This is a genomic window from Variovorax sp. Soil_C_17, assembly GCF_057657265.1.
In genome coordinates, this window is record NZ_JBDGIT010000003.1 from 1 (window position 1) to 112,267 (window position 112,267).

The following is a 112,267-nucleotide window of genomic DNA, read 5'->3' on the forward strand; positions in this document are numbered from 1 at the left end:
GGCGCAGACTCCCGCTGGATCAGCAAGACCGTCTCGGGCAGTGCCAGTTGTTCCAGCACCTTCTTCGGCCTGGACCCGGCGCCGATGACCGTGAAGGCCTGCTTCGCGGACACGCCTTCTGCGCCTGCGCCTGCGCCGGCACCGGCACCGGCACCAGCACCAGCACCGGCACCGGCTCCAGCTCCAGCTCCAGCTCCAGCACCGGCACCCGCACCGGCACCGGCACCGGCACCGGCACCAGCACCAGCACCGGCACCAGCACCAGCACCAGCACCAGCACCAGCACCAGCACCAGCACCGGCCCCGGCTCCGGCTCCGGCTCCGGCTCCGGCTCCGGCTCCGGCACCAGCGCCAGCACCAGCTCCCGGCACCGTGCTCGCTCCGGAAGGCGGTACCTTCACCGTGTCCGCGGCGACACTGGTCAAGTACGGCGCCGACACGCGGTGGCTTAGCAAGACCGTGACCGGCCCGGTGAACTGCACCAATGCCTACTTCGGCAGTGATCCGGCACCGTTCACGGTCAAGTCTTGCGTCGCCGGCTGAGGATTGTCTCGACCGAAGGTCGTCGCAGAACGAAGCTTGTTGGCTGCAATCGCATCCTCAGCGGCGGCCCTGCCGAGATGCGAGCAGACGGCGATAGGCCGCCAGGTAGTTGGTCATCATTTGCGCAGCCGAGAACCGCTGCGCGTTCTCCAAGCCCAGCGTGCGCATCTCTTCAAGCCGCCCCGAAGCGTTCTCGATGGCTTCAGCCATGGCCTCCGGGTTGTGCGGATCCAGATAGCAAGCGCCTGGCCCCCCGATCTCGTTCATCGGCTCCAGGTCGGAGGTGAATACCGGGCAGCCGCAGGCCTGGGCCTCGATCAAGGGCCAGCCGAAGCCCTCCTGCAGCGACGGAAACAGCAAGGCCGTGGCCCTGGCGTACAGCGCGCAGAGCTCCTCGTGGGAAACGTCCTGCAAAGTCCTGATCCGCTCGGCAACACCATGCCGGGATGCCAGGGCTGCCAGATCCGGGTCCAGGCGCGGCCCGACCAGAACCAAATGTTGTACGGGAGCGGGGACACCCTTCTCGCCGGCGCGCCGTTGAAGCGCGATGAAAGTTTCGACGACCGCCTTCCGATTCTTGCGAGGCAGATCCAAGCCGACGTGAATGAGGTACTTGTCTTTTTCGCTGATCCCGAATCGCTTGATCAAGCGCCGGGCTTCATCGGGATGTACGAGCGAGAAGCTGTCGTTCAGGCCGTTGAGCACGGTCGTCACCCTGCGCTCATCCACAAACTGCAGATCGACCAGCGCGCGTCGGGTCGTGTGCGAAACGCAGGCGACCAGGTCGGCTTTCGCAAGTCCCGATGAAATGAGACGCTGGAACACGCGACCGCTCCATCCGACGTTCCACCCTTCGACCATGCCTCTCGCAGCCTGCACCGCGATGACATCGTGGCAGGTCACGATCGTCGGCCTGCCACGGACCCAGGGCACGTACATGCTGTTGGAGTGGTCGCAGATGTGGACCACGTCGGCCCAGCGTGCTTGCGCCGCAAGACTCGGGATGAAGAGAATGAATTTGTCTATGTAGCCAAGCCACTTCCACAAGCGAGAGCTGCGCGGCAGGCGCTGAACCCGCCGGGGCGGCGTGATGACGCGCAGTTCGCAGCCAAGCTTGGGCAGCTCGCGCTCCATCACGCGCAGGAAGGCCCGCATGCTGGTCTGATCGTCCGGCCCATAGTTGCCGACCAGCAGGATCTTCATCGATGGCCGGCTTTGATCGGCGCCTTCAGCGCCCATGATTCCTGGAAGCTCATGACCCAGGAGGTCACGGACGGCTTCATTCGTCGTTGTCACGTTCAGATCCCTCTTTCTGGGAACAGCAAATACCGGTTTGCTCCATGCAGAGCGCAGATTTTTTCAAGAGATCTGAGCAGCCTCAACGAATCGTGCATGCGAGCGCCGAACACGGGCATCGCCGCATCGAGTCTTCCGAGCGGACGCATCCTGAATCGATGAAGCGGTGACTGCCCTCAGCACACCAGGCGTTCGTTCCTGGGTCGGTCATCCATTCGGGAACACGAACACGGTACCGCAGTTGGAGCACTTCGCCTGGCCAAAGGCACCGTAGCTCGGCATCGGTTCGAGCTTGGCCATCCTCCGCGCGAGAAAGCACTCCGGACAAGGAATCGATTGCCCCGCGTTGGCTTGGGCGTCGCGCCAGGCGTTCTCCCAATCGCCGATCAGCGGTTGCTCGGCGCGCTTCGCTCGAAGATGGCTCAGCAATTCGCGGTGCATGCCTTCGAGTGACATTTTCGTCCGTCTCCGCGCATTACCGACCCGGACCGCCGCCGCCACCTGGACCGCCACCGGGACCACCGCCGCCACCGGGACCACCGCCGCCACCGGGACCACCGCCACCACCGGGACCACCGCCGCCGCCGGGACCACCGCCACCTCCGGGACCACCGCCGCCACCGCCGGGACCACCGCCACCGCCTCCGCCGCCAGGGCCACCACCGCCGGCACCGCCACCGGGGCCTCCGCCGCCGGGGCCACCGCCACCTCCACCTCCACCAGGGCCGCCGCCGCCCGGGCCACCGCCGGCGCCACCGCCGGCGCCACCGCCCCCGGGACCACCGCCGCCGCCTGCGCCGCCAGCACCAGCACCAGGTCCGCCGCCACCCCCTGCGCCGCCAGCACCAGCACCAGGTCCACCGCCACCCCCTGCGCCACCCCCTGCGCCACCAGCACCAGCACCAGCACCAGCACCAGCACCAGCACCACCGCCGCCTGCGCCGCCAGCCCCAGGGCCTCCACCGGCGCCCGCGCCGCCTGCGGCGCTTCCCGCAGCACCACCACCTCCGCCTGCTCCAGGACTACCGGCCGAGCCGGCGCCAGAGGCATCGCCGCCGCCGGCAAAGAGCCAGCTGAGGCTGCCACTGCCCGACCCTTTGCGGGCCGCCGCGCTTCCGGCGTTGCGCGCGCCGGCGAGGGGCGGCGATGGCTGCGCCACTCGCGCCGACGGCACAGCAGAGTTCACACAGACCGCCTCGCCAAATGGGTTGTAGCGGTCGCAATGACCAGGCACGGCTTGCCGGGGCGCAGCGGTCTGGTATGGCGTGCCGGGTACCGGACGGGAGCGAGGCTCCGCGACGCGAGGCGGTGCGCTGGGAACGAACGAAGGTTGAACGAGCGCGGGCACTGCATTGACCGTCTCCGGCGCGGCAACTTTCGCAGGCTCGGCGGCCCTTGGCGCTTCGCGAACCACGGGCTGCTCTGGGGCTTTCGCCGAGCTTTCGCCGCCCGTCGCACCGATGGACGCAGACCTGGTTCGCGGGCGCGCCGGTGGAGCAATCATCGTTGGAGGCGGCTCAGGGTTGGGCGTCGCTGCACTCCTGGCCGGCGCAGGGTCGTCCTGGATGAGAGGAGCCTCGGGCGATGGGGCGGCCTCGACCCCCTGCGAAGGCGGCTCGGTGGGCGCGCTCTTCGCCTCGAGCGTCATTGCCGGCGGCTCGCTTTGCACATCCTTTGGCGCAACAGCAGGCGCGCTCTCGACCCGATTCGCCGATGAGGGGGAAGCCTCGCGCTCGGCCTGCGTGGCCACAGCCGGATCGGATTGGGCGGGGGGCGCGACCGTTTGAGCCGGCATTTCCGGTGCGGTCGCGGCTTTCCATGCGCCCGTCGCCGGATCGGAGAGCGGTACGACCGGTGTCGTGGAGCGGCCGAGATACCAGAGCACGAAGGAGAGATGCAAGAAAGCCAGGCCGATCAGCAGCCAGACGATCGACACATCGACCCCTGCCGGCACCGGAATGCCGAGCACGCGTCGCGGGGCTTTGCGCCGAGGCTGCACGCGCACCGGAGGCCATGCATCGACCGACGTTGACGCCACCTGCTGCGCGGCCGCGGCGTTCGTCGGCGTCCTCGTTGCCTCTTCGCCCTCCTGCGGCAGGAGCTTGTGCGCGCAATGCCGGCAGTAGTGAGCGGTGTTCCGGTTGAGGGTCTGGCAGACGCTGCATACCCGGGTCAACTGCTGCGGGGGGATCGCGGGTGCCGGTGGCTGCCAATCCGTCCAGTCGGGCCGCCCCCGCGTCGTCTTGGATGCAGTGGAATCGGGCGATTGGAGCGGCTCATTCGCGGCGACGTCGGCTGCAGGGTCCAGCACCGGCTCGCTGCCCACCGTCTCGCCGGTGTCCGGCTTGACCTGGAGGACTGCGTCGCTCATGGGAGCAATCCGGCAACGATGCTAGAGGCCACGACGATTCTCCTTGCCAATGGACCGTGTGAACCCGAGCTTGCGCCGAAGCCGCTGCTCGGCAATGGCCAGCCTCGCGAAGGTCAGCAGATCTTCGTCGGCCGGCCCGTTTCCGCTGCCGTGAACATAGTGTCGGAACGCCCTGACGATCCGTGCCTGCACGGCTCTTCTCGCGCGTGTCGCGACAGCCCGGTCGCTGCGTTCGCGCTCCCTCTTTTCGCACGCTCTGTCTGCCGCGTGTTGCGATGCGACGGTCGACCAGCACTTCCTCCATGCTGCCGCCCTCTTCTTGCGCGTGACATGTGACATTCTTCTCTCCGAAGTGGCCGCAGCGTGGGAAATGTTCACAGGATTAATGCTCTTGTCTTATATTCACATGCGTCTGGTTGTAAGACGCTGGCTGATGTCGCTGTCCAGTTGGTAACTCCTCGTTACCGCGCTGTTCGGCCAATGGGAAGCAGAAAGTTTGGGCACGAAACGCACTGGCGCTAGAAAGACCGAGCGTGAAGCGGCTATGTCCGCATCCGCCGGCGAGAGGGGCAGCGAAGCCGAACGCAAAGCGGGCTGGGTGCTCGAAGCCTGCGCGCGGGTGATGCGGCCCATCGTTCGCCTCGCGCTGGCGCTGGGCCTCAAGCACGCGAACCTCGAACTGATCCTGCGCGAACTCCTCATCGACGAGGCGCGCCGGGCATGGCTCGCCAAGGGCGTGGAGCCCAACCTCAGCCAGATCTCGGTGACCACCGGCTTGAACCGCAAGGCCGTGACGGCCAAGGTGCGCGAGGCAGAAGAACCGCTGCCCCACACCGAGATGTCGGCAGCCGCCAAGGCTTTGACCCTCTGGCTCCAGCGGGTGGCCGACGATCCGACGGCCCGCGTCCTGCCCATCACGGCAGAGGGCGAAACAAGCTCCTTCGAAGCCTTGGCCCGGCAAGCGACGCATGGCAACTTGCATCACCGCAGCATCCTCGACGAGTTGCTGCGATTGGACATGGCGATCGAGCATGCGGGCAGCGTGGAGCTCAACACCGCCGCCTTCGTCCCGTCGAAGGACCTGAAGAGCATGCTCGCCTTCCTCGGCGACAACGCCCGCGACCATCTGCTGGCCGGCGTGGCCAACACCCTGGGAGCAGAGCTGCCTTTGCTGGAACGCTCGGTGTTCGCCACCGGAATCCCGCTCGAGGATTGCGAGCGAATCCATCGGCTGGTGCGCGAGCGCTGGGCCGTGCTTCACAACGAGCTGGCGCACGAGATGACGCGCGCCTTCGAAGCGTCCGGGAAAGACGCCAAGGGCCGCATCAGAGTCGGCATCTATACCTACTTCGATGATTCACCAGACGAGTAAGCTGCGCGTCCTTCCTTCGTCCGTTCCTTTGCACCGATAGAGCAGAAGATGAAAAACTCCTGGCTGCGCAACGGCTTTCTGGCACTCCTGATCGGGGCGCTGGTCTCGTGCGGTGGTGGCGGCGGCGGTGGCGGCGGTGTGGCCGTCGGCGGCACCGGCGTGGCCGGCCCGGGCACGGGGCTGACTTCGGGCGACGGGAGCAGCCCGGCTGGCGGCGGCGGGGGAGATGGCCAGGGTGGCGGCACGTCCGGCGCGTCCGGCGCCGGAGGCACAGGCTCGGACGGAACGGCCTCCGCCCCCGGCGGCACCGGCTCGGGTGGCACCGGGACCTCCACTGCAGCGGGCGGCGGCGGCGACGGCGGCGTCGGCTCCGGCGGCACGGGCGTGAGCACTGCCGATGCTTCCGGCGTCGGCGCGGTCGACGGCTCGGGCAGCATCATCGTCAACGGCCTGCGCTACAACACCGACACCGCCGTGCTGAACGTCGAAGACGCGCCCGCCTTGCAGCTGGGCATGAGCGCCAAGGTCACCGGGCCGGTCAACGCCGACTTCACCAGCGGCATCGCCCGCCGGGTCGATTCCGCCGCCGATCTGCGCGGCACGCCCTCCTCGGTCGATCTCGCGCAGGGCAGCTTCGTCATCCTCGGCACCACCGTGACCACCGACGAGGCCACCGTGTGGGCCGATGCCGCCGGTCTCGCGGCCATCCCGCCGGGCGCCACGCTGCAGGTGTGGGGCCTGCCGGGCGCACCGGGCATCCTGCGGGCCACGCGCATCGAGCAGCGCGGCCCCTCCGCGGCCATCCTGACGGGCACGGTGCAGAACCTCGATCCCCTGCGGCACACCTTCACCCTCGGCGGCTTCACGGTCGACTACAGCGCGGCGGTGCTCTCCGGCAGCCCGGACGGCAGCGCGCTGGCCGATGGCACGCTGGTGCGCGTGCGCGCGAACACCGTGCTGCCGGGCCGCTTGCAGGCCACCCTCGTGCAGTGGTGGTATCCGGTGCCGAGGGCGAACGCCACGCCGGTGCAGCTCGCCGGCCTCGTGACCGACTACGCCGGGCTGGGGTCCTTGCGCGTGCTCGGCGTTCCGGTGAACGCCGCTTCGGCGCAGATCACCGGCGGGCTGGCCAGCGCGGTCGGCAACGGCGTCAAGGTGCAAGTCGGCGGCATCATGTCCAACGGCATCCTCCAGGCTTCCAAGCTCAGGATCCGCCACGTGCCGGGCACCGGCGGACCCGCGTCCTTCACCCTCATCGGCACCGTCGGCAACTTCAGCTCGGCGGCAAGCTTCCGGGTGAAAGGCCAGCCCGTCGACGCCAGCGGCCCGGACGTGGTGTTCGTCAACGGGACGGTGGCCAACCTCGGCAACGGCGTCAACGTCAACATCGAAGGGTCGCGGGTGGTGAACGGCGTGCTCATCGCCACGCGCGTCAGCTTCGAGTGACGGAGCCGGTCCCGCCAAGTCGCACGGGCTTTCCGGCCGCACGCAACGCCCGCCGCAGCGGCGCGCCCCGGCTCACAGGTAGTTGAACAACGCCATCCCGTGCAGGCGCGCAAAGGTCTGCTGCGTCGCTTGCAGCGAGGTCTGCCGCTGCAAGAATTCCGAGATCGCCGCCGCCGGGTCCAGGTCCTGCAGGTCCGAAAGATAGGCCTTGTCGATCAGGTCGCGCGCGCCGCCCGCGGCATCGAGTGCATCGATCTCGTTCATGCGCGAGCCGACGGAGGAGCGGATGGTCAGCACGTTGTCGTGCGCATGGGTGATCTTCACGTTGGCCGTGGAGAGCGCGTTCTGCAGCGCTGCCTGCGCGCTTGCGCCGCCGCCGGCGACCGGCTGGCGCAGCGCGCTCACCACATGGCCGAGGGACGCGAAGATGTCGGTGCCGGCGTTCCGGGCGGTCGAGACCTGGAAGGAGTCGCCGTCGGCCGGCGTCCCGCTCATGCTGATCTGCACGCCGCCGAAGCTGATCGGCGTGCCGGCGGTGTAGGCGCCGGTGGCCGCCACCACGGGCGGCGTGTCGTTGGTGGTCACCGTGTAGTTGCCGCCGGCGAAGCCGATGCTGAAGTCCTTGCCGTAGAGCGGCGCCGTGCCATCGGTCACGCCGACCGCGCCGAACACGCCCGAGCCGGTGTTGCCGGCGCCCGCGCTGGTGACGTAGCCCGCGCTGCCCTGCACCGACTGGAACACGCTGCGGCCGTCGTCCGTGATGGCCATCTGCCGCGAGACGTCGATCTGGATCAGGCGCTGTCCCTGGTCGCCCATGTACTGGACGCCGCCGCCGGTCTTCCCCACGAAGGGCGGGCTGGCGCTCTTGAAGCCGGCGAACAGGAACTGGCCGTTGCCGTCGTCGGCGTTGGCCACGTTCACCAACTGGTCGATGTTGCTCTGGATGGCGATGGCCAGCGAGGCGCGGTCGGCATCGGACAGCGTGCCGTTGCCGGCCTGCACCACCAGGGTCTTGACGTTCTGCAGGATCTCGGTGGCGGACTTGAGCGCGTCCTCTTCCCGCGACAGGGAGAGCGTCGCGCGGTCGCGGCTGGTCGCGTACTGCGAGGACTGCGCGAGCGTGTCCGAAACGCCGAGCGCGCGCGCCGCGGCCACCGGGTCGTCGGCCGGGGTCAGGAACTTGGTGCCGGCGGAGAGCTTCTGCTGGATGCGGAACAGCTGCTGCTGCTGCGAACCGATGCCGTTCATGCTCTGGTTGTAGAAGGATTGGGTGCCGATGCGCATCGCGACTCCTGAAAGGGTTGGGCTTGCGGCGTTCTCAGCCGCTGATGCCGAGAATGGCGGCGAACATGTCCGAAGCGGTCTGGATGACCTTGGCGTTGGCCTGGTACATCTGCTGGTACATCAGCAGGTTGGCGGTTTCCTCGTCCTGGTTCACGCCCGAGATCGCGTCGCGGCTGGCGCGGATCTGTTCCGTCACGCTGGTCTGCGTGGCCTCGGCGGTGCGGATCTCCATGGTGCGGTTGCCCACCGCGCTCACCAGCTGCGCAAAGGCGCTGCCGAAGGTGGAGGTGCCGCCGCCCATGACGGCCTTCTTCTGCAGCGCGCCCAGCAGCAGCGCGTTGCTGCCGTCGGAGACGCCGCCGGCGTTCTTGCGGACGGTGAAGGTGTCGCCGTCGGCCGGGGCCCCGGTCATCTTGACGGTGATGCCGTCGAAGCTCATCGAGGCGCCTGCGGTGTAGGGCACGGCCGTGCCGGCCGCGTAGGTGGTGGACGTTCCGTCCGCCTGGGTCACGGTCACGGCGGAGGTCGCCGGAAAGCCGCCGAGCGTGCCGGCCGCGGCGTCGTAGCTCAAGGTCACCGGCGCTGCGAGCGGCGCGGCCGGGTAGGCCGCGTCGACGGTTGGCGCGCCCAGTGCGCCGCTGCCCCGGTTGCCCGCGGTGTTGCCCGCGATCAGCGGCGAAGCCGCGGCCACCTTGGCCGGGTCGAGCACCAGCACGTCGACGTCGCGCGCGCCGGTGCGCGTGGGCTGCACCAGGAAGCGGTCGCCGGCCTGGGCCGTGCCGCTGGCCACGCTCAGGCTCACGCCGTCGAAACTGATGGGGAAGGCGGTGTAGCTGCCGATCAGCTGCTTGTCGGTGAGCCGCGTCACCGACCAGGTCGGCGTGCCCGCCACGTCCTTCACCTCCACCGAGTAGTCGCTGATGCTCAGCTGCGAGGGGTCGGCGATGCTGGCGCCGATCACCATGTCGCCGGTGTTGTGGGCGTTGGTGAAGACGCCCGGCGCGGCCTTCGAGAAGAAGTCGGTGCCCAGCACGCCGTTGAGGTCGACACCCAGCTTGTGCTGCTCGTCGAAGGTGCTGGTGAGCGCGATGGCGAGGCGGCCGATCGCGTTCTGCGACGTGCTGAGCGTCTCGTTGCGGAAGGCCATCAGGCCGCCGATCGAGCCGCCGGCGAACACGCTGTCGGCCAGCTCGGTGGCCGTGCCGTTGATGCCCACCAGCGACAGCGCCGTGCGCGTCGGGTCGGCCGCCGAGGGGCCCGCCTTGAGCGTCATCGCCTGGTCGCCCAGCACCAGCGACTGGCCGTTGCCGATGAAGACGTTGTACTTGCCGCCGTCCTGCTCCAGCACCTTCACGTCCACCAGCTTGCCCAGTTGGTTGACCAGCTGGTCGCGCTGGTCGAGCAGGTCGTTGGGCGGCTGGCCGCCGGCCACCGCGCTCATCTGGCCGATCTGGTGGTTGAGGGTGGCGATCTGCCTGGCGTAGGTGTTGATCTCGCCCACGCTGCCCTGGATCTGCTCGTTGACGGAGGTGTTGAGGTCGCTCAGGTACTGGTCGGTGGCGCGGAACTTGTTGGCCAGCGATTGCGCGGCGCTGACGAGCTGCTGCCGCGCCGCCGGGTCGGCCGGCGTGTTGGCCACGCCCTGCACGCCGGCGAAGAAGCTCTGCATCAACGGCGTGAGGCCGGAGGTCTTGTCGGCCAGCAGCGAGTCGATGCGGCTGATCTGGGCGTTGTAGCTAGCCAGCGCCGCGCCCGACGCCTCGGCGCCGTTGAGCTGGGAGGTGAGGTACGCGTCGTAGCTGCGCGCCACCGTGGTGACGCGGGCACCCGTGCCGACGAAGCCCGAGGCCAGGCCGATGGCGCTGTTGGTCGCGATCACGGAGCTCTGGCGGCTGTAGCCGGTCGTGTACACGTTGGCCGTGTTGTGCGCCGTGGTCATGAGCGCGCTGCGTGCCACGCTCAGGCCGGTCAGGCCGGTATGGAACATCGACATGGGTCTTTACCTGTAGAGATGCTTGTTCTGGACGGAGGCGGCGGCGCGGTGGCCGAGGCCCTTTCCTGTTTATCGGCTGCGGCGGCCGAAGCTGAAGGGAGGACCCGGGCCCCGAGCCTCAGGCAGCGAGGCGGAACACGCTCACGGCCCGTACCAGGCTGCCGGCCTGCTCCTGCATCGACTGCGCCGCGGCCGCGGCTTCTTCGACGAGTGCGGCGTTCTGCTGCGTCACCTGGTCCATCTGGGTGATCGCCTGGTTGATCTGCTCGATGCCCTGGGTCTGCTCGTGGCTCGCTGCGCTGATCTCGCCGACGATGTCGGTCACCCGGCGGATGCTGCCCACGATCTCTTCCATGGTCTTGCCGGCTTCGCCCACCAGCGCGCTGCCGGCGTCCACCTTGCCCACCGAGTCGTCGATCAGGCCCTTGATCTCCTTGGCGGCGGCGGCGGAGCGTTGCGCCAGGTTGCGCACTTCGGAGGCCACCACCGCGAAGCCGCGCCCTTGCTCGCCGGCGCGCGCCGCTTCCACCGCGGCATTCAGTGCCAGGATGTTGGTCTGGAAGGCGATGCCGTCGATCACGCCGATGATGTCGACGATCTTCTTCGACGACGCATTGATCGAGGCCATGGTGCTCACCACCTGGCCCACCACATGGCCGCCCTTCACCGCCACGTCGGAAGCCGACAGCGCCAGCTGGTTCGCCTGCCGCGCGTTGTCGGCGTTCTGCTTGACGGTGGAGGTCAGCTCTTCCATCGAGGCGGCGGTCTGCTGCAGCGAGCTCGCCTGCTCCTCGGTGCGCGAGGACAAGTCCTGGTTGCCGGATGCGATCTCGCCCGAGGCGGTGGCGATGGCATCGCTCGAATGCTTGATCTTGACCACCACCTCGGTCAGCTGGTCCTGCATCTGCTTGATCGAGTGCAGCACGCTGCCCTGGCCAGCCTGCTGCGCCTCCACGCCGACCGTGAGATCGCCGTCGGCGATGCGGCCCACCACGTTCGCCGCATAGGCCGGCTCGCCCCCGAGCTGGCGCGACAGCAGGCGGGCCACGACCATGCCCAGCCCCACGCTGGCGACCAGGCCCACCAGGGCCACGACCAGCATCAGCAGGCGCGAGGTCTTGAAGGTGCTCTCGGCGCTTTCCAGGCTGGCCTTGGCCATGCCGTCACTGTAGGCCGCCATCTGGGACAGCACCTCTTCGACCGCGCGCGAATCCTTCAACAGCTGCGCGCTGTCTTCGGACACACGGCCGTCGAACTGCGAGCTGTCCAGCGACTGCTTCGAGATCAGCTCGACGAAGTCGCCCATGCGCTTGCGCAGCGGCTGCACCAGCGCCTCGTACCGTTGGTAGAGCTTGCTGCCCTCCTCGCTTTCCACCAGCACCGGCTTGATCTCGGCCATGCGCTCGGCCAGATCGGCGCCGGCCTTCTTGAGCTCGGCGATGCCGGCGTTGCGCTCGCCCTTGGTGGAGGCCGACAGCAGGCCCATCTGCGCCCGGCTGGCGTACAGCAGGTGGATGTTGGCCGCCTGTGCCGCCTCGAGCGTGCGCATCTCGTGGTGGTAGAGCCGCCCGGTCGAGGCGTTGATCCGGCTCATGTGAAAGATGCCGAGCGCGCTGACCACGGCACCGAGCGCCGCGACAACCAGGAAGGCGAGGATCAGCTTCACGCCGACACGGAGCTCTTGGAACCACTGCATTTTTCTTCTTCCTTCATGGGCCCGCGAAGGGGGCCGGACCTGGGATTTATCGGCAAGCCGGGGTTCAACTTGAAGCCTAGAACTCGGTCCAGTCGCCTGACGGCGCCGTGCTTGCGGTCTGCGCCGGCGGCGCGTGGCGGGCCGGCAGTGCCTTGGGCGGCGTCGCGGCCGTCCTGGGGGCTGCGCCTTTCAGCGCCGGCACGGCACGCTTCGGCGGCAGGGCTGCGCGATTCACTGGACGAGCTTCGCCTGCGCCTGCGGTATTCGCCTTGGGAGCGGTCCCACGGCTGCCGGCCTGCACCTGCGCCAACACCGCCGCCGCGGCCTCGTCATGGCCCAGCTTGAACACGCCCACCGCCTCGACCAGGCTGGCCGCCTGCTCCTGCATGGACTGGGCGGCGGCCGAGGCCTCTTCCACCAGTGCCGCGTTCTGCTGCGTCACCTGGTCCATCTGGCTGATGGCCTGGTTGACCTGCTCGATGCCCTGCGTCTGCTCGTGGCTGGCCGCCGTGATCTCGCCCATGATGTCGGTCACGCGCTTGACGCTGTCGACGATCTCTTCCATGGTGCGGCCGGCCTCGGCCACCTGCTTGCTGCCCTCCTCGACCTTGTCCACCGAATCGTCGATCAGCGCCTTGATCTCCTTGGCGGCGGCGGCGGAGCGCTGCGCCAGGTTGCGCACCTCCGAGGCCACCACCGCGAAGCCGCGCCCTTGCTCGCCGGCGCGCGCGGCTTCCACCGCGGCATTGAGCGCCAGGATGTTGGTCTGGAAGGCGATGCCGTCGATCACGCCGATGATGTCGACGATCTTCCTGGACGAGGCATTGATGGACCCCATGGTGTCCACCACCTGCGAGACCACGCTGCCGCCCTTGACCGCCACCTCCGAGGCCGACAGCGCGAGCTGGTTCGCCTGGCGCGCGTTGTCGGCGTTCTGCTTGACGGTGGAGGTCAGCTCCTCCATCGAGGCCGCGGTTTCTTCCAGCGAGCTGGCCTGCTCTTCGGTGCGCGAGGACAGGTCGTGGTTGCCCGCGGCGATCTGGCCCGAGGCGGTGGCGATGGTGTCGGTGCCGGCGCGCACCTGCCCCACCACGCGCGCCAGGCTCTCGTTCATGTTCTTGAGTGCATGCATGAGCTGGCCGGTCTCGTCGCGCGACTGCACCTCGATCCGGCCGCCGAGATCGCCGCTCGCCACCGTCTCGGCGACCTTGACGGCCTGGCCCAGCGGCCGGGTGATGCTGCGCCCGATCAGGAAGGAGCAGGCGCCGCCGACCAGCAGCGTGAGCGCCGCCATCAGGAAGCGCAGGTTGAAGCCGCTCGCGTTCGCCGCGTCGATGGCACGGCTCATCTCGTCGATGGCCTGGCGCTCCAGCGCCAGCAGCGACAGCACGCGGCTCTCGTAGGCCTTGGCGGCGGGCAGGAAGACGTCCTTGAACACCGTCTCGGTCTCTTGGGCGTTGCCGCCGGCCTTGGCCTTCTGCACCGCGTCCTTGGCCGCCTGGTACTTGGCGCGCAGTTCGACGATGGACTTGAAGGTGGCCTTCTCCTCTTCGGTCACCAGGAGGGCCTCGACCTTGGCCATGGTCTCGCTGCCCTTCTTCACGCTGTCGGAGATGACGTCGGCAAAGGTGACGGGCAAGCTGGCATCGGTGGTCCTGGCGATCATCGCGGTGCGCGCGATGGCCGAGTAGGTCAGCACGTACCAGTCGGAGATCAGCCGCTCCTTGGCCAGAGGGCTCTCCATCATCTGGCGGGTGGCCTCCGCATTCTTCTTGGCGCTGACCAGCGCGACCGTGGAAGCGATCACCGTCAGTGCGAGCACCAGGCCGAAGCCCAGCGCCAGCCGCGTGCCGATGCGGAGATTGGAAAAGAACTTCATCATGAGTTTCCGGTAGGGGGAAAGAATCCGCCGAGGCTCGGCTCTGCGGCCTTCAGCTCGAACACGCTCTCAGGCCGCGATCTTCTCGACCAGGCCCATCTCCTCGCTCGACATCAGCTTGTCGATGTCCACCAGGATCAGCATCCGCTCCTCCAGCGTGCCCAGCCCGATCAGGTAGTCCGTGTCCAGCGACGAACCCATCTCCGGCGCCGGCTTGATCTGCTGCGCCGTCAGCGTGATCACGTCCGACACGCTGTCCACCACCATCCCCACCACGCGGCCGCCGATGTTCAGCACGATCACCACCGTGAACTGGTCATACGTCGGCGTGCCCAGTGCGAACTTGATGCGCATGTCGATGATCGGAACGATGATCCCCCGCAGGTTCACCACCCCCTTGATGAACTCCGGCGCGTTGGCGATGCGCGTCACCGCGTCATAGCCGCGCAGCTCCTGCACCTTCTGGATGTCGATGCCGTATTCCTCCTCGCCCAGCTTGAAGGCCAGGAACTCCAGCGGACGGCCGCCCGACGCGGCGAAGGAGGAAGATGCGCCGTGGGCGGCGTGTTGGGGGGATTCGGTGCTTGTGCTCGACATGTCTGGGTCTCTCTGAAGGATTCGTGGGTCCGCCCTGCAGCGGTCCGGCTTGTCAATGGGAAATCGGGGCCAGCTGTGAGCCGCTGTCGAGCTTGAAGACGCGCACCGCCTCGACCAGGCTGCCGGCCTGCTCCTGCATGGACTGCGCCGCGGCCGAAGCCTCTTCCACCAGCGCCGCGTTCTGCTGCGTCACCTGGTCCATCTGCGCAATGGCCTGGTTGACCTGCTCGATGCCGGACGCCTGCTCCCGGCTGGCGGCGGTGATCTCGCCGATGATGTCGGTGACGCGCTTGACGCTCTCGACGATCTCTTCCATGGTGCGGCCCGCCTCGCCGACCAGCGCCGTGCCGGCGTCCACCTTGGACACCGAGTCGTCGATCAGGCCCTTGATCTCCTTGGCCGCCGCGGCCGAGCGCTGCGCCAGGCTGCGCACTTCGGCCGCCACCACGGCGAAGCCGCGGCCCTGCTCGCCGGCGCGCGCCGCTTCCACCGCGGCATTGAGCGCCAGGATGTTGGTCTGGAAGGCGATGCCGTCGATCACGCCGATGATGTCGACGATCTTCCTGGACGAGGCATTGATGGAGCCCATCGTGCCCACCACCTGGCCGACCACGCCGCCGCCCTTCTTCGCGACTTCCGAGGCGGCGAGCGCAAGCTGGTTGGCCTGGTTGGCGTTGTCCGCGTTCTGCTTGACGGTGGAGGTCAACTCTTCCATGGAGGCCGCGGTCTGCTGCAGCGAGCTGGCCTGCTCTTCGGTGCGCGCCGACAGGTCGTGATTGCCCGCGGCGATCTGGCCCGAAGCGGTGGCGATGGTGTCGGTGCCGTGGCGCACCTGGCCGACGATGGCCGCGATGCTGTTGCGCATGCCGGCGATCGCATGCAGCAGGCTGGCCTCGTCGCCGCGCTTCAGCTCGATGGCCACGGCCAGATCGCCCTCGGCGATGCGGCGGGTGATGCCTGCCGCCTGCGCCGGCTCGCCGCCCAGTTGCCGGAGCAGCCCGCGCGACAGCGCCCAGCCGAAGGCGAAGAGCAGCGCGGCCAGCCCCAGCGCGTAGACCGAGAACTCCGCCAGGCGGCCGAGGATCGCGGCCTCGACCTGGTCCATGTACACGCCCGAGCCGATGATCCAGCCCCAGGGCTTGAAGCCCTTGACGTAAGAGACCTTGGGCACCGGGTCCTTGCTGCCCGGCTTGGGCCACATGTAGGGGACGAAGCCCGCCTCCTGTGCCTTCACCATGTTCACGAACTCGACGAACAGGCGCTTGCCGGTGGGGTCCTTGTTGTCCGAGAGGTCCTTGTTCTCCAGCGCGGGGTTGATCGGATGCATCACCATCCGCGGCGTCATGTCGTTGAGCCAGAGGTATTCGTTGCCGCTGTAGCGCAGCCCGCGGATCGCCTGCATCGCCTGCTGCTGGGCCTGCGCCTCGCTCAGCTCGCCCTTGGCCGCCAGCGCGTGGTAGTGGACCAGCAGGCCATGCGCGGCCTCGACGACCTGGCGCACGCCGGCCTGGCGGTCCTCCAGGATCAGCTTGCGCTCGGACACCAGGCAGAGCGCGGTCAGCAGCAGGATGCCGGCGACGGCGCTGCAGGTGAAAAGACCGAGCTTCTTCGCGATGCTCATCGAGCTCAGCTTCGGTAAGTAGGACATGTTTTCTGTCTCCGGATCGGGTATTGGTGCAGTGCTCGATCAGTTATCGGCAATTGCGTGCCGGTCTTGAGTCCCGCGTTCGAAAAGAAGGCTGGGCGCGTGGGTTTCCAGCTTGAACACGCTCACCGCCTGCACCAGCCGGTCGGCCTGCTCCTGCATCGACTGCGCCGCGGCCGCGGCTTCTTCCACCAGCGCCGCGTTCTGCTGCGTCACCTGGTCCATCTGAGTGATGGCCTGGTTGATCTGCTCGATGCCTTGCGTCTGCTCGTGGCTCGCCGCGCTGATCTCGCCGACGATGTCGGTCACCCGGCGGATGCTGCCCACGATCTCTTCCATGGTCTTGCCGGCTTCGCCCACCAGCGCGCTGCCGGCATCGACCTTGCCCACCGAGTCGTCGATCAGGCCCTTGATCTCCTTGGCGGCGGCAGCGGAGCGTTGCGCCAGGTTGCGCACTTCGGAGGCCACCACCGCGAAGCCGCGGCCCTGCTCGCCGGCGCGCGCCGCTTCCACCGCGGCATTGAGCGCCAGGATGTTGGTCTGGAAGGCGATGCCGTCGATCACGCCGATGATGTCGACGATCTTCTTCGACGAGGCATTGATCGAGGCCATGGTGCTCACCACCTGGCCCACCACATTGCCGCCCTTCACCGCCACGTCGGAGGCCGACAGCGCCAGCTGGTTCGCCTGCCGCGCGTTGTCGGCGTTCTGCTTGACGGTGGAGGTCAGCTCTTCCATCGAGGCGGCCGTCTGCTGCAGCGAGCTCGCCTGCTCCTCGGTGCGCGAGGACAGGTTCTGGTTGCCGGCCGAGATCTGGCTGGAAGCGGTGGCGATGGCATCGGTGCCTTGCCGCACGCCGCCCACCACGCCGGCCAGGCCCTGGCGCATGGCTTCCACGGCGCGGGTGATCACGCCCATCTCGTCGCGCCGGTCCGAACCCAGCTGCCGCGACAGGTCGCCCCGCCCCAGCGCCTGCACATGCAGGCTCAGCAGCCCCAGGGGCCGCACGGTGCGGCGGATGAAGACGATCAGCGCGGCGCCCAGCATCACGGCAGCCAGCGCGATGCAGCCGCCCAGCCAGGCCATCTGACGGTAGAGCGCCGCCAGCACTTCGGCGGTGGGCACTTCCGCCACCACCAGCCAACCCGTCGCCTCGCTCCTCGCGACGGAGGCATGGCGCTCGCGCCCGTCCGCCGCTGCGAGCACGGCCCGCGCCTCGTCGATCCACAGGGCCTCCTTGGCCGAGATGCGCTCCAGCCATGCAGCCGATTCGTCGCCCGGCAGGAGCTCGGCCAGCTTCTTGCCCGCCGCCGTCGGATGAAAGACCAGCGTGGCCGCAGCGGCGCCACCGGTCGGGTTGACGATGTAGAGCCCGCCGGTGTCGAAGATCTGCGTCTTCTTCACGGCTTCGCCGAAAGCGGCCTGCTGCTGCGCGATGTCCAGGCCGATGTAGAGCACGGCGATCACGCGGCCGGCCGCATCGCGCACCGGCTCGTAGACCGTCATGAAGGGGCGGCCGAACAGCATGACGCGGCCCACGAAGCGCTTGCCCTCGCGCAGGACCGGATAGGCGCCGCTCTTGCGGTCGAGCAGGGTGCCGACGGCCCGGTCGCCGTTCTCCTTCTTGACCGAGGTGGTGATGCGGCGGAAGTCCTCGCCCTGCGCCACGAACACCGTGGCGTTGGCGCCGGGGAAGTCGCGCGCGAAGGCGTCCACCTCGGCGGTGCGCGCGGCGTCGATGGGCGTGCCGTCGATGCTCAGCGCGCCCTGCGCGGCCGCGTCGAGCACGAAGCTGCCCGCGAACTGGCGCCGGAACACGCCGAAGGCGTTCTCCGCCGTGAGGCGCATGGTCTGGTCGAAGATGTCCAGCGACCGGGCGATGGCCTCGGCCTTGGCATTGGCGTACTGCGCGGCGCTGCGCTGCTGCTGCGAGGCGGCCAGCGCGTAGAAGACCGCCAGCACCAGCGCGGCCACGAGGAACATGCCCGCGGCGGCGCCGAGGGTCATGGTGCGGGTCAGGGAAACGAAGGAGGGGTCGCGCTTCGAGGGGTTCGCGGTGTTCATCAGGACATCCTCCGGTTCAGAACTCGGTCCAGTCGCCGGCCGCGGCACGCGGGCTTGGCGCCGCGGGCCTGGGGAGCAGGCGCTCTTTCTTCTCGGGCAGGTTCGAAGTCGACGTCGAAGTCGAAGTCGAAGTCGAAGGCGCGATGCGAATGGCCTGCGCGCCGGCATCGAGCCGGAACACGCTCACCGCGCGCACCAGGCTGCCGGTCTGCTCCTGCATCGACGCAGCCGCCGCGGCCGCCTCTTCCACCAGCGCCGCGTTCTGCTGCGTCACCTGGTCCATCTGCGTGATGGCCTGGTTGACCTGCTCGATGCCCAGGGTCTGCTCGTGGCTGGCCGCGGTGATTTCGCCCACGATGTCGCTCACGCGCTGGATGCTGCCCACGATCTCTTGCATGGTCTTGCCGGTCTCGCCCACCAGGGCGGTGCCCGCGTCCACCTTGCCGACGGAGTCGTCGATCAGGCCCTTGATTTCCTTGGCGGCGGCAGCGGAGCGCTGCGCGAGGCTGCGCACCTCGGAGGCCACCACCGCGAAGCCCTTGCCCTGCTCCCCCGCGCGTGCCGCTTCCACCGCGGCATTGAGCGCCAGGATGTTGGTCTGGAAGGCGATGCCGTCGATCACGCCGATGATGTCGACGATCTTCCTGGAGGAGGCATGGATCGAGGCCATGGTGTCCACCACCTGGTCGACCATGCCGCCGCCCTTGACGGCGACTTCCGAAGCCGAGCGCGCCAGCTGATTGGCCTGCCGCGCGTTGTCGGCGTTCTGCTTGACGGTGGAGGTCAGCTCTTCCATCGAGGCCGCGGTCTGCTGCAGCGAGCTCGCCTGCTCCTCGGTGCGCGAGGAGAGGTCCTGGTTGCCCGTCGCGATCTGGGTGGAAGCCGCCGCGATGCTGTCGGTGCCGCTGCGCACCTCGCCCACCACGCGCGCCAGGTTGGCATTCATGCCCTGGAGCGCCTGCATCAGCAGGCCGGTCTCGTCGCGGGTTTTCACCACCACCTCGCTGCGCAGGTCGCCGGCGGCCACGCTCTGCGCCACCTGCACCGCCTCGTTGAGCGGGCGCGTGATGCTGCGCGTCAACAGCCAGGCCAGCACCGCGCCCAGCGCCAGCGCGAGCACGGCCAGCAAGATCACGTTGACGCGGCCCGAGCGGTACAGCTCGTCGACCGAATCGGCCGCGCGGTCGATGCGCTCGGCCTGGTGCGTCAGCATGCCGCGGATGCTGGCGTCGTAGGCGTCGAGCATCGGGATCAGCTGCTCGTTGGTGATGCGCGCCGCCTCCTCCTGCCGGCCCTCGGCCTTGAGCTTGAGGATGCCGTTGCGCAGGGCGATGTACTCGGTGCGCTTCTTCTTGATGTCGGCGCTGATCGCCTGTTCCTCGGGCGTGTCCAGCATGTCTTCCAGCTTCTTCTGCGTCTCGGAGATGAGCGCGCTGGTCTTCGTCATGTTCTTCTGCAGGAAGTCCTGCACTTCGGCGTCGTTGCTCTTGACCAGCGCGAAAGTGCGCACGCTGTTGTTGCTGGTGTTCAGCAGCCAGCTCGCGGCCAGGCGCTCCTTCACCAGCGAACGCTGGACCATCTCCGCATTGGCCTCGCCCACCTTCTGCAGGCGCAACACGCCGATGCCCGCGACGACGGCCAGCAATGCCAGCACCAGCGCAAAGCCGATGCCCAGGCGGGTGCCGATCTTCCAGTTCCTCATCTCAATATCCTCCTTGTCTTGCAAAAATCCCGGCCGGCGAAGAGAGCCATTTCAGGCTGCGATCTTGTCGATCAGGCCCATCTCGTCGCTCGACATCAGCTTGTCGATGTCCACCAGGATCAGCATCCGCTCCTCCAGCGTGCCCAGCCCGATCAGGTAGTCCGTGTCCAGCGACGAGCCCATCTCCGGCGCCGGCTTGATCTGCTGCGCCGTCAGCGTGATCACGTCCGACACGCTGTCCACCACCATCCCCACCACGCGGCCGCCGATGTTCAGCACGATCACCACCGTGAACTGGTCATACGTCGGCGTGCCCAGTGCGAACTTGATGCGCATGTCGATGATCGGAACGATGATCCCCCGCAGGTTCACCACCCCCTTGATGAACTCCGGCGCGTTGGCGATGCGCGTCACCGCGTCGTAGCCGCGCAGCTCCTGCACCTTCTGGATGTCGATGCCGTATTCCTCCTCGCCGAGCGTGAAGGTGACCACCTCCAGCCGGTTGCCGTCGACGGCCGGGACATTGGCCTGCGGGCGCAGGCTTGCGATTTCAACCATGGAGCTTTCCTCAGGTGGATGGATTCAGGTGAACTTCTGCATGATGCGAACGAGCTTGTGCCCGTACTGCGGATCGGTGGCGTAGCCCGCCTTCTGCAAGCCGTGCGCGGCCGCGGCCGGATCGTCGGTGGCCAGCACGTTGGCGTAGCGCGGGTTGCGCGTGATGAACTTCGCGTAGTCGGTGAAGGCCTCCTCGTAGGAGCCGTAGGCCCGGAACTTCGCGCGCACCTTCTGCGGCTCGCCGTCGACGTACTCGGTGGTGGTGGTCTCGACCGTCGGGCCCTTCCAGCTGCGGTCGGCCTTGATGCCGAACAGGTTGTGGCTCGGGGTGCCGTCGTCGGCGCGGATCTCGCGCTTGCCCCAGCCGGATTCGAGCGCGGCCTGCGCCAGGATCAGCGGCGCGGGGACGCCGCTGGCCTCGCTCGCGGCCTGCGCCGAGGCGCCCATGCGGTCGACGAAGGCGTCGACCTTGCCCTGCAGCGAATCCACCGTGGCCGGTACACGCTCGACATTGCTCTGGTAGAGGCTCAGGTCCGCGGCGCGGCGCGGCGCGGGCGCGGTGGCGGGCAGCATGGCCGGCGTCGGCGCGGAACCGAGCGGGATGCCCACCTGCGGCTTGATCGCGAAGCCGGCCGGCGGCGCGAGCGACATGCCTTCGGCCCCGCCCTCACCCTCCGCCGCGGCGGATGGGAGGCTGCGGCTCAGCTGCGCGAGCATCGCCTCGGCGAGCCCGACGCCGCGCCCCGAGAGGTTCTGCGCGAGCTGCTGGTCGAACATCGAGAGGTAGAGCTTCTCGTTCTGGCTGTCCAGCAAGCCGCTCTGCGGCACCGCCTGGCGCATGCTCTTGAGCACCATGTTCATGAACAGCGCCTCGAACTGGCGCGAGACCTGCCTGAGGCCTTCCTCGGGCGAGGCGCGCACGGTGCGCCGCAGGGCGTCCACACCCTGCACGTCCAGCGCGAAGCGCTGGTCGAGTGCGGCGTTGCGCGTATCGGTGGTCATCGCCATGCGCGGGCCTTCAGATGACTTCCAGTTCGGCGCGCAGGGCGCCGGCACTCTTCATGGCCTGCAGGATGGACACCAGGTCCTGCGGATTCGCGCCCAGGCTGTTGAGGCCCTTGATCACGTCCGCCAGCGAGGCGCCGCCGCGCACCATCTGCAGCGCGCCGCCCCCCTGCGTGACCGAGACCTGCGAGGTCTGGGCGACGACCGTGGACCCGCCCGAGAACGGACCGGGCTGGCTGATCACCGGCTCGGTGTTGATCACGACCGAGAGGTTGCCGTGCGCCACCGCACAGTCGTTGACGCGCACCGCCTGGTTCATCACCACCGAGCCGGTCCGTGCATTGATCACCACGCGCGCCACCGCCTGCATCGGCGTCACCTCGATGTTCTCGAGCCGGGCCAGGAAGCCGACGCGCTCCTGCGCCTGCGGCGCGCGCACGCGGATCATCCGGGCGTCGGCCGCATCGGCGGTGCCGGGGCCGAGCTGGCGGTTGATGGCCTCGACCACGCGCTGCGCGGTGCCGAAGTCGGAGCGGTTGAGCTCCAGCGAGAAAGTGCCCTCGCCGCCCACCGGCGCTTCCACCGTGCGCTCCACCAGCGCCCCGGCCGGAATGCGGCCCGAGCTCAGCTGGTTGATCTGCACCTTGCTGCCGTTGGCCGAGGCGCCGGCGCCGCCGACCACCATGTTGCCCTGGGCGATGGCATAGGTCGCGCCGTCCACGCCCTTGAGCGGCGTCATCAGCAGCGTGCCGCCGCGCAGGCTCTTGGCATTGCCCATGGACGAGACGGTGACGTCGATGGCCTGGCCGGGCCGCGCGAAGGACGGCAGCGTGGCCGTGACCATCACGGCCGCCACGTTCTTCAGCTGCATGTTGACGCCGGCCGGGATGGTGATGCCCAGCTGCTGCAGCATGTTGTTCAGGCTCTGCGTGGTGAAGGGCGTCTGCATGGTCTGGTCGCCCGTGCCGTCCAGCCCCACCATCAGGCCGTAGCCGATCAGCGGGTTGTCGCGCACGCCCTGGATGCTGGCCAGCTCCTTGATGCGCTCGGCGTGGGCGGGAAACGTCAGCACACAAAGCGCTGCAATCGCAGTCATCAAATATCGCGACAAACTCATAAACAAACTCTCTCTTTCAGAGCGGCACCGGAACGGGCCGCGTTCGGGGGACACCGCGGAACCGGCCTTGGCCTGTCCTGAGCCTGGCGAAGGGCCGGGCCGCTGGTGTCGCCCCCGGTGAGGGGGTGGGCGGCTACACGAAGTGAGCCAACCTGGGGGAGAGCCATCAGAAGGGCATGACGTTCAGGAAGAAGCGCTGCATCCAGCCCATGTGCTGCGCCTCGTCGATATAGCCCTTGGCCGTGTATTCGATGCGCGCATCGGCCACCAGCGTGGAAGGCACGGTGTTGCTGCCCGAGACGGTGCGCGGGTTCACCACGCCCGAGAAGCGGATGTACTCGGTGCCCTGGTTGATGCCCATCTGCTTCTCGCCGGACACCAGCAGGTTGCCGTTGGGCATCACGTCCGTCACGGTGACGGTGATCACGCCGTTGAAGGTGTTGTTGGCGTTGGCCCCGCCCTTGGCATTGAGGATGTTGTTGCCGGACAGCTTGGCGTCCTGCTCGTCCAGCAGGCCGCCCAGCAGCTTGGGAATGGTCGGGAAGGCGGCCGTGAGGCTGCCCGAGCGGCTCGCGTTGGCGCCCGAGTTCTTGCTCGCGTTGACTTTCTCGCTGATGACGATGGTCAGGATGTCGCCGACGTTGCGGGGCCGGCGGTCCTCGAAGAGCGCGTTGCCGCCGGGCCCGTCGCGGAAGATCGCGCCGTTGGCGCGCGGCGCCGGCAGCGGCGCGTAGGCATTGGCGCGCGCCGTCATCGGCTGGTGCACCAGCGGCTCGCGCGGGATCTGGGCACAGCCCGTGGCGAGCAGGGCCGCAAGTGCGCCCGCAGCAAGACGATGAAGACGAGCGCGGTCGATCACAGCTGGGCCAGCCTTTGCAGCATCTGGTCGGAGGTCTGCACGGCCTTGCTGTTGATCTCGTACGCCCGCTGCGTCGCGATCATGTTGACCAGCTCCTCCACCACGTTGACGTTGGAGGCCTCCACATAGCCCTGGCTCAGGATGCCCGCGCCTTCCAGGCCCGGGTTCAGCTGGTTGGGCGCGCCGGAGGAATCGGTCTCGGCATAGAGGTTCTCGCCCACGCTCTGCAGCCCCGCGGGATTGAGGAAGGTGGCCAGCTGCAGCTGCCCGACCTGCACGGTCGCGGTGCTGCCGGCCTGCGTGACCGAGACCATGCCGTCGCGGCCGATGGTCATGCCGGTGGCGTTCTGGGGGATGGTGATGGCCGGCTGCACCGGAAAGCCGCTGGCGGTCACCAGCTGGCCGTCGCGATCGGTCTGGAAGGAACCGTCGCGCGTGTACGAGGTGGTGCCGTCGGGCATCAGCACCTGGAAGAAGCCGGCGCCGTTGATCGCCACGTCCTTCGGGTTGTCGGTCTTGGTCATGTTGCCCTGCGCATGGATGCGCTCGGTGGCGACCACGTGCACGCCGGTGCCGACCTGCAGGCCGGAGGGCAGGCGCGTCTGGTCGGAGGTCTGGCCGCCGACCTGGCGCAGGTTCTGGTACATCAGGTCCTCGAACACGGCGCGGCTGCGCTTGAAGCCGGTGGTGCCGACGTTGGCCAGGTTGTTGGAGACCACGTCCAGCTGGGTCTGCTGGGCATCGAGGCCGGTCTTGGCGATATAGAGCGAGCGCATCATGGCGATGGGTCCTTTGTGCTTTGAATGTGAGATCAGCCGTAGGCCAGCAGCTTGTTGGCCGACTGCGCGTTGTCGTTCGCGGTCTGCATGGCCTTCATCTGCATCTCGAAGCTGCGGGCCTGGGCGATCATGGAAACCATGGCTTCGACCGGATTGACGTTGCTGCCTTCGACCGCGCCGCTGGTCACGGTCACGGCCGCATCGGCCTCGGCCGGCGGCAGGCCCTCGCGCATGCGGAACAGGCCGTCGTCGCCGCGCACCAGGTCGGTCGTCGGCGGGTTGACGAGCTTGAGGCGGCCGACCTCGGCCACGCCCACCAGCGGATCGCCGGCGCCGCGCGCCGTGATGGCGCCGTTGGGGGCGATCTGCACCTTGGAGCCGGGCGGCACCACCAGTGCGCCGCCCTCGCCCACCACCGGGCGCGCGCCCATGGTGAGCAGCTGCCCGTCGGCACCGACCTGCAGGTTGCCCACGCGGGTGTAGGCTTCGCCGCCGTCGGGCGTCTGCACCACCAGCCAGCCGTCGCCGTGCACCGCGACGTCGAGGTCGCGGCCGGTCTGCGTCAGCGGGCCGTGGCTGAAGTCGGCGCCCGGCGTGGTGGCGACCACGAAGGAGCGGGTGGACGGCTCGTCGCCTCCCACCACCGGCACCGCGCGGAAGCTGTTGACCTGCGCGCGAAAGCCCGGCGTCGAGACGTTCGCCATGTTGTTGGCGACCGAGGCCTGCTGTTCCATGGCCTGCTTGGCGCCGCTCATGGCGACATAGAGCATGCGGTCCACTGGGTGCTACTCCTGGTGCCGCTCAGCGGATGTTGATGAGCGTCTGGACCACCTGGTCCTGCGTCTTCACCGTCTGCGCGTTGGCCTGGTAGCTGCGCTGGGCGACGATCAGGTTCACCAGCTCGGAGGTGAGGTCCACGTTGGACGACTCCAGCGCGCCCGATTCGAGCGAGCCCTGCTTGGTGCCTTCGCCCGGGGTGCCGGTGAGCGCCGGGCCCGAGGCCTGGGTCTCGGCCCAGACGTTGCCGCCCTTGGGCTCCAGGCCGTTCGGGTTGGCGAAGCTGGACAGCACCACCTGGCCCATCAGCTTGGTCTGCTCGTTCGAGAACTTGCCGGTGATGGTGCCGTCGGGGTTGATCGAGAAGGAGGTCAGCGTGCCGGAGGTGTAGCCGTCCTGCGACAGCTTGTTCATGCCGTTGGCATTGCCGAACTGCGTGGTGCCGGAGAGGTCCACCGCCATGTTCATCGCGGCCGAGCCGTTGCCGAAGTCCAGGTTCGCGATGTTGAAGCTGCCGCCGGCGGGGGCCGTCATGTTGCCGTTGGTGTCGAAAGTCAGGCCGGTGATCGGGCCGGCGCCGATGGCCGCGCCGTCGGCCTGGGCGTAGACGTTCCAGGCGTTGTCGCCGGTCTTCACGAAGTAGGCGGTGAGCTCGTGCGGATTGCCCAGCGAGTCGTACACCGGGCCGATCGAGTTGGAGTAGTTGAAGGTGCCCGAATCGGTGGCATCGAAAGGGGTCTTGCTCGGCACGGCCAGGCGCGAGTCGAGGTTGAACTCGGCCTCCACGCCGGTGGTGGCGTTCGGGTTCATCGAGCTGGTCTGCACCTGCAGTGCGGTGGGCGTGCCGCCGGAGAGGCCGCCGGCCGCCGTCACGCCGTAGCCGGTGAGGCGCAGGCCCTGGCTGTTGACGATGTAGCCGTCCTTGTCGCGGGTGAACTGGCCGTTGCGCGAGTACGCCACTTCGCCGCTGGGGCTGGAGAGGCGGAAGAAGCCGTCGCCGTTCTGGATCGCCACATCCAGCGGGCGGCTGCTGGTCTGCGTGACGCCCTGCGTGAAGTTCTGCACCACGCCCGAGACCGAGGCCCCCAGGCCGATGCGCGAGCCGGCATAGATGTCCTGGAAGGTGGCGGCCGCCGACTTGTAGCCCACGGTGCCCGAGTTGGCGATGTTGTTGCCGATGACGTCGAGGTTGGCAGCGGCCACGTTCAGGCCGCTGATGCCCTGGGAGAAACTCATGATCGATCCTTGTTGCTATGCGTGGAAGAAGCGTCCCCCGCGCCGACGCGAGAGGCCCGAGGGAGAAGGGTTCAGAGGTACATGCGCACGTCGTCGAGGCTGATGCTTCGGCCGTTGGCCAGCTCGAGCGTGACCCCGTGGGTGCCCTGCTTGACGGCCGCCACCTGCGCGAAGGTGAGCGCGGTGGCCTCGACCGCGGTGCCGTCGTTGCTGGCGACCACGCTGAAGCTGTAGTTGCCGGCCGGCACCGTCGATCCGTCGTCGGCCTTGCCGTCCCAGGTGACGGGGTTGACGCCCTCCGCCAGGGAGCCCAGCTCGAGGGTGCGCACGGTGCGGCCCGCGGCATCGACGATCTTGACCTGCACGTCGCCGGCCGTGCCGGGCAGCTGCACGGCGAAGGGCACGGTCGCCGGCTCCTCGCCGTCCTTGGGCGCGGTGGTGGCGATCTGGTTGCCGGGCGACAGCACGTTGTAGCCGATCAGCGAGGCGGCCTGCAGCACCTGGTTGCTGCCGGTCTGGCTGACCAGGCCGGACAGCGTGCTGTTGAGCTTCTCGATGCCGCTGACCGTGCTCATCTGCGCGAGCTGCGAGGTGAGCTCGGCGTTCTGCATCGGGTTGAGCGGGTCCTGGTTGTTGAGCTGCGTCACCAGCAGCTTGAGGAAGCGCTGTTCGCTGTCCGAGCCGCTCACGCTGCTGCTGCTGCTCGATGTCGAGCCGGTGCCGCCGAGGGAGGAGAGGGCGTCGTTGATGGCCATGTTCTGGAGGCTTGTGCTTGTGGTTGAGCGGGGTTACTGGCCGACCGACAGCGTCTTGACCATCAGCGTCTTGGCGGTGTTGAGCACCTCGACGTTGGCCTGGTAGCTGCGCGAGGCGGAGATCATGTTGGTCATTTCCTCGACCACGTTGACGTTGGGCATGCTCACGTAGCCCTGCGCATCGGCATGCGGGCTTTTCGGGTCGTAGACCATCCTGGCGGGCGCGCTGTCCTCGACCACGCCGGCGACCTTCACGCCGCCGATGTCCTGCCGGCCGGAGGCCGCGACCTCGAACATGACCTGCTTGGCGCGGTAGGGCTGGCCGTCGGGGCCGGCCACGCTGTCGGCGTTGGCCAGGTTGCTGGCCGTGACGTTCATGCGCTGCGACTGCGCAGCCATCGCCGAGCCGGCGACGTTGAAGATGTTCATGGAGGCGCCGGGCAATGGCATCGCGCGTGCTCCTTATTGCTGCGCCGCGGCCAGCAGCGACTTGATCTTGGCGCTCATCACCGTGAGGTTGGCCTCGTAGCGCAGCGCGTTGTCGGCGAAGGCGATGCGCTCGGCATCCATCTCGACGGTGTTGCCGTCGATGCTGGATTGCGCCGGCACGCGGAAGAGCAGGCCGGGATCGGGCATCGCCGAGGCGTCGCCCTGCAGGTGGCGCGCCGAGGTGGTGGCCATCGTGACCGCCTGGCCGCCGCGGCCCTGCTCGACGGCCTGCGTGAGCCGGCTCGCGAAGTCGAAGTCGCGTGCCTTGTAGTTGGGCGTGTCGGCGTGGGCGATGTTGGCCGCCAGCACTTCCTGGCGCTGGGCCCGGAGGTTCAGGGCTTCGCGGCTGAATCGAAGCGCTGCATCCAGCTTGTCGATCATGAGGGCTCCATCTGTTGGCGTCGCGGCCAGGGGAAGGCGTGGCGACAGATGGAAAGCGAGTCTATGCACGAGCCGCTTTTGCAATGGGCCGAACAAAGGGGCATTTGACGTGCACTTCGCACCTTGGCGCGAGGGCCGCGCTTCCTAGAATCCGACTCACCGATGATGGACACGACCTGCTTCCCGCTTCGCTTCATGCCCTTCGTGCTGGCCGCGAGCCTGGGCGCCGCCGCGTGCCCGGCCGGGCCGCTCGACGGCAGCGATGCGCGGGCCGTCGTCCAGCAATTCCTGAAGACGCAGACCGCCGGCCTGCCGGGCCAGGCCCGCATCCGGGTGACGCTGCCGGGCTCGGCCCTGCCGGCCTGCGAGGCGCTCGAGGCCTTCCTGCCGAACGGGGCCTCGGCCTGGGGCCGGGTCTCGGTCGGCCTGCGCTGCCCGGGCGAGCGGCCCTGGACGCGCTTCGTGCAGGCGCACGTCGCGCTCGAAGGCCGCTACCTGGTGGCCGCACGCGCCCTCGACGCCGGCCGGCCCCTGGGTGCCGGCGACGTGGCGGCGCGCACGGGCGACCTGACGGCGCTGCCGAAGTCGGTCCTGCTGGACCCGGCCGAGCTCAAGGGCATGGTGACGGTCAACCGCGTCGCCGCCGGCGCGCCGCTGCGGCGCGAGCAACTGCGCGGCACGGTCGTGATCCAGCAAGGCCAGACGGTGCAGGTGGTCGCCGAGGGGCAGGGCTTCACGGTCAGCACCGAGGCGCGAGCCCTGAACCGGGCCGAGATCGGCGCCACCGTCCAGGCCAAGACGCGCGATGGCCGGCTGGTCAGCGGGGTGGCCGGCGAGGAGGGCCAGGTGCGGCTGGCCCAGTAGTGACAGATCATGCGCATGGATCGACCCTAAAGTTCGGGCCCGCACTGCCGATAAAGCGGTCAGCCCTTTGAGGAACCATCTTGAAAATCGACCAACCCGCCCCCTCGGCCATACCACTCCCCCGCGCGGGCAAGGCCGCCAAGGCCCAGCCGGCCGCCGGCGCCGATGCCGCCGAACAGGCCAAGGACGCGGTACAGCTGTCCTCGGCCCAGGTCCATTCGCTGCCCAGCGGCCCGAACACCGACTTCGATGCCGCGCGCGTCGCCGACATCCGCAAGGCCATCCTGGCCGGCGAGTACACGGTGCATCCCGAGCGCATCGCCGACGGCCTGCTGAAAAGCGTTCGCGACCTTCTCGGCGGCAAGAGCGAGGGCTGAGAACGATGCGCGTCACGCTGCTGCCCCACCTGCTGGCCGAGAAGTCCTGCGTGGAAGAGTTCATCGACCTGCTGGGGCAGGAGGAGCGGGCCATGCAGGAGGGCCTGTTCGCCGACCTGAGGCCGCTGACGGCGCGCAAGGCTGCCCTGCTCGACCGCATGACCGCGCTCGACCAAGCCCGCGAATCGGCCCAGGTGGCGATGGGCTTCGAACCCGGCCGCGCCGGTGCCGATGCCGCCGCCACGGCCGCCGGCACCGCCGCGCAGGAGGCCTGGGCCGCGCTGCTGGAACTGGCCGACAAGGCCAAGGCCGGCAATCGCCGCAACGGCGCCTTGGTCCACGGCCACCTCGACTTCACCCGCAATGCACTGCACTACCTGCAGGCGGCCGCCCTGCCCTTCTATGGGCCGGACGGGATTCGCAAGGCGCTGGGCGGGCCGGGGACGCGGCGCGCGCTGGGGTAGGCCCGCAGCGAGCGGCTGCGACATCGACGGCTCGCCACGACGGCGTGCCATCCGACAGACAAGAAGCCCGCGGCGAGAACAGGATCGGTGTTTTTTGCGCGACGGCGGGCTGCCGTGCTCAACGCTTCAGGAGACCTGACATGACCAGCAAGAACACGATCTGTCTGTGGTACGACGGCACTGCCGTCGACGCCGCGAACTTCTATGCCAAGACATTCCCCGACAGCGCCGTCGGCACCATCTTCCGCGCACCGGGCGACTATCCCGATGGCAAGCAGGGCAATGTCCTGACGGTCGAGTTCACCGTCGCCGGCATTCCCTGCCTCGGGCTGAACGGCGGCCCGCACTTCAAGCACAACGAGGCCTTTTCTTTTCAGATCGCGACCGACGACCAGGCCGAAACCGATCGCTTGTGGGACGCGATCGTCGGCAATGGCGGCCAGGAAAGCGCGTGCGGCTGGTGCAAGGACCGGTGGGGATTGTCTTGGCAGATCACGCCCCGCGCCCTCACCGAGGCAATAGCCGACCCCGACCGCGCGGCGGCCAAGCGCGCGTTCGACGCGATGATGACCATGAGGAAGATCGACATCGCCGCCATCGAGGCGGCGCGCCGGGGCCAGGCCCCCGCTGAAAGGTCCTAGGCGAGCGCAGGGTCGGAAGTCGTGACTTCGCGCCCGTCCGCTCGGGCGAGAAGCCGAGCCGCGCTGGAGGCCGCCAGTTCCAGACGCTTGACGTCGCGCTCGTCCAGTTCGGTTTCGCCTTCGATGTTGAAGCCGCAGAGCATGCCGTAGATCCGCCCGTCCGCCATCCGGACCGGCACGCCGATGTGCGTTCCCATGCCGTCGAAGCTGGCGGGCAGTCCCTGCTCTTCACGCACGCTCGTGACGCTCTGGATCAGATGGGGCAGCCGGCCGTCGAGGATGCGCTGGCAGATGGTGTGTTCGAGCGGTGCGGACTGGCCCCGCTGTATGCGCAATGCATTGCTCTGGGATTCGATGTGCCGGAACACGCGCCTGCCGTCGACGAACTCGCTCACGAATACCACCTGCAGGCCCAGCTGCTCCCGAACGATGACCAGCAGGTCCCCGATGGCGCGATCGACCGAGACCTCTCCGGCATGGAATTGGGCTTCCGCCGTGATGATGCCGAGACGGGCCTCGCGGCTTTCGCCGGCGGGAGCTTGCGGTGTGCTTGGAAAAGGTTCCATGTATAACGAGTTTCAGGCGGATCGTATGCGGCGTGCGACTGCCCTGGAAGTGCATTTCGCACGCTCCGTGCTGCCTTCTTCCGCATGGCGACCCGTCAAGGCAGCTTGGTCCGTCCCTGGGCGCGGATGTTGTCGAGCCAGTCGTCGATCTCGATCCTGCTGAAGATGAAGATCAGCGCCACGGACGCGGTGTTGAAAACGGCCAGTCCTATGTTGCCGTCGCCCACCAGGTAGGAGGCGGCCGGCGCGGCGCTGGTGCAGACCATGGTGGCGGCCGTCATGCCGGTGTAGTGCATTGCGCACACGGCCACGCCCATCACCGCAGCCGCGATGAACTGGTGCGCCAGTTCCGTGAGATTGAAGGCCAGCCACAGCGCCGCCGCCGCCGCGCCGATGGCGATGGCGACCGATGCGGCCACGACGACCAGGTCGAAGCTCATGCTGGCGCGCATGTTCATGGCGAACATGCCGATGTAGTGCATCACGCACACGCCAATGCCCGCCAACAGGCTGCCGGCCAGCCAGCCGCCGCGGGTGAAGCGCTTGCCGCCGGCCAGGTACAGGGCGATGCCCGAGATGAGGATCGCGGCGACCAGCGACAGGGCCGTCAGCGGCACGTCGTAGGCGATCGCCACCGGCAGGCGGTAAGCCACCATGCCGATGAAATGCATCGACCAGATGCCGATGCCGCCCAGCGCCACCGCGCCGCCGGCCAGCATGAGCAGGTCGAGCGTGCCGTCCTTGCGCACCATCTTGTGGGCGCACAGCAGGGCAAGCAGCGAGCCGAAGAAGGAGATCACATACGAGAGCGCGACGGTTCCGAGGTCGTAGCGCGGGGACAGCAGTTGGCCGACGATGGGATCCATGGGGTGTCATCGTAGGGTCGAGGGGCCGGACGGCCATGAAAGCCGGGGCGAGCTCCCGCCTGGAAACGTGCATTAGTTGGCCCATTCCAGCGCTCGCCGCGCCTCGCCTCTCGCCCACGGCACCCAAGCGGGCCGCGCCTTCAGTCGCCCGGCATGTGGGGCGGATTCAAGGTCACGCGCCTGGCCGCCTTGGCGCGCATCCGGATGTTGAGCACCTCCACGCCCAGCGAGAAGGCCATGGCGAAGTACACATAGCCCTTGGGCACGTGGTGGTCGAAGCCCTCCGCGACGAGCACGACGCCCACCACCACCAGGAAGGACAGCGCCAGCATCTTGATGGTGGGATGGTCGGAGACGAAGCGGCCGATGGCGGCGGCGAACAGCATCATCAGCAGCACGGAGGCGACCACCGCGGCGATCATCACGCGGACGTCGTCCACCATCCCCACCGCGGTGATGATGGAGTCCAGCGAGAACACCAGGTCGACGATCATGATCTGCAGGATGACCGAGAGCATGGTGGCGCCGGCCGAGGCGGCCTTCTCCTCGTGGCCGCCTTCCAGCGACTGGTGCACCTCCGTCGTGCTCTTCCAGATCAGGAACAGGCCGCCCAGGATCAGGATCAGGTCGCGGCCCGAGATGTCCTCGCCCGCCACCGAGAAGAGCGGGGCCACCAGCCCGACGATCCAGGCCAGCACCAGCAGCAGGCCGACGCGCATGAACATCGCCATGAAGAGTCCCAGCCGTCGCGCGAAGTCGCGCTTGGCGGCGGGCAGCTTGTCCACCAGGATGGAGATGAAGATGATGTTGTCGATACCCAGCACGAGCTCGAGCGCGGTCAGGGTGGCGAAGGCAATCCAGGCTTGAGGGTCCGTCAGGAGTTCCAGCATCGCAGTCCTTTTTTCGAGCAGGGGCGCGAGGGCAGCCCCGGGCGGTTTTTGTCAAGGAGTGCCGATCATGCGTCAATTCCCAGGACGGCCTCCCGCACTGCGTGTCATGCCGAGGCTGCGTGGGCGCGAGGGGTGGGGCGCCGTTCGCCCCTAGACCACCGAGGCCGATGCCGAATCCGAAGCGCTCGCAGCGCCCGCAGCACGCTCGGCATCGGGCGCGGCGGTCACGATGGATCGCAGCGGCGGCTGCGGCTGCGTCTTCAACAGCAGCTGCAGGTCCGGGCGGGGGCGGCGCAGTTCGGCGCTGGACGCGAAGGCCCGCTCCATCGCGTGCGCGGCACCCAGCACCTGGTGATCCGACCTGAAGCCGCCGACGATCTGCAGGCCGAAGGGCATGCCCGCATGATCGACACCGCAGGGCAGCGAGAGCGACGGATGCGTGACCAGCGTGACCACGTAGGTCAGCGCCAGCCAGCGGTAGTAGTTCTCCTGCTTTTCCCCGTTGATCGTGTCCGCGTACAGCTGCGTCCACGGGAAGGGCGAGACGGGCGTGGTCGGCGACAGGATCAGGTCGACGTCGGCGAAGACGTCCTGGAACTTGCGGATCAGGCGGGTCTGCTCGGCCTGGGCCCAGGCGCTGTCCAGCAGGCTCATGCGCGCGCCCATCTCGTAGTTGGCGCGCGAGTTGGGGCCGAGGCTCATCGGGTCCTTCTCGTAGGCGGCCTGCATGCCCGCGACGAAGGCCTCGGCACGCAGCACGTTGAAGCACCTGTGAACGTCGCCGAGGTCGAGCGCGATCTCGTCGCAGCGCTGGAAGAGGTGGCGCATGCCCTCGATCTTGCGGCGGAAGGTGGCGCGGATGTTCTGGTCCACGGCGCAGGCGCCGAAGTCCTCCGTCCAGGCAACGCGCAGCCGGCTCAGGTCGACGTCGACGGGCTTCAGGAAGGACAGCGCATCGAGCGGATAGCTCAGCGGATCGCCGGCGTGCATGCCGGCCGAGGCGGCCATCTGCAGGCAGGCGTCCTCGACATTGCGCCCCATGGGGCCGACGACCGAGATCGGTGTCCAGCCCAGCAGCTTGCGCACGCTGGGCACGACACCGGGCGAGGGCCTGAAGCCCACCACACCGCACTTGGCAGCGGGGATGCGAAGCGATCCGCCGGTGTCGGAGCCGGTGCAGACCGGCAGCATGTCGCAGGCCAGCGCGGCAGCGGAGCCGCCGGACGACCCTCCGGCATTGAGATCGGGATTGAAGGGGTTGCCGGTCGCGCCCCACACCTCGTTGCGCGAGTTGGCGCCCGCGCCCATCTCGGGGACGTTGGTCTTGCCGGCCACGATGGCCCCGGCCCGGCGCAGGCGCGCCACCAGCTCGATGTCCTCGGCCGGCACATGGTTGCGGAACAGGGGCGAGCCCCAGGTGGTGAGCAGGCCCTGCGTCGGTTCGAGATCCTTCACGCCCAGCGGCAAGCCATGCAGCAGCCCGAGCGGGCGCCCGGCCATGACGGCTTCCTCCGCGGCGCGGGCTTCGGCGCGCGCGCGCTCGAAACAGGTGGCGGTGACGGCGTTGACGAAGGGGTTCACGCTTTCGATGCGCGCGATGCAGGCCTCCAGCAGCTCCACCGGCGACAGCGCCTTGGTGCCGATGAGCCGGCGCAGCTCGACCGCGGAGGTCTCGACGAGTTCGGCCATGCTCAATCCGCGGTGATGTTGGAGCGGGCCGCGACCGCGCGCATCAGCGGCAGCTCCTTGTTGATCAGCTCGCTGGCCGCGGCCGCGTTGCTGAAGGCCGGCTCCAGGCCGGCCGCGACCAGCTTCGCCCGGGTGTCCGGATCGGCCACGGTCGCAGCCAGGGCCTTCTCGAGCCGCGCCCTGACGGCCGGTGGCAGGCCCTTGGGGCCCGCGAAGATCAGCCAGGTGTCCATGTCGATGCCGGGAAAGCCGCTCTCGGCCATGGCGGGCACGTTGGGCAGGAGCGCCGAGCGCTTGGCCGTCGTCACCGCAATCGCCTTGACCTTGCCGCCGGCGAGCTGCGGGATGGCTGCGCTCACCGTGTCGACGCTGAAGGGGATCTGCCCGCCGATGAGATCGGTCATGGCCGGCGCACTGCCCTTGTAGGGCACGTGCGTCATCTTCAGCCCGGCGGCGTTCAGCAGCGTCTCGCCGGCGAAGTGGGCGGTGGTGCCGCTGCCGTAGGAGCCGTAGGCGTACTTGCCCGGGGAAGCCTTCACGTAGTCCACGAACTGCTTGAAGGTCTGGACCGGAACGTCCTTGTTCGCGAGCAGGATGAGCGGGGTGCGGCCCGCGAGCCCGATGGGATCGAAGCCCTTGACGGGGTCGTAGGGGAGGTTGCTGCGGATCGCCGGGTTGACCGTGAAGGTGGTGCCCGAGCTCAGCAGCAGCGTGTAGCCGTCCGGCGCTGCCTTGGAGACATGGGTCGCGCCGATGATGGTCCCTGCGCCGGCGCGGTTGTCGATGACCACCGGCTGGCCCAGCTCCTTGCCCAGGCGCGCGCCGATCACGCGCCCCAGCACGTCCGTCGCACCGCCGGGCGGGAAAGGAATGATCAGGGTGACGGGCCGCGACGGAAAGTCGCTCTCGGCGGCGGCGGCCGGCGCGCAGGCCATGCCGAGGGAGGTTGCCAGCGCAAAGCCGGCGAGGACGGAGAGGGACTTCATCAGGGGCTCTTGCAGAAAAGAAATCGAAAGAGGGGTGAAAGAAGGCCGCGCATCGGCAGTCACGGCATCGTAAGAGTCCACATGGATTGCGGCAAGCGCCATGTTTAGAATCTTTCATTGCTGAAATCGCAATTCAAATCCATGGCCGGCTATTTGCTGCAAGAGACTGCCGTGCGCTACTTCCTCGAAGTCGTGCGCACCGGTTCCATCAAGGAAGCCGCGTTGAAGCTCAACGTGGCGCCCTCGGCAGTCAGCCGGCAGGTGGCGCGCCTCGAGCGCGAGATGGACAGCCTGCTGTTCGAGCGCCACGCCCGCGGCATGGTGCCCAATGCCGCCGGGGAACTGCTGGCGGCGCACGCCAAGCGGGCGCAACAGGACAACGAGCGGGTGCTGAACGACATCGCCGCGCTGCGCGGTTTGCGCAGCGGCTTCGTTCGCGTGGTCAGCGCCGAGGGATTCGCCTTCGACTTCATCCCCACGCTCATCGCCCGCTTCCGGGAGAAGTACGAAGGCATCCGCTTCCACCTGGAGGTCTGCTCCCGCACCGACATCCCGCGGCGCATCCGCGACGGCGAAGCGGACGTGGGCGTGACGCTGAGCTCGGTGCCCGAGCCCGGCATCCAGCTGGAGCTGCGCCATCCGAGCCCCATCCTGGCCGTCATGTCCGGCAAGCATCCGCTGGCCCGGCAGCGCCAGCTGTCCCTGAGCCAGGCGGTCGCGTACCCGCTGGCGCTGCCGCTGCCCAACAGCTCGGTGCGGCAGCTGCTCGACATCAGCTGCAGCCGGCAAGGCCTGCAGTACCGGACCGCCATGTCGAGCAACCACGCCGACGCGCTGGTGAGCTTCGCGGCCGCGGCGCCCGAGTGCATCGCCTTCTACGGCGAGCTGTCCATCCGCACCCGCCTTCTTGCAGGCACGCTGGTGGCGGTTCCGCTGCGCGACCGGGAGATGAACGAACGCTACCTGGAGGTCGAGACGCTGGCCGGCCGGGCGCTGTCCGACGCGGCCAAGGGCTTCGTGCATTTCCTGGCCGAAGCGATCCGGGGAGGGTGAGCGGCTTTTGGGCAGCATTGCCGCGGCCGCAACTGACAAATCGAATAATTGCGCGGCTGGCACACGCAAGCACGGCGATGCAGGCGCGACAATGACGGCCGCTCGCCGGCCCTACGACTCGCTCACTTCGATGACCTGCCCCTCCCCTTCCCTTCTGCCTCCCGGACTTGGCCCAATCCTGGCGCACGTGCGTGCCGTGAGCTCGAGCCCGCTCACCATCCTGGCGTGAGCGGCTCGATGGCGCACAAGCACAAGGAGGTCCTGGTTCTCGGCGCGGGCATCGTCGGCGTCAGCACGGCGCTGGCGCTGCAGCTGCGCGGGCATGCGGTCACGCTCGTCGACCGGAAGATGCCGGGGCTGGAAACCTCCTATGGAAACGCCGGCATCATCCAGCGCGAGGCGGTGCAGCCCTATGCGTTTCCGCGCGATATCGGGACGCTGCTGCGCGTGGCGACCGGGCGCAGCAACGACGCCCACTATCACCTGGATGCCCTGTGGCAGGTGTGGCCGCGGCTGTTCGCCTACTGGCGCTCGTCCGCGCCTTCGAGCTATGCCGAAATCGTCCCTGCGTACAGCCGGCTGATCGAGAAATGCATCGACGAGCACGCCTTCTGGATCGAGCAGGCCGGTGCCGGCGAGCTCATCCACAAGGAGGGATGGCGGCAGATCTACCGCTCTCGCCAGGCCTTCGATGCAGCCGCGGGCGAGGCAACGGCCGCGGCGCGCGAGCACGGCCTGGGCTGTTCCGTGCTCGGCAGCGACGAGCTGGCGTCGGCCGAGCCCGGACTGCAGCGGGCGCTCGCCGGGGCCATCCACTGGACCGATCCCTGGAGCGTGCGCGACCCGGGCGACCTGGTCGCGCGTTACGCGAAGCTCTTCATCCGGCGCGGCGGCCGCTTCGCCTTGGGCGATGCGATGACGCTGCGGCAGCAAGGTGAGGGCTGGTCCGTCGATGCGGAAGGTGGCAGCGTTCAGGCGGAAGAGGCGGTCGTCGCGCTGGGGCCCTGGGCCGATGCGCTGCTGCGCCCCCTGGGTTACCGCCTGCCCTTGTTCATCAAGCGGGGCTACCACCGCCACTACGAAGGGCATGCCGGGCTCCGGCTGCCGATGCTGGATGTCGAGCGCGGCGTGATGGTGGCGCCGATGTCGCGCGGCCTGCGGCTCACCACCGGTGCGGAGTTCGCCCGCCAGGACGCGGCCGCCACCCCGGTCCAGCTCGGCCGCGCGGAACAGTCGACACGCGAACTCGTGCCGCTGGGGAAACCGGTCGAGGCTTCGCCGTGGCTGGGCTCGCGCCCCTGCACCGTCGACATGAAGCCGGTGCTGGGCGCGGCGCCGCGCCACAAGGGCCTGTGGTTCAACTTCGGCCATGCGCACCAGGGCTTCACGCTGGGGCCCGTCACCGGCCGCCTCCTCGCCGAGCTGATCAGCGGCGAGCCCGCGTTCATCGACCCGGCGCCGTACCTCGCGAGCCGCTTCGGCTGAAGCGACGCCGGGGCAAGGCGTGGGCGAAAGGATCGCGCCGAAGAATCTCATCGGCTTTGCCTTGCTGGGCACTCCCCCCTCGAGGGAGACGGCGCCGACGCTCCCTGCTATTCAAGCAGCGGTTCGAGGCCGGGCGCCTGGTCGATCTCGGCGGGCTTGTAGAGCTTGTGCTGCGCCGTCGGGCCCGGGGCATCGGTGACCACCGCAAGGCGCCACGGGTCCCCGCGCTTGGCGCACGCACGCTCCTCGCCCGTGAGCTGGAAGCTGGTCATTCCGGGCGCGGTGCCCTTCACCGCGAGCTTGAGCAAGGTCTTGCCCTTCTTGTCCGACACCTCGATGTCGTAGCCGAGCTTCTGGCCGGAGACGTTCTCGGCCTTGTACCCGTAGCCGGCGAAGTGACGCGTCAGGTAGTCCATCGCGGCCGCCTGCAGCTCTTCCCGCGATGCCGGACCGGATGGCGCCTCTTGCGACACGGCCGGAACGCTCCCCCGCGCCCGTGCGGCCTGCATGTCTTCCTCGGTCGGCAGCCAGCCGCGCGCGCCGCGCACCAGGACCGCCAGTTTCCGTTCGGGCTCCCATGACGCGATGTGCCATTCCTGGTCGTCCGGCACCCGTGTCGACACTTTGGCGGACCTGTCGCTCTCCAATTCGAGAATGGCGACCCGGTTCGTCTGCAGCACGGCCCTCAAGCCCAGACCCGCATCCAGCGATCGCTTGAGCAGGTCGAGCCGGTTCTTGGCGCGCTGGACCTGCTGGGCGCTGCGCTCGCCGCCCCCCACCCGGCGCTGCACATCCAGGGACTCGAGATAGAACCATCGCCCGCCGGTGCCGACGGTCACGAACTCCGCCCACAAGGTGGCGATGACGTTGTCGCCCGTTGCCAGCCAGGCGTTCTCCGCCGCTTGCTGCCGGGCATCGAACACGCCCATCCTGGCGATGATCTCGACGGGAGTGCGCTTCTCCCCAGTCAGGCGCTTTTCATTGATGACCGCGAGGACCGCGGGGTCGACTTCTTTGTCCATGAAGCGATTGTCGCCGGCCGGCGGCGCGGATCGCGTTCAAGGCCGGGGCTTGTTTGATAGTCTGTCGACTGGCGGCCTCTCGAAAGGCATCCGCGCAGATTCCGTAGGGGAAAAGATGAGATCGATCGTGCACTTCGTACTAGGCGTTCCGGTGCTTTTTGCCATGGCATTCTCCGCCGGCGCAACGGGGACGAACAAGCTCTGCAACGGACGAGAGACGGACATCGTCTTTGCCGTGATCCATGAGGATTCGGACGATTCGGGTTCGAGATGCGAGCTTCAGGAATCGCGCTGCCAAGTGACGCTCCAAGGCTGGTACACCATGAAGCCGGGAGTCTGCATGGACGTCGACGTGGGGACTCGATGGGAATCCTATCTGTCGATCTTCGTCAAGGAAACGGCGGCCGGCCAGTACAGGCCGGAAGCCTTCCCGGTCAACGAGAGGTTCCACAAGGACAGAAACGAGAAGAACTCCGGCGTCGTCAACGCCAGCGCGTGCATGCCTGCCGGGCCGTTCAAGAAAAAGCTGCCCGGCGCCCTCGCGCCCATGCTGAATTCGGCAGTCGCTTGCGATTCCGGCGAGACGCCGCATCCGGTCAACTACGTCATGCGCGGCGGGCCGCAAACCCATGTCGTGGTCACGTTGAAGTAGCGGGCTGCAAAGCGGCCTTGGTTCGTCGCACGGGCGTCACCGCCCCTTCACGGCGCTGACATCGCCGTTGCCTAGTCTTCCCTCTCACGGACGAGCGGCGCTCTCCCGCAGCGCCGACCGAGCCCACGCTGCCGCGCGCGTCCTCGCCGCACCCGATCCCACCCTGACGACACCTCAAGGAATATCCCGCATGCACCCCATCGTTCTCCCCTGGCGCCCCGCGAGCGCCCTGATCCTGGCCTGCGCACTGGCCGCCTGCGGCGGCGGCGGCGACGGTGGCTTCGCCAGCCCCGCCGCCAGCGGCAGCACCACCGGCGCCCAGAAGACCGGGACGCCGGCGCAAGCCACCCCCAGCGACAGCGCCGACGTGCGCTACGCGCCCTGAGCCCCACCGACGACGAGAACAACCCCGTGAGCTCCCGCCGCCAATTCATCCAGGGCACTGCCACCACCGGCATCGCCGCCGCCACGCTGGCCGCCTTCCCGCCCAGCATCCGCAAGGCACTCGCGATCCCCGCACACCACGAGACCGGCACCATCAAGGACGTCAAGCACGTGGTGATCCTGATGCAGGAAAACCGCTCCTTCGACCAGTACTTCGGCACGCTGCGCGGCGTGCGCGGCTTCGGCGATCGCTTCACCATCCCGCTGCCCGGCGGCCGCAAGGTCTGGCAGCAGAACGACGCCGCCGGCCAGCCGGTGCTGCCCTACCACCTGAACCAGGCCCAGGGCAACGCGCAACGCGTGAGCGGCACGCCCCACGCCTGGAGCGACGGCCAGAACGCCTGGGACGGCGGCCGCATCGAGCAGTGGGTGCGCTACAAGACGCCGGCCTCGATGGGCTACTACAAGGAATCCGAGCTGCCCTTCCAGTTCGCGCTGGCCAATGCCTTCACCCTCTGCGATGCGTACCACTGCTCGATGCACACCGGCACCAATTCCAACCGGATGTTCATGTGGGCCGGCACCAACGGCCCGACCGGCGCCGGCGTGGCCACGGTGAACAACGAGTGGGACTCGATCGATTCCTCGGCGCAGGGCTACGACTGGAAGACCTACCCCGAGCGCCTGCAGGAAGCCAAGGTCAGCTGGATCGTCTACCAGAACATGCCCGACAACTTCGGCGACAACCCGCTGGCGGGCTTTCGCCAGTACCGCAAGGCCAACGAGGCCTCGGGCAAGCCGGTGAGCAACGACGCGCTCTCGCCGGCCTACGACCCGGCCAGCGACGACGCCGGCAACCCGCTGTACAAGGGCATCGCCAACACCATGCCGGGGCCGCTGGGCGACGTGAACGCGTATTTCGAGACCTTCCGCAACGACATCAGGAACGGCAAGCTGCCGCAGGTGTCCTTCGTGATCGCGCCGGCCACCTACTCCGAGCACCCGGGCCCCTCGAGCCCGGTGCAGGGCGCCTGGTACATCCAGGAAACGCTGGACGCGCTCACCGCCGTGCCCGAGGTCTGGAGCAAGACCGTGCTGCTGGTCAACTTCGACGAGAACGACGGCTACTTCGACCACGTTCCCTCGCCCTCGGCACCCTCGCTCAACCCCGACGGCACGCCGGCCGGCAAGACCACGCTGCGCGAGTCGGACATCGCCTTCGAGCGCTTCGTTCATCCCCACCCGCCCGGCACCACCCGCCAGCCGCAGCCCGACGGCCGCGTCTACGGCCCCGGCGTGCGCGTGCCGCTGTACGTGATCTCGCCCTGGAGCCGCGGCGGCTGGGTCAACTCGCAGGCCTTCGACCACACCTCGATCATTCGCTTCCTCGAGAAGCGCTTCGGCGTCAAGGAGCCGAACATCGGCCGTTTCCGCCGCGCGGTGTGCGGCGACCTCACGAGCTGCTTCAACTTCGAGCGGCCCGAGAACGAGCCGCTCCCCACGCTGCCGGGCCGCAAGACCCTGGGCCAGGCCGATGCGTTGCGCGCCGCGCAGCAGCAGCTGCCGCAGATCGTGCCGCCGGCCAACCCGCTGCTGCCGGTGCAGGCCACGGGCACGCGGCCCTCGCGCGCCCTGCCCTACGAGCTGCATGTCAGCGCGCGCAGCAACGCGCGGCAGGGCACGCTCAAGCTGGTGTTCGCCAACAGCGGCGAGCAAGGCGCGGTGTTCCACGTGTACGACAAGCTGCACCTCGAACGGCTGCCGCGCCGCTACATGGTGGAGCCCAACGAGCGCCTGGACGACGAGTGGACCGCGATGACGGACAACGCCGGCCTCTACGACCTGTGGGTGCTCGGGCCGAACGGCTTCCACCGCCACTTCAAGGGCGACCTCAACCGCCTGCGCGCGGGCAACGCGCCCGATCCCGAGATCCGCGTGGGCTACAACGCGCGCCGCGGCGACCTGCACCTGAAGCTGCGCAACGAGGGCGAGCGCGCCTGCGTCTTCACCATCAAGTCGCGCGCCTACCGCGACGACGGGCCCTGGACGGTGCGCGTGCGCGGCGGCGACGACGTGGAAAAGCAATGGGACATCGAAGCCAGCGGCTGGTGGTACGACTTCGAAGTGAGCTGCGATGCCGACCCGGCCTGGTACCGCCGCTTCGCCGGCCGGGTCGAGACCGGACGGCATTCGGTGAGCGACCCGGCGATGGGGCAGCCGGATCTCTGAGGCGGATGCGCAGCCCGGCGGTGGGCTACGCCCGCGTCAGCACCGTGCGCACCGCATAGCCATTGCGGTACACGCCCTCGATCGTCCCCAGGACCGGGTCCTTGGGCGAGGCCGTCACGTACTTCTCGTCCGAGGTCCGGTAGACGATGACGGTGCGGTCGGCCTGCGCGCTGAGCGTGCGGGCGACGCCGGTGGCTTGGTTGAGCGTGCGGTAGCTGTTCATGAGATCCCCTCTTCGGCGGGCGAATGCTAAACCGAAGGTACTCAGTTCAAGTGGTTCCAGGCCCCGGCTTCGAGGTGGGATGCGGGAAAAAGGCCACACTTCGGGCGCTTATCTGTCATGGCACCGTCAAAGAAGCTCCTCGGCGACGAACAGCGACATGACCCCGAGCCGCAGCCGCTGCGCCCAGCCCACCCCGGGCTCGCGCGGGTGGACGATCTCGCGCCCGGCCTCCCGCGCCACCCATTCGACGCTGCCCGCGCCGTGTGCCGCCGGGCGCAGGCGGTAGCTGCCGACGTCGCGGTCGCGCTGGAGGGTCTGTGTCACCTCGACGGCCAGCGCCGGGCTGTCGATCAGCAGGCCCAGCTCGGTGTTGGCGCGCATCGAGCGCCGGTCCATGTTCATCGAGCCGACCAGCAGCCGCCGGCCGTCGATCACCGCCAGCTTGGCGTGCAGGCGGCCCATCGAGGACGCGGATTCGCCGGCCGCCGCCGCGGGGCGCCCCAGCGCCGGGCTGAGCTCATGCAGCTCCACGCCCAGGCGCACCATCTCGGCCCGGTAGCGCGCATAGCCCCAGTGCACCAGCGGCTCGTCTGTGGCGGCCAGCCCGTTGGTCATGACGATCACGCGCAGGCCTTTGTCGCGGGCCCGCCGCATCAGGGCCAGGCCGCGCTCGCCGGGAACCAGGTAAGGCGTGGCGACCAGCACCTGCGAGCGCGCTTCGCGCATGGCCTGCAATGCGCCTTCGAGCGCGAAGGCTTCGGGCGAGGGGCGGCCTTCGGTCGCCGCCTTCTCCGGCCCGTCGGCGAAGAGCCGCGCCGGCGCGAAATGCTGGGTCAGCCGCCCGGCATCGAGCTCATCGGCCACCGGGCGGTAGCCGAAGCGGTCCCGCGGCGCCACCGGCGGGTCGCCGTCCAGGCCCTTCAGCGCCCGGGCGAAGGCCGCGGCGCCGCCGCCCTCCGGCAGCAGCGCCTGCACCGGCCAGGCCTGCTCGCTGTTCCAGAAGCGGTCGAACAGCGCCTCGAAGCCGCCGACGACCGGCCCGGAGCACAGCACGTCCATGTCGATGAAGTTCGAGGGCTCGCCGCGCTTGAAGTAGTCGTCGGCGATGTTGCGTCCGCCGATCACGGCCAGCGAGCCGTCGGCGATGAAGAGCTTGTTGTGCATGCGCCGGTTGATGCGCTCGAACTCGTGCATCGACAGGGCCACGCGGGTGCCCACGCCGCCGTCGCGCTGGGGCAGCGGGTTGAACAGGCGCACCTCCACGTTCGCCTGGGCCGCCAGCCCGGCCAGCAGCCGGCGGCTGTCGTTGGCGTACAGGTCGTCGACCAAGAGCCGCACCCGCACGCCGCGTGCGGCGGCATCGCGCAGCTCGCGCAGGAAGCGCCGGCCCGTCGCGTCGGCCGCGACCAGGTAGTACTGGATGTCGAGCGAGACCTGGGCCCGGCGCGCCAGGGCGATGCGCGCATCCAGCGCCTGGTCGCCGTCGGCCAGCAGCCGGAAGCCCGACAGCGCCGGGTCCGCGTCTGCGGCCGAGGCGCGCGCCACCTGGGCCAGGCGCGTGTGCCCCACCGCCTCCAGCGCCGTCGCGCGCGGGCGCTCGGCGTCGGGCGGCGGCAGGCTGGCGCAGCCGGTGCTCAGCAGGGCCGCCAGCGCATGGCCCAGCAGCGAGGCCATGCCGGGCCGCAGGCGATGCAGCTCGCGTGCCAGCGGCGCGCGAGCCCGCCAGTGCAGCAGCACCAGCAGCGCCAGCAACCGCTCGCGCAGGCGGACCAGGACATCGACGGACGGGGCAAACGGGGGCTCGGACATCACGACTCCTCGGGGACACGGCCTCATCGCGGGCCGATGCCGCAAGAATGGCCGGCGCGGGTATTCGATTGATTTCCCGCGGCCGCGCATCCGTAGCCGTTTCATTGCGCGGCCGGGTCGCCGCAACCGCCATGTATCCGGCGTGTATCGAGCAGGCAATCAGGGCCACGGCGCCGCCGAGCAGGCCTAGACTGGCGCCATGCAAGCCACTGCAGCGACCTCCAGCGACGGCGCGACGATCGCCGGCCTCTCGGCGCAACTGCAATCGCTGCGCCGCGTGGCGCTGGCGGTCGCGCACCCCGGCGGGCCGGGCCTTTTCGATGCGCTGGTGCGCGAGCTGGCCGAGGCGCTGGCGGTGCCCACCGTGTTCATCGCCGTGTTCTCCGACGACGCCTGCAGCCTGATGCAGACCCTGGCCGTGCGGCTGGACGGCAAGACCTTGCGCAACTTCGACTACGTGCTGCAGGGCACGCCCTGCGCGCACGTGGTCGGGCGCGAGTTCCGCTACGTGGCGGGCGGCGTGGCGGTGGAGTTCCCGCGGGGATCGCTGTTCGCGGCCAAAGGCATGGATTCCTACGCCGCCTTTCCCCTGCGCGACAGCCAGGGCGAGGCGCTGGGCCTGCTGGTGGCGATGGACCGCGTGCCGATCGCCGGAGGCGATGCCGCCCATGCCGAGGCGATGCTGAAAATCGTCGCCGGCCGCGCGGCCGCCGAGATCGAGCGCACCCACACCGACGCCGCGCTGCGCTCGGCCGCGCTGGCCGTCTCGGGTGCGCGCAGCGACACGGTCTTCGACGAACTGGTGAGGCTGCTTGCGACCATCCTGCACGTCGAGGTGGCCTTCATCGCGCGCCCGGCCGCCGACGAGCCCAGCCAGCTGAGCATGCTGGCCATGCAGTACGACGGCCAGGTGCTGCACGACATCCGCTACGCCATCGCCGGCACGCCCTGCGAGAACGTGCTGGGGCAGCAGTTTCGCGCCTATCCCAACGACCTGCAGGCCCTGTTCCCCGACGACGAGGAAGCAAAGACGCAAGGTGCCGTCAGCTACGCCGGCTATCCGCTCCTCGCGCTCGACGGCACGCCGCTGGGCGTGATGTCGGTCGCCTCGCGCCGGCCGCTGATGCAGGTGGACCGGGTGGAGTCGATGCTCAAGATCTTCGCCATGCGCGCCGCGGCCGAGATCGAGCGCCTGGCCGCCAGCGAGGCCCTGCAGCAGTCCGAGGCCAGCTACCGCACCATCTTCGAGACCGCGGAAGACGCGATCTTCGTCCACGACTGGGACTCCGACCGCATCCTCGACGTCAACACCAAGGCCTGCGAGACCTACGGCTACACGCACGAGGAGCTGACGCGGCTGACGGTGGCCGACGTCAGCTCCGGCGTGCCGCCCTACACCACCGAAGACGCGCTGCGCTGGCTGGAGCTCGCCAAGCAGGGCCACTGCCCGTCCTTCGAATGGCAGCGCCGCAACAAGGACGGCAGCCTGCACTGGGACGAGGTGCGGCTGAAGCCGGTGAGCTTCAACGGCCGGCGCTACATCCTGGGCTTCGCCCACGACATCACCGAGCGGCGCGAGCGCGAGCGCGCCCTGCAGCGCAGCGAGGCGCGGCTGCGGGCCACGGTCGAAGCGGCTTTCGACTGCGTGATCGGCATGGACGCGGAGGGCCGCATCGTCGAGTTCAACGCCGCCGCAGAACGCGTGTTCGGCTACCGGCGCGAGGCGGTGCTGGGCCAGCCGGTGGCCGAGGTGATCGTGCCCGAGCGCCGGCGCGAGGCGCATCGGCGCTGGATCCGCGAATTCCCCATCACCGGCAGCGGCCCGATGCTGGGCCGCCTGGTCGAATCGACCGCGCTCACCGCCAGCGGCGAGGAGATCCCGGTCGAGCTCGCGGTGAGCGTGGCCGAGGCGCCCGAGGGGAACATCTTCGTGGGCCATGTGCGCGACATCAGCGCGCGCCGCGAGGCCGAGACCGCGCGCCTGGCGCTCGAGGCCCAGTTGCGGCAGGCGCAGAAGATGGAGGCCATCGGCCAGCTCACCGGCGGCATCGCGCACGACTTCAACAACATCCTGACCAGCGTGATCGGCTACCTGGTGCTGGGCGAGGAGCGCGCCGAAGGCATCGGCGACGCGGTGCTGCTGCGCCAGCTGGGCCAGGCCCACCTGGCGGCGCAGCGTGCGCGCGACCTGATCGCGCAGATGCTGGCCTTCGCGCGCCGCCAGCGCGGCGAGGCGCGCGTGCTCGACGTCGCGCCGCTGGTGCGGCAGACCCTGCGCCTGCTGCGCGCCACCCTGCCCTCCTCGGTCACGCTGGGCGGCAACGCCGGCGTCGACGACCTGGCATCGCCGCTGTGCGTGGCGGTCGATCCGGTGCAGCTGGAGCAGGTGCTCTTCAACCTGTGCATCAACGCGCGCGACGCGCTGGACGGCGCCGGCCGCATCGGCGTGGACCTGCGCGCCCATGCACACGAACGCTGGCAATGCGCCTCCTGCCGCGCGCCGGTGGACGGCGGCCCCTGGGTCGAGCTGAGCGTGGCCGACAACGGCAGCGGCATCGCGCCGGAGCTGCTGGAGCGCATCTTCGACCCCTTCTTCTCCACGAAGGCGCCGGGCAGCGGCTCGGGCATGGGCCTGGCGATGGTGCACGGCATCGTGCACGGCCACGGCGGCCACCTGCGCGTGCGCACCGCGCCCGGCGCCGGCTCGGTGTTCTCGGTGATGCTCCCGCGGGCGGCGGCTGCGCCCGCGCCTTGCGTGGAGACGGCGCCTCAGCGCGCAGCCGCGGCCGAGCCGCCGGCCCTGCGCGGCAGCGTGCTGGTGGTGGAGGACGATCCGATGGTGGGCGACTTCCTGGTCGAGCGCCTCGCCAGCTGGGGCCTGCGCGTGCGCCTGCAGCGCGAGCCGCAGACCGCGGCGGACTGGCTGGCCGAGCCGGCGCACGAGACCGACCTGCTGGTCACCGACCAGACCATGCCGCACATGACCGGGCTGCAGCTGGCGGCCCGCGCCCGCGCCTTGCGCCCCAACCTGCCGGTGGTGCTGGTGAGCGGCAATGCCGGCGGCTTCGACCCGCAGGAGCTGGCTCGCTGCGGCGTGCATGCGATGCTGCGCAAGCCGATCGACGCGGAGCGGCTGCGCGCGGTGCTGCGCGAGGCGCTGGCCGCTGCCGGCTGAGCTTGAGCGCCAGGTGTTCCTGGCGCACGCTTCTTGAGCCTCGGTCCGCTCATCAGGCCGCCATCGCCTCCGCCACCCCTGGCTGCTTCGGCATCGCATAGCCCAGCGGCGCGGTGGCATTGCGGATGCGGGTGGCCTGCGCCGCGTCCAGGCAGGAGAACAGGATCTTGTTGAACCGCGGCTCCAGCAGGCCGGAGACGATGTACTGCCAGCGGTAGGCCTTCAGCACCAGCGCATGGATGGTCGCGGTGCGCTCGGCATGCCCGGACAGTCCGGTGATCGTGCAGAAATAGCTCGCATCGGCCGCGGCCTGCGCCTGCACCGTGCCGTCGACCGCGCCGATCAGCGCGATCAGCTCGCCGACCGCGGCATCGCGTCCGGCGGCGTCGAGGCGGGCGTCTTCCTTCAGGAACTCCATTTCGTCGAGGATCGCGTGCTGCGACTCCTCGCGCCAGTGGTACAGGAAAACGTCCTTCCACAGCGGGCAGATGTGCTCGTCGGGCGCGATGCTGGCGCGGTAGTGGGCCTGCGAGAAAAGCTCGATGTAGAGCGTCAGCGCCAGCACGGCCCAGTTGCCGCTGCCGAGCACCGCCTGCGCGATGGCATCGGGATCTGCGCTCATGACGTAGCCTGCCGGCATCTCCTGCTCCATCATCGACTCGAGCCGGCGGAACAGCTTCTGGTGCTTGAGCTCCTCGTCGGTCATGCGCACCAGCGCCTCCATGGCGACCTGGTCGCCGAGCGCTTGCGCACGAGCCAGGTCCATCACCTTCGCCGCGATGAAGCGCTCGACCAGGCCGAACATGAAGGCGTAGCTGCGCCCCTGGACCTGGCTGAGCAGGCGCTGCTCCTCGCTGTTCAGGAAGGGCAGCTCGTCCACGAGCGACAGCCCGTCGGGCAGGAAGCGGCGGCCGTAGTCGAAACCGCGGCCGCGGACGATGTCGCGATCGATCTCCCAGCGCACGCGCTTGGAGACTTCGATGACCCTGGCGTAACGCTCGGTGCTGGTGCTGTTCATGGCTCGATTCCTCAGGTTGGATGGGACACAGGGCCACTGCATGACCCTGATCGGCAGTCTGCAAGCCGCTGGTAACGGGGGCGCTTCAGTTGTCACCGCCCGTGTTGCAGTTGTGTAGCGCCCGGGTGTCGCGCAGAATGCCGCGCATGGACGAGCCCACCCGCGTGCTCATCGTGGACGACGACGCCTCGGTCCGCGCCATGCTGCGCGAGTACCTCGGCGGGCACGGCTTCGCAATGAGCGAGGCCTCCAGCGGCCCGCAAATGCGCGAATGCCTCGAGCGCGATGCGCCGCACCTGGTGCTGCTGGACATCCGTCTGCCGGGCGAGGACGGCCTGAGCCTGGCCAAGTACCTGCGCGAGCATCACGACGTGGCGATCATCATGGTGACGGCCTCGGGCGACGTGATCGACCGGGTGGTCGGCCTGGAGATCGGCGCCGACGACTACATCGCCAAGCCCTTCGACCCGCGCGAGCTGCTGGCGCGTTTGAAGAGCGTGCTGCGCCGCACCCGCGCGCGCACCGGCGCGCCCGAGCCGCCGGCCTCCGCCCCTGCACCGCTTTCGGGCGCGCGCCAGCGCTTCGGGCGCTGCGAGGTGGACCTGGAGGCGCGCCGCCTGTTCGAGACCGGCGGCGCCGAAGTCATGCTGACCGCGATGGAATTCGAGCTGCTGCGGGTGTTCCTGGCCAACCCGAACCGCGTGCTCTCGCGCGACCAGCTGCTGGTGCATACGCGCAACCGAGAGTGGGAGCCCTTCGACCGCTCCATCGACATCCGCATCGGGCGGCTGCGGCGCAAGGTCGAGCCCGACCCGGCGGGCGAGCCGCGCTGCATCAGGACGGTGCGCAATGCGGGTTATATGTATGTGCCTGAAAGCTAGTGCGGTGGAACCCCGCATGCCGGGCCGGTTACTCAGGGAACAGCAGCATTCATTACTGTCGCCCATGTTCATCCTCGAATACCTTCTCGGCCCATCGCGTCGGCGGCGCAGTGGCAGCGCCCGCCGTTTCCTCATTGACGGCGATGTGTCGCTGCTCCTCGAAGAAGACAGCCCGGGCGAACACCTCGCGTTCGTCACATGTCCTGGCCGCATGCCAGAGGACGATTGGGTACGCAGCCTTCAAGCACCCTGGCGTGTGGACGGCGAGCCCCTGGAATGTGGCGCCAGGAGCATGGTCTGCGTCGAGCCCGGGACTGGCCGCACCCTGCTCGTTTCGCTATGGCCCCGAGCGGCCTTGACACACCAGGTATTCCGGTCGGCCTTGTCGGCGCAACTGAGGGCACATCGCGCCTGGCAAGCGTTGCTCCACCCAATGGTGCAAGGGCAGACTTGCTGAGGCCAGAATGAACTTTCGTCCGCCCTCAGTCATGGCGAATCTTCATATCTCTGCCTTGAAAGCTGGCTCTCGAAACGAGCCGCAATTGTCGAATGCGGCATTGCCAAATACGGGATCTCCCATTCAGGATATGACGATGCAAGAGGTCGAGAACTTCGAGTCCGATCCGGAGTTGAATTTCTCTTGGGAAGCGTACGAAAAGAGCCAGCGCCCTGCACCGACCTCCAGTTTTCGCCCGAGCCCGGTGACCTATCTGACGGCCCCGGATTGCCCCGGCAGTAACTTGCGCGGATGGACTTCGGCTGCGCGCCGGTCGTTGGCTTGCAGCGTGCTCAGCCAACCGGGCTACAAAGATCTACCCAAGGGCGATCGGTCATGGATTCCCTTTGTATTCGGTAACTCCTCCCCCGAATTCCGGCAGGCCGTGGCGGAGCAACTGCAGCCCATCCCCCCTGTCGACGATCCGGAAACAGAGGAAGACAACTTTCCGATGTGGCCGACCCACCAAGCACAGCTTGCGCGCATGACATCCGGGCAAGTCCAAGATCTATGCAAGCGGTACGACAATCGAGGGCATGGCAGCCTGGCTGAGTTGCTTGCATTTGGCGCGATTCTCGCGGCGGCGTACGACCCGCACAAGACCACGCAGGACAAGCGGACCATGCTGGACGAGCTCTGGCACATCGTGGAAGACAGTGGCGAGCCGTGGCCCGATCCATTAAAAGACTGCATCGCCTATCTGGAGATGCCGCAGGAGGAGCTGGACGCCTCAACCCGCCGCCTGATCCTGAGTCAAAAGGAGTCCAAAACAATCTCCAGTGCCTGTCGCTACCTGTGCGCGATCAACAACGATGCGGGCGCTGCCGCGTTGGAGGCCGAAGCCGTTGTTGCCCACACCGCACTGCCGGAGGAGTGCAAATGGCTCGACACGGCGGAGCGCAAGGAGGAGATCCCCGGCTGGCCGGACGATCAGCAACGGCTTGCACAGATGAAACCGGAACTGGTCGAGGCGATGTGCACGATATTCGTCACCAGGGGCAAGCACGAACTGGCAGATTGGCTTGCCATCAACGCCAGCCTCGCGGCTGCGTACGCCCCAGACAAAACGATGCAGGAGCGAACTGACATGTTCGATCGGCTCTCTATCTTTCTGGACGAAAGCGACGAGACAGCATGGCCTGACGCACTGATATTCTTCGACGCCTATATCCGATTGACGGAGAGTGTCGAAGACCAAGACGTCCAAGCGCGCTGCAAGACGCTGGGCGCAACGGACCCGGAAGCAATCTCCAATGCCTGCCGCTACCTTCGCGACATCAATGATGACGCGGGTGCAACGAAGATGGCTGCCGAAGCTCTGATTGGCGTAGTTCTCGACAGCAGATCGGGGCGCGACGTGCTGCGGAAGATGTGGTCGAAGACCAAAGACTATCTGTCAATGCAACCCTGGCCGGAGAACCTCGCGTCGATGCGATCGGAGTGCGCAACCCGTGTTAGCGAAGCCCACACGCGCCGACCTCGCTAGAACCGATTCGGGTTGAGCAGGTACTTCTCCCCCGTCGCCTGCTTGGCGTACACCGCGATCTCCTCCAGCTTCAGCGCCTCGCGCAGCGACACCTCCCGGGTGTAGTGGCTCGCGAAGGTGGTCTTGAGCTCCGCCGCCACGCGCGCCCGAAGTTTCGCTGCCCCCTCCGGCCCGATCTTCTGCAGGAACGGGAAGAGCAGCCAGCCGCCCATGCCCCAGGTCATGCCGAAGCCGCGCGTGAACTCGGTCGGGCCGCGGTCCAGACCGCCGTAGATGTAGACCTGCTTGTGCGTCGTCGAACCGTAGCGGCTGTACTCGGTCGCCTTGCGCAACAGCGCGGCCTCCATGGCGTTGAGGATCTGCCCGGCCAGCTTGCCGCCGCCGATGGCGTCGAAGGCCAGCGTGGCGCCGGTGGCTGCCAGGGCCTCGGTCAGGTCTTCCATGAAGGTGGGGGCGCTGGCGTCGCACACATGCTTCGCACCGATTGCACGCAGGATGTCCGCCTGTTCCTTCCTGCGCACGATGTTGACGAGCTCGATGCCATCGGCAAGGCAGATCCGGTTGAGCATCTGCCCGAGGTTGGAGGCCGCGGCCGTGTGCACCAGCGCCTTGTGGCCTTCGCGCTTCATGGTCTCGACCATGCCGAGCGCGGTGAGCGGATTGACGAAGGCCGACGCGCCCTCGGCGGGCGTCGTGCCCTCGGGCAGCGGCATGCACTGGGCCGCGGGGAGGCAGCGGTACTGGGTGTACATCGCGCCGCCGATCGCGGCCACGACCTTGCCCAGCAGCGCCTGTGCCGCGGGCGAAGCACCGGCTGCGACCACCACGCCGGCCCCTTCGTTGCCGACCGGCATGGACTGGTCGAGCCGGCCGGCCATGGCCTTCATCACGCCTTCGGGCACGGGGGCGGTGATGACCGGACGCTCGGGCGTACCGCTCGCCTTGGCGGCCTTCATGTCGGCCGCGCCGAAGAGCAGGCCGAGATCGGAAGGGTTCATCGGCGCGGCCTCGACGCGCACGATCACTTCGTCGGGCTTGGGCTCGGGGATCGGCTCCTCGACGAGCGAGAGCTCGAGTTCGCCGCTGCGCTTGATCAGCGAGCGCAGCTGCAGGGCCGTGCGGGGGATGTCGGTGGGCATGGATGCGTCTCCTGATGAGCGCGCCAGTATGTCAGCTCTCATCTTCGTATCGCTCGCTGACCCGGAGCGAATCAAAGATGTTTCGGTATGGACCGAGGTGCCTCAGGTGTTTGTCCCGAAGGCGTCGCAGGTCCTGAGGGCATCTTGAATACCGGCTTGGGCGCGGCAGGCGGCGGGTGCTTCATTCGCGCCTCGATCGTCTCCGCGAGACTGCGCATATAACTGTTGCCGGGGTTCTGGTCGGAGTGGCGCCTGGCGATAGCCGCTAGCTTCTGCACCTGAGAATCCGGCGCGGCGTGCGCCAGCAGCGGCATTGCCTCCCAAGCCGAAAGATATGCCAGGACCTTGCGCGGATCGGTATCCGACTCGCTCAGCTTGGCGATGATGATGTCGTCCGCGTTGCGACCCGTCTTCGCGCTCTCGATGCTGGCGCTCGCGCGCAGCCACGTGCGGTAGCGCAGGCCATCCGTGCCGTCGTACAGCCCCACCTCGTGGCCGAAGTCGGGCTCTGTGGCCCGAAGCAACTTGGCCATGTCCTCGGAAGACTTCAGGAAAGACGCGGCACTGGAGTCCTGGCCACTGTTGAGTCCGGACGCCAGGATGTCGGAGGCGAGTCGATTGGACGATGCCAGCACTTCCGCCATGAATTCCTTTTTCTTTTCGGGCGGCGCGCTGGGGATAAGGTGTGCGACCTCGCGAAAGTAGGAATCGGTGGGTAAGGCACCGCTTTGAAGGGCCTGATCGAGTACCTGCTTGGTGTCCGGCTGATAGCCCAATCTCGCGTAATACATTGCGGCATAAGCTGCGGTCTGCTTGTTCGAATCGGCAGCGAGGCTTTTTAGTTCAAGCGCGATTTCTGGGTTTGCACCGGATGTGTTCTCAGGGTTATAGAGCGCAAAAAGGACTGAAGTCATTGCGATTTTTTCCTCGTCACTCAATCGGCCACTGCGTGAAAGCCCAAGGGCTAACGTTGCCGACAGAGGTGTCGCGGGGATGCCTTTCGCGTGCATTTCCTCCAGGACAATGCGTCCCTGTATCCCAGGCCTCGGCTTGTAGGAGCGCAGCGGATGTCGCTCGTCGGGGCTGGAGGGGGCAGTCGCCGCCAAACCGCAGTAGAGGAGAACGGCACTCGCGAGCCCTGCCATCCCTGGCAATGCCCAATGAAGTTTTTTCATCCGGCTTGTCCTCTGCGGTTCTTCGACAGCATGAATACGACTGCAGGAACCATCGTGTCGACGAGTCGCCTCCGTTCAAGGATGTTGCGGCACGAATCGAGGCTCGTGCGGTGTCTGCACCGACGGCACGGCAGGCCCGGTGGGCATCTTGAATACGGGTTTGGGAGCGGCCGGCGGCGGATGCTTCATTTGCGCCTCTATCGCCTCTGCGAGAAAGCGCATATCTCTGTTTCCAGGATTCTGGTCGGATTGGCGCCGGGCGATGGCCGCCAGCCTTTGCACCTGTGAATCCGGCGCGGCTTCTGCAAGCAGCGGCATCGCATACGGCGAAGACAGGTATGCCATGATCTTGCGCGGATCCGTGCCCGGCTCGCTCAGCTTGGCGACGATGATGTCGTCCATGTTGCGACCCGTCTTCGCGCTCTCTATGGTGGCGCTCGCGCGTAGCCACGTCTCATAGCGCAGGGCATCCGTCCCGCCGAACTGGCCCAGCGCTCCACCGAACTGGGGCTCCGTGTTGCGCAGCAGCTCTGCCATGTCTTCGGACGACTTCAGGAAAGGCGCCGCATTGAAGTCCTTTCCACTGTTGAGTGCGTCCGCCAAGATGTCGGCGGCGAGTCGATTGGACGCCTCCCGAATTTCCGCCATGAATTCCTTTTGCTTTTCAGGGGGCGCGCTCGTGATGAGATGCGCCATCTCGCGAAAATAAGAATCGACATCCAAGGCGCCACGCTTGAGGGCCTGCTTGAGCACGTGCTCGGTCCCGGGCAAATACTCCAAACCGGCATAGTACATGGCGGCGTCGTGTGCGATTTCCTTGTTCGGATTGGCGGCGAGCCTTTTGAGTTCGAGCGCTATATCTTGATTCGCACCGGATGTATTCTCCCGGTTATAGAGTGCGGAAAGTACAGAAGTCATGGCGATTTTTTCGTCGTCGCTTAAACGGCCACTGCGTGAAAGCCGCAGGGCCAACGCTGCCGACAGAGGTGTCGAGGGAACGCCTTTCGCGCGTATTTCCTCCAGGGCCATGCGCCCTGACAAGCCGGGCGACGGTCGATAGGAGCGCAGTGGATTCTGTTCGGCGACCTCGGGGGCAGCAATCGCCCCGTCGGCGCGATGCTCGGCAGTGCCGCACAAGAAAACAACGGCACTCGCGAGACCTGCCATGCCCAGCAAGAGCCCATGGAAGATTTTCATTCGGCGGTGACCAAGCACCTTCCGTTCATGGATGCTTCGGCATGGACTGGAGTGGATCAGGTGCTTGCACCGGGGCCACGGCAGGTCCGGTGGGCATCTTGAAGACCGGCTTGGGCGCGGCAGGCGGCGGATGCTTCATGCGCGCCTCGATCGTCTCCGCGAGAAAGCGCATATAACTGTTGCCGGGATTCTGATCAGCGTGGCGCCGAGCAATGGCCGCCAGCTTCTGGACCTGCGAGTCGGGCGCGGCCTCGGCGAGCAGCGGCATCGCATCCCACGATGAGAGATATGCCAGGAGTTTGCGCGGATCGGTGTCCGGCTCGCTCAGCTTGGCGACGATGATGTCGTCCATCTTGCGACCCGTCTTCGTGCTCTCGATGATGGCGCTCGCGCGTAGCCACGTCTCATAGCGAAGGCCGTCCGTTCCGCCGTACAGGCCCACGTCCTGACTGAAGTTTGGCTCCGTGGCGCGCAGCAGCTCGGCCATGTCCTCGGAGGACTTCAGGAAGGGCGCTGCATTGAAGTCCTGACCGCTGTTGAGTGCGTCGGCCAAGATGTCGGAAGCGAGGCGATTGGATGATGCACGGATCTCCGCCATGAATTCGCTTTGCTTTTCCGGTGGTGCGCTGGCAATCAGGTGCGCCATTTCGCGAAAGTAGGAATCTGTAGGTAGAGCACCATTTCGAAGGGCCTGATCGAGTACATCCTTGGTGTCCGGCAGATAGCCCAATCGCGCGTAGTCTGTCGCGGCATAAGCGGCGACCTGCTTGTTCGAATCGGCAGCGAGGCTTTTCAACTCAAGTGCGATATCCTGGTTCGCGCCGGAAGTGTTCTCACGGTTGTAGATCGCAAAAAGGATGGAAGGCATTACGATCTTTTCATCGTCGCTCAAACGGCCACTGCGTGAAAGCCGCAGGGCCAACGCTGCCGATAGAGGTGTCGCGGGAACGCCTTTCGCGCGAATTTCCTCCAGGGCAATGCGCCCTGATAAGCCTGGCGTCGGTTGATAGAAACGCAGCGGATTCTGGTCGTCGAGCTTGGAGCCAGCAATTGCCAAGTTGACTCGATATTCCGCCGCTCCATTCGTCAAAGTCTTGCTGGGACTGCCAGGTTGGCTTGGGGGCAGCGACATAGTACTGGATTGGGTCGCTCGCAAACCAGTCTGCGGTGGCTCCGTGGCAAGGTAGTAATACAGGGCAAGCGCAGTCGTGAGACCTGCCATCCCCAGCAAGGTCCAATAGAGCTTCTTCATTCCCCGCTTACCCCCTGAAGTTCTTCAGCACGCTGAACACGACCGTAGGAATGATGACGGCTGTCAGCAGGTTGTTCTTGAAGAAATTCCAACGCGCATAGGGTGAATCGGGAGATTCATTCTGGATCGGATTGCCGTTCGCATCTACTGGTCCGCCAGCGGTGACGATGTTGTAGATGTCTATCACGAACGTGTCGCAGCGATAGGTTCCCTTTCTGGCCTCGGTGGTCGCTGTTTTCGGCAAGGCGGCCGTGGCTGTTGGCAAGATCGTGTAGTCGGCACCCAGGCGGTAAATCTGGAGTGCGCGCGCATTCATGGCGCGCCGGCTGTCCAACACCCGATCGGGCCTTCTTCTGCAATCCGTATCGAAGCAACCTTTGACGTAAAAATTCGGAATGTTGGGGTACCCTGCGCCCCAGTAAGCGTCTGGCCCTTGCGCCTTCACAGTGGATTTGAAGTAGTCGACCGTCACATACTGAACAACGAGCGGCTCCTTCATGACTTGATAGATGTTCGTGCCATCGAAGTAGCCGATATGCCCGGGCGCGGCAAGCCAGCCGACGAGTTCGCGCCCCACTACGTCACCAGCCTGCTTTGGCTCCGGCTTATTCAGATCCGGATCGGGCCCAATACCCCAGATGGCTTGCCCGTTTGCTGCCACAACGACAAGATTGCCATCGTCTTGCGGTTTCAAAAAGGCACCCGCATTGCCGGAAGTTGCCGAATACCATGTCGCGTAACGCGCAGGCGGCTCCTTGTAGTAGACGGGCTCGCCTTTTTGGACCGGAAGAGGTGGCGGGTCGTAGTAGGTGACGGCATTTCCGTCCCCCTGCATGACCAGAAAGCCGCCCGGCAAATTCGAAGTGCCGGTGTTCCAACGCACTGCGCCGTCGGCGACTCGGTAGTACACCAGATTTCCGTCGCCCTGCATGATCAGCATGTACTGCTGATTGTCTGAATGGATGCTTTGACCCGGATACATGACCGATCCGGGTGCCAGGATCGCGGCGTTGGCAAGTCCGGCGATGCAAAACACGATGGCCGCGATCGACGTTGAGATCAACTCCCTCATTTTTTTCCTCGGCTCGTTATCCGCCCCGGAATGAAGCGGCGGCCGATGCTAGGCTCGCTTTTTCGATCCCACAACTACCAGACTTTGTAGTTGTGCCTGTGCCGAATATCTGCTAATGGACTTGCCCCCGCCGACATCGACAAACGACAAAAAAAAAGCCGGCACGAAAGTGCCGGCCTTTTTTGCTGCGCGCCCGCTCAGGACACAACCTGGTAATAAAGGTTCTGCGGATGCCGCGCCTGCGCAAAAAAGAACCAGCGCTCGGCCACCAGCCCCGGCGCCTGCACCAGCAGCGCCAGCACGAAGGCGAGCGTGGACTGCGCGGCGACACCCCACAGCAAAAGCACGGCCGGCAGCGCGAAGCCCAGCACGATGAAGCCCAGCTTCACCTGCTTCAACGCCGCGCGGCTGGCGCCATGGAAGAACTCGCGCGTGTTGAAGGAGCCCGCCGACATGCCCATCGATTTCTGCACCAGCTTGGGCGCACGGATGCCGGTGGCCGTTTGCAGCGTGGAGCGCGGCACCAAGGCGGCATTGCGGCGCAACGACATCGCCCGGGTCCCCCATGCAGTGAGCGTGACGGCGAGCGCGCAGGGTCCGCTCACGCGCAGCAGATCCGGCTCGCCCATCAAGCCCGCGAGCGCACTGGCAAGGATGAGGCCCGAGGACAAGCCGATCAGCGCGAAGTTGACCAGCGTCAGCGGCTGCGCCCATTCCTGGATGAAGCGCAGGCAGGCATAGATCATCGCGGTGCAGTACCAGAGCAGCGCCGCGACGGCAATCGCGGCCAAGGGTAGCCACGGCGCCTGGATGCCGCTGCGCAGCGCCAGCCACCACAGCCCGACCACCGCGATGAAAGCGGGCAGCACGATCACCTCGCGCGAAAGCCAGGAGGTGCGCCACATCAGCACCGCGCGCCAGGCGCGCTCGGGCCGGCCCAGGTGGCCGAAGGAGGCGCCCAGGCCGACGAGCAGCATCGCCTCGGCCACGATCAGTGCCAGGCTCACAAAGCCCGGCGCCAGCGCCATGCCGGCCAGCGTCGCAAAGGCCAGCGTGACCACCAGGCCCTGCGCGGCGCCGGCCACGGTGGTGAAGACGACGACCGAGAACGCGGGGTTCACGACATGCCTCCCAGCTTCGCCTGGATCCTGGTCGGGCCGCCGGCCTCGTCGGTCACGCGCCGCGGCAGGTACTGGTTGGCGGGGTTGGTTTCCCACTCCGGCATCAACGAATAGCCGCCGCGCTCGCGGATCGCCTTCGAGACCTCGGACTCCGGGTCCTTCACGTCGCCGAAGAGGCGTGCGCCCGTCGGGCAAGCCTTCACGCAGGCGGGCTTGCGGTCTTCCTTGGGCAGCTTCTCGTCGTAGATGCGGTCCACGCACAGCGTGCACTTGGTCATGACCTGGCGCTCCTCGTCGAGCTCGCGCGCGCCGTAGGGGCAGGCCCAGGCGCAGTACTTGCAGCCGATGCACTTGTCGTAGTCGACCAGGACGATGCCGTCTTCCTTGCGCTTGTAGCTGGCGCCGGTGGGACACACCGGCACGCAGGGCGGATCCTGGCAATGCAGGCAGCTCTTGGGGAAGTGGATGGTCTCGGTGCCGGGGAAGGCGCCGGCCTCGTAGGTCTGCACACGGTTGAAGAAGGTGCCCGTCGGGTCGGCGCCATAGGGCTTCTCGTCGGCCAGCGGGCCGGCGCTGCCGGAGGTGTTCCATTGCTTGCAGGAGGTCACGCAGGCGTGGCAGCCGACGCAGACATTGAGGTCGATGACCAGGGCGAGCTGCTTGGCCAGCGTCTCGCCGGGCTCGGCCCGCACACGGTCGTGCCCGCTGCGATGCGCTGCGACGCGCTGCGCGACGGGCGGCTCCAGTTCCGCTTCCCGCACAGCCGCAGAGGCGGCCGTCGGGCCGCAACCGCAACCCTCGCCGCAAGCGCCGCCCGCCATTGCCAGCGCGGGCTCCCGCACCGGTTGCCCGGCGGAGGCCACGAGGTCCTTCAGCCATTGCATCATTTTCTTTTCCTCCCTGCGAAATAGGTGAGAACGTCGGCCGCCTTGCCCAGCACGCCCGGCGCCGCCGGCACGGTGGCGATCTGCGGGAAGCTCTCGTGCGGCTCCTCCGGCTCGGCAGGCCGGATTCGCACGCGCACGTCGTACCAGCCGGCCTGGCCGGTGACGGGATCGGAGTTGCTGATGGTCTTGCCGTCGAAGGGCAGCTCCTCGGAGATCAGGTGGTTCAGCAGGAAGCCCTTGCGTGCCTCGTCGGCGCCGGGCGCGAGCTGCCAGGCGCCGTCGGCCTTGCCGATGGCGTTCCAGGTCCACACGGTGCCGGGCTCGACCGACTCGCTGTAGCGCAGCATGCAGCGCACCTTGCCCCACTGGCTCTCGACCCAGCACCAGCCGCCGTCGGCAATGCCGGCCGCCCTGGCGGTGAGCGGGTTCACATGCAGGTAGTTGTGGCTGTGGATCTGCCGCAGCCAAGCGTTCTGGGAATCCCACGAGTGGTACATCGCCATCGGTCGCTGCGTGATCGCATTGAGCGGATAGGCCTCGAGCTCGGTCGCCGCCTCCTCGAGCGGCGGATACCAGAAGGGCAGCGGATCGAAGTAGGTGTCGATGCGCTCGCGCAACGCCTCCGGCGGCTGGCGGCCGGGGCTCTTGCCCTGGGCTGCGAGCCGGAAGCTCTGCAGCGTGTCGGAGTACAGCGCGAGCTGCACCACGTCGTTCTTCTGGCGCCAGCCCTTGTCCTTGGCGAAATCCAGGTACTCGCGGTTCCAGTTGCGCATGTAGTGCATCGTCTCCGGCATGTGGTACTGGAACACGCAGTTGTTCTGCGCGTAGGCCTCCCACTGCTTCGGGTTCGGCTCGCCGCGCAGGTGCTGGTCCCCGTCCTTGCCGCGCCAGCCCATCAGGAAGCCGATGCCCGGCTGCGGCTGGAAGTTGACGACGAAGTCCGGGTAGTCTGCAAACTTGCGAGCCCCCTCCGGCGTGGTGAAGGCCGGAAACTTCATGCGCGACGCCAGCTCGATCAGCACCTCCTGGAAGGGCTTGCACTGGCCGGTGGGCGGCACCACCGGGATGCGCACCGAATCCACCGGCCCGTCGAACTCCGAGATCGGCCGGTCCAGCATGCTCATCACGTCATGCCGCTCGAGATAGGTGGTGTCGGGCAGCACCAGGTCGGCGAAGGCCACGGTCTCGCTCTGGAAGGCGTCGCAGACCACCAGGAAGGGGATCATGTACTCGCCCTTCTCGTCCTTGCGGTTGAGCATCTCGCGCACGGCCATCGTGTTCATGCTGGAGTTCCAGGCCATGTTGGCCATGAAGATCAGCAGCGTGTCGATGCGGTAGGGGTCGCCCTTCACCGCGTTGGTGATCACGTTGTGCATCAGCCCGTGGGCCGAGAGCGGATGCTCCCACGAGAACGCGTGGTCGATGCGGATGGGCGAGCCATCCGGGTTGATGGCCAGCTCCTCCGGATTGGCAGGGAAGCCCAGGGGCGCCGCGTTGAGCGGCGTGTTGGGCTGGATCATTTCCGGCGAATTGAAGGCGCGGTAATTCGGCACGATGTGCCGCGGGTACGGCGCCTTGTGGCGAAAGCCCCCCGGCGCGTCGATGGTGCCCAGCACGCTCATCAGCACCGCCAGCGCACGCACCGTCTGGAAGCCGTTGGAGTGCGCGGCCAGTCCGCGCATCGCATGAAAGGCCACCGGGCGCGCCTGCGTGGTCGGATGCTCCTTGCCCCACGCATCGGTCCACGGAATGGGCAGCTCGAAGGCCTGCTGCAGCGCGGTCTCGCCCATTTCGCGCGCCAGCTTGCGGATGCGGATCGGGTCGATGCCGGTGATGGCCGACGCCCATTCGGGCGTGCAGCTCGCCACGCGCTCGCGCAGCAGCTGGAACGAGGGCGCGACGCGCGTGCCGTCGGCCAGGGTGTAGTGGCCTTCGAGGGCCGGGTCGCAGCCCTCGGCGATGCCTTCCGGGTAGGCCGGCTTCACGCTGCCCGAAGCCTTGTCCCACACCAGCTTGTTGTGCGGGTTGCGGCCATCGCCCGGCGGCCCGCGCTCGGGATCGAAGGCGAACAGGCCCTGGCGCTCGCAGTCGTCCAGCACCACCAGCTGCGGCGCGTTGGTAAAGCGCTTGAGGAAGGCATGGTCGACCAGCTCGTTCGCGATCAGCTCGTGCAGCAGCGCCATGAAGAGCGCGCCATCGGTGCCCGGCTTGATCGGAATCCACTCGTCGGCAATTGCCGAATAGCCGGTGCGCACCGGGTTGATCGAGATGAAGCGCCCGCCATTGCGCTTGAACTTGCCGAGGGCGATCTTCATCGGGTTGCTGTGATGGTCCTCGGCGGTGCCGATCATCACGAACAGCTTGGCGCGATCGAGGTCGGGCCCGCCGAATTCCCAGAAGCTGCCCCCCACGGTGTAGATCATCCCGGCAGCCATGTTCACCGAGCAGAAGCCGCCGTGTGCCGCGTAGTTGGGCGTGCCGAACTGGCGCGCGAACAGGCCGGTGAGCGCCTGCATCTGGTCGCGGCCCGTGAAGAGCGCGAACTTCTTCGGGTCGGTGGCACGAATCTTCGACAGCCGCTCGGTCAGCAGCGCGAAGGCGCGCTCCCAGCTGATCGGCTCGAACTCCCCCGCCCCGCGCTCGCTGCCGGCCTTGCGCAGCAGCGGCTGCGTGAGCCGCGCCGGCGAGATCTGCTTCATGATCCCCGAGGAGCCCTTGGCGCAGATCACGCCCTGGTTCAGCGGGTGGTCCGGGTTGCCGTCGATGTAGCGCACCTCGCCGTCACGCAGGTGCACGCGAATGCCGCAGCGGCAAGCGCACATGTAGCAGGTGGTGGTCTTGACCTCGGTGTCGGCCGTTGGCGTCGGCGAAGCCAGCGGATCATGGATCGGCTCGCGCGAGAGGAAGTTGAACAAGGCGCTGGCTCCGGTTGTCGTGGGGGTTCGTCTACCGATGATAGGGTTGTGTTTCTGAACAAAAAAGCAGGTAATTCAGCTCACCATGACCGAAAAAACCGATCACCGCCTGCGCCTCACCCTGCGCCAGCTCGAAGTCTTTGCGGCCACGGCCCGCGAGGGCTCGACGCGTGCCGCGGCCGGCCGCGTGGCGCGTTCGCAGTCGGCGGCCAGCGCTGCGCTGGCCGACCTCGAGGCGGCGCTGGGTGCCCAGCTGTTCGACCGCATCGGCCGCCGCCTGGTGCTCAACGAGAACGGCCGCGCGCTGCTGGCCCGCTCGGTCTCGCTGGTGGACCAGGCCGCGGAGCTGCAGGCCATGTTCTTCACCGACCAGCAGGCGCCGCTGCGCATCTCGGCCAGCTTCACCACGGGCGAGTACCTGCTGCCGGAGATCGTGTTGCGCTGGAAGCAGCACAACCCGCAGGCGCGCGGGCGGCTGATCATCGGCAACACCACCGACGTGATCGCGGCGGTGGTCGGCTTCGACGCCGATGTCGGCTTCATCGAGGGCCGGCAGACGCACCCCGACCTGGCCGTGCGCCGCTGGCTCAGCGACGAAATGGTGATCGTGGCCTCGCCCACCCACCCCCTGGCCGGCAGGATGGTCGGCGTGCGCGAGCTGGCCGAGGCCGCCTGGGTGCTGCGCGAGGAAGGCTCGGGCACGCGCGAGGCGACCAACGACTGGCTCGGCCGGCGCCTCGGTCCGCTCAACATCGAGCTCGAGCTGGGCAGCAGCCACGCCATCAAGCGCGTGCTGGCCTCGGGCGTGGGCATCGGCTGCATGTCGCGCTATGCGGTGGCGGACGCGCTGGCCGACGGCTCGCTGGTCGAGCTGAAGACCACGATGCCGAAGAACTCGCGCGCGCTGTCGATCGTGCTGCATCGGGAGCGGCGGCCGGGGCGCACGATGCAGGGTTTCATCGACTTCTGCCTGGCCGGCGCCGCCCGCCCCTAGCTGGCGTCCTGCGCGCCCAGCACCGCCAGCGCCACCGAGGCGATGCGCGAAGGCTGCGAGTCGGCGCGCGAGGTCAACACGATCGGCACGCGCGCGCCCAGCACCAGCCCGGCGCATTCGCCGCCGCCGATGTAGGTGAAGCTCTTGTAGAGCATGTTGCCGGCATTGAGGTCGGGCACCAGCAGCAGGTCGGCATCGCCGGCCACGCGCGACACCATGTTCTTGATTTGCGCGGCCTGGGCGGAGATCACGTTGTCGAAGCCGAAGGGGCCTTCGACCAGCGCACCGGGCCACGCGCCGGCGCGTGCCATCGCGACCAGCGCCTGCGCGTCGACTGTGGCCTGGATGGCCGGGTTCACCGTCTCCACCGCGGCCACGATGCCGACCTTGGGCTGCGCAATGCCCAGCTTGCCCAGGAGCGCGATCGCGTTGGCCAGGATGTCGCGCTTGGCGTCCAGCGAAGGCGCGATGTTGACCACGCAATCGGCCAGGCCCAGCAGCTTGGGATAGCGCGGCAGGTCGAACAGGAAGAGATGGCTGATGCGCGTCTCGCCGCGCAGGCCGAGGGTCTTGTGAACCACGGCCGACATCAGCTCGTCGGTGTGCAGGGAGCCTTTCATCAACGCGCCCACCGCGCCCTGGCGCGCCATGGCGACGGCGCGCCGCGCGCTCTGCTCGGCGCTGTCGCCGCAGTCGATGATCTCGAAGTCGTCGGCATCGACCCCGGCCGCGCCGGCGGCCCGCAGGATGCCCTCGCGCGGGCCGATCAGCACCGGCTGCGCGAGCTCCTCATCGCGGATGCGCGCCGCCGCGTCGAGCGCCGCCGGATCGCAAGGATGGACCAGCCCGACGCGCACCCGCCGGCTGCTCGCCCGCTCGCGCGCCTGGGCGACCAGGGCGTCGAGCCGGGGATGCATCGCGGTCTCGCTCACTGCCCGCAGAAGCGCTTCATTCATGAGGTTCCAACGAAGGTCACGGTTTCCATTCCAGAAACACCGCGGAACCGGCTTAGCCGGGCCGCTGGTGTTGCCCCCGGTAGGGGGTGGGCGGCTACACGAAGTGAGCCAACCTGGGGGCGAGTCAGGTGAAATCCTTGTATTTGTCCAGGTGGCGGATGGGCTTGGCCAGCGCGTCGCGGCGGAAGGGGTCGCCCAGCTCGCGCGTGCACATGACCTCGATCACGGTGGTCTTGCCCTGGTTCATCTGCATGTCCACCGCCTTCTTGAGCGCGGGGCCCACGTCCTCCAGCCGGTCGACCACGATGCCCTCGGCACCCATCGCCTTGGCGATGCCCGCGAAGCTCTGGTTGTCGAGCTCGCCGGCCACGAAGCGGCGGTTGTAGAAGTCGACCTGGTTCTTCTTCTCCGCGCCCCACTGCCGGTTGTGGAAGACCACCGCCGTCACCGGGATGTCGTGGCGCACGCAGGTCATGATCTCGACCATGCTCATGCCCCAGGCGCCGTCGCCCGCGTAGGCGATGGCCGGCCGGTCGGGCGCGGCCAGCTTGGCGCCGATCATGGTGGGCAGCGAGTAGCCGCAGTTGCCGAAGCTCATGGGCGCGAAGAAGCTCCTCGGCTCCTCGAAGCGCAGGTAGCTGTTGGCAACCGCGTTGATGTTGCCGATGTCGGTGGAGACCATGGCGCGCGGCGGCATCGCCTTCTCGAGCTCGCGCAGCACCTGGCGCGGGTGCAGCCACTTGCCGCCTTCCTTCTCGGCCTCCTGGATCATGTCGAGGCTGTAGGGGTCGCGCTCGTGCGTCCAGCCGTCGAGCTCCTTCTCCCAGGCGGCCTTCTCTTCCTTGATCTTCGCGGCGCGCTCGGCCTTGGTGGCGTCGCAGGCGAGCTGGCGGTCCGCCAGGCGCGCGAGCAGCGCCTTGGCCACGGCCTTGGCGTCGCCGTGGATGCCGACGGTGATCTTCTTCACCAGGCCCAGGTTGGTGTGCTCGGCCTCGACCTGGATGATCTTGGCCTCCTTGGGCCAGTAGTCCATGCCGTGCTGCGGCAGCGTGCCGAAGGGGCCCATGCGCGAGCCGAGCGCGAGCACCACGTCGGCCTGCGCCATCAGCTTCATCGCGGCCTTGCTGCCCTGGTAGCCCAGCGGGCCGGCCCACAGCGGATGGCTGGCGGGGAAGGAGTCGTTGCGCAGGTAGCCGTTGGCCACCGGGGCACCCAGGCGCTCGGCCAGGGCCTTGCATTCCTCGACCGCATCGCCCATCACCACGCCGCCGCCGGAGAGGATGACCGGGAACTTGGCGGTGGCCAGCAGCTCGACGGCGGCCGCCAGGCTGTTCTCGCCGCCCGAGCCACGCTCCACGCGCATGGGCTTGGGGATCTCGCACTCGATCTCGCCGTAGAAGTAGTCGCGCGGGATGTTGAGCTGGGTCGGGCCCATCTCGGAGATGGCGCGGTCGAAGCAGCGCGCCGTGTACTCGGCCATGCGCTTGGGGTTGTTCACGTGGCCCTGGTACTTGGTGAACTCCTGAAACATCGGCAGCTGGTTGGCCTCCTGGAAGCCGCCCAGGCCCATGCCCATGGTGCCGGTCTCGGGCGTGACGATCACCACCGGGCTGTGCGCCCAGTAGGCCGCCGCGATGGCGGTCACGCAGTTGCTGATGCCGGGGCCGTTCTGCCCGATCACCACGCCGTGGCGCCCCGAGACGCGCGCATAGCCGTCGGCCATGTGGCCGGCGCCCTGCTCGTGCACCACCGGGATCAGGCGGATGCCGGCGGGGGCGAAGATGTCCATCGCATCCATGAAGGCCGAGCCCATGATGCCGAACATGTCGGTCACGCCGTTGGCGACCAGGGTCTCGACGAAGGCCTCGGAGGGCGTCATCTTCTGCACGCCGGCAACGGGGGTGCGGGCGGGCGTGGCGGGGGGTTGCTTGCTCATGGAAGGGTCTCCTGGGTCGGCTAAGGTCGCTGGGTTTCTCGAAAGTTGGAACGCATGGTTCCGGAATTCGCGTTGGCGGAATATAGGCGCCGGTTCGGCCGGCGTCAACCAAATTCCAAAAATCGGTACGCTTTGTCCCGTTTTTTATCGAAAGGACTATGATCCGGGCCATGAAAGTCGTCAATGGCCTGAACCCCGAGACCGCCGAGCTCAACGGCGACACACCCACGATGCGCCTGTTCGCGCTGCTGGAGGTGATCGCCGCCAAGGACCAGCGCTATGCGCTGCAGGACCTGGTGGAAGCCACCGGCCTGCCCAAGCCCACGCTGCACCGCATGCTCCAGCAGCTGGAAAGCGCGGGCCTGCTGCAGCGCGCGGGCGACAGCCGGCTCTACGGCATCGGCACGCGGCTGCGGCGGCTGGCGGAGAACCTGCTGCTCAACGACAGCCACCACGGCGCGCGCCACACGGTGCTGCGCCAGCTGGTGGAAGAGATCGGCGAGAGCTGCAACCTCACCGCCCTCTCCGGCAGCGAGGTGGTCTACCTGGACCGCGTGGAGACTGCGGCGCCGCTGCGCTTCTACCTGCATCCGGGCTCGCGCGTGCCGGTGCACTGCTCGGCCAGCGGCAAGGTCTTCCTCGCGCAGATGAGCCCGGCGCAGCGCCGGCGCCTGCTGGCCAACGCGAAGCTGGAGGCCTACACCCCCAAGACGCTGACCGGGCTCGATGCGCTGGAGCAGGAGGTGCAGCGGGTCCGCAAGGACGGCTATGCCTTCGACAACGAGGAGTTCCTGCCCGGGCTGCTGTGCATCGCGGCCCTGGTGCCCAACGAGAGGGGGCCGTCCAACCTGTGCATCGCGGTGCAGGCGCCGGTGATGCGCCTCGATGCCGAGAAGGCGAAGAAGCTGCTGCCTGCGCTGCAGCGCGCCGCGCTCGCGCTGTCGCGCATCGATGCCGACACCGAGGGCGAAGAACGGGCCCAGGCCTGACGGAAGAAGTGAAATGACCGACATCGCCTCCCTCAAACCCGAGCGCCTGCTGAGCGTGCGCGAGGTCTTCGGCATCGACAGCGACCTGATGGCGCCCGCCTTCGCCGAACGCGACGACCATGTGCCCGAGATCGACGCGGTGTACCGCTTCAACCCCGACGTGACGCTGGCCATCCTGGCCGGCTTCATGCGCGACCGCCGGGTGATGGTGCAGGGCCTGCACGGCACCGGCAAGTCGACCCACATCGAGCAGGTCGCAGCGCGGCTGAACTGGCCCTGCGTGCGGCTCAATCTCGACGGGCACATCAATCGCCTCGACCTCGTGGGCAAGGACGCGGTGGTGCTGCGCGAGGGCCAGCAAGTCACCGAGTTCCAGGAAGGCATCGTGCCCTGGGCGCTTCAGCGGCCGGTGGCGCTGATCTTCGACGAGTACGACGCGGGCCGGCCCGACGTGATGTTCGTGATCCAGCGCATCCTGGAGCAAGGCGGCAAGTTCACGCTGATGGACCAGAACCGGGTGCTGCACCCGCATCCGTCCTTCCGCCTGTTCGCCACCGCCAACACCGTGGGCCTGGGCAACCTCAACGGCCTCTACCACGGCGCGCAGCGGCTCAACCATGCGCAGATCGACCGCTGGAACATCGTCGCCTCGCTCGACTACCTGCCGGCCGAGGAAGAGATCGCGATCGTGCAGGCGCGCGTGCCCTCGATGCAGGGCGAGGCCGGCCGCGACAGGGTGCGCGCGATGGTGGCGGTGGCCGACCTCACGCGCAAGGGCTTCGCGGCCGGCGACCTGTCGACGCTGATGTCGCCGCGCACCGTGATCACCTGGGCCGAGAACGTGGAGATCTTCCGCGACCCGGCGCTGGCCTTCCGCCTTTCCTTCGTCAACAAGTGCGACGAGGCCGAGCGGCCGCTGGTGGCGGAGTATTTCCAGCGCTGCTTCGACCTGGAGCTGAAGGAATCGCACCAGCTGTCGGGCTCCTGAGGCTCGCCCCGTGACCGACGCGCAACAGAGAGTCCGGCACGCGCAGCAGGTCGACGAGCTCTGCGCAGGGCTGGTGCGCGCCTTCAGCGGCGAGGGCGACCTGCATTTCCGCGGCCGCCGCCTGCACCGCGGGCGCCAACCCCTGCCCTGGTACGCGCCGCACCTGCATCCCTCGCCGGAGAACGACGATTTCGCCTCCTTCCGCGGCGCGGCGGACGGGCTTGCGCTGCGCCTGCGGGCATCGGACGCCGTTCTGCACGAACGCCTGCGCCCGCAGGAGCCGGTCGAGCGCATGCTGTTCGAGATGCTGGAGCAGTTCCGCGTGGAGTCGCTCGCGCCCGAGGCCATGCCGGGCATGCTGCGCAACCTGCGGCATCGCCATGAGCAATGGTCCCTGTCCTTCCACCACGGCGGCCTCACCGATACGGCACGCGGGCTGCTGCTCTATGCCGTCGCCCAGATCTGCCGCGCGCGCGTGACGGGCCAGCAGGTGGTGGAAGAGACCGAGGACATGCTGGAAGCCACCCGCTTCGCGCTCTCGCCCCTGATCGGCCATGCGCTCGCGGGCTTGCGTCGCGAGCGCGAGGACCAGGCCGCCTATGCGGTGCATGCGCGCGCCATTGCACGCACCGTCGCTGCGATGCTGCATGCCGCCGGCGAGGGCGAGGAAGGCGAGGACGACGCCGGCGCGGACGCCGACGACAAGCGCAGTGTCTTCAGCCTCGTCGCCGACATGGACCGCGAGATCGTCGAGCGCTTCGCCACGGCCGATTCCGGGCGCAGCGCACTGCTGGAGGGCGAAGGCGTCGCCTACCGCGTCTTCACCACCGCCTACGACCGCGAGCACGAGGCCGCCTCCCTGGTGCGCCGCGAACTGCTGGCCGAGTTGCGCGAGAAACTGGACCGGCGCGTCGCTGCGCAGGGCATCAACATCGCCCGGCTCGCGCGCGAGCTGCGCGCCCTGCTGGCCGAGCCGCAGCGCGAAGGCTGGGACGGCGCGCAGGAAGAAGGCCGGATCGACGGCCGCCGCCTGGCCCAGCTGGTCGCCTCCCCCACCGAGCGGCGGCTGTTCCGTACGGAGCGGCTGGAGCCGGTGGCCGACTGCGTCGTGAGCCTGCTCATCGACTGCTCGGGCTCCATGAAGGCGCATGCCGAATCGGTGGCGATGCTGGCCGACGTGCTGGCGCGTGCGCTGGAGCAGGCCGGCGTGGCCAGCGAGATCCTCGGCTTCACCACCGGCGCCTGGAACGGCGGGCGAGCGCAGCGCGACTGGCTGCGCGCCGGCCGGCCGGCACACCCGGGCCGCCTCAACGAACGCTGCCACCTGGTCTTCAAGAGCGCCGAGACGCCCTGGCGCCGCGCGCGTCCTTCGATCGCCGCCCTGCTCAAGGCCGACCTGTTCCGCGAAGGCATCGACGGCGAAGCGGTGGACTGGGCCTGCCGGCGCCTCGAGGCACGCGCCGAAGAACGCAAGCAGCTGCTGGTGCTCTCCGACGGCTCGCCGATGGACAGCGCCACCCACCTCGCCAACGACGCGCACTACCTCGACCACCACCTGCAGGACGTGGTCGCGGGGCACGAGCAGGCCGGCCGAATCGGCATTGCAGGCATCGGCGTGGGTCTGGACCTGAGCCCCTATTACAGCCGCAGCCACGTGCTGGACCTGGCGGCTTCGAGCGGGCCGGCGATGTTCCGAGAGGTGATCGGCCTGATGGCCGGGCTGACCCGCCGCTGACGCAGCCCGCCCGCCGCGTGATCTTTCGCACGAAGTCGGCCATCCGATCCGTTGCGCGTACGAATCGCGTACGAATCGCGCACAAGTCCCGTACACATCTGCTTACCTAAGTAGTAATCTGCATGTGATCTTTTCACACGGATACGCGGCGCTGAAACGCCGCGAGGAGATGGCGGATGCGGGTAGCGGGGCAGGACAAGAACAACGAAATCGATACGAGCCTGGCGGCGGATGCTGCCGACGCCCGCATGGTGGCGCGAATGCGGCTGGTGCTGTCCGTCTCCGCCCTGCTGGCGGTGTTCGTCGACCCCGCCGGCCTGCAGGGCGTGGACGGGTTCACCTGGCTCCTCTTCTGCTGCTACGTCGTGCACAGCCTGGTCGTGTGCGTCTATTCGGAGCTCGAGGCGCCGCTTGCGCAAAGCCGGCTGATCCACTGGCTGGATGTCGGCTGGTACGGCTTGATCGTGCTGCTCACGGACGGCGTCCACAGCTCCTTCTTCCTGTTCTTCTTCTTCGCCATCCTCACCTCCTCCTTCCGATGGGGCCTGGACGAAGGCGCCCGCGTCACCTTGGCCTCGGTCGCCCTTTTCACGGCCTGCGGCGTGGGGTCGGTGACCGAGGCGGACCTCCCCCGCCTGCTGCTGCGCGCCACCTTCCTGCTGGCGCTGGGCTACATGATCATCTACTGGGGCCGCACGAAGCTCGAACTCAAGCGGCGGCTGTCATTGCTGCGGGCCGTCAGCCGGCTGTCGAACCCGCGCTTCGGGGTCGACCACACCGTCACGGGCATTCTGGAAAAGATCCAGCGCTTCTTCCTGGAAAGCAGCAGTTGCCTGCTGGTCGTGCGGGACAAGGAGTCCGGCGCCTGCTCGCTGCGCACCATCCGTCAGGACGGCGCCCAGCGCTCTCCCCAGGCCGCGCGCATCGCCCCGGAACTGGCAGCGCTGCTGCTGGCGGTCGCGCCCCATCGCACGGTGATCTATCGCCGCGCTCGCTGGCCTCGCCTGCCGATCTTCGCCGGCGCAGCGACCTACGATGGGGAGAAGGGGCGATGGACGAAGGAGACCCACCCTGCGTGCGACGGCCTGGCGGAGCTGCTGGAGGCGGGCGCCTTCATCAGCGTGCCCGTTCAGCTGCGCAAGAGCGAAGGCCGCCTGTTCGTCCTCTCCCGGTGCGGCGTGTTCCACCGTGCCGATGCGCTTTTCCTGGGCCACGTGGTCGCGCAGGCTTTCCCGGTGGTCGAGAACATCGAGCTGCTCGACCGCATGGCCTCGGACGCAGCGTCGCAAGAGCGGCAGAAGATCGCGCTGGACCTGCATGACACTGCCGTGCAACCCTACATCGGGCTGAAGATGGGCCTGAGCGCGCTACGCAAAAAGGCGAGCGCCGACAACCCGCTGGTCGAGGATCTGGACCGGCTGTCGGACATGGCGGCGAAGGTCATCGGAGACTTGCGCCGCTATGCCGGCGCGGTGCGGGACGGGCTGGGCAGGACGGAGCAGGTCGTGCCGCTGGTCTTGCGCCAGCAGGCGGCCCAGGTGCGGGACTTCTACGGGATCGACATTGCGGTCTGCGTCGAAGGCGAGCTCAACCTGTGCGACCGCATGAACGCCGAAATCGTGCAGATCGTGCGCGAAGGCCTGAGCAACATCTGCAAGCACACCTTCGCACAGCACGGCAGCGTCAAGCTTGAATGCGTGGAAGGTCTGCTGAAGATCCGCATCGAGAACGAGGCCGACGGAAGGGGCGCAGCCGCGTTCCAACCGAGGTCGATCACGGAGCGCGCAGCCGCGCTGGGCGGCAGTGCGCAGGTCAGCGTGGGAACCGGCGGCTGCACAGCCGTGCTGGTCGACATACCAATCTAGGAGGGCAACAACAATGCAGCCGGCAACAACGAAACCCATCGGGGTCATGCTCGTGGACGATCACCAGACGATGCTGTGGGGCCTGTCCCGGCTGATTGACGGCGAGCGCCCGCGCATGCAGGTGGTCGGCACCGCGCGCAGCTGCGACGAAGCGCTCGAGCAGGCCGGCCAGGTCATGCCGGACGTGATCCTGCTGGACCTCGACCTGAGCGGGAAGAGCGCCCTGGACATTCTTCCGGGCCTGCTGTCCAACGCGGGCTCGCGCGTCCTGATCCTCACCGGCGAGCGGCAGCAGAAAACGCTGGACCTCGCCGTCCTCGGCGGCGCTCGCGGCGTGCTGCGCAAGGACGCTGCCGCGGAACAGGTGCTCGAGGCCATCGAGAAAACGCACAAGGGCGAGTTGTGCGTGGACAACGAGACGATGAGCCGCGTGTTCAGCGAGTTCATGGACTCCAAGCGTGCGCCCAAGCTCGACCCCGAAGCCGAGAAGCAGGCCAGCCTGACCGCCAAGGAACGCCAGATCATCCAGACGGTGGTGGACGGCAACGGCGCTTCGAACAAGGCGCTGGCAGAGCGGCTCTTCATCACCGAGCACACCCTGCGCAACCATCTTTGCTCGATCTACCAGAAGCTCGGAGTGAGCAACCGGCTCGAGCTTTACGTGTACGCGGTCAAGCATCAGTTGGGCAGGCTGCCGTCTTGAGGGCGGCAGCTGCGCTCGCCCTCCGTCACTTCCCGCACCCTACTAGCCTCAGAGGACTAGCCGCGTCCGCCGATCATCGGCAGGACGGTGCGGATGATCTGGATCACCGCCGGCCCCAGGACCACCATGACGATGGAGGGAAACACGCAGATCACCAGCGGCAGCAGCATCTTCGTCGGAATCTTGGCGGCCAACTCTTCCGCGCGTACCTGGCGCTTGTGGCGCAGGTCGTCGGAGAACACCCGCAGAGAATCGCCGATGCTGGTCCCGAACTTGTCCGCCTGGGTCAGCATGGTGGCGAAGGTACCGATCTCTTCCACCCCAGTGCGTAGCGCCAGGTTGCGCAGCGATTTCTCTCGCGTGGCCCCTGCCCGCATCTCAAGGTTGGTCCAGTGCAGTTCCTCGGCCAGGGCCAGGCTCTTCATCCTGATTTCATCGGTGACCTTGACGAGCCCGGCATCCAGCCCGAGGCCGGCCTCGACGCAGACCAGCATCAGATCAGCCGCATCGGGAAAGTTCTCGAAGATCTCACGTTTGCGGCCGCGGACGATCAGCGACAACACAATGTTGGGCAGGTAGCAGCCGATCAAGGCAGCCATGACCAGGTAGAACACCAGCTTCAGGTCAGCGGCGTGGCCGGTTGCACGAAGCGCCAGAGCCGTCAAGCCTGCGAAGACCAGCGGCAGCAGGGTCTTCACGCCAAAATAGATCAGCTGGGCGTCCTCGTGCCGGATGCCGGCATTCAGGAACCTGACCCGCAGCGGCGTGGCGTCGCCGTTGCCCGTGGGCGAGGACAAGTGGGCGAAGGGGCCGACGATCTTCACCGCGGTCTCCGTCCACTGCGACTGCTTCGGGGCACCCGACATGGCCTGCAGCCGCTGCCCGGTCCTGCTGGGCATCAGCCAGAAAAACAACCCTGCCAGACCCAGAGTCACCGCCAGAAAAACGAGCACGGGAAACATCATCATGTTTTTTCTCCTTGTACTTGGCTAAACCCGGATCCTGATGATCTTCCTCAGGAGCAGGACACCGATCGCCATCAGGCCAAGCATGTACTGCAGGATGGCGATACCGATCGGGTCCGTCCACAGCGGCGACATGAAGGTGGGATTCAGCAGGTTCATGACGGCGCCGAGTGCGAAGGGCATCAGCCCCAGGATCCAGGCCGAAAGGCGTCCTTCCGCAGACAGCACCCGGATCTTGGACATCAGCTTCAGCCGCTCCCGGATCAGTTGGCTCAGATTGCTCAGCACCTCGGTCAGGTTGCCGCCGGAGTCGCGCTGGATCAGCACCGCGACGACGAAATAGCGCAGGTCTGTCAGGGGGACGCGCTCGCTCAGGTTGGTCAGCGCCTGCTGCAGCGACACGCCGAAGTTGACCTCGTCGGCCACGATCCGGAATTCATTGGCGATGGGATCGGCCATTTCCTCGCCGATCATCTGCAGCCCCGCCGAGAACGAATGTCCGGAACGCAACGCTCGGGTCACGAGGTCGAGCGCCTCGGGCAACTGCTGCTCCATCTTCGTCATCCGCCGGCTTCGCCGGTATTGCACGTACATCAGCGGCAGGCCAGCCATCAGCCCACCCATTGCCAGGCCCAGCAGAGGGAGCCGATGGAGCCCCCACGTGGTCACGAGGAAGCCGGTGATTCCGAGCGCTGCACAGCTGAGCAGCAGCCTGGACACGGTCCACTCCAGCCCGGACTGGAGGATGAAGCGGTCGAGGTGGTGCGCCCTGGGAAAACTGAGCAGCAGCCGCTCGAGCGCAGGCACCTCGCTGAGCATGCGCTGTTTGAACAGCTGCGCCTGGGCCGTGTTGTCGACAGAGGCCGATAGCGCGCGCAGGCGCTTCTCGATTTTCTTGGCCTCGGGCCCTTTATAGGAGCGCCAGATCAGGTAGAGGCCTTCCAGCAACAGCAGCACGGCGACGAACACCAGCACCGAGATAATCAGGAAGGCGTTGCCTCCGATGTTTTGCAGCATGGCCTCGGCTCCTTCTATTCGTAGTGCTTCGACGGGTCGAACATGGCGTCCGGCAACGCAATGCCGAAGGCGCGCAAGCGCTCGGCAAATTTCGGCCTGACGCCGGTCGCATGGAAATAGCCCTGGACCTGTCCGTCTGCACCGACCCCGGTCTGCTTGAAGGCGAAGATCTCCTGCATGGTGATGATGTCGCCCTCCATGCCGGTGATCTCCTGGATGCTGGTGATCTTTCGCCTGCCGTCGATCAGGCGCAGGCCCTGGATCACCACCGTAATGGCCGAGGCGATCTGCGAGCGGGCGGCCTTGTGCGGCAGGTTGAGGTTGGCCATGCCGATCATGTTCTCCAGCCGAGCCAGCGCATCGCGCGGCGTGTTGGCGTGGATGGTGGTGAGCGAGCCTTCGTGACCGGTGTTCATCGCCTGCAGCATGTCGAAGGCCTCTGCGCCGCGCACCTCGCCGATCACGATGCGATCGGGCCGCATGCGCAGAGCGTTGCGCACCAGCGCACGCTGCGTGACCTCCCCTTTGCCTTCAATGTTCGCCGGGCGCGTCTCCATGCGGATCACGTGGGGTTGCTGCATCTGCAGCTCGGCCGCGTCCTCGATTGTCACGATCCGTTCGGATTCCGGGATGTAGCCGGACATGATGTTCAGCAGCGTGGTTTTGCCCGCGCCCGTCCCGCCGGAGATCAGGATGTTGACCTTGGCCTTGCCCAGGCCTTCGAGCATGAGGGCCATCTGTGGCGTCAGGCTCTTGAGATCGTTGACCAGGTTGTCCATGCGCAGCGGGATGTGGGCGAAGCGCCGGATCGACATCATCGGCCCGTCCAGCGCGACTGGCGGGATCACGGCATTGACCCGCGAGCCATCCGGCAGCCGGGCGTCCACCATGGGGCTGGACTCGTCGATGTGCCTCCCGACAAGCGACACGATCTTGTCGATGATCCGCAGCAGGTGCTTCTCGTCGGTGAAGCTGACGTTGGTGAGCTCCAGCCGCCCCTTGCGCTCCACGTAGATCTGCTCGTAGGAGTTGACCAGGATGTCGGACACAGTTGGATCTGCCATCAGCAGCTCGATCGGTCCGAAGCCCAGCATTTCGTGCTGGATGTCGCGGATCAGGGTGCGGCGCTCGATGTCATTGACGGCCGTCTGATCCTCCTGGAGGAGGCGACTGACCATGGCCGAGATCTCCTGCCGAAGCGACTCCGGCGCCAGCGTCTCCAGGGCGGCGAGGTCAAACTTGTCGAGCAGCTTCAGATGCATCCGGCTCTTCAGCGACTTGTAGGAATCGCTGGCGACCGGGTTCTTGCTCAGGTCCACGGCGGGCTGCGCCTGTGCGCGCACGAGGGGTTCGATTGCGACCGCATCCAGAATTTCGCGGAATGACATGGTGTTGGCCTTGCAGGTTGAAAGAGACGGACATGCGGTCATGCCCGGCGGAAGAGCCGGCCCAGCAGGCTGGGCGACTCGTCCTGGCGCGGGCTCAATGTCAGGGCGAGATCGGCCAGGCTCCGGCTCACCGGATTGCCGCGGACCATCTCGACCAAGGGAACGCCTCGGTTGATTGACGCATTGACTTCCTTGTAGGCGTCCGGCACTGTGAGCAGGCTCACCGGGCCGAGCACCCGCCGCAGCTCGGCCAAGCCGATTTCGCCGGTCTTCTCGTGGCGGTTGACGATCAGCTCGACTTTGTTGGCTGGATAGCCGAGGGACTTGAAGGCCGCCATCAGCTTGTTCGCGTTGCGGAGGTACGGCAATCCGGGCTGCAGCACGGGGTAAATGCGCTCCGCGCGATCGAGGGCGCGGATGACGAGCGTGTTCAGCGTGCGCCCCACGTCCAGCAGAACGAAGTCGTAGCGCGCCGCGGCCACGCCAAGGATGGCCTCGATGTGCTCCGCCTTGACCTCCATGGCCTTCGACAGGTCCTCGGGCGCGGCCAGGATGCTGTAGTTGGGCGCGACCTTGACGGTGCTGGCCGCCAGGAAGGACGCGTCCAACCGGCTGATGTCGTGCGCGATGTCGGCGATCGTCGAGTTTGGGCGGCCGTCGTTCACGTAGGACAGCGCATCGCCGAACTGCAGATCCAAGTCGATCAGCAGCACAGATTTCGATTCGGCGAGCTGCCAGCCCAGATTGGTCGACAGGAAGGTGGCGCCGCTGCCGCCCTTGCAGGACATGAAGGCCAGCACCTTGCCGGTGGCTTGTCCTTGCATGCCTGCAAGCTTGGTCGCCATGCGGCTCACGGCGGCCTCCAGTGCCGGGGCCGACACCGGTGAGGGCAGCACCTCGCGCACGCCGGCACGCATCGAGTTGATCAGGAACTCCGGTGTCTGGGCCGCGCACATCAGGATGACCGCGATCTTCGGGTGGTGCGTGGTGACGTACTCGACCAGCGCGAGCTCGTTCGGATCGCAGCACATGCCATCGACCAGCATCAGGTCCGGCTGCTCCTGCTCCGCCACCTGGCGCATGCGGCTCTTGCCGCCGTCGAACAGGACGACGGCGTGCGAGTGAGCCTCGAGCACCTTGCTCATCTCCTGCTGGTGGCTCTTGTTGGGCGAAATGATGGCGATCTTCATGAGACTTCCTTAAAAGCAGATCGAAGCGCTGTTCGGGTCCTGCCGCATGATTTCGCGTGGCAGGAAGGTGGAGAAAGTGGGCATCGGAATCGGGGCCATCGCGGCCGCACCCGCGATGGGCGAGATCCATTGGTAGTTGAGTCCCGTGATGCTTACGGTCACACCCTCGCAGGTCGCCGAGTTGCAGCCGGCGGGCGTCCAGGCCACGCTGATGGTGCTGATCTGCGGCAGCATCGCCTGCATCTTCGCGAGCACCAGCCCCTGCTGCGCGGTGTCGTCGCAGACCACGGCATAGCGCGCGCCGGCCCGGGTGGCTTCGTGCGCTGCGCTCCAGGTGAACAGCATGCGGCTGAAATCCATGATGCCCAGCAGGAAGGTGAGGAACAGGAGCAGCGCAAGCGCGAACTCGACCGTCGTGGCACCGGTCTGCAGTCTTTTCTTCATGTCGGGCCTCTCATGGTGGCGGTGATGTCGCCGAAGACGATGTCGCCGTTGGCGTTCCCGAAGCTCACGCCAAAGACGCTGGAAAACAGCGAATGGAAGGTGTAGTTGCTCACCCGCACGGTCACGGTGGTGAGGACCGGGTTGCTGCCGGTGGTCTGCCAGGTGCAGCAGCTCGCTGCCGGCACGTTGGTGAGGCTGAGCCCGCGCGCGAGCGGCGCGCCCGTGCCGGCGAGATTGCCGTACACCATGAGATTGCGCGCCTCCGTGATGTGGGTCCCCGGCGTCTGGAACGACAGGTAGCGCACCGCGTCGCGCGTCGACTTGGTGACGGCGTTGTACTCGAACATTGCGCGGCCGAACTCGGTCGTGATGAAGCTCAGCAGCAGCAGCAGGGGAATGATCAAGGCCAGCTCGACCAGGGCCACGCCGCGTTGTCTTGTCTTCAAGGTCTTCATGGAATTCACCTCACGAGCACCGGAACGAGCGGCCCCGTCGAGCCGCCGGGCAACCCGCTGGTGGTGCAGGGAGTACCGGCCGCGCCGGCATTCCCCCTGAACTCCAGTTGGACATCGGACATCGGAATGGTGAGTGGCTGCAGCATCAGCATGCAGACGTAGTCGACGACGTTGGAAGCGCCATTGATAACCGGCACGAGAACGATCCGACGGTTCTTTCCATATTGCTTGTGCCCACCTGCCACGTTGCCGGGGGCTGCCAGTTTCTGGAAGCCATTCAGCGACAGGCCCGTGATCGACTCGCAGCTGTCCGCCCCCTTGACCTTCGTGCCGGTGTCTGCGCAGGAGGCGTAGCTCGTCCGCTTGGTGACGAAGTTCTGCGCGCTCGCCGGCGCCCCCGTGCCCGGCGCGCCGTCGTAGGCATTGAAGCCGGCCGGCCAGTTGGCCGTGGTGTAGGCATAGCCGGTGAAGTCGGGATTGTTCTGATCCGGGCCGCTGTTGTTCTTGTAGATGCCGAAGCGCGCGTTCCAGACATCGGCGACGGAGGTCTGCACGCCGGGTGTGCCGAGGGTATCGCCCACCTGGGTTCCACAGTGGCCGTTGAGCTCGGCCTCGGTTTCGGAGGCGCTGTTGCTGCCGTCCAGGTTGGCCCAGCCGATCTCGCCGCCCTGGGCCGCGTTCTGCGCGTTGATGAGGGTCACCCATTCGCCGACCGTGAAGCCGTAGTTCGGTGCGGTGCCGCCAGCCTTGGGCTTCATTGCCACGGGAATCGGGCAGGTGGTCTGCGCGCTGGCGCGGGTCGCGACGGCCGTCGCTCCTACGCTGCGGGTATTGGGATGGCTGGCGGTATCGCCGGAAAAGGCGCCCAGGGCCTGCATCAGCAGCATGTTCACGTTCGCCTGTGTGTGCTGGCACTGCGCGTACTTGGCGGACGCAGCGACCGTTGTCGGCGCGTAGGCGGCATCCCTGAAGCTGATGGTGGTCGCGGTGATCTGCCCCTGGCCGCTCCAGCTGGGCGATTGCATGTCGACGCGGTTCAGGTTGCCAGCTGTCATGCCGGCATTGGTGGCGCGGGTCAATGCGGTGCTCTGACCGTCGAGTTCCTGCGCGGCAGCAAGCGCGCAACTGTCCATGGCTGTCTGCAGTTCGGTCTTCACGACGAACAGATGGCCAAAATCCAGGGCGAAGCCCATGAAGCCGAGCAGGAACAGCAGGAAGAGTGCCGCAGTGACGATGACTGCTCCACGTTGGCGATGACGGGTGGCAACGCGTTTCATGACAACCTCTTTTTTGTTCAGGGGCCGATGGGATGCCGTCGAAGCCGGTTCAGGGGCACGCGCCCACCAGGCAGCCCGACAGAGCCACAAGAAAAATGTCGACGCTCGCTTCAAGGGCACCCGGCTGCAGCGCCAATGCCAGCGAGATCGAAAAAATTGCAATGACCAAGGCATATTCCATGGTCTGGGAGCCCTCTTCTTCCTTGAAAAGCCTGGTGATCATCTGATTGCCTACGACTGAATTTCGAATTCGGGTAAAAATGACTCCGCCCTTCGGCGGGCGGCCACGCAACCAATGAAGGTCGCGAGGTCGCCGCCTTGTGCGGGTAATTTCCGTCAGACGCAGGTCGCGGTGGTCAGGCAGGCATCCACGCGGTCGATGAACGCCTGGAAGTAGCCGCCGGTCGTCAGACCTTGGAGCGCGAGCACCAGGGCGATCGACACGACCGCAATGATCAGCGCGTATTCGATGACTTGCGCGCCTTCTTCGTCTTGGACAAAAGAGCGGATGGAATTGAGAAACTTGTTCATTTGGTTGGCCTTAAAAAAAATGATGTGAAAAATAGAATATTAGAATTTGATGATATTTCAGTCGTCACAAACTCCTTTCTGATTGAATATAAACACTTTTTGCTCCTTATTTGGTCGTACCGATGGGTCCGCCAATATTGATCACATTGACTGCTGGCGGCGGCCTCTTGTAGCTGTCCTGATAAAGAATCATCGATTCCCGCGCTGGCCTCCCGTCTATTCCCAAAGCCTGGTCGGTGTTCTTTCCAGCGTCCGGGTTGATGGTCATTTTTCTTTTGGCATCGCGCACCGCGTCGCCGAAGCGAGCGTCGTAATGCGGGGTGGTGGAAGCACAACCCGTCACCAGAGCGGCGAGCGTTGTGATCGCAAGAAGCTTCATGTTCATGACGGGTCCTCTTTATTTGAATTCCGGAGCGGGAGCGAACGGGGCCGGCGTCGAGCTCTCGAGTGCGCCGTTGAAATAGACCTCGGCGCGGCTCGGCACGACGTGGTTGTCGGTGGGCAGGCGGGGCGACTCGGCCAGCGGCCTGACCATGCGCGGGGTAATCACGAACAGCAGTTCCGTCTGGTCGTTCTGGAACTCGGAGCTGCGTGCCAGGGCGCCCACAACCGGCACCTCGCCCAATCCCGGGAAGCGCTTGATCGTCTCGGTGACGTTGTTCTTGATCAGGCCGGCAATAACGAAGCTCTGGCCGTCGTTGAGCTGCACCGTGGTGTCGGCCCGGCGCACGGTGAGCGAGGGCAGCACCGCGGTGACGCCGTTGACGGAGGTGAAGGGCGAGCCCGTCTGGGTCAGATCCGACACCTCCGACACCATCTTGAGATGCACCCGGCTGCCATCCAGCACCGTGGGCGTGAACTTCACGCCGATGCCGAATTCCTTCTCTTCCAGCGTGATCGTGGGCACGCCGCCGTTGTGGGTCTGGGAGACCGGGATGAAGATCTTGCCGCCCGACAGAAAGCTGGCCTGCTGGCCGCTGATGGCCATGATGTTGGGCTCGGCCAGCACCCGCACCAGGCCATCGTCCTTCTGGCCGTCGAGCGAGATCGCGGTCTTGCCGACACGCAGCGCTTCCACGAAGGCACCGCCTCCGCTCAGGAAGTCGGAGATCAAGGTGTAGGTATTGGCACCGCCGCTCGTGAACCTGCGCGCTGCGATGCTCGACCCCAGCTTGTCCAGCAGCGTCTTGCTGACTTCGGCGATCTTGACCTCGAGCATGACCTGCTGCGGCGTCGTGACGCGCAGCAGGTTCACCACCCTCTTGCCGTCGCCGTACGAGGTGGCCAGGTGCATCACGTCATCGAGCCTGAGCGCACTGCTGACTTCACCGGTGAGCACGATGGCCCGCTCGGCGCCACGCACCCGGATGCCTCTCTCCTCGGGCATCAACTCGGCCAGCTTGGCCTGCAAAGCGCCCGAATCGACGGTGACGATGATGTCCTTGATGAAGCAGGTGCCCTCAGCGCTCTGCAGCACCACGTTCATGGAGCCGGCCGTGCGGCCCTTGAAGAACAGGTCAGTCGGGCTGAGCAGCATGACTTCGACGTCGGCCACGCTGTCGTTGGCGTTCGCCTGGGAAGCGGGTGCCGGGATCGGCATCGCGCCGCCCGGCGTTCCTGCCGCCGCGGCGGGCGCCGGAGCCGGAGCCTTGCCACCGCCCCCCGAATGGCCGCCCACCAGGATTCGCACTGCCCGCGTCTTCAGCGGAATGACGGTGGACTTGCCGAGCGTCACATAGGTCGGCTGCTCGTCCATGACCACGGAGGTGCAACGCCGCGCGGTGGCCGCCGGTGCCGCGGCCGGCGCGGAAGCCTGTGCAGTCGGCGGGTTGTCCGCAGCCACGGACGGGCCGGCAAACGCGAGGGCCGCGATCAGGGTGGCGAAACAGGATTTCTTGTGCACTTGAATTTCTCCTCGACTTCTTGCTAGAAGCAGTTGAGCGCGCGGGTCGCGTTCTGAATGACCTCCACGCACACCGCTGCCGGGGTGACGGGCTTGGCGCCCGTGGCTCGCGGCTTGGCTGCCGCGGGAGCCGGCACGGCGAGCGCCACCGGCACGATGTCCTTGTCCCCAAAGAGCTGGCTCTTGGTGATCCCCGAGGTCGCGACCATCGTCTTGTCGACCTGGTTGCGCAGCACCAGGGACAAGGTGCCGACGCTGCGGGCGAGGTCGAGCTTTTCCGAGTCTTCGAGGGACAGTTCCAGCGTCACGGCGCTGACCACCCTGGGCTTGGTGTCGTCGCGGCCGGCCTCCTGGGCAACGGCCAGCACCAGCACGTGCTCCAGCACGGTCTTGCTGATCTGCCTGCCCTCCTCGCCGCGGGCCTTGTCCTGCTGGGCATTCACCACGACGTCGACATAGTTGCCGGGCAACGCGAAGCCGGCGACGCCCACCACGTCGTTGACCCGCACCGTCATGGCTCGTTTGCCGGGGGCGATGACGGCCGACAGGCCGCCCTGCGTGCCCACCGGCGCCAGCTTGCCTTCGAGGATCGCTTCGCCGCGCAGCAGGCTGACCTTTGCGACCCGCTCCTGCACGTCCTTCATGTCCTTGAAGGCACCGGCCGGCACCGAGCCGCTGGGCCAATCGACCGTCGACAGCATTTGCCCGTTGATCCGGCTGCCCAGCTCGATGTCGACCACCGCCACGACCACCTTGTTGGAAGCAATGCCTCCCTGCCGGGAGACCCAGCCGCTCGCATAGACCGCGGCGACCAGCCCGATCAGCAGCGCCAGAATCAGAAGACCCATTGCCTTGATATTTCTCATTTCATGCCCCGATGAATTGATCGCTGAATTGGACGTGGCGGATCAGGCGAAGCCCAATTGCCGGCTCAGCACATAAGCGACCGTTCCAATGCTGATGCACACGCCATACGGGAGTTTTCCGATCGACTGCTGCGCATCGATTTCGGCATTCGGCTTCACGCGGACCAGGGCCAAAAACGCCATGCCCTGCAACACGTTCTTTGCATTGCGCAGCATGCGGCCCAGCTTCCGGTGCAGCAGCGCAAATCCCAATGCACCGACGCCCCCGACGATGAAAGCGAAAAGCACCGCATTGAATGTTTCGTCGACGCCCAGGAAAGCGCCGACCATCGCCATCAGCTTCACATCCCCGGCGCCCATCACGCCCAGCGCATAGGCCGGCAACATGATCAAAAAGCCGAGAAAAAAGCCCCCGAAGGCCACCATGAAGGCGGAGCCCGGCGACACCGCAATGACGGTCTTGTAGACCAGCGCAAATGCGCTGCCGCCGAAGGTCAGCCAGTTGGGAATGCGGTAGGTCCGGTAATCGCTGACTGCAGCAATCACCAGCAACGCAAACAGAACCACGACGCGGGGGTCGAACGCCAGCATGGCGAGAAGCTCGAGGAATGCATAAAACTCTTGCATGATGATTTTTCAGTTGATTCGATCGGTTTTTGAATTGACCTTGATCGGCCTTGCTCTTCAGGCGCTCTTGCTCCACGCAAGCAACAAAAGCGTGCAGAAAACCAGAACCAGCGAAGCGACCAGCGCAAACTCCATGAACGAGACCCCTGCCTCTTCCCTCCAAAAATTGGCGAGGGCAAAAGACGGGTATCCGGCAAATGGCATGCAGTTCTCCAAACAGTTGTTCGTCGCAGACTCGGCTGTAGCGCTTTCGACCTAATTTCTTTCGTTGGAGAGACTTTAAAAAGTAAGACAAATGGATACATGAGCGCTTCGTCCTTTTTTGACCGGGACAGAGCGCCCCCTTCGGGACAGGCTTCGGGCATGACAAAACGCCTACGAAAGCATTCGTTTCACTGCAGCCAAGGCTGCGCGCGGCAGCTTGGCTGGGGGAGGAGGAGGAGAGGGACGAACGCAAGCCGGGCCGGGCGCTTTCGCTTTCCGACAGCGTCGAAAGCGTCGACAGCGAGAGCAGCGTCGTTGATTCGCACACCCGTTCGCCGGGACCTTCAGCCCTGCAAACCCGACGATTTCGAGGAGCCTGTCCCAGCGGTCTTCACGCAAAAATCATGGCTGCCCCGGTTGACAGCACTGCATCGGCCTTCTAGAGTTGTTCCATATGTGCGAACGTTGTTCTAGTATTTAGAACAACCGATCCAGGAACCTCATGGACTCCACCCTTGCCAAGGGCCTCGCCGCCATCGAATGGATGGTGCGTCAGCAGCGCGACTGCCGGGTGACCGACCTGGCCCAGGCCTTCGGCATGGCGCGCAGCAATGCGCACCGCACGCTGCAGACGCTGGTGGAATGCGGCTGGGCAGTGCAGGACCCGGCGACCAGCGCCTACCGGCCGAGCCTGCGGCTGTTCGAGCTCGGCTCCCTGGTGGCCGAGGTGGCGGACATCGGCGCGCTGCTGCGCCCGCATCTCGCGGCGCTGGCGCAGGCCACGGGCGAGACGATCCACCTGGCGGCGCTCGACGGCGCGGAGATCGTCTACCTCGACAAGTTCGACAGCCCGTTGCCGGTGGCTGCCTACTCGCGCGTGGGCGGCCGGGCCGCGGCCTACTGCGTGGCCTCGGGCAAGGCGCTGCTCGCCGCGGCGCAGCTCGATGTGCCCGCGCTGCGCGCGCGCCTGGGCACACTCGTGCCGCACACGCCCAACAGCATCACCGGCTTCGACGCGCTCCACGCCGAACTCGAGCGCACCCGCGCGCGCGGCTATGCCGAGAACCGAGAGGAATGGCGGCTCGGCGTCTGCGGGCTGGGTGCGCCGGTCTTCAACGCGCGAGGCGAAGCGGTCGCCGCACTGGGCATGAGCGTGCCCTCGATCCGCTTCGCGCGCACCCAGGCACGCGGCCTCGCCGAGCAGGTCATGACCTGCGCGCGCGACGCCAGCGCCACGCTGGGCTACCGGGCAGGCCCGGGGCCGATGACGACGACCACCCCCAAGAGAAGGAGACCGGAATGATTCGCTTCGCCCCCTGGCTGCGCACCGCCGTGCTGACGGCAGCCACGCTCGCCGCGCCTTTTGCCACGCTGGCACAAGGCAGCAACAGCAGCAGCAGCAACGGCCCCGACTACCCGACCAAACCCATCAAGCTGATCGTCCCCTACCCGCCCGGTGGCGGCACCGACGTGATCGCGCGCATCGTGCAGGAGCGCTTCCAGGCCCAGTTGGGCCAGCCGGTCGTCATCGACAACCGCGGCGGCGCGGCGGGCTCGATCGGCACCGAGCTCGCGGCCAAGTCGGCAGCGGACGGCTACACGGTGCTGTTCACGCTCTCCTCGCACACCATCAACCCGGCGATCTACGCCAAGCTGCCCTTCGACACGCAGAAGGACTTCGAGCCGGTCGCGATGGTGGCCTCGCTGCCGCAGATCCTGGTGGCCAACGTCGGCTTCCCGGTCAACAACGTGGCCGAGCTGGTGGCCATGGCGAAGGCCAAGCCGGGGTCGCTGTCCTATGCCACGGTGGGCAACGGGTCGCCCGGCCATCTGGCCGGCGAGCTGTTCAAGCTGCGCACCGGCACCGAGCTGACGCACGTGCCCTACCGCGGCGGCGGCCCGGCGGTGACCGACGTGATGGGCGGCCAGGTGCCGCTGCTGTGGGTGTCCATCCCCGCGGCGGCCCAGTTCGTCAAGGCCGGCAAGCTCAAGGCGCTGGCGGTCTCCACCACCAAGCGCAGCGCCGCCTTCCCCGACGTGCCGACCATGCAGGAGGCGGGCATCGCCGACTTCGAGGTCGACTCGTGGTACGCGATGTTCGTGCCGACGAAGACGCCCAAGGCCGCCATCGAGAAGCTCAACCGCGTGGTCAACACGGTGGTGCGCGAGCCCGAAATCCGCGACAAGCTGCTGGCCCAGGGCAGCGAAGGCGTGGGCGGCACGCCGGAGCAGCTCGGCAAGGTGGTGTCCACCGAACTGGTTCGTTGGAACAAGCTGGCCAAGGAGGCCAACATCCGAGTGGACTGAGCACCAGCACATCTTCACATCCCACGCATATGGCAAACAACGCAATTCCCGAAGCCGCCGGCCCCATCGCCGAACTGGTGGCCCGCGCGCGCGCGGCACAGCGCATCAGCGACGGCTGGTCTCAGGAACAGGTGGACATGGCGGTGACCGCAGCCGGCTGGGCCATCATCGAGCCGAAGCGCAACCGCGAACTGGCCGAGCTGGCGGTGGCCGACACGGGCGTCGGCAACGTCGAGGACAAGGTCAAGAAGAACCACCGCAAGACCTTCGGCCTGCTGCGCGACCTGCGCGGCGCGCGCTCGGTGGGGGTGATCTCCGACGACCCGGCGCGCGGCATCGTCGAGATCGCGCGGCCGGTGGGCGTGGTGTGCGCGATCACGCCCTCGACCAACCCCGGCGCGACGCCGGCCAACAAGATCATCAACGCGCTCAAGGGACGCAACGCGGTGATCGTCGCGCCCTCGCCCAAGGGCTGGTCGACGGCGGCGCGGCTGATCGAATTCATCCATGCGCAGTTCGACCGGATCGGCGCCCCGCGCGACCTGGTGCAGCTGCTGCCCTCCCCCGTCACCAAGCAGGCCACCGCCGAGCTGATGCGGCTGTGCGACCTGGTGGTGGCGACCGGCTCGCAGGCCAACGTGCGCGCCGCCTATGCGAGCGGCACGCCGGCCTTCGGCGTGGGCGCGGGCAACGTGGCAGGCATCGTCGACGAGACGGCCGACGCGGTGGCGGCGGCCGAGCGCATCGTGCTGTCGAAGACCTTCGACAACGCGACCAGCTGCTCCTCCGAGAACAGCCTGGTGGTCGTCGACGCGATGCGCGCACCGCTGATCGCCGCCCTCGAGGCGCGCGGCGCCGTGATGCTCGACGCGGCGCAGAAGAAGGCCTTGCAGTCGCTGATGTGGCCCGAGGGCAAGCTCTCGGCCGCGGTCATCGGCAAGTCGGCGCGCGAGATCGCCGAGCGCGTCGCGGCGCAAGACGCGGCGGGCCGCGCCGGCTGGGCGGCGATCGCCGAGCGCAACCCGCGCATCCTGATGGTGGCCGAGGACGGCGTCGGCCGCGATCACCCCTACTCGGGCGAGAAGCTGAGCCCCGTGCTCGCGATCTATGCCGCGCGGGACTTCGACGAAGCCGCTTCCATCGTCGCGCGCATCTATGCCTACGAAGGCGCGGGCCATTCCGTCGGGCTGCACAGCGCCGTGCCGGAGCGCGCGATGCGGCTGGGCCTGACGCTGCCGGTGTCTCGCGTCATCGTCGACCAGGCGCACTGCATCGCCACCGGCGGCAGCTTCAACAACGGGCTGCCCTTCTCGCTGTCGATGGGCTGCGGCACCTGGGGCAAGAACAATTTTTCCGACAACATGAACTACCGGCACTACCTCAACATCACGCGCGTGTCGCGGCCGATCCCCGAGCGCGTGCCGAGCCAGGAGGAGATCTTCGGCGAGTTCTTTGCCAGGCACGGTGCCGCGTGACAGCGCAGACCGTTCATGCGCTGATCGAGGCGCAGGCCGCGCAACGGCCGCAGGCGATCTATGCGTTGTCGACCGAGGGCGGCACGCCCCTGCGTTTTGGCGCGCTGGCGCATGGCTGCCGCAGCGTCGCGGCCGTGCTGCGCCGGCACGGCGCGCAACGCGGCGACACCGTGTCGCTGGTCATGCCCAACGGCTTGCAGACCTTGCGCGTGCTGCTGGGCGCCATGCATGCCGGGATGTGCGTCAACCCGGTCAACCTGCTGTCGCAGCCCGAGCAGATGCGCTACGTGCTCGCGCATTCCGACTGCCGCCTGGTCTGCGTCGCTCCCGAGTGGGAGGAGCGCGTGCGCGCGATGCTCCAGGGCATCGAGCGGCCGGTGTCGCTGATGGTGGTCGATCCTGACGCCGCCGCCCTGCCCGGCGAGGCCGACGCGCCCGCCAGCGCGGACACGCCGCCTCCCGCGCCCGAGGACCCTGCCCTGCTGATGTACACCTCGGGCACGACCGGGATGCCCAAGGGCGTGATGCTGAGCCAGCGCAACCTCGCGGCCAATGCGCATGCCATCAGCGCCGAGCACGGGCTGGGCCCGGCGGACCGCGTGCTCGCGGTGCTGCCGCTTTATCACATCAACGCGTTCGCCGTGACCATGCTGGCGCCGCTGGCGCACGGCGGCAGCATTGCGATGCCGCCGAAGTTCTCGGCCGGGCGCTTTTGGGAACAGGCGGCGCAGGCGCGGTGCAGCTGGATCAACGTGGTGCCGACCATGATTTCCTACTTGCTGGAAGGCGGCAAGCCGCCGCCGGCGCAGACCGCGGGCATCCGCTTCTGCCGCTCGGCCTCGGCCGCGCTGCCGCCCGAGCACCACCGCGCCTTCGAGCAGATGTTCGGCATCGGCATCGTCGAGACCATGGGCCTGACCGAGACCGCGGCGCCTTCCTTCTCCAACCCGATGGAGCCCGCGCAGCGCAAGCTGGGCTCGGTGGGCCGCGCCTCGGGCTGCGAGGCGCGGGTGATCGACGCCCAGCTGGCCGAGGTGCCCGACGGCAGCACCGGCGAGCTCGCGATCCGCGGGCCGAACGTGATGCTCGGCTACTACAAGAACGAGGAAGCGACGCGTGCCAGCTTCACGCCCGACGGGTGGCTGCGCACCGGCGACCTCGGGCACCGCGATGCCGACGGCTTCTTCTTCGTTACCGGGCGGATCAAGGAGCTGATCATCAAGGGCGGCGAGAACATCGCGCCGCGCGAGATCGACGAGGCGCTGCTCGCGCATCCCGAGGTGCGCGACGCCGCCGCCGTGGGCGTGCCCGACCGCCACTACGGGCAGGAGATCGGCGTCTGCGTGATCCTGCGCGAGGGCAGCGCCTGCACCGAGGAAGCGCTGCGCGCGTACTGCGCGGGCGCGCTCGGGCGCTACAAGGCGCCGGGGCACTACCGCTTCGTGCAGGAGCTGCCGCGCGGCCCCTCGGGCAAGGTCCAGCGGCTCAAGCTGCTGCCGCTCTTCGAGTAGAAACGTATTTCAATGTGTTCGGGGGGTTGGCGAATACATGTGAGTTCAAAAGTCCCATGCGGTCGAAACATCGCCGATACATCCGCGCGCTGCAATAGCGACACCCGCTTCGAAAGGCGGGACACGACGATCCACCGACCCAAGCCACTTGAAGGAACTGACATGAATACCTCGAAGATCATTGCTGCCGCCGCTCTCTCGCTCCTGGCCGCCGCCGGCGCACAGGCCGAAACCTACGACGGCGTGCATGCGCCTGTCTCGGCCAACAGCCGCGCCGACGTGCGCGCCCAGGCCGTGGTCGCGGCACGCAGCGACAACCCCTATGCGGAAGCCGTCTCGTCGCGCGTGGCCCCCATCCTGATTGCGTCGACCGAGCGCGGCAGCGTGCGCAACCAGGCTGTCGCCGCGGCCCACAGCGCCAACCCCTATGCCGAAGGCTACGGCCACGGCGTGACCCGTGTGATGGCGGGCACCATCGACCGGGCCGCGATCCGCGCCCAGGCACGCGCCACGGCCCACGGCGATCAGTTGCCGCTGTAAGCGCCGACTGCCCGCAGGCCCCGGGCCTGCGCGGCGACCCCCGCAGTGCGGTTGATCCGACAAATAGCGAGACCCTCTGTCATAGCAGTCCGCCCATTCTTTTCGCCGCCTCCCTCAAGGCCCCGATCCTCTTCACCGCATCTTCCATCGTCATGCGTGCTGTCGGCGCATGCACCGCCATCGCGGCACGCGGCTTCCCTGCCGCATCGAACACCGGCACGGCGACCGCGACCAGCCCCGCGATGAACTCCTCCCGATCGGTCGAGTAGCCCCGCTCGGCGATCGCCTCGCACTCGGCCTTCAGGGCGTCCGCATCGGTGATCGTGTTGGCCGTCATGCGCGTCAGCGTGATCTGCCCGATCACCGCATCGCGCTCCTTCTTCTCCATCTGCGCCAGGAACAGCTTGCCGCTCGCGGTGCAATGCAACGGCACATGCGAGCCCACGTCCAGCGTCAACCGCAGCGGCCATTGCGCCTCGACGCGGTCGAGGTACAGCACCCGCACGCCGTCCAGCGTGGTGAAGTTGCAGGTCTCCCCCACCTGCCGCACCAGCTCCGAGAGCACCTCGTGTCGCAGCCCCCGCACCACGCCGTGGTTCAGGGTGTCGAAGGCCAGCTGCCGCAGCGCGGGCCCGACGCTGAACATGCGCTCGTCCACGTCGCGCGCCAGGAAGCCCGTCGCCAGCAGCTGCGTGCAGATGCGATGCGCCGTGCCCTTGGGCAGCGACAGCTGCGCCGCCAGCTCGGCCAGCGACAGCGCGCGGCCCTCGTTGGCCAGCAGCGCCAGGAGGCGCAGGCTGCGCTCGGCCGATGAGCCCGTCGCCGGCTCCTCGGCCTGGGCCGCAGGCGCAGAGACCGGCCCCGCAGGGCGCTTCTTGGAGACAGCCGCAGGGGCAGCAGCGGATTTGCGCGCGGAAGACGTCATAAGGGTAAACCTCTAAAGTGGAACGTTGCGTTCCGAAAATGCTTCGCCTAGCATCGGCGACCGAAGCGATTGTTCCATTGCACGAAAGCCTGCATGCCGGTTGAAGAAGAGTTCGATTACATCGTCGTGGGTGCCGGCTCGGCCGGCTGCGTGCTGGCCGGGCGGCTCAGCGAAGACCCGGCGACGCGGGTGCTGCTGCTGGAGGCGGGGCCGGCCGACAACTCGCTGTGGATCCACCTGCCCATCGGCTACGGCAAGACGATGTGGAGCCCCACCTACAACTGGCGCTTCGAGACCGACCCCGACCCGAACATGAACGGCCGGCGCATCTACTGGCCGCGCGGCAAGACGCTGGGCGGCTCCAGCTCGATCAACGGCCTGATCTACATCCGCGGCCAGCGCGAGGACTACGACCACTGGGCGGCGCTGGGCAATGCGGGCTGGGGCTACGAGGATGTGCTGCCCTACTTCATCCGGTCCGAGGGCAACCAGCGCGGCGCGGATGCCTTCCACGGCGCGGACGGACCGCTCAAGGTCTCGGACATCGGCGCGAAGCACGAGCTGATCGAGGCCTTCATCGAAGGCGCACAGCAGATCGGCCCGCTGAGCGTGAGGCGCACCGACGACTTCAACGGCGCCGAGCAGTCAGGCGCCGGCTACTACCAGCTCACCACGCACCAGGGCTGGCGCTGCAGCACGGCCAGGGCCTACCTCGAGCCGGCGAAGGGCCGCAGCAACCTGCGCATCGCGACCGAGGCGCTGGCCACGGGCCTGATGTTCGAAGGCCGCCGCGCGGCCGGCGTGCGCTACACGCAGGGCGGCGCGGCGAAGCGCGCGCGCTGCCGCGCGGAGGTGCTGCTCTGCGCAGGCGCGATCCAGTCGCCGCAGCTGCTGCAGCTCTCCGGCATCGGCCCGCGCGCATTGCTGGAGCAGCGCGGCGTGCCGCTCGTCCACGAACTCCCCGGCGTGGGCGAGAACCTGCAGGACCACCTGCAGATCCGCCTCGGCTACGAGTGCACCAAGCCCATCACCACCAACGACCAGCTCAACTCCTGGATGGGCCAGGCCAGGATGGGCCTCGAATGGCTGCTGCACCGCACCGGCCCGCTGGCCGTCGGCATCAACCAGGGGGGCTGCTTCATGCGCGCGCTGGCCGATGCGAACGGGCAGCCCGTGGCAGCCACGCCCGACATCCAGTTCCACGTCGCCACGCTGTCGGCCGACATGGCGGGCGGCAAGGTGCATCCCTGGTCGGGCTTCACGCTGTCGATCTGCCAGCTGCGCCCCGAGTCGCGCGGCCACATCCGCATCCGCTCGCGCGACCCGGCCGAGCCGCCGGAGATGCAGCCCAACTACCTCGCCACCGAGCTCGACCGCGCGACCGCGGTGGCCGGCGTGAAGGCGGCGCGCGCCATCGCGGCCTCGCCGGCGATGCGGCCTTACGTCAAGCGCGAGGTCAAGCCGGGACCCGATGCCACGAGCGATGCCGATCTGCTGGAGTTCTGCCGCAACAACGGCGCCACCATCTTCCACCCCACGGGCACCTGCCGCATGGGCAGCGACCCGCTGGCCGTGGTCGATGCGCGCCTGCGCGTGCATGGCATCGGCGGGCTGCGCGTGGTCGACTGCTCGGCCATGCCCACGCTGGTCTCGGGCAACACCAACGCCCCGGCCGTGATGATGGCCGAGAAGGCCGTCGACCTGCTGCGCGAGGACGCCACCGCCCTTGCCTGCTGAGTTCCCGAGTTCCTCCGCCCTCGTGGAAGGGCATTCAACAACGACACTTCATCGGAGACAAGCAATGAGTGCAACGGACGAGAAGGCGATTCGACGGGTCGTGACCTCCGCGCTGGTCGGCGCGAGCATCGAGTGGTACGACTTCTTCCTCTACGGCGTGGTCGCCGGCATCGTGTTCAACAAGCTCTACTTTCCGGGCAGCGATCCGGTGGTGTCGACGCTGCTGGCCTACACCACCTTCGCGGTGGGCTTCGTCACGCGGCCGCTGGGCGGCGTGATCTTCGGCCACTTCGGCGACAAGATCGGCCGCAAGAGCATGCTGATCCTCACCCTGATGATCATGGGCGTGGCCACCTTCCTGATCGGACTGGTGCCGACCTATGCGCAGATCGGCATCGCCGCGCCCATTCTTCTGCTCTTGCTGCGCGTGGCCCAGGGCATCGGCCTCGGCGGCGAATGGGGCGGCGCGGTGCTGATGGCCTACGAGTACGCGCCCAAGGAGAAGCGCGGCTTCTACGCCTCGCTGCCGCAGATCGGCCTGGCGATCGGGCTGTGCATGGCCTCGGGCGTGGTGGCGCTGCTGTCCTTTCTTCTGACCGACGAGCAGTTCCTGGCCTGGGGCTGGCGCGTCGCCTTCCTGCTGTCGGGCGTGATGGTGGCGGTGGGCATGTACATCCGCCTGCACGTGCAGGAGACGCCGGAGTTCGCCGCGGTGAAAGCGCGCAACGCCGAGTTGCGCATTCCCTTCATGGACATGCTCCGGCGCTACCCGGGCAATGTGCTCAAGGGCATGGGCGCGCGCTACATCGACGGCGTGTTCTTCAACATCTTCGGCGTGTTCTCCATCAACTACCTCACCACCACGCTCAAGATCAGCCGCACCGACGCGCTGCTGGGCGTGATGGCGGCAGCGGTGGTGATGATCTTCACCATCCCCTTCTTCGGCCGCATGTCCGACCGGCTGGGGCGGCCCAAGGTGTACATGTGGGGCTCGCTGATCACGGCCCTCGCCGCCTTTCCCGGCTTCTGGCTGATGACGCACAGCGGCGGCAGCGTGCTGCTGGTGTGGCTCGCGATCATCGTGCCCTTCGGCATCCTCTACGCGGCGGTGTACGGGCCGGAGGCCGCGCTGTTCTGCGATCTCTTCGATGCCAAGGTGCGCTACACCGGCATCTCCTTCGTCTACCAGTTCTCGGGCATCTTCGCCTCGGGCATCACGCCGATCATCGCGACCGCGCTGCTCAAGTCGGGCGGAGGCGAGCCGTGGCAGATCTGCCTGTACGTGCTGTTCGCCGGCGCGGTGTCGGCCTGGTGCGCATGGCTGATCGGAAGATCGGGGGGCGTGGGCCGGGTGGAGGGGCGGTCGTTCAGCACGAGCGGCGCGGGGCGCTGAGGCTCGCACGGTCGGAAGCGGGGGCAGAATCCGGCCTTGCGCCATTCACGAGCACAAGGAACCCCATGACCGACCTGTCCGCCTTCCCAGTCACGAAGAAGTGGCCCGCCGCGCATCCGGACCGGCTGCAGCTCTATTCGCTGCCGACGCCCAACGGGGTCAAGGTCTCGATCATGCTCGAGGAGACGGGCCTGCCCTACGAGCCGCACCTGGTGAGCTTCGAGACGCACGACCAGATGTCGCCGGAATTCCTCTCGCTCAGCCCCAACAACAAGATCCCGGCGATCCTCGATCCCGACGGGCCGGGCGGCAAGCCGCTGCCCGTCTTCGAGTCCGGCGCGATCCTGATCTACCTTGCCGAGAAGACCGGCCAGCTGATGCCCGCCGACCCTGCGGGCCGCTACGAGACGCTGCAGTGGCTGATGTTCCAGATGGGCGGCATCGGCCCGATGTTCGGCCAGGTCGGCTTCTTCCACAAATTCGCAGGCAAGCACTACGACGACAAGCGGCCGCTCGACCGCTACGTGGCCGAATCGCGGCGCCTGCTCGGCGTGCTCGAGAAGCGGCTCGCAGGGCGCGACTGGATCATGGGCGACGACTACACCATCGCCGACATCGCCACCTTCCCCTGGGTGCGCAACCTGGTGGGCTTCTACGAGGCGGGCGAGCTGGTGGAGTTCCACGCCTTCCCGCATGTGAAGCGCGCGCTGGAGGCCTTCGTGGCCCGCCCCGCGGTCGTGCGGGGCCTGGGCATCCCGAGCCGCACGGCAGGCGGCTGAAGCCGCTGGCGGGGCAGGTCCTCTGCGACCTTCTCCTCACTCCTCCTTCCACTCCTGCCCCGCCAGCGTCAGCGCTGCGCGGTAGGCGGCCCGGCCGGCCACCTTGGTTTCATGAATCAGTTCCTTCACCCGCTGCGCCCGCTCCTTCGGCGGCAGCAGGTGGGGCGGCTCTTCCGCCAGGTGGCGGGCTGCGCCCAGCAGGGCATTGGCCGCGCTGACGCAGAACCGGATGGCCGCGCGGTCGCTGGCGCTTGCGTGCGCGTGCTCGAGGACGAGCCCGGGCGGCAACCGAGGCAGGACGGGCTCATCGTTGCCGGCCTGGGTGTGGTCGGGCCAGGGCCCGATCATCGCGAGCCTGTCGTGCAGGCAATCCTGCGACGCCGTGTACGAGCAGAAGCCGTCGAAAGCGCGCCGGGTGGTGTCGGAGAGGGACTGGTCCATCGAATGCTGCTGGTTCATGCGCGCGCCGCGAGCGCCTGCGGTGCGGGTTGCCGTTGCCAGGCCGAGTCCGCCGTGCCGGCCTCCTCGAGCCAATCGCGCAGCGTCATCAGCAGGGCCTCGGGCTGGTCGGCATGCACCCAGTGGCCGGCATGCGCAATGGTGTGCACGCGCGCCTGCGGGAACATCCGCGCGATGCCCGCGTGCGACTCGGGCCGGACGTAGTCGGAATAGGCCCCGGCGAGGAACAGGGCCGGCCCCTCGTAGGACCGGCGCGACGGCCGCTGGAACTCGCACAGGTCCTGCATGCACATGGCCACCGCCAGCAGGTTGAGCCGCCAGTCGAAGCGCTCGTCGTTGCGCCACACCCTGGGCAGCAGGAAGTCCATCGGCGCCTCGCCTTCGAGACTGCGGGCCAGCGCCGCGCTGGCCTCCTGGCGCCCCAGGGCCGCCGCCAGGTCCATGCCTCGCATGGCCGTCATGTAGGGCGAGAACTGGTCACCGTAGCGCTCGGGCGCGATGTCGACCACCGCGACGCCGGCAAGCGCCTGCGGGTGCTCGAGGGCCAGCGTCATGGCGGTCTTGCCGCCCATGCTGTGGCCGACCACGAAGGGCCGCTCGAGCCCCTCGCGCTCAATCAACGCCAGCACATCCCGCGCCATCTCGGCATAGGACATACCCTGGCCGCGGGGCGACGCCCCATGGTTGCGGGCGTCGGGCAGATAGACGCGGTGCGTCGTGCCGAGCGCCTGGGCGATTCGCATCCAGTTGCGTCCGGCCCCGAACAGCCCGTGCAGGATGATCACCGGCGGGCCGTCGCCGACGGCCTCGCATGCCAATTCGATCGCCATGGCGCACCTAGCCCTGTTTCGCGGGCAGCCGCCCACGCGGCATGGATTTAAGCAATCTCTCCCTCTGGCGCACCGTCATGTGTCGAGTCTCCTGAATGGGAATGGCAATCGAAAGTGGGCGCAGCTTAGGGGCGCGGCACCGGACCGTAAAATGGTTTCGGTCGATGGGTCGCATTGATATGACGAATACCTGACACCCGCTGCAGGGTGTCGACGGGCGGAGGCCGGCCATGCACTTCAACAAGCTGGACCTGAATCTGCTGGTGGCGCTGGACGCGCTGCTCATCGAGGGCAGCATCAGCCGGGCGGCTGCGCGCGTGAACCTCAGCCAGTCCGCCATGAGCAACGCCCTGGCCCGGCTGCGGGCTTTTTTCGAGGACGATCTGCTGGTGCAGGTGGGCCGCACGCTGGAGCTCACGCCCCGGGCCCGGGCCCTCAAGGAAGCCGTGCGCGACGTGCTCATGCGCGTCGAAACCGCCGTCGCGGCGGAGCCGCAGTTCGATCCCTCACGCTCGGACCGCACCTTCCAGCTGCTGGTCTCCGACTACACCACGGTCACGCTGATGCCGCACCTGCTCGCCCTGGCGCGCCGGCAGTCGAGCACCGTGCGCTTCCAGCTGTGCCCGCTGCCGCACCTGGACCAGCCGCAGCGCGCGCTGGGGCGCGGCGAGGCCGACATGCTGGTCATCCCGCGCAACTACTGTTCGCCCGACCATCCGGTCGAGCCGCTGTTCGACGAGGAGTACGTGTGCGCGGTCTGGAACGGCAGCCGCTTCGCGCAGGCCGGCGTCGTGAGCAAGGCGGACTACGAGGCGGCCGACCACGTGGAGGTGCAGCCCTCCGGCCTGGGCCAGCCCACGCTCGACACCTGGTTCCTCGAGCGCAGCGGCATGGAACGCCGCATCGAGGTCAGGACCTTCAGCTTCATCGCCGCGCCCTTCCTGGTCCTGGGCACCGACCGCATCGCCACCATCCAGCGGCGCCTGGGCCGCATGGCGCAGCAGTTCCTGCCGCTGACGATCCTGGAGGCGCCCATGGCGCTGCCCCGCATGGCGCAGTCGGTGCAATGGCACAAGTACCGCAGCCGCGACCCGGGGCTGGTCTGGCTGCGCGGCCTGCTGCACCAGGCCGTCGAGGAGATGGACGCCCCGCCGCAGCCGGCGCTCCCTACATCCGCCCCTTCCAAGGCACCAGCCGCCGCTCGAGCCAGCGCATCAGCAGGTCGAACAGGTAAGCCACCACGCCGATCACGATGATCCCCATGATCACGATGTCGGTGCGCAGGAAGTTGGAGGCGTTGAGCACCATCTGCCCGAGGCCCATGTTGGCCGCCACCATCTCCGCCGCCACCAGCGTGGTCCAGCCGAAGCCGATCGCGATGCGCATGCCCACCAGGATGTCGGGCAGGGCCGAGGGCAGGATCACGTGGCGGATCACCTGCATGTAGCTGGCGCCCATCGAGTAGGCGGCGTTGATCTGCTCCTGCGAGGCGCTGCGCATGCCCGAGCGCGCGGCCAGGGCCAGCGGCGCGAAGCAGGACAGGAAGATCAGCAGCACCTTGGGCAGCTCGTCGATGCCGAACCAGATGATGATCAGCGGCAGGTAGGCCAGCGGCGGCAGCGGCCGGTAGAACTCCAGCGGCGGATCGAAGATGCCGCGCGCCACCCGGCTCATGCCCATGGCGATGCCGATCGGGATCGCGGTGACGCAGGCCAGCGCAAAGGCCGAGAACACGCGGAACATGCTGGCCAGGAAGTGCTGCCACAGCGGCTTGTCGTTGGCCTGGCCGGTGACGTATTCGTAGAACTGCTGCATCACCGCCTGCGGCGAGGGCAGGAAGAGCGGCTTGACCCAGCCCATGTTGGTGACGATGAACCACAGTGCCACCAGCACCGCCACGGTGACCACGCTGATGGTGGCGCTCGAGCCCGCGCCCGGCACCTTGAAGGCGCTGGTCTTGAGCTTCGTGCCGCCCTTCGCCGGCGAGGCGACGACGGCCGGCTGCACGGGACTGTTGGCGGGTGGCGTCATGGCGACGGGCGAGGCGATGATGGCGTCAGGCATGAGCGGGCTCCCGATGATGGATGATCGCCAAGACCTCTTCGCGCATGCGGATGAACTCGGGTTCCGACTTCACCTTGCGCGAGTCGCCGTGCGACAGGTACTGGCGGGAGAAGGGCACGCGGTCGTAGACGTGCGAGATGCGCCCCGGGCTCGGGCTCATCACGATCAGCCGGGTGGCGAGGAATAGCGCTTCTTCCACCGAGTGGGTGATGAAGAACACCATCTTGTTCGACTTCGACCAGGCCTTCAGCAGGATTTCCTGCACCTGCTCGCGCGTGAAGGCATCGAGCGCGCCCATGGGCTCGTCCATCAGCAGCACGGCCGGATCGCTGGCCAGCGCGCGGGCGATGCCCACCCGCTGCTGCATGCCGCCGGAAAGCTCGTAGACGGCGCGGCCGGCGTACTGCTGCAGGCCGACCAGCGCCAGCTTGTCCTCGGCGATGCGGTCGCGCTCGGCCTTGCCCACGCCGGCCAGGCGCAGGCCCAGCGCGACGTTGTCGCGCACGTTGAGCCAGGGCATCAGCGCATGCTTCTGGAACACCACGCCGCGGTCGGCGCCGGGGCCGGCGACCGGCTTCCCGTCCAGCAGGATCTCGCCCGTGGAAGGCGGCAGGAAGCCGGCGATGCAATTGAGCAGCGTGGTCTTGCCGCAGCCGGAGGCGCCGAGCGCGACCACGAAGTCGCCGTCGTGCATCTGCAGGTTGACCGGGGCCAGCGCCTGCAGCGTGCCGCCGGTGACGGCGTAGTTGACCGTGAGGTCGCGGATGTCGAGTGTGGGCATCGGTGCCTCTCCTGCTACTTCGCAGCCGCCATGGCCTTCTCGACGTAGGCGGTGGTCACGAAGCCGCTGTAGTCGGGCTTGACCTCCTGCACCCGGCCCTGCTCCTTGAGGAACACGGCCGTGTTGGCCATCGCCTTGGCCGCGCCGCCGCCCAGCCAGGTCGGCGAGACCTGCTCGGCCAGCGTCGGGAAGCTGTAGAGCGACATCGCCGCGCCCACGTCCTTGGGGTCGGCCTTGGTCCACTTGGCCATGGCCTTGATCTGCGGCGAATCGGGCGTCCAGCTCTTGCCCGAGGCCTTGTATTCCTCGTTGGCGCGGTTGAGCGCCTTCACGAAGGCGACCATGAAGGGCTCGTTGGCAGCGGCCCACTTCGCGTTCACCACGATGCCTTCGAAGGTGGGCGCGCCGCGCTTGCCGATGCTGCCGGAGGTGGCGATGACCTTGCCGCCGGAGCGGATCTTCGACAGCACCGGGTCCCAGATGAAGGTGGCGTCGATGTCGCCGCGCTCCCAGGCCGCGGCGATCTCGGGCGGGCGCATGTTCATCACGTTGACCGTCTTCGGGTCCACGCCTTCCATCTTCATGCCGGCCATCAGCTGGTAGTGGGCGGTGGAGACGAAGGGCGTCGCGACCTTCTTGCCCTTCAGGTCCTTGAGGCTCGCGATGCCGGAGGAATTGCGCGCGACCAGCGCCTCGGCATCGGCGATGTCGGCGGAGATCCAGAACAGCTTGATGTCCTGGCCCTGGCTGGCGGCGGCGGTGAGCGGGCTGGAGCCCGTCTCGCCCATCTGCACGTCGCCCGAGGCCATGGCGCGGATCACGTCGCCGCCGCCCGAGAACATGCGCCAGTTGATCTTGTAGCCGGTGGCCTTCTCGACCTCGCCCGACTCCATCACGAGGCGCAGCGGGACCAGCATGTCCTGGTGGGCGAAGGTGAGCTCCTTGGTCTGCGCCTGGGCGGCGGCGCCGAGGGCCATCGCGGCGGAGAAGGCCGCGCATGAGAGGGTGAAGCGGCTGGGCATGTTCATTCGTTTCTCCTGGTGGTGAAGCTGAACGGACTTTGCACCCAACGCCGGGCAGCCGGAAGTGCCAGGGCGCCAGCCGGCATGGAGCCAGTGGATGGGGACTTACCCTTGTTGTGGTGCGCAGCGCACGCGGGCGGTGCGTGCATGACGCCCTTCCCTTCCGGGGGAGGGGCGCAAAGTCAATGCGTGCGAGGCCCGGCGCTCAGGCTCTCGCCGCGCGCCTGCGCCAGCTCCTGCACCGCCATCCCCAGCGCCCGAATCCCCGCCGGAATCTGCGCCGCCGCGATCGACGACAAGCGCAGCCGGAAGAAGGGGCACGGATACGGCGGCTTGTTGAAGAACACATCGCCCGCCTCGATCAGCACCCCATGGCTGCGCGCCATCAGCGCCAGCTCCGCCGCATCCACCCACGACGGCGCCTGCACCCAGATCGAGGCGCCGCCCGAGGGCAGCTTGAACTCGAAGTCCGGCAGGTGGTCGCGCAGCGCCTGCGCCGCCAGCGCGAGGCGCTCCTGCATCGCATGGTTGACCCGGCGCGCATGCGACTCGTGGTGACCCAGCGAGAGGAACAGCGCATAGGCGTGCTGCAGGAAAGCGCTGGGATGCCGCACCATCGCATGCCGGATCACCCGCAGCTCCTTGATCAGCGCACGGGGCGCCACGATGAAGCCCAGGCGCAGCGCCGGCGAGAGGCTCTTGGACACCGAGCCCACATAGATCACGCGCCCCGTCTTGTCCAGGCTCTTGAGCGCCGGCATCGGCGTGCCCTCGTACAGATTCTCGGCCTCGTAGTCGTCCTCGATGATCACGAAGTCCTGCAGCTCGGCCTTTCGCAGCAGCCACTGCCGGCGCTCCAGGCTCAGCGTGGCGGTGGTGGGACTCTGGTGCGACGGCGTGCAGAACAAGTAGTCGGCGGCGGGCAGCGCATCGACCACCAGGCCCTCCTCGTCGACCTCGATCTCCACCCATTTCGGGTTGCGCATCGCGAAGCTGTTGCGCGCATGCGGATGGCCGGGTTCCTCCAGGCCGACGCGCGTGTGCTCGTCGAACAGCGCCTCGGCCAGCAGGTAGCAGGCATGCTGCGCGCCGAGCGTGACCAGGATCTCCTCCTTCAGCGCGAACACGCCGCGACGGGGCAAGAGGCGCGTGCGGATCTGCTCGATCAGGTCGGGCACGTCGTCGGTCTCGAAGTCGGGCGTCCAGTGCGGCAGCTGCGAGCGCGCCAGGCTGCGCGCGCAGCATTCGCGAAAGTCCTCGGTGGGAAACAGCTGCGGGTCGTAGGTGCCGTAGACGAAGGGGTACGGGTAGTCGCGCCACCGGTCGGGCTTGGAGAGCGTGGGCCGGTCGAGCTGCGAGCGCAGCACCCGCGCCGACCACTCGGGCGGCTGGCCCGACTGCCCGCTGCGCCCCACCAGCGGCTCGGCCGGCTCGGCCGTGAGCGGTCGCGCGTTGTGCGCGACGAACACGCCGCTGCGCGGGCGCGCCTCCAGGAAGCCTTCGTCCATCAATTGCAGATAGGCCGAGGTCACGGTGTTGCGGCTCAGGCCCAGCAGCGCCGCCAGCTCGCGCGACGAGGGCAGCGGCGCGCCCGGGCTCAGCCGGTCCTCGAGGATGGCCTGCACCACCGCCGCGCGCAGGCGGCCCTGCAGCGGCAGGCCGGGTTGGTCGGGCAGCGCGAAGAGCTGCGCCCACTGGATGGCTCGGGAGTTGTGCATGGTGGGCAAAGTTTAGGCCGGTTGAAACCCTCTGGCTCGGTCGAATCCCCGCATCTGGCTCTATCACGGCGCGCGCCGGCTCTCTACGCTCCGCTCATCGACAAGACAGGAGTTTCGCGTGACAGCAACCGCATCGCCCGCCCCCGTGACCACCGCCACCCTGGAGGCCTTCAGCGACGCCTGGAACCGCCACGACATCGAGGCGCTGATGAGCTTCATGCACCCGGACTGCGTGTTCCAGACCGCCGCCGGTCCCGAGGCCTGCGGCACCCGCCACAGCGGCACGGCCGCGGTGCGCAAGGCCTTCGCCGCAGCCTGGGAAACGGTGCCGGACGCGCAGTGGGTGAACGGCCGGCACTTCGTCGCCGGCGACTTCGGCACCTCGCAGTGGACCTTTACCGGCACCGCGGCCGACGGCAGCCGCATCGAGACCGACGGCATCGATGTCTTCAGCTTCAAGGACGGCAAGATCGCGCTCAAGAACGTGTTCCGCAAGGCGCGGCCGAACCTGCCCGCGGCGAAGTAGCGCCGGTTCGAGGAAACGCCATGACGATCACCGCCGGCACCGCCCAGTTCTCGACCACCGGCCGGGCCGCGCCCGCGGCCAAGCCCTACGACCCGCGCTACGATCCGCTGGTGGCGTCCGATCCCGGCGCCGGCCGCGCCTATGCGCCCACCTGGTGGGTCGCCAGCGCAGGCGCGCCGCCCGAGGACGACGGACCGGTGCTGCGCGACATCGACGTGGACGTGGCCATCATCGGCTCCGGCGCGACCGGCATGTCGACGGCGCTGTACCTCGCGCAGGAGCACGGCATCCAGGCCACGGTGCTGGAGGCCAACCAGGCATCGTGGGGCTGCTCCAGCCGCAGCGGCGGCCAGGGGCAGAACGCCAGCGGCCGGCTCAAGCGCTCGCAGTGGATCCAGCGCTGGGGCCTGGACACGGCCCGGCGCCTCGATGCCGAGATCCGCGCCGGCTTCGAGAACTTCAGGCACCTGACGACGCAGATCGACTGCGACGCCTACGACGGCGGTCACCTCTACCTGGCCCACCGGCCCGAAAAGCTCGCCAGCCTCGAGGCCGAGGCGCGCGTGATGCGCGAGCAGTTCGGCTACGACACGCGCATGCTCACGGCCGCGGAAGTGCGGCGCGACTACTGCGACGAGCGCGAGGCCGCCGGCGCGCTCTTCGAGCGGGAGGGCGTGGGCATCCATCCGCTCAAGTTCACCTTCGGGCTGATGCGCAAGGCGCGCGCGCTCGGCGTGAAGGTCCACACCTCGAGCCCCGTGCAGGGCTGGCAGACCATCGACGGCGTGCACCACCTGCGCACCCCCGGCGGGATCGTACGTGCGCGCCGCGTCGCGGTGTGCACGGGCGGCTACACGGGGCAGGCGCTCTCGCCGCTGCTCAAGAACAAGATCATGCCGATCCTGTCGAACTCGGTGGTCACGCGCCCGCTGACCGAGGCCGAGCTGCAGGCCACCAACTTCAAGTCGCTCACCTTCCTGACCGACACGCGCACGCTGCGTTTCTACTACCGGCTGCTCAAGGGCAACCGGCTGCAGCTGGGCAGCCGCAGTTCGGTCAGCGGCGCCGATGCCGAGGACCCGGTGCACCTGAAGCTGCTCACCGACGCGATCGCGCGCAAGTTCCCGCCGCTCGCCGGCATCCAGATCGACTATTCGTGGTGGGGCTGGGTGGACGTGAGCCACGACATGATGCCGCGCATCACCCAGCCCGAGCCCGACAAGAAGATCTGGTATGCCGTCGGCTACGGCGGCAACGGCGTCTCCTTCTCGACCTGGGCCGGCAAGCGCCTGGCCGAACGCGTGGCGGGACAGGACGCGGGGCGCGAGGTCTTCGAGCTGCCGATCTACCGCTCCCCGCTGCCCTTTCCCAACGTGATGGGGCTGGTGGAGTCGCCGGCCTTCGCGCCGTTCCGACGGCTGGGGCAGCGGGTGCTCTACAAGTGGTATTGGCTGCGGGACGAGAAGTAGGCGCGCCTGTGGTGCGCGCTGCGGCGAGCGCGCATTGCCCTGGTGCGCCCCCGTAAAAACCCGCCCCTTCTGGCCCTTCAACTGGCCGCCACGTGGATCTTCGCCGGCGACCGCCCTGGGCCTATCTTCGGCATCGAGGCCGCCAGCGGCCGCAGACGCTCCTCTCCCTGTCCCCCAGTTCTCCCCCAGCCGACTTTCACGAGGTCACGCATGTACCCCTTCACGTTCACACGCCGAGCCGCCATGCTGTCGGCCACCCTGGCCGCCGCCGGCGCGCTGCTCGCGACACCCGCCGGAGCAGCCGCCGCCGACGAAGCCCCCAAGCGCGGCGGCACGCTGGTGCTGGGCAACACCCAGACCCCGCGGCACCTCAACGGCGCGGTGCAATCGGGCATCGCGACCGCCGTGCCGTCGACCCAGATCTTCGCCAGCCCGCTGCGCTTCGACGACAAGTGGAATCCGCAGCCCTACCTCGCCGAGTCGTGGAAGCTGGCCGAGGACGGCAAGTCGCTCACCCTCAACCTGCGCAAGAACGCCGTGTTCCACGACGGCAAGCCCGTGACCTCGGCCGACGTGGCCTTCTCGATCATGGCAATCAAGGCCAACCACCCCTTCACCACCATGATGGGCCCGGTGGAGAAGGTGGAAACGCCCGACCCCCACACCGCCATCATCCGCATGAGCACGCCGCACCCGGCGATCGTGCTGGCGATGTCGCCGGCGCTGTGCCCCATCCTGCCCAAGCACATCTACGGCGACGGCCAGGACCTCAAGACCCATCCGCGCAACAGCACCGACATGGTGGGCTCGGGCCCCTTCAAGCTGGTCGAGTTCAAGCCGGGCCAACGCATCGTGATGGAGCGCTTCGACAAGTTCTTTCTCTCCGGCAAGCCCTACCTCGACAAGGTGATTGTCAACATCACGCCCGACATGGCCAGCCTGATGCTGGGCCTGGAGCGCGGCGACGTGCAGATGCTGCCCTTCGCGAGCGTGCCCACCGACCTCAAGCGCCTGGCGACCAACCCGCAGGTCACGCTCACGCCCAAGGGCTACGAGGGCATCGGCGCAATCAACTGGCTGGCCTTCAACCTGACGAAGAAGCCGCTGTCGGACGTGCAGGTGCGCAAGGCCATCGCCACCGCGATCGACAAGAACTTCATCACCAAGGCGCTGATGGCCGGCTTCGCGACGCCGGCCGACGGCCCCATCGTGGCCAGCAGCCCCTTCGCCGTGCCGGACCTGGTGCGCTACCCGGTGGACCTGAAGAAGGCCGCCGAGATGCTGGACGCCGCGGGCTACAAGGCCGGCGCGGGCGGCGAGCGCTTCAAACTCACCATCGACTACCTGCCCGGCGCCGACGACCAGCAAAAGACCGTGGCCGAGTACATCCGCGGCCAGCTCAAGAAGGTCGGGATCGCGGTCGAGGTGCGTGCTTCGGCCGACTTCCCGGCCTGGGCCAAGCGCATGGCCTCGCACGACTTCGACATGTCGATGGACCTGGTCTTCAACTGGGGCGACCCGATCATCGGCGTGCACCGCACCTACCTGTCGACCAACATCAAGCCGGTGGTCTGGACCAACACGCAGTCCTACAGCAACCCGAAGGTGGACGAGCTGCTCAACACCGCCGGCGGCATCATCGACCCGGTCAAGCGCAAGGCCTACTACGCCACCTTCGAGAAGATCGTGACCGACGAGCTGCCCATCGTCTTCATCAACCAGGTGCCCTACCACACGGCCGTGAGCAAGAAGGTGGCGAACGTGCCGGCCAGCATCTGGGGACCGATGTCGCCCTACGACGAGGTGTACTTCAAGTAGGCGGGAGCGACGACGATGCCGCGCTACATCGCATCGCGCCTGCTGCAGGGCCTGGCCCTGGTGCTGGCGGTGGTGATCCTCAACTTCGTGCTGGTGCATGCCGCGCCCGGCGATCCGGTGGAGACCATCGCCGGCGCCAGCGGCGGCATGTCGCCCGAACTGATGGCGCAGCTGCGCACGCAGTACGGGCTCGACCGCCCGCTGCCGGTGCAGCTGGGCGTCTACCTCGGCAAGGTGCTGCAGGGCGACCTGGGCTACTCCTACTTCTTCAACCTGCCCGTCACCTCGCTGATCGCCGAGCGCGTGCCCGCCACGCTGCTGCTGGTGCTGAGCGCGGTGCTGCTGGCCTTCCTGGTGGGCACCGCGCTGGGCGTGCTGTCCTCGCGCAAGCCCAACGGCGCGCTCTCGCAGTTCATCACCGTGCTGTCGATGGTGGGCTTCGCGGCGCCGGTGTTCTGGGTGGGGATCATGCTGGTGATCCTCTTCGCCTCGATCCTGCCCATCCTTCCGGTGGCCGGCATGCGCTCGGTGGACGGCTCGGGCGAAGGCGTCGCCGGCGTGCTCGACGTGCTGCACCACCTGGTGCTGCCGACGGTGACGCTGGGGCTGGTGTACCTCGCGCAGTACAGCCGGCTCGCGCGCTCGTCGATGCTGGACGTGCTGGGCGCCGACTTCATCCGCACCGCGCGCGCCAAGGGCCTGGCCGAACGCGTGGTGCTCTACAAGCATGCGCTGCGCAATGCGCTGCTGCCGGTGGTGACGGTGCTAGGCCTGCAGTTCGGCAACGTGCTGGCCGGCGCGATCCTGGTCGAGACGGTGTTCAACTGGCCCGGCCTGGGCCGGCTCGCCTTCGACTCGGTGCTGCGCCGCGACTACCCGACCATCCTCGGCGTGCTGCTGTTCTCTTCCATCGTGGTGGTGGTGATGAACCAGATCACCGACCTGTGCTATCGCCTCATCGATCCGCGGATCAAGTCCTCATGAACAAGAGCGCCACCCTGCAAGCCCCGGCCGCTGCGGCCCGGCCCGCGGCCCGGCCCATGCCGAAAGTCGAGCATCCCGGCGCCGAGGCGCTGCGCATGTTCCTGCGCAACCCCTCGGCCATCGCCGGCATGGCGATGCTGCTTCTGATCCTGCTGGTCGCGATCGCCGGCCCGTGGGTCTACCCGGCCGATCCCTTCGAGATCCGCTCCGCCCCGCTCACCCCGCCCTTCAGCGAGGAGGCCTGGCTGGGCAGCGACTACCTGGGCCGCGACGTCTTCACCACGCTCATCTACGGCGGCCGCGCCACGCTGCTGGTGGGCGCGGTGGCGGCGCTGCTGTCGGTGGCCATCGGCATCACGCTGGGCGCCTTTGCCGGCTACTACGGCGGCAAGGTCGATGCCGCGCTGATGCGCGTGACCGAGTTCTTCCAGGTGCTGCCCGCCCTGCTCTTCGCGATGGTGGTGGTCACGCTGTTCTCGCCCTCGCTCGTCACGGTGACGCTGGCCATCGGCATCGTCAGCTGGACGGGCACCGCGCGGCTCACGCGCGCCGAGTTCCTCAAGTACCGCGGCCTGGAGTTCGTGCGCGCGGAGCGGGCCATCGGCGCCGGCAACGCACGCATCATCTGGAAGGTGATCCTGCCCAACGCGCTGCCGCCGCTGGTGGTGTCGGCCACGCTGGCGGTGGGCGCGGCCATCCTGTTCGAGGCCGGCCTCTCCTTCCTAGGGCTGGGCGATCCCAACCAGATGAGCTGGGGCCTGATGATCGGATCGAGCCGGCAGTACGTGCTGTCCTGCTGGTGGGCGGTGGCCTTCCCGGGCGCGGCCATTTTCTTCACGGTGCTCGCGGTCAGCCTGATCGGCGACGGCCTCAACGATGCGCTGAACCCCAAGCTCCGGGAGCGTTGAACATGCCCGCAATTTCCTCCAACCAGCCCCTGCTGCGCGTGCAGGACTTGCACGTCGAGTTCAGGACGCGCCGCGGGCAGGCCCAGGTGCTCAACGGCGTGGACTTCGAAATCCGCGGCGGCGAAACGCTCTGCGTGGTCGGCGAATCCGGCTGCGGCAAGAGCATGACCGCGCTGGCGCTGCTGCGCCTGATCCCGTCCCCGCCCGGCCGCATCAGCGGCGGCCGCGTGCTGTTCCAGGAAGAGGACCTGCTCAAGGCCGGCGAGGCCCGCATGCGCGAGGTGCGCGGCAACCGCATCTCGATGATCTTCCAGGAGCCGATGACATCGCTCAACCCGGTGTTCACCGTCGGCGACCAGATCGCCGAATCGCTGCAGCTGCACGCCGGGATGAACGTGCAAGCGGCGCGCACGCGCGCCATCGAGATGCTGCGGCAGGTGGGCATTCCGGCGCCCGAGCGGCGCGTCGACGAGTACCCTCACCAGCTCTCGGGCGGCATGCGCCAGCGCGTGATGATCGCGATGGCCCTGGCCTGCCGGCCCGACATCCTGATCGCCGACGAGCCCACCACCGCGCTGGACGTGACGGTGCAGGCGCAGATCTTCGACCTGCTGCGCGAGCTGCAGCGCGAGAAGGGCACGGCCATCCTGCTCATCACCCACGACATGGGCGCGGTGGCCGAGATGGCCGACCGCGTGATGGTGATGTACGCTGGCCGCGTGATCGAGCAAGGCACCACCGCCCAGGTGCTGGGCGAGCCGAGCCACCCCTACACCCGCGGCCTGATCGAGTGCCTGCCCGAGCTGGGCAGCAGCACGGCCAGCGAAGAACGCGAGGCCCTGCCCGAGATCGCCGGCATGGTGCCGTCGATCTGGGAGCTGGGCAGCGGCTGCGCCTTCCGCGAGCGCTGCCCGCATGCGATGGAGCGCTGCGCCACCGAGGTGCCGCCGATGTTCGAGGTGCCGAGCGCCGTCGTTCCCCTGCACGCGGCGATGCCGCATGGCGCGGCCTGCTGGCTGCACGCGGCGCCGCAGCCGCACAAGTTGAAGGAGGCCGCATGAGAACCGCTCCCGTTTCGAACCGCAGCGCAGCGCGTGGCGCGGAGGTTGCCCGATGAGCTTCATGGCCGATACCGACACGCTGCTGTCGGTCAACGATCTCAAGGTGCATTTCCCACGCGGGAAAGCCGGCTGGGGCCGCCCCGCCGAAGTGGTGAAGGCGGTCGACGGCGTGTCCTTCCAGGTCCGGCGCGGCAGCACGCTCGCGGTGGTGGGCGAATCGGGCTCGGGCAAGACCACCACCGCGCTGGCCGTGATGCGGCTCGCGCCCATCACCGGCGGCCATGTGCAGCTGGGCGGCACCCAGCTCGGCACGCTGGAGGGCGAGGCGCTGCGCCAGGCGCGCTCGCGCATGCAGATCATCTTCCAGGACCCCTTCTCCTCCCTCAACCCGCGCGAGCGCGCCGGTGCCGCGGTGCGGGCGCCGCTGGAGCTGATGAAGATCGGCACCCCGGCCGAGCGCACGCAGCGCGTGGCCGAGCTCTTCGAGGCCGTGGGCCTGCGGCCGGAGCAGCAGCAGCTGTTCCCGCACCAGTTCTCGGGCGGCCAGCGCCAGCGCATCAACATCGCGCGGGCCCTGGCCACCAACCCCGAGCTGGTGGTGTGCGACGAGCCGGTGTCGGCGCTGGACATCGCGATCCGTGCGCAGATCCTCAACCTGCTCGCGCGCCTGCAGCGGGAGCTGGGCCTGACCTATCTCTTCATCTCGCACGACATGGCGGTGGTGGAGCACATCTGCGACGACATCGCCGTGATGTACCTGGGCCAGATCGTGGAGCGCGCGCCGCGGCGCAGCTTCTTCGCGCGGCCGCTGCATCCCTACAGCGTGGCGCTGATGTCGGCGGTGCCCACCGTCAGCGGCGGACGGCGGCGCGCGGCGCAGCGCATCAAGCTCACGGGCGACCCGCCCAGCCCCATCGATCCGCCCGCGGGCTGCCGCTTCGCCGGCCGCTGCCCGGTGGCCGAGCCGGCCTGCAAGGCCGAGTTGCCGCCGCTGCGCGAGGTGGCGCCGGACCATTGGGTGCGCTGCCGGCGCGTCGAGATCGTGCAGGGCCGGCCCCAGCCGCCGCTGCACCTGCAGCCGGCCTGAAACCGGCGTACCGTTCGCCGATCCCTCTCATCCACTCCACACTTCATTCATGAGCGCGACCACCGTCTACCCCGCCCGCAAGATCATCACCATGAACCCGATGCAGCCCGAAGCCACCCACGTGGCCGTGCGCGATGGCCGGGTGCTCGCGGTCGGCACGCTGGAGGACATGCAGGCCTGGGGCGCCTTCGCGCTCGACGAACGCTTCGCCGACAAGGTGCTGATGCCCGGCCTGGTCGAGGGCCACTGCCACCTGAAGGAAGGCAGCATGTGGGACTGGACGTACCTGGGCTGGTTCGACCGCCGCGACCCCGAAGGCAAGGTCTGGAGCGGCCTGCGCTCGATGGAGTCGGTGGTGGCGCGCCTGGCCGAGGTCGATGCGCAGATGAAGGCTGCGGGACGGCCCGAGAGCGAGCCCCTGATCGCCTGGGGCTTCGACCCCATCTACTTCGGCGGCGAGCGCATGACGGTCGCGCACGTCGACCGCGCGAGCAGCACCCGCCCGATCGTGATCGGCCATGCCAACGGCCACCTGATGAACGTCAACAGCGCCATGCTGCGGCTGGCCGAGATCACCCGCGACAACGAGGTCGAGGGCGTTGTCAAGTTCGCCGGCGGCGACACCGCAGGCGAACCCACCGGCGAGCTGCAGGAGCCCGCCGCGATGTTCCTGGTGCTGCGCAAGATCGGCAATGCGGGCCTCCTGGCGCCGATGACCGAAGACGGCGTGCGCTCCTTCGGCCGGCTGGCCTGCATGCAGGGCGTGACCACCGCCACCGACCTGGTCAACAAGCTCACCGAGCAAGACTGCCGCGTGCTCGAGACCGTGACCGGCGAAGAAGGCTACGCCGTGCGCATCCTGCCCGCCTTCCAGGCCTTTCACGGCACGCACGGCGCGCCGGCCGGTGCGGAGCATGTGAAGAGCCTCGTGCCGCGCAACACCGATCGCCTGCGCTACGGCCTGGTGAAGATGATGCTCGACGGCTCGATCCAGGGCTTCTCGGCGCGGCTGCGCTGGCCCGGCCACTTCAACGGCGCGCCCAACGGCATCTGGGTGACGGCGCCGGCGCAGTACGAGGCCGACTTCGAGGCGTACCACCGTGCCGGCCTCACCATCCACACCCACACCAACGGCGACGAGGCCAGCGAGGCGGCCATCGACGCCATCGAGCGCGTGCTGGTCCGCGCGCCGCGGCCCGACCACCGCCACACGCTGCAGCACGGCCAGATGATCGATGCGCCGCTGTTCCGCCGGATGGCCGCGCTGGGCTTGAGCGCCAACCTGTTCGCCAATCACATCTGGTACTGGGGCGACCAGCACTACGAGATGACCATGGGCCCCGACCGCGCCAACCGCCTCGATGCCTGCGGCAGCGCACTGGCGGCCGGCGTGCCGCTGGCCATCCATTCCGATGCGCCGGTGACGCCCCTGGGGCCGCTTTTCACGGCCTGGTGCGCGGTCAACCGCGTGACGCCCAAGGGGCGCCTGCTCGGCGCGGCCGAGCGCATCAGCGTGCCGCAGGCGCTGCGCGCCATCACCCTCGGCGCGGCCTGGACGCTGAAGCTGGACCAGGAGATCGGCAGCATCGAATGCGGCAAGCGGGCGGACTTCTGCGTGCTGGAGGAGGACCCGCTGGCGGTCGATCCGATGAAGCTCAAGGATGTTCGCGTGTGGGGCACGGTGCTGTCGGGCCGGGTGTTCGAGGCGCGGCGGGGTTGAAGTGAAGCAGCGGCTGCCGCTCACCGTCATCGGCGGCTTTCTGGGCGCCGGAAAGACCACGCTGGTCAACCGCTGGCTGCGGGAGGCCGAGGGGCAGCGCATCGCGGTGCTGGTCAACGACTTCGGCACGCTCAACATCGATGCGGCGCTGATCGCCGGCACGAGCGGCGACACCATCGCGCTGACCAATGGGTGCGTGTGCTGCCAGATCGGGGACGACCTTTCTCGGGCGTTGATCCAGGTGCTGGAGTCGGGGACGCGCTTCGATGCGGTGGTGATCGAGGCCAGCGGGGTGTCGGACCCTTGGCGCATCGCGCAGATGGGGATGGCAGCGCCCGAGCTGGGGCTGGAGGGAGTGATCGTGCTGGTCGACGCGGCAGCGGTGATGGGGCAGGCGCGAGATCCGCTGCTGGCGGATACGCTGGAGCGGCAGCTGAGGGCTGCGGATCTGGTGGTCATCAACAAGGTCGATGGCGTGACGGCGGAGGACTTGGCGCGCGTGCGCGCATGGGTGACGGCGGTTGCGGGGCGGACGCCGCAGTACGAGACCTCGCAGGCGGAGCTGCCCAAGGTGCTGCGCGAGGGACTGTCCTTGGCGGATGCGCGCGAGGGACGCGGCTGCGCGCACGCGGGCTGCGATCACGAGGACCACGCGCACGACGCGCACCACCATCACGGCGAGCTGTTCGACAGCTGGTCCTGCCGGCCCCTGCAGACCTTCGACGCGGGGGCTCTGCGCGCCTGGCTGCGGGACACGCCCGTCGGGCTGCTGCGACTCAAGGGCCTCGTGCGAACCGGCGAAGCCGAATGGTCGGAGATCCAGTTCGCGGGCCGCCATGGCACGCTGCGCAAGGCCGAGGTGCCGGCGGACGGGGCGGCTGTGGTGGCGATCGGCGTGCGGGGGCAGCTGAACCTTGCTGCGCTGGAGGAAGCCTTCCTTCAGTGCGCCCCCGCCGGCAAGAGCGCCTGAACGCAACAAAACGCTACATTTTTGTCCCTCGGTTTCGGGCCTCTTGATGCGGGAGCCTGCAGGCGTTATTTCTCTGTCGCTCTCTTTGGTCATCGTGAAAGGAGGACCCAAATGGCCATGGACATGCTCAGACAGATTGCCGGTTCCCCCTTGCCCGCCACCTTCCGCACGCCAGCGGAGATCGACAAGATCAAGGTTCTGCGCGCTGCGGGTTTGGTGATCGCGCTCACGCCCGCACCTTCGGATGCGCTCTCGTTCCCGGGCACGGCCGATGCGGCCCAGGTGCTGGCGATCACGGAAAAAGGCCGTGAAGAACTGGCCAGGTTTTCTCTCCCCGGCGACGATCCCTCAGTGCAGCCTGCACGCGGCTCCTGGTGGAAAGCCAAGCTGAACGCAACATTCGATGCGCATCGCGCGGCGCAACGGAGGTGAGATATGCAACAAGCCTCCTCCTCGGATGCGATCGTCTACCGCGACGTCGACATCGCGATCAAGGTCCAAAGGGCGGGCGGCCACGTCTTCGGTCACGCCGATCTCGTCAAGAAGAACGAGTTCAAGGGCAGGATCTCTCTCGGGAGCGGACGAAGCCGCTCCAGGGAGGTGCGCGACCGCTTGCGCATGCTGGCAAAAGCCAAGGTGGATGTCTGGGCGACGATCGAATCGGCCACGGTTCATTGAAGGCGAAGACAAGGCACCCGCAGCCATGACCTCCGTGGCCGGGTGCCGCGGCGCCCACCCGGGCGCCGCCGACCGCACGCCCCGTGCGGTCCGAGGTCCTCCCGTACTCAGCGACCGTCGCGGTCCGAGTCGCCGGGGACCGCGCGCTCGACCTTGTCGCTCAGGCGCTGCCACGCATCGCGCGTCGCGTGCTTGGCACGCTCCCATTCGAGCGAAGAGCGGCCTCGGGCGGTTCCCCAGTCCCGGCTCAGCTCGGGCTCCACGTCGTCGAACCTGCGGCCGGGATAGCGCGTATAGGCGTCGACGCCATAGCGGTATGCCGGGGAATAGTCGTCATAGGTCGACCCGCTCTCGACGTAGGGACGCCCGGTGTAGTTGTCGCGCCAGTAGGCGTCCTCTTCGGCCGGGTCCGCCTTGACCGCTCGGCCGGCAACGGCACCGGCCACCGCTCCAACTGCCGCCCCGACGGCGGCGCCCACCGGACCGGTCATGCCGCCGACCGCCGCTCCTGCGGCCGCGCCTCCCGCCACACCACCGGCGACACCGCCCACGGCGGCGCCGACCCCGGTCGCGGTTGCCTTGTCTTTGGGTTCGTTCCGTTCAGCCATTGAAAG

The 112,267-nt window shown here is 67.8% G+C and carries 103 protein-coding genes; 42 read left to right on the forward strand and 61 right to left on the reverse strand.

Features of this window, described 5'->3' with window-relative positions; translation table 11 throughout:
• Positions 1 to 19: 19 nt before the first annotated feature.
• A complete protein-coding gene (locus AC3A6Y_RS15105) occupies positions 20 to 358 on the reverse strand; it encodes a hypothetical protein (RefSeq protein WP_487869061.1) in 339 nt (112 codons plus the stop codon).
• A gap of 44 nt (positions 359 to 402) precedes the next feature.
• On the opposite strand from AC3A6Y_RS15105, the gene AC3A6Y_RS15110 reads away from it, so the two are divergent.
• Positions 403 to 543, forward strand: a complete 141-nt coding sequence (locus AC3A6Y_RS15110) for a hypothetical protein (protein WP_487869062.1) — start codon at positions 403 to 405, stop codon at positions 541 to 543.
• Between the two features lie 57 nt (positions 544 to 600).
• On the opposite strand, the gene AC3A6Y_RS15115 is transcribed toward AC3A6Y_RS15110, so the two are convergent.
• The gene (locus tag AC3A6Y_RS15115) at positions 601 to 1,782 is read right to left on the reverse strand and encodes a glycosyltransferase family 4 protein (protein ID WP_487869063.1); all 1,182 of its coding nucleotides are present in this window, start codon (positions 1,780 to 1,782) and stop codon (positions 601 to 603) included.
• Positions 1,783 to 2,046: 264 nt separating this feature from the next.
• Positions 2,047 to 2,889: a hypothetical protein gene (locus AC3A6Y_RS15120; protein ID WP_487869064.1), complete on the reverse strand. Its 843-nt coding sequence runs from the start codon at positions 2,887 to 2,889 to the stop codon at positions 2,047 to 2,049.
• 1,817 nt (positions 2,890 to 4,706) lie between these two features.
• Between AC3A6Y_RS15120 and AC3A6Y_RS15125 the strand changes: the two genes are divergently transcribed.
• Positions 4,707 to 5,582, forward strand: a complete 876-nt coding sequence (locus tag AC3A6Y_RS15125) for a DUF6502 family protein (protein WP_487869065.1) — start codon at positions 4,707 to 4,709, stop codon at positions 5,580 to 5,582.
• 48 nt (positions 5,583 to 5,630) lie between these two features.
• The gene (locus AC3A6Y_RS15130; RefSeq protein ID WP_487869066.1) at positions 5,631 to 7,028 is read left to right on the forward strand and encodes a DUF5666 domain-containing protein; all 1,398 of its coding nucleotides are present in this window, start codon (positions 5,631 to 5,633) and stop codon (positions 7,026 to 7,028) included.
• 72 nt (positions 7,029 to 7,100) lie between these two features.
• On the opposite strand, the gene flgL is transcribed toward AC3A6Y_RS15130, so the two are convergent.
• The 18 genes from flgL to flgB all read right to left on the reverse strand — a co-directional run bounded on the left by flgL (position 7,101) and on the right by flgB (position 27,844).
• The gene (flgL, locus tag AC3A6Y_RS15135; RefSeq protein WP_487869067.1) at positions 7,101 to 8,312 is read right to left on the reverse strand and encodes a flagellar hook-associated protein FlgL; all 1,212 of its coding nucleotides are present in this window, start codon (positions 8,310 to 8,312) and stop codon (positions 7,101 to 7,103) included.
• A gap of 34 nt (positions 8,313 to 8,346) precedes the next feature.
• The gene (gene flgK / locus AC3A6Y_RS15140; protein ID WP_487869068.1) at positions 8,347 to 10,305 is read right to left on the reverse strand and encodes a flagellar hook-associated protein FlgK; all 1,959 of its coding nucleotides are present in this window, start codon (positions 10,303 to 10,305) and stop codon (positions 8,347 to 8,349) included.
• A gap of 118 nt (positions 10,306 to 10,423) precedes the next feature.
• Positions 10,424 to 12,001, reverse strand: coding sequence for a methyl-accepting chemotaxis protein (locus AC3A6Y_RS15145; RefSeq protein ID WP_487869069.1), 1,578 nt, complete (start codon positions 11,999 to 12,001; stop codon positions 10,424 to 10,426).
• Between the two features lie 76 nt (positions 12,002 to 12,077).
• On the reverse strand, positions 12,078 to 13,880 hold the full coding sequence (locus AC3A6Y_RS15150; protein ID WP_487869070.1) for a methyl-accepting chemotaxis protein: 1,803 nt from the start codon (positions 13,878 to 13,880) through the stop codon (positions 12,078 to 12,080).
• Between the two features lie 69 nt (positions 13,881 to 13,949).
• The gene (locus tag AC3A6Y_RS15155) at positions 13,950 to 14,477 is read right to left on the reverse strand and encodes a chemotaxis protein CheW (RefSeq protein WP_487869071.1); all 528 of its coding nucleotides are present in this window, start codon (positions 14,475 to 14,477) and stop codon (positions 13,950 to 13,952) included.
• A gap of 52 nt (positions 14,478 to 14,529) precedes the next feature.
• A complete protein-coding gene (locus AC3A6Y_RS15160; RefSeq protein WP_487869072.1) occupies positions 14,530 to 16,125 on the reverse strand; it encodes a methyl-accepting chemotaxis protein in 1,596 nt (531 codons plus the stop codon).
• 39 nt (positions 16,126 to 16,164) lie between these two features.
• A complete protein-coding gene (locus AC3A6Y_RS15165; RefSeq protein ID WP_487869073.1) occupies positions 16,165 to 18,186 on the reverse strand; it encodes a methyl-accepting chemotaxis protein in 2,022 nt (673 codons plus the stop codon).
• 16 nt (positions 18,187 to 18,202) lie between these two features.
• On the reverse strand, positions 18,203 to 19,888 hold the full coding sequence (locus AC3A6Y_RS15170; RefSeq protein WP_487869074.1) for a methyl-accepting chemotaxis protein: 1,686 nt from the start codon (positions 19,886 to 19,888) through the stop codon (positions 18,203 to 18,205).
• 51 nt (positions 19,889 to 19,939) lie between these two features.
• On the reverse strand, positions 19,940 to 20,446 hold the full coding sequence (locus tag AC3A6Y_RS15175; RefSeq protein WP_487869075.1) for a chemotaxis protein CheW: 507 nt from the start codon (positions 20,444 to 20,446) through the stop codon (positions 19,940 to 19,942).
• 24 nt (positions 20,447 to 20,470) lie between these two features.
• On the reverse strand, positions 20,471 to 21,454 hold the full coding sequence (gene flgJ / locus AC3A6Y_RS15180; protein ID WP_487869076.1) for a flagellar assembly peptidoglycan hydrolase FlgJ: 984 nt from the start codon (positions 21,452 to 21,454) through the stop codon (positions 20,471 to 20,473).
• Positions 21,455 to 21,464: 10 nt separating this feature from the next.
• Positions 21,465 to 22,568, reverse strand: a complete 1,104-nt coding sequence (locus AC3A6Y_RS15185) for a flagellar basal body P-ring protein FlgI (RefSeq protein ID WP_487869077.1) — start codon at positions 22,566 to 22,568, stop codon at positions 21,465 to 21,467.
• 166 nt (positions 22,569 to 22,734) lie between these two features.
• Positions 22,735 to 23,427: a flagellar basal body L-ring protein FlgH gene (locus tag AC3A6Y_RS15190; protein ID WP_487869078.1), complete on the reverse strand. Its 693-nt coding sequence runs from the start codon at positions 23,425 to 23,427 to the stop codon at positions 22,735 to 22,737.
• On the reverse strand, positions 23,424 to 24,206 hold the full coding sequence (flgG, locus tag AC3A6Y_RS15195) for a flagellar basal-body rod protein FlgG (protein ID WP_487869079.1): 783 nt from the start codon (positions 24,204 to 24,206) through the stop codon (positions 23,424 to 23,426). The genes AC3A6Y_RS15190 and flgG overlap by 4 nt, the downstream gene beginning before the upstream one ends.
• A 32-nt stretch (positions 24,207 to 24,238) precedes the next feature.
• Complete coding sequence (gene flgF / locus AC3A6Y_RS15200; protein ID WP_487869080.1) at positions 24,239 to 24,985, reverse strand: flagellar basal-body rod protein FlgF; 747 nt, start codon at positions 24,983 to 24,985, stop codon at positions 24,239 to 24,241.
• 22 nt (positions 24,986 to 25,007) lie between these two features.
• A complete protein-coding gene (flgE, locus tag AC3A6Y_RS15205) occupies positions 25,008 to 26,219 on the reverse strand; it encodes a flagellar hook protein FlgE (RefSeq protein WP_487869081.1) in 1,212 nt (403 codons plus the stop codon).
• Positions 26,220 to 26,290: 71 nt separating this feature from the next.
• The gene (locus AC3A6Y_RS15210; protein ID WP_487869082.1) at positions 26,291 to 26,974 is read right to left on the reverse strand and encodes a flagellar hook assembly protein FlgD; all 684 of its coding nucleotides are present in this window, start codon (positions 26,972 to 26,974) and stop codon (positions 26,291 to 26,293) included.
• Positions 26,975 to 27,007: 33 nt separating this feature from the next.
• Complete coding sequence (gene flgC / locus AC3A6Y_RS15215; RefSeq protein ID WP_487869083.1) at positions 27,008 to 27,424, reverse strand: flagellar basal body rod protein FlgC; 417 nt, start codon at positions 27,422 to 27,424, stop codon at positions 27,008 to 27,010.
• Positions 27,425 to 27,436: 12 nt separating this feature from the next.
• Positions 27,437 to 27,844: a flagellar basal body rod protein FlgB gene (flgB, locus tag AC3A6Y_RS15220; protein ID WP_487869084.1), complete on the reverse strand. Its 408-nt coding sequence runs from the start codon at positions 27,842 to 27,844 to the stop codon at positions 27,437 to 27,439.
• A 162-nt stretch (positions 27,845 to 28,006) separates the two neighbouring features.
• Between flgB and flgA the strand changes: the two genes are divergently transcribed.
• The 4 genes from flgA (at position 28,007) to AC3A6Y_RS15240 (ending at position 30,190) form a co-directional block, all read left to right on the forward strand.
• Positions 28,007 to 28,708 (forward strand): flagellar basal body P-ring formation chaperone FlgA, encoded by a 702-nt coding sequence (flgA, locus tag AC3A6Y_RS15225; protein ID WP_487869085.1) that lies wholly within the window; start codon positions 28,007 to 28,009, stop codon positions 28,706 to 28,708.
• An 80-nt stretch (positions 28,709 to 28,788) separates the two neighbouring features.
• A complete protein-coding gene (gene flgM / locus AC3A6Y_RS15230) occupies positions 28,789 to 29,085 on the forward strand; it encodes a flagellar biosynthesis anti-sigma factor FlgM (protein ID WP_487869086.1) in 297 nt (98 codons plus the stop codon).
• A 5-nt stretch (positions 29,086 to 29,090) separates the two neighbouring features.
• Positions 29,091 to 29,549 carry a flagella synthesis protein FlgN gene (locus tag AC3A6Y_RS15235; RefSeq protein ID WP_487869087.1) on the forward strand — a complete coding sequence of 153 codons (459 nt, stop codon included), beginning with the start codon at positions 29,091 to 29,093 and terminating at the stop codon, positions 29,547 to 29,549.
• A 140-nt stretch (positions 29,550 to 29,689) separates the two neighbouring features.
• Positions 29,690 to 30,190 carry a VOC family protein gene (locus AC3A6Y_RS15240; RefSeq protein WP_487869088.1) on the forward strand — a complete coding sequence of 167 codons (501 nt, stop codon included), beginning with the start codon at positions 29,690 to 29,692 and terminating at the stop codon, positions 30,188 to 30,190.
• Here AC3A6Y_RS15240 and AC3A6Y_RS15245 read toward each other — a convergent pair.
• From AC3A6Y_RS15245 to AC3A6Y_RS15265, 5 genes are all read right to left on the reverse strand, one after another.
• The gene (locus AC3A6Y_RS15245) at positions 30,187 to 30,756 is read right to left on the reverse strand and encodes a GAF domain-containing protein (RefSeq protein WP_487869089.1); all 570 of its coding nucleotides are present in this window, start codon (positions 30,754 to 30,756) and stop codon (positions 30,187 to 30,189) included. The genes AC3A6Y_RS15240 and AC3A6Y_RS15245 overlap by 4 nt on opposite strands.
• Positions 30,757 to 30,851: 95 nt before the next feature.
• On the reverse strand, positions 30,852 to 31,622 hold the full coding sequence (locus tag AC3A6Y_RS15250; protein ID WP_487869090.1) for an MHYT domain-containing protein: 771 nt from the start codon (positions 31,620 to 31,622) through the stop codon (positions 30,852 to 30,854).
• Positions 31,623 to 31,762: 140 nt separating this feature from the next.
• Positions 31,763 to 32,512 (reverse strand): TerC family protein, encoded by a 750-nt coding sequence (locus tag AC3A6Y_RS15255; RefSeq protein ID WP_487869091.1) that lies wholly within the window; start codon positions 32,510 to 32,512, stop codon positions 31,763 to 31,765.
• A 150-nt stretch (positions 32,513 to 32,662) separates the two neighbouring features.
• On the reverse strand, positions 32,663 to 34,201 hold the full coding sequence (locus AC3A6Y_RS15260; RefSeq protein ID WP_487869092.1) for an amidase: 1,539 nt from the start codon (positions 34,199 to 34,201) through the stop codon (positions 32,663 to 32,665).
• 2 nt (positions 34,202 to 34,203) lie between these two features.
• A complete protein-coding gene (locus tag AC3A6Y_RS15265; RefSeq protein ID WP_487869093.1) occupies positions 34,204 to 35,187 on the reverse strand; it encodes a Bug family tripartite tricarboxylate transporter substrate binding protein in 984 nt (327 codons plus the stop codon).
• Between the two features lie 141 nt (positions 35,188 to 35,328).
• Here AC3A6Y_RS15265 and AC3A6Y_RS15270 point away from each other — a divergent pair, with 141 nt between their 5' ends.
• Both AC3A6Y_RS15270 and AC3A6Y_RS15275 read left to right on the forward strand, forming a co-directional pair.
• Positions 35,329 to 36,240 carry a LysR family transcriptional regulator gene (locus AC3A6Y_RS15270; RefSeq protein WP_487869939.1) on the forward strand — a complete coding sequence of 304 codons (912 nt, stop codon included), beginning with the start codon at positions 35,329 to 35,331 and terminating at the stop codon, positions 36,238 to 36,240.
• A gap of 237 nt (positions 36,241 to 36,477) precedes the next feature.
• Positions 36,478 to 37,725 carry an NAD(P)/FAD-dependent oxidoreductase gene (locus AC3A6Y_RS15275; protein ID WP_487869940.1) on the forward strand — a complete coding sequence of 416 codons (1,248 nt, stop codon included), beginning with the start codon at positions 36,478 to 36,480 and terminating at the stop codon, positions 37,723 to 37,725.
• 107 nt (positions 37,726 to 37,832) lie between these two features.
• On the opposite strand, the gene AC3A6Y_RS15280 is transcribed toward AC3A6Y_RS15275, so the two are convergent.
• Complete coding sequence (locus AC3A6Y_RS15280; protein WP_487869094.1) at positions 37,833 to 38,747, reverse strand: protein NO VEIN domain-containing protein; 915 nt, start codon at positions 38,745 to 38,747, stop codon at positions 37,833 to 37,835.
• Between AC3A6Y_RS15280 and AC3A6Y_RS15285 the strand changes: the two genes are divergently transcribed.
• The 3 genes from AC3A6Y_RS15285 to AC3A6Y_RS15295 all read left to right on the forward strand — a co-directional run bounded on the left by AC3A6Y_RS15285 (position 38,746) and on the right by AC3A6Y_RS15295 (position 42,012).
• A complete protein-coding gene (locus AC3A6Y_RS15285) occupies positions 38,746 to 39,399 on the forward strand; it encodes a hypothetical protein (protein WP_487869095.1) in 654 nt (217 codons plus the stop codon). The genes AC3A6Y_RS15280 and AC3A6Y_RS15285 overlap by 2 nt on opposite strands.
• 190 nt (positions 39,400 to 39,589) lie before the next feature.
• The gene (locus tag AC3A6Y_RS15290) at positions 39,590 to 39,784 is read left to right on the forward strand and encodes a hypothetical protein (protein WP_487869096.1); all 195 of its coding nucleotides are present in this window, start codon (positions 39,590 to 39,592) and stop codon (positions 39,782 to 39,784) included.
• 26 nt (positions 39,785 to 39,810) lie between these two features.
• A complete protein-coding gene (locus AC3A6Y_RS15295) occupies positions 39,811 to 42,012 on the forward strand; it encodes a phosphocholine-specific phospholipase C (RefSeq protein WP_487869097.1) in 2,202 nt (733 codons plus the stop codon).
• 25 nt (positions 42,013 to 42,037) lie between these two features.
• Here the strand turns inward: AC3A6Y_RS15295 and AC3A6Y_RS15300 are convergent, their stop codons facing one another.
• Positions 42,038 to 42,235 (reverse strand): hypothetical protein, encoded by a 198-nt coding sequence (locus AC3A6Y_RS15300; RefSeq protein ID WP_106559980.1) that lies wholly within the window; start codon positions 42,233 to 42,235, stop codon positions 42,038 to 42,040.
• A gap of 126 nt (positions 42,236 to 42,361) precedes the next feature.
• Positions 42,362 to 44,044, reverse strand: a complete 1,683-nt coding sequence (locus AC3A6Y_RS15305; RefSeq protein ID WP_487869098.1) for a phospholipase D-like domain-containing protein — start codon at positions 44,042 to 44,044, stop codon at positions 42,362 to 42,364.
• Between the two features lie 199 nt (positions 44,045 to 44,243).
• On the opposite strand from AC3A6Y_RS15305, the gene AC3A6Y_RS15310 reads away from it, so the two are divergent.
• Positions 44,244 to 47,219 (forward strand): PAS domain S-box protein, encoded by a 2,976-nt coding sequence (locus AC3A6Y_RS15310; RefSeq protein WP_487869099.1) that lies wholly within the window; start codon positions 44,244 to 44,246, stop codon positions 47,217 to 47,219.
• A 52-nt stretch (positions 47,220 to 47,271) separates the two neighbouring features.
• Here the strand turns inward: AC3A6Y_RS15310 and AC3A6Y_RS15315 are convergent, their stop codons facing one another.
• Positions 47,272 to 48,237: a hypothetical protein gene (locus AC3A6Y_RS15315; protein ID WP_487869100.1), complete on the reverse strand. Its 966-nt coding sequence runs from the start codon at positions 48,235 to 48,237 to the stop codon at positions 47,272 to 47,274.
• A gap of 146 nt (positions 48,238 to 48,383) precedes the next feature.
• Between AC3A6Y_RS15315 and AC3A6Y_RS15320 the strand changes: the two genes are divergently transcribed.
• Together AC3A6Y_RS15320 and AC3A6Y_RS15325 are read left to right on the forward strand one after the other, a co-directional pair.
• Positions 48,384 to 49,118 carry a response regulator gene (locus tag AC3A6Y_RS15320; RefSeq protein WP_487869101.1) on the forward strand — a complete coding sequence of 245 codons (735 nt, stop codon included), beginning with the start codon at positions 48,384 to 48,386 and terminating at the stop codon, positions 49,116 to 49,118.
• Between the two features lie 464 nt (positions 49,119 to 49,582).
• Positions 49,583 to 51,100: a hypothetical protein gene (locus AC3A6Y_RS15325; RefSeq protein ID WP_487869102.1), complete on the forward strand. Its 1,518-nt coding sequence runs from the start codon at positions 49,583 to 49,585 to the stop codon at positions 51,098 to 51,100.
• Here AC3A6Y_RS15325 and AC3A6Y_RS15330 read toward each other — a convergent pair.
• The 8 genes from AC3A6Y_RS15330 to AC3A6Y_RS15365 all read right to left on the reverse strand — a co-directional run bounded on the left by AC3A6Y_RS15330 (position 51,097) and on the right by AC3A6Y_RS15365 (position 61,858).
• Positions 51,097 to 52,239, reverse strand: coding sequence for a zinc-binding dehydrogenase (locus tag AC3A6Y_RS15330; RefSeq protein WP_487869103.1), 1,143 nt, complete (start codon positions 52,237 to 52,239; stop codon positions 51,097 to 51,099). The two genes, AC3A6Y_RS15325 and AC3A6Y_RS15330, sit on opposite strands and share 4 nt — an antisense overlap.
• Before the next feature lie 71 nt (positions 52,240 to 52,310).
• Positions 52,311 to 53,414, reverse strand: coding sequence for a hypothetical protein (locus AC3A6Y_RS15335; protein ID WP_487869104.1), 1,104 nt, complete (start codon positions 53,412 to 53,414; stop codon positions 52,311 to 52,313).
• 75 nt (positions 53,415 to 53,489) lie between these two features.
• Positions 53,490 to 54,611 carry a hypothetical protein gene (locus tag AC3A6Y_RS15340; protein ID WP_487869105.1) on the reverse strand — a complete coding sequence of 374 codons (1,122 nt, stop codon included), beginning with the start codon at positions 54,609 to 54,611 and terminating at the stop codon, positions 53,490 to 53,492.
• A gap of 25 nt (positions 54,612 to 54,636) precedes the next feature.
• Positions 54,637 to 55,863, reverse strand: coding sequence for a hypothetical protein (locus AC3A6Y_RS15345; protein WP_487869106.1), 1,227 nt, complete (start codon positions 55,861 to 55,863; stop codon positions 54,637 to 54,639).
• Between the two features lie 7 nt (positions 55,864 to 55,870).
• Positions 55,871 to 56,935: a hypothetical protein gene (locus AC3A6Y_RS15350; protein WP_487869107.1), complete on the reverse strand. Its 1,065-nt coding sequence runs from the start codon at positions 56,933 to 56,935 to the stop codon at positions 55,871 to 55,873.
• A 197-nt stretch (positions 56,936 to 57,132) separates the two neighbouring features.
• Positions 57,133 to 58,056 carry a dimethyl sulfoxide reductase anchor subunit family protein gene (locus tag AC3A6Y_RS15355; protein ID WP_487869108.1) on the reverse strand — a complete coding sequence of 308 codons (924 nt, stop codon included), beginning with the start codon at positions 58,054 to 58,056 and terminating at the stop codon, positions 57,133 to 57,135.
• Positions 58,053 to 58,748 (reverse strand): 4Fe-4S dicluster domain-containing protein, encoded by a 696-nt coding sequence (locus AC3A6Y_RS15360; RefSeq protein WP_487869941.1) that lies wholly within the window; start codon positions 58,746 to 58,748, stop codon positions 58,053 to 58,055. Before AC3A6Y_RS15360 ends, AC3A6Y_RS15355 begins: the two co-directional genes overlap by 4 nt.
• 191 nt (positions 58,749 to 58,939) lie before the next feature.
• On the reverse strand, positions 58,940 to 61,858 hold the full coding sequence (locus AC3A6Y_RS15365; RefSeq protein ID WP_487869109.1) for a molybdopterin oxidoreductase family protein: 2,919 nt from the start codon (positions 61,856 to 61,858) through the stop codon (positions 58,940 to 58,942).
• 85 nt (positions 61,859 to 61,943) lie between these two features.
• Here AC3A6Y_RS15365 and AC3A6Y_RS15370 point away from each other — a divergent pair, with 85 nt between their 5' ends.
• Entirely contained in the window at positions 61,944 to 62,852 is a 909-nt protein-coding gene (locus AC3A6Y_RS15370) for a LysR family transcriptional regulator (protein ID WP_487869110.1), read from the forward strand.
• On the opposite strand, the gene AC3A6Y_RS15375 is transcribed toward AC3A6Y_RS15370, so the two are convergent.
• Both AC3A6Y_RS15375 and xsc read right to left on the reverse strand, forming a co-directional pair.
• Entirely contained in the window at positions 62,849 to 63,808 is a 960-nt protein-coding gene (locus AC3A6Y_RS15375) for a bifunctional enoyl-CoA hydratase/phosphate acetyltransferase (protein WP_487869111.1), read from the reverse strand. The two genes, AC3A6Y_RS15370 and AC3A6Y_RS15375, sit on opposite strands and share 4 nt — an antisense overlap.
• 124 nt (positions 63,809 to 63,932) lie before the next feature.
• Complete coding sequence (xsc, locus tag AC3A6Y_RS15380) at positions 63,933 to 65,744, reverse strand: sulfoacetaldehyde acetyltransferase (protein WP_487869112.1); 1,812 nt, start codon at positions 65,742 to 65,744, stop codon at positions 63,933 to 63,935.
• A gap of 158 nt (positions 65,745 to 65,902) precedes the next feature.
• Between xsc and AC3A6Y_RS15385 the strand changes: the two genes are divergently transcribed.
• The 5 genes from AC3A6Y_RS15385 to AC3A6Y_RS15405 all read left to right on the forward strand — a co-directional run bounded on the left by AC3A6Y_RS15385 (position 65,903) and on the right by AC3A6Y_RS15405 (position 72,024).
• Entirely contained in the window at positions 65,903 to 66,733 is an 831-nt protein-coding gene (locus AC3A6Y_RS15385) for an IclR family transcriptional regulator (RefSeq protein ID WP_487869113.1), read from the forward strand.
• A 13-nt stretch (positions 66,734 to 66,746) separates the two neighbouring features.
• The gene (locus AC3A6Y_RS15390) at positions 66,747 to 67,721 is read left to right on the forward strand and encodes an AAA family ATPase (RefSeq protein ID WP_487869114.1); all 975 of its coding nucleotides are present in this window, start codon (positions 66,747 to 66,749) and stop codon (positions 67,719 to 67,721) included.
• A gap of 10 nt (positions 67,722 to 67,731) precedes the next feature.
• Entirely contained in the window at positions 67,732 to 69,456 is a 1,725-nt protein-coding gene (locus AC3A6Y_RS15395; RefSeq protein ID WP_487869115.1) for a cobaltochelatase CobT-related protein, read from the forward strand.
• Positions 69,457 to 69,632: 176 nt separating this feature from the next.
• On the forward strand, positions 69,633 to 71,321 hold the full coding sequence (locus AC3A6Y_RS15400; protein ID WP_487869116.1) for a sensor histidine kinase: 1,689 nt from the start codon (positions 69,633 to 69,635) through the stop codon (positions 71,319 to 71,321).
• 46 nt (positions 71,322 to 71,367) lie between these two features.
• Complete coding sequence (locus tag AC3A6Y_RS15405; RefSeq protein WP_487869117.1) at positions 71,368 to 72,024, forward strand: LuxR C-terminal-related transcriptional regulator; 657 nt, start codon at positions 71,368 to 71,370, stop codon at positions 72,022 to 72,024.
• 56 nt (positions 72,025 to 72,080) lie between these two features.
• Here AC3A6Y_RS15405 and AC3A6Y_RS15410 read toward each other — a convergent pair whose 3' ends face one another.
• From AC3A6Y_RS15410 to AC3A6Y_RS15470, 13 genes are all read right to left on the reverse strand, one after another.
• Positions 72,081 to 72,992 carry a type II secretion system F family protein gene (locus tag AC3A6Y_RS15410; protein ID WP_487869118.1) on the reverse strand — a complete coding sequence of 304 codons (912 nt, stop codon included), beginning with the start codon at positions 72,990 to 72,992 and terminating at the stop codon, positions 72,081 to 72,083.
• Positions 72,993 to 73,013: 21 nt separating this feature from the next.
• Positions 73,014 to 74,006: a type II secretion system F family protein gene (locus tag AC3A6Y_RS15415; RefSeq protein ID WP_487869119.1), complete on the reverse strand. Its 993-nt coding sequence runs from the start codon at positions 74,004 to 74,006 to the stop codon at positions 73,014 to 73,016.
• Positions 74,007 to 74,020: 14 nt separating this feature from the next.
• On the reverse strand, positions 74,021 to 75,394 hold the full coding sequence (locus tag AC3A6Y_RS15420) for a TadA family conjugal transfer-associated ATPase (protein ID WP_487869120.1): 1,374 nt from the start codon (positions 75,392 to 75,394) through the stop codon (positions 74,021 to 74,023).
• A gap of 38 nt (positions 75,395 to 75,432) precedes the next feature.
• Positions 75,433 to 76,584, reverse strand: coding sequence for a CpaE/TadZ family protein (locus AC3A6Y_RS15425; RefSeq protein WP_487869121.1), 1,152 nt, complete (start codon positions 76,582 to 76,584; stop codon positions 75,433 to 75,435).
• Positions 76,585 to 76,593: 9 nt separating this feature from the next.
• Positions 76,594 to 77,028 carry a TadE/TadG family type IV pilus assembly protein gene (locus AC3A6Y_RS15430; protein ID WP_487869122.1) on the reverse strand — a complete coding sequence of 145 codons (435 nt, stop codon included), beginning with the start codon at positions 77,026 to 77,028 and terminating at the stop codon, positions 76,594 to 76,596.
• Positions 77,025 to 77,483 (reverse strand): TadE/TadG family type IV pilus assembly protein, encoded by a 459-nt coding sequence (locus tag AC3A6Y_RS15435; protein ID WP_487869123.1) that lies wholly within the window; start codon positions 77,481 to 77,483, stop codon positions 77,025 to 77,027. Before AC3A6Y_RS15435 ends, AC3A6Y_RS15430 begins: the two co-directional genes overlap by 4 nt.
• A gap of 5 nt (positions 77,484 to 77,488) precedes the next feature.
• A complete protein-coding gene (locus AC3A6Y_RS15440; RefSeq protein WP_487869124.1) occupies positions 77,489 to 78,760 on the reverse strand; it encodes a pilus assembly protein TadG-related protein in 1,272 nt (423 codons plus the stop codon).
• Between the two features lie 49 nt (positions 78,761 to 78,809).
• Positions 78,810 to 78,983: a Flp family type IVb pilin gene (locus AC3A6Y_RS15445; protein ID WP_487869125.1), complete on the reverse strand. Its 174-nt coding sequence runs from the start codon at positions 78,981 to 78,983 to the stop codon at positions 78,810 to 78,812.
• A gap of 113 nt (positions 78,984 to 79,096) precedes the next feature.
• On the reverse strand, positions 79,097 to 79,291 hold the full coding sequence (locus AC3A6Y_RS15450) for a Flp family type IVb pilin (protein WP_487869126.1): 195 nt from the start codon (positions 79,289 to 79,291) through the stop codon (positions 79,097 to 79,099).
• 106 nt (positions 79,292 to 79,397) lie between these two features.
• A complete protein-coding gene (locus AC3A6Y_RS15455) occupies positions 79,398 to 79,670 on the reverse strand; it encodes a hypothetical protein (protein WP_487869942.1) in 273 nt (90 codons plus the stop codon).
• An 18-nt stretch (positions 79,671 to 79,688) separates the two neighbouring features.
• Positions 79,689 to 81,194 carry a type II and III secretion system protein family protein gene (locus AC3A6Y_RS15460; protein ID WP_487869127.1) on the reverse strand — a complete coding sequence of 502 codons (1,506 nt, stop codon included), beginning with the start codon at positions 81,192 to 81,194 and terminating at the stop codon, positions 79,689 to 79,691.
• Between the two features lie 23 nt (positions 81,195 to 81,217).
• Entirely contained in the window at positions 81,218 to 82,060 is an 843-nt protein-coding gene (gene cpaB, locus AC3A6Y_RS15465; RefSeq protein WP_487869128.1) for a Flp pilus assembly protein CpaB, read from the reverse strand.
• Between the two features lie 42 nt (positions 82,061 to 82,102).
• Complete coding sequence (locus tag AC3A6Y_RS15470) at positions 82,103 to 82,687, reverse strand: A24 family peptidase (RefSeq protein WP_487869129.1); 585 nt, start codon at positions 82,685 to 82,687, stop codon at positions 82,103 to 82,105.
• Here AC3A6Y_RS15470 and AC3A6Y_RS15475 point away from each other — a divergent pair.
• The 6 genes from AC3A6Y_RS15475 to AC3A6Y_RS15500 all read left to right on the forward strand — a co-directional run bounded on the left by AC3A6Y_RS15475 (position 82,686) and on the right by AC3A6Y_RS15500 (position 88,724).
• Positions 82,686 to 82,946, forward strand: a complete 261-nt coding sequence (locus AC3A6Y_RS15475) for a hypothetical protein (protein ID WP_487869130.1) — start codon at positions 82,686 to 82,688, stop codon at positions 82,944 to 82,946. The genes AC3A6Y_RS15470 and AC3A6Y_RS15475 overlap by 2 nt on opposite strands.
• A 447-nt stretch (positions 82,947 to 83,393) precedes the next feature.
• Positions 83,394 to 84,194, forward strand: coding sequence for an IclR family transcriptional regulator (locus tag AC3A6Y_RS15480; protein WP_487869131.1), 801 nt, complete (start codon positions 83,394 to 83,396; stop codon positions 84,192 to 84,194).
• Entirely contained in the window at positions 84,191 to 85,198 is a 1,008-nt protein-coding gene (locus tag AC3A6Y_RS15485; protein WP_487869132.1) for a tripartite tricarboxylate transporter substrate binding protein, read from the forward strand. Before AC3A6Y_RS15480 ends, AC3A6Y_RS15485 begins: the two co-directional genes overlap by 4 nt.
• A gap of 29 nt (positions 85,199 to 85,227) precedes the next feature.
• Positions 85,228 to 86,673 carry an acylating sulfoacetaldehyde dehydrogenase gene (gene sauS, locus AC3A6Y_RS15490; protein WP_487869133.1) on the forward strand — a complete coding sequence of 482 codons (1,446 nt, stop codon included), beginning with the start codon at positions 85,228 to 85,230 and terminating at the stop codon, positions 86,671 to 86,673.
• On the forward strand, positions 86,670 to 88,184 hold the full coding sequence (locus tag AC3A6Y_RS15495) for an AMP-binding protein (protein ID WP_487869134.1): 1,515 nt from the start codon (positions 86,670 to 86,672) through the stop codon (positions 88,182 to 88,184). Before sauS ends, AC3A6Y_RS15495 begins: the two co-directional genes overlap by 4 nt.
• A gap of 162 nt (positions 88,185 to 88,346) precedes the next feature.
• A complete protein-coding gene (locus AC3A6Y_RS15500) occupies positions 88,347 to 88,724 on the forward strand; it encodes a helicase SNF2 (RefSeq protein WP_487869135.1) in 378 nt (125 codons plus the stop codon).
• A 79-nt stretch (positions 88,725 to 88,803) separates the two neighbouring features.
• Here AC3A6Y_RS15500 and AC3A6Y_RS15505 read toward each other — a convergent pair whose 3' ends face one another.
• Entirely contained in the window at positions 88,804 to 89,649 is an 846-nt protein-coding gene (locus AC3A6Y_RS15505; RefSeq protein WP_487869136.1) for an IclR family transcriptional regulator, read from the reverse strand.
• A 93-nt stretch (positions 89,650 to 89,742) separates the two neighbouring features.
• Between AC3A6Y_RS15505 and AC3A6Y_RS15510 the strand changes: the two genes are divergently transcribed.
• The 3 genes from AC3A6Y_RS15510 (at position 89,743) to AC3A6Y_RS15520 (ending at position 93,558) form a co-directional block, all read left to right on the forward strand.
• On the forward strand, positions 89,743 to 91,386 hold the full coding sequence (locus AC3A6Y_RS15510) for a GMC family oxidoreductase (protein WP_487869137.1): 1,644 nt from the start codon (positions 89,743 to 89,745) through the stop codon (positions 91,384 to 91,386).
• 64 nt (positions 91,387 to 91,450) lie between these two features.
• The gene (locus AC3A6Y_RS15515; RefSeq protein ID WP_487869138.1) at positions 91,451 to 92,779 is read left to right on the forward strand and encodes an MFS transporter; all 1,329 of its coding nucleotides are present in this window, start codon (positions 91,451 to 91,453) and stop codon (positions 92,777 to 92,779) included.
• Positions 92,780 to 92,844: 65 nt separating this feature from the next.
• The gene (locus AC3A6Y_RS15520) at positions 92,845 to 93,558 is read left to right on the forward strand and encodes a glutathione binding-like protein (protein WP_487869139.1); all 714 of its coding nucleotides are present in this window, start codon (positions 92,845 to 92,847) and stop codon (positions 93,556 to 93,558) included.
• A gap of 36 nt (positions 93,559 to 93,594) precedes the next feature.
• On the opposite strand, the gene AC3A6Y_RS15525 is transcribed toward AC3A6Y_RS15520, so the two are convergent.
• Positions 93,595 to 94,017, reverse strand: coding sequence for a hypothetical protein (locus tag AC3A6Y_RS15525; RefSeq protein WP_487869140.1), 423 nt, complete (start codon positions 94,015 to 94,017; stop codon positions 93,595 to 93,597).
• Positions 94,014 to 94,847, reverse strand: a complete 834-nt coding sequence (locus AC3A6Y_RS15530) for an alpha/beta fold hydrolase (RefSeq protein WP_487869141.1) — start codon at positions 94,845 to 94,847, stop codon at positions 94,014 to 94,016. Before AC3A6Y_RS15530 ends, AC3A6Y_RS15525 begins: the two co-directional genes overlap by 4 nt.
• A 230-nt stretch (positions 94,848 to 95,077) precedes the next feature.
• On the opposite strand from AC3A6Y_RS15530, the gene AC3A6Y_RS15535 reads away from it, so the two are divergent.
• Entirely contained in the window at positions 95,078 to 96,103 is a 1,026-nt protein-coding gene (locus AC3A6Y_RS15535; protein ID WP_487869142.1) for a LysR family transcriptional regulator, read from the forward strand.
• Here AC3A6Y_RS15535 and AC3A6Y_RS15540 read toward each other — a convergent pair.
• The 4 genes from AC3A6Y_RS15540 to pdxR form a co-directional block, all read right to left on the reverse strand.
• A complete protein-coding gene (locus AC3A6Y_RS15540; protein WP_487869143.1) occupies positions 96,015 to 96,911 on the reverse strand; it encodes an ABC transporter permease subunit in 897 nt (298 codons plus the stop codon). The two genes, AC3A6Y_RS15535 and AC3A6Y_RS15540, sit on opposite strands and share 89 nt — an antisense overlap.
• The gene (locus tag AC3A6Y_RS15545) at positions 96,904 to 97,692 is read right to left on the reverse strand and encodes a taurine ABC transporter ATP-binding protein (protein ID WP_487869144.1); all 789 of its coding nucleotides are present in this window, start codon (positions 97,690 to 97,692) and stop codon (positions 96,904 to 96,906) included. The genes AC3A6Y_RS15540 and AC3A6Y_RS15545 overlap by 8 nt, the downstream gene beginning before the upstream one ends.
• Before the next feature lie 14 nt (positions 97,693 to 97,706).
• A complete protein-coding gene (tauA, locus tag AC3A6Y_RS15550) occupies positions 97,707 to 98,720 on the reverse strand; it encodes a taurine ABC transporter substrate-binding protein (RefSeq protein ID WP_487869145.1) in 1,014 nt (337 codons plus the stop codon).
• A 176-nt stretch (positions 98,721 to 98,896) separates the two neighbouring features.
• Positions 98,897 to 100,432, reverse strand: a complete 1,536-nt coding sequence (gene pdxR / locus AC3A6Y_RS15555; RefSeq protein WP_487869146.1) for a MocR-like pyridoxine biosynthesis transcription factor PdxR — start codon at positions 100,430 to 100,432, stop codon at positions 98,897 to 98,899.
• 118 nt (positions 100,433 to 100,550) lie between these two features.
• Here pdxR and AC3A6Y_RS15560 point away from each other — a divergent pair, with 118 nt between their 5' ends.
• From AC3A6Y_RS15560 to AC3A6Y_RS15610, 11 genes are all read left to right on the forward strand, one after another.
• Positions 100,551 to 100,958 carry a nuclear transport factor 2 family protein gene (locus tag AC3A6Y_RS15560; RefSeq protein WP_487869147.1) on the forward strand — a complete coding sequence of 136 codons (408 nt, stop codon included), beginning with the start codon at positions 100,551 to 100,553 and terminating at the stop codon, positions 100,956 to 100,958.
• A 20-nt stretch (positions 100,959 to 100,978) separates the two neighbouring features.
• Entirely contained in the window at positions 100,979 to 102,427 is a 1,449-nt protein-coding gene (locus AC3A6Y_RS15565; protein ID WP_487869148.1) for an NAD(P)/FAD-dependent oxidoreductase, read from the forward strand.
• A gap of 210 nt (positions 102,428 to 102,637) precedes the next feature.
• Positions 102,638 to 104,245 carry an ABC transporter substrate-binding protein gene (locus AC3A6Y_RS15570; protein ID WP_487869149.1) on the forward strand — a complete coding sequence of 536 codons (1,608 nt, stop codon included), beginning with the start codon at positions 102,638 to 102,640 and terminating at the stop codon, positions 104,243 to 104,245.
• Between the two features lie 15 nt (positions 104,246 to 104,260).
• On the forward strand, positions 104,261 to 105,229 hold the full coding sequence (locus tag AC3A6Y_RS15575; protein WP_487869150.1) for an ABC transporter permease: 969 nt from the start codon (positions 104,261 to 104,263) through the stop codon (positions 105,227 to 105,229).
• Positions 105,226 to 106,137, forward strand: a complete 912-nt coding sequence (locus AC3A6Y_RS15580) for an ABC transporter permease (protein ID WP_487869151.1) — start codon at positions 105,226 to 105,228, stop codon at positions 106,135 to 106,137. The genes AC3A6Y_RS15575 and AC3A6Y_RS15580 overlap by 4 nt, the downstream gene beginning before the upstream one ends.
• Before the next feature lie 2 nt (positions 106,138 to 106,139).
• Positions 106,140 to 107,198, forward strand: a complete 1,059-nt coding sequence (locus AC3A6Y_RS15585; RefSeq protein WP_487869152.1) for an ABC transporter ATP-binding protein — start codon at positions 106,140 to 106,142, stop codon at positions 107,196 to 107,198.
• Positions 107,199 to 107,250: 52 nt separating this feature from the next.
• Positions 107,251 to 108,285 carry an ABC transporter ATP-binding protein gene (locus AC3A6Y_RS15590; protein WP_487869153.1) on the forward strand — a complete coding sequence of 345 codons (1,035 nt, stop codon included), beginning with the start codon at positions 107,251 to 107,253 and terminating at the stop codon, positions 108,283 to 108,285.
• Positions 108,286 to 108,334: 49 nt separating this feature from the next.
• Positions 108,335 to 110,005: an amidohydrolase gene (locus tag AC3A6Y_RS15595; RefSeq protein ID WP_487869154.1), complete on the forward strand. Its 1,671-nt coding sequence runs from the start codon at positions 108,335 to 108,337 to the stop codon at positions 110,003 to 110,005.
• Between the two features lies 1 nt (position 110,006).
• Complete coding sequence (locus AC3A6Y_RS15600) at positions 110,007 to 110,975, forward strand: CobW family GTP-binding protein (RefSeq protein WP_487869155.1); 969 nt, start codon at positions 110,007 to 110,009, stop codon at positions 110,973 to 110,975.
• Positions 110,976 to 111,086: 111 nt separating this feature from the next.
• Positions 111,087 to 111,407: a hypothetical protein gene (locus AC3A6Y_RS15605; protein ID WP_487869156.1), complete on the forward strand. Its 321-nt coding sequence runs from the start codon at positions 111,087 to 111,089 to the stop codon at positions 111,405 to 111,407.
• A gap of 3 nt (positions 111,408 to 111,410) precedes the next feature.
• Entirely contained in the window at positions 111,411 to 111,653 is a 243-nt protein-coding gene (locus AC3A6Y_RS15610; RefSeq protein WP_487869157.1) for a hypothetical protein, read from the forward strand.
• 107 nt (positions 111,654 to 111,760) lie between these two features.
• On the opposite strand, the gene AC3A6Y_RS15615 is transcribed toward AC3A6Y_RS15610, so the two are convergent.
• Positions 111,761 to 112,261, reverse strand: coding sequence for a glycine zipper domain-containing protein (locus AC3A6Y_RS15615; protein ID WP_487869158.1), 501 nt, complete (start codon positions 112,259 to 112,261; stop codon positions 111,761 to 111,763).
• Positions 112,262 to 112,267: the final 6 nt, after the last annotated feature.

Bases quoted from the DNA above. Each gene is read 5' to 3' on its own strand.
- AC3A6Y_RS15325 (WP_487869102.1), top strand. From the start codon at position 49,583: ATGAACTTTCGTCCGCCCTCAGTCATGGCGAATCTTCATATCTCTGCC.
- AC3A6Y_RS15580 (WP_487869151.1), top strand. From the start codon at position 105,226: ATGAACAAGAGCGCCACCCTGCAAGCCCCGGCCGCTGCGGCCCGGCCC.
- flgA (WP_487869085.1), top strand. From the start codon at position 28,007: ATGATGGACACGACCTGCTTCCCGCTTCGCTTCATGCCCTTCGTGCTG.
- AC3A6Y_RS15500 (WP_487869135.1), top strand. From the start codon at position 88,347: ATGAATACCTCGAAGATCATTGCTGCCGCCGCTCTCTCGCTCCTGGCC.
- AC3A6Y_RS15280 (WP_487869094.1), bottom strand. From the start codon at position 38,747: ATGGACAAAGAAGTCGACCCCGCGGTCCTCGCGGTCATCAATGAAAAG.
- AC3A6Y_RS15290 (WP_487869096.1), top strand. From the start codon at position 39,590: ATGCACCCCATCGTTCTCCCCTGGCGCCCCGCGAGCGCCCTGATCCTG.
- flgL (WP_487869067.1), bottom strand. From the start codon at position 8,312: ATGCGCATCGGCACCCAATCCTTCTACAACCAGAGCATGAACGGCATC.
- AC3A6Y_RS15485 (WP_487869132.1), top strand. From the start codon at position 84,191: ATGATTCGCTTCGCCCCCTGGCTGCGCACCGCCGTGCTGACGGCAGCC.
- AC3A6Y_RS15470 (WP_487869129.1), bottom strand. From the start codon at position 82,687: ATGCAAGAGTTTTATGCATTCCTCGAGCTTCTCGCCATGCTGGCGTTC.
- AC3A6Y_RS15185 (WP_487869077.1), bottom strand. From the start codon at position 22,568: ATGAGTTTGTCGCGATATTTGATGACTGCGATTGCAGCGCTTTGTGTG.
- AC3A6Y_RS15260 (WP_487869092.1), bottom strand. From the start codon at position 34,201: ATGGCCGAACTCGTCGAGACCTCCGCGGTCGAGCTGCGCCGGCTCATC.
- AC3A6Y_RS15520 (WP_487869139.1), top strand. From the start codon at position 92,845: ATGACCGACCTGTCCGCCTTCCCAGTCACGAAGAAGTGGCCCGCCGCG.
- sauS (WP_487869133.1), top strand. From the start codon at position 85,228: ATGGCAAACAACGCAATTCCCGAAGCCGCCGGCCCCATCGCCGAACTG.
- AC3A6Y_RS15315 (WP_487869100.1), bottom strand. From the start codon at position 48,237: ATGAACAGCACCAGCACCGAGCGTTACGCCAGGGTCATCGAAGTCTCC.
- AC3A6Y_RS15265 (WP_487869093.1), bottom strand. From the start codon at position 35,187: ATGAAGTCCCTCTCCGTCCTCGCCGGCTTTGCGCTGGCAACCTCCCTC.
- AC3A6Y_RS15310 (WP_487869099.1), top strand. From the start codon at position 44,244: ATGCAAGCCACTGCAGCGACCTCCAGCGACGGCGCGACGATCGCCGGC.
- AC3A6Y_RS15330 (WP_487869103.1), bottom strand. From the start codon at position 52,239: ATGCCCACCGACATCCCCCGCACGGCCCTGCAGCTGCGCTCGCTGATC.
- pdxR (WP_487869146.1), bottom strand. From the start codon at position 100,432: ATGCACAACTCCCGAGCCATCCAGTGGGCGCAGCTCTTCGCGCTGCCC.
- AC3A6Y_RS15255 (WP_487869091.1), bottom strand. From the start codon at position 32,512: ATGCTGGAACTCCTGACGGACCCTCAAGCCTGGATTGCCTTCGCCACC.
- AC3A6Y_RS15320 (WP_487869101.1), top strand. From the start codon at position 48,384: ATGGACGAGCCCACCCGCGTGCTCATCGTGGACGACGACGCCTCGGTC.
- xsc (WP_487869112.1), bottom strand. From the start codon at position 65,744: ATGAGCAAGCAACCCCCCGCCACGCCCGCCCGCACCCCCGTTGCCGGC.
- flgE (WP_487869081.1), bottom strand. From the start codon at position 26,219: ATGAGTTTCTCCCAGGGCATCAGCGGCCTGAACGTGGCCGCTGCCAAC.
- AC3A6Y_RS15160 (WP_487869072.1), bottom strand. From the start codon at position 16,125: ATGTCCTACTTACCGAAGCTGAGCTCGATGAGCATCGCGAAGAAGCTC.
- AC3A6Y_RS15165 (WP_487869073.1), bottom strand. From the start codon at position 18,186: ATGAACACCGCGAACCCCTCGAAGCGCGACCCCTCCTTCGTTTCCCTG.
- AC3A6Y_RS15595 (WP_487869154.1), top strand. From the start codon at position 108,335: ATGAGCGCGACCACCGTCTACCCCGCCCGCAAGATCATCACCATGAAC.
- AC3A6Y_RS15440 (WP_487869124.1), bottom strand. From the start codon at position 78,760: ATGAAACGCGTTGCCACCCGTCATCGCCAACGTGGAGCAGTCATCGTC.
- AC3A6Y_RS15480 (WP_487869131.1), top strand. From the start codon at position 83,394: ATGGACTCCACCCTTGCCAAGGGCCTCGCCGCCATCGAATGGATGGTG.
- AC3A6Y_RS15270 (WP_487869939.1), top strand. From the start codon at position 35,329: ATGGCCGGCTATTTGCTGCAAGAGACTGCCGTGCGCTACTTCCTCGAA.
- flgG (WP_487869079.1), bottom strand. From the start codon at position 24,206: ATGATGCGCTCGCTCTATATCGCCAAGACCGGCCTCGATGCCCAGCAG.
- AC3A6Y_RS15235 (WP_487869087.1), top strand. From the start codon at position 29,091: ATGCGCGTCACGCTGCTGCCCCACCTGCTGGCCGAGAAGTCCTGCGTG.
- AC3A6Y_RS15575 (WP_487869150.1), top strand. From the start codon at position 104,261: ATGCCGCGCTACATCGCATCGCGCCTGCTGCAGGGCCTGGCCCTGGTG.
- AC3A6Y_RS15210 (WP_487869082.1), bottom strand. From the start codon at position 26,974: ATGGCCATCAACGACGCCCTCTCCTCCCTCGGCGGCACCGGCTCGACA.
- cpaB (WP_487869128.1), bottom strand. From the start codon at position 82,060: ATGAGAAATATCAAGGCAATGGGTCTTCTGATTCTGGCGCTGCTGATC.
- AC3A6Y_RS15340 (WP_487869105.1), bottom strand. From the start codon at position 54,611: ATGAAAATCTTCCATGGGCTCTTGCTGGGCATGGCAGGTCTCGCGAGT.
- AC3A6Y_RS15390 (WP_487869114.1), top strand. From the start codon at position 66,747: ATGACCGACATCGCCTCCCTCAAACCCGAGCGCCTGCTGAGCGTGCGC.
- AC3A6Y_RS15370 (WP_487869110.1), top strand. From the start codon at position 61,944: ATGACCGAAAAAACCGATCACCGCCTGCGCCTCACCCTGCGCCAGCTC.
- AC3A6Y_RS15430 (WP_487869122.1), bottom strand. From the start codon at position 77,028: ATGAAGAAAAGACTGCAGACCGGTGCCACGACGGTCGAGTTCGCGCTT.
- AC3A6Y_RS15450 (WP_487869126.1), bottom strand. From the start codon at position 79,291: ATGAACAAGTTTCTCAATTCCATCCGCTCTTTTGTCCAAGACGAAGAA.
- AC3A6Y_RS15400 (WP_487869116.1), top strand. From the start codon at position 69,633: ATGCGGGTAGCGGGGCAGGACAAGAACAACGAAATCGATACGAGCCTG.
- AC3A6Y_RS15130 (WP_487869066.1), top strand. From the start codon at position 5,631: ATGAAAAACTCCTGGCTGCGCAACGGCTTTCTGGCACTCCTGATCGGG.
- AC3A6Y_RS15570 (WP_487869149.1), top strand. From the start codon at position 102,638: ATGTACCCCTTCACGTTCACACGCCGAGCCGCCATGCTGTCGGCCACC.
- AC3A6Y_RS15115 (WP_487869063.1), bottom strand. From the start codon at position 1,782: ATGGGCGCTGAAGGCGCCGATCAAAGCCGGCCATCGATGAAGATCCTG.
- AC3A6Y_RS15475 (WP_487869130.1), top strand. From the start codon at position 82,686: ATGATGATTTTTCAGTTGATTCGATCGGTTTTTGAATTGACCTTGATC.
- AC3A6Y_RS15250 (WP_487869090.1), bottom strand. From the start codon at position 31,622: ATGGATCCCATCGTCGGCCAACTGCTGTCCCCGCGCTACGACCTCGGA.
- AC3A6Y_RS15610 (WP_487869157.1), top strand. From the start codon at position 111,411: ATGCAACAAGCCTCCTCCTCGGATGCGATCGTCTACCGCGACGTCGAC.
- AC3A6Y_RS15565 (WP_487869148.1), top strand. From the start codon at position 100,979: ATGACGATCACCGCCGGCACCGCCCAGTTCTCGACCACCGGCCGGGCC.
- AC3A6Y_RS15540 (WP_487869143.1), bottom strand. From the start codon at position 96,911: ATGCCTGACGCCATCATCGCCTCGCCCGTCGCCATGACGCCACCCGCC.
- flgK (WP_487869068.1), bottom strand. From the start codon at position 10,305: ATGTCGATGTTCCATACCGGCCTGACCGGCCTGAGCGTGGCACGCAGC.
- AC3A6Y_RS15590 (WP_487869153.1), top strand. From the start codon at position 107,251: ATGAGCTTCATGGCCGATACCGACACGCTGCTGTCGGTCAACGATCTC.
- AC3A6Y_RS15300 (WP_106559980.1), bottom strand. From the start codon at position 42,235: ATGAACAGCTACCGCACGCTCAACCAAGCCACCGGCGTCGCCCGCACG.
- AC3A6Y_RS15335 (WP_487869104.1), bottom strand. From the start codon at position 53,414: ATGAAAAAACTTCATTGGGCATTGCCAGGGATGGCAGGGCTCGCGAGT.
- flgC (WP_487869083.1), bottom strand. From the start codon at position 27,424: ATGCCATTGCCCGGCGCCTCCATGAACATCTTCAACGTCGCCGGCTCG.
- AC3A6Y_RS15175 (WP_487869075.1), bottom strand. From the start codon at position 20,446: ATGGTTGAAATCGCAAGCCTGCGCCCGCAGGCCAATGTCCCGGCCGTC.
- AC3A6Y_RS15120 (WP_487869064.1), bottom strand. From the start codon at position 2,889: ATGCCTCTGGCGCCGGCTCGGCCGGTAGTCCTGGAGCAGGCGGAGGTG.
- flgB (WP_487869084.1), bottom strand. From the start codon at position 27,844: ATGATCGACAAGCTGGATGCAGCGCTTCGATTCAGCCGCGAAGCCCTG.
- AC3A6Y_RS15305 (WP_487869098.1), bottom strand. From the start codon at position 44,044: ATGTCCGAGCCCCCGTTTGCCCCGTCCGTCGATGTCCTGGTCCGCCTG.
- AC3A6Y_RS15170 (WP_487869074.1), bottom strand. From the start codon at position 19,888: ATGAGGAACTGGAAGATCGGCACCCGCCTGGGCATCGGCTTTGCGCTG.
- AC3A6Y_RS15420 (WP_487869120.1), bottom strand. From the start codon at position 75,394: ATGTCATTCCGCGAAATTCTGGATGCGGTCGCAATCGAACCCCTCGTG.
- AC3A6Y_RS15145 (WP_487869069.1), bottom strand. From the start codon at position 12,001: ATGCAGTGGTTCCAAGAGCTCCGTGTCGGCGTGAAGCTGATCCTCGCC.
- AC3A6Y_RS15525 (WP_487869140.1), bottom strand. From the start codon at position 94,017: ATGAACCAGCAGCATTCGATGGACCAGTCCCTCTCCGACACCACCCGG.
- AC3A6Y_RS15275 (WP_487869940.1), top strand. From the start codon at position 36,478: ATGGCGCACAAGCACAAGGAGGTCCTGGTTCTCGGCGCGGGCATCGTC.
- AC3A6Y_RS15535 (WP_487869142.1), top strand. From the start codon at position 95,078: ATGCACTTCAACAAGCTGGACCTGAATCTGCTGGTGGCGCTGGACGCG.
- AC3A6Y_RS15285 (WP_487869095.1), top strand. From the start codon at position 38,746: ATGAAGCGATTGTCGCCGGCCGGCGGCGCGGATCGCGTTCAAGGCCGG.
- AC3A6Y_RS15375 (WP_487869111.1), bottom strand. From the start codon at position 63,808: ATGAATGAAGCGCTTCTGCGGGCAGTGAGCGAGACCGCGATGCATCCC.
- AC3A6Y_RS15385 (WP_487869113.1), top strand. From the start codon at position 65,903: ATGATCCGGGCCATGAAAGTCGTCAATGGCCTGAACCCCGAGACCGCC.
- AC3A6Y_RS15405 (WP_487869117.1), top strand. From the start codon at position 71,368: ATGCTCGTGGACGATCACCAGACGATGCTGTGGGGCCTGTCCCGGCTG.
- flgJ (WP_487869076.1), bottom strand. From the start codon at position 21,454: ATGGCGATGACCACCGATACGCGCAACGCCGCACTCGACCAGCGCTTC.
- AC3A6Y_RS15455 (WP_487869942.1), bottom strand. From the start codon at position 79,670: ATGAAGCTTCTTGCGATCACAACGCTCGCCGCTCTGGTGACGGGTTGT.
- AC3A6Y_RS15410 (WP_487869118.1), bottom strand. From the start codon at position 72,992: ATGATGATGTTTCCCGTGCTCGTTTTTCTGGCGGTGACTCTGGGTCTG.
- tauA (WP_487869145.1), bottom strand. From the start codon at position 98,720: ATGAACATGCCCAGCCGCTTCACCCTCTCATGCGCGGCCTTCTCCGCC.
- AC3A6Y_RS15510 (WP_487869137.1), top strand. From the start codon at position 89,743: ATGCCGGTTGAAGAAGAGTTCGATTACATCGTCGTGGGTGCCGGCTCG.
- AC3A6Y_RS15350 (WP_487869107.1), bottom strand. From the start codon at position 56,935: ATGAGGGAGTTGATCTCAACGTCGATCGCGGCCATCGTGTTTTGCATC.
- AC3A6Y_RS15530 (WP_487869141.1), bottom strand. From the start codon at position 94,847: ATGGCGATCGAATTGGCATGCGAGGCCGTCGGCGACGGCCCGCCGGTG.
- AC3A6Y_RS15435 (WP_487869123.1), bottom strand. From the start codon at position 77,483: ATGAAGACCTTGAAGACAAGACAACGCGGCGTGGCCCTGGTCGAGCTG.
- AC3A6Y_RS15615 (WP_487869158.1), bottom strand. From the start codon at position 112,261: ATGGCTGAACGGAACGAACCCAAAGACAAGGCAACCGCGACCGGGGTC.
- AC3A6Y_RS15415 (WP_487869119.1), bottom strand. From the start codon at position 74,006: ATGCTGCAAAACATCGGAGGCAACGCCTTCCTGATTATCTCGGTGCTG.
- AC3A6Y_RS15425 (WP_487869121.1), bottom strand. From the start codon at position 76,584: ATGAAGATCGCCATCATTTCGCCCAACAAGAGCCACCAGCAGGAGATG.
- AC3A6Y_RS15240 (WP_487869088.1), top strand. From the start codon at position 29,690: ATGACCAGCAAGAACACGATCTGTCTGTGGTACGACGGCACTGCCGTC.
- AC3A6Y_RS15585 (WP_487869152.1), top strand. From the start codon at position 106,140: ATGCCCGCAATTTCCTCCAACCAGCCCCTGCTGCGCGTGCAGGACTTG.
- AC3A6Y_RS15605 (WP_487869156.1), top strand. From the start codon at position 111,087: ATGGCCATGGACATGCTCAGACAGATTGCCGGTTCCCCCTTGCCCGCC.
- AC3A6Y_RS15345 (WP_487869106.1), bottom strand. From the start codon at position 55,863: ATGAAGAAGCTCTATTGGACCTTGCTGGGGATGGCAGGTCTCACGACT.
- AC3A6Y_RS15245 (WP_487869089.1), bottom strand. From the start codon at position 30,756: ATGGAACCTTTTCCAAGCACACCGCAAGCTCCCGCCGGCGAAAGCCGC.
- AC3A6Y_RS15155 (WP_487869071.1), bottom strand. From the start codon at position 14,477: ATGTCGAGCACAAGCACCGAATCCCCCCAACACGCCGCCCACGGCGCA.
- AC3A6Y_RS15515 (WP_487869138.1), top strand. From the start codon at position 91,451: ATGAGTGCAACGGACGAGAAGGCGATTCGACGGGTCGTGACCTCCGCG.
- AC3A6Y_RS15505 (WP_487869136.1), bottom strand. From the start codon at position 89,649: ATGACGTCTTCCGCGCGCAAATCCGCTGCTGCCCCTGCGGCTGTCTCC.
- AC3A6Y_RS15445 (WP_487869125.1), bottom strand. From the start codon at position 78,983: ATGATCACCAGGCTTTTCAAGGAAGAAGAGGGCTCCCAGACCATGGAA.
- AC3A6Y_RS15545 (WP_487869144.1), bottom strand. From the start codon at position 97,692: ATGCCCACACTCGACATCCGCGACCTCACGGTCAACTACGCCGTCACC.
- AC3A6Y_RS15150 (WP_487869070.1), bottom strand. From the start codon at position 13,880: ATGAAGTTCTTTTCCAATCTCCGCATCGGCACGCGGCTGGCGCTGGGC.